At 69.1% G+C, this 114095-nt stretch carries 108 protein-coding genes, 1 pseudogene and 3 CRISPR repeat arrays (2 of these 112 cut by a window edge); of the genes and pseudogenes, 65 read left to right on the forward strand and 44 right to left on the reverse strand.

Features of this window, described 5'->3' with window-relative positions:
- Positions 1–363: the beginning of an acyl-CoA dehydrogenase gene (locus tag QSJ59_RS08150; RefSeq protein WP_285758347.1), read on the reverse strand. The gene continues 1461 nt to the left of window position 1, outside the view; only the first 363 of its 1824 coding nucleotides appear in the window; the start codon lies at positions 361–363; its stop codon lies beyond the left edge, outside the window.
- 295 nt (positions 364–658) lie between these two features.
- On the opposite strand from QSJ59_RS08150, the gene QSJ59_RS08155 reads away from it, so the two are divergent.
- From QSJ59_RS08155 to QSJ59_RS08165, 3 genes are all read left to right on the forward strand, one after another.
- On the forward strand, positions 659–1132 hold the full coding sequence (locus QSJ59_RS08155; protein ID WP_285758348.1) for an RDD family protein: 474 nt from the start codon (positions 659–661) through the stop codon (positions 1130–1132).
- A 159-nt stretch (positions 1133–1291) separates the two neighbouring features.
- Positions 1292–2581, forward strand: a complete 1290-nt coding sequence (locus QSJ59_RS08160) for a glycosyltransferase (protein WP_285758349.1) — start codon at positions 1292–1294, stop codon at positions 2579–2581.
- Positions 2582–2855: 274 nt separating this feature from the next.
- Positions 2856–4142, forward strand: coding sequence for a glycosyltransferase (locus QSJ59_RS08165; RefSeq protein WP_285758350.1), 1287 nt, complete (start codon positions 2856–2858; stop codon positions 4140–4142).
- Positions 4143–4259: 117 nt separating this feature from the next.
- Here the strand turns inward: QSJ59_RS08165 and clpB are convergent, their stop codons facing one another.
- From clpB to dnaK, 5 genes are all read right to left on the reverse strand, one after another.
- Positions 4260–6851 (reverse strand): ATP-dependent chaperone ClpB, encoded by a 2592-nt coding sequence (gene clpB / locus QSJ59_RS08170; RefSeq protein ID WP_285758351.1) that lies wholly within the window; start codon positions 6849–6851, stop codon positions 4260–4262.
- Positions 6852–6944: 93 nt separating this feature from the next.
- On the reverse strand, positions 6945–7361 hold the full coding sequence (locus QSJ59_RS08175) for a heat shock protein transcriptional repressor HspR (protein WP_285758352.1): 417 nt from the start codon (positions 7359–7361) through the stop codon (positions 6945–6947).
- 5 nt (positions 7362–7366) lie between these two features.
- Positions 7367–8530 (reverse strand): molecular chaperone DnaJ, encoded by a 1164-nt coding sequence (gene dnaJ, locus QSJ59_RS08180; RefSeq protein WP_285758353.1) that lies wholly within the window; start codon positions 8528–8530, stop codon positions 7367–7369.
- A gap of 136 nt (positions 8531–8666) precedes the next feature.
- A complete protein-coding gene (gene grpE, locus QSJ59_RS08185) occupies positions 8667–9368 on the reverse strand; it encodes a nucleotide exchange factor GrpE (protein ID WP_285758355.1) in 702 nt (233 codons plus the stop codon).
- A gap of 34 nt (positions 9369–9402) precedes the next feature.
- Entirely contained in the window at positions 9403–11253 is a 1851-nt protein-coding gene (gene dnaK / locus QSJ59_RS08190) for a molecular chaperone DnaK (RefSeq protein WP_285758356.1), read from the reverse strand.
- Positions 11254–11682: 429 nt separating this feature from the next.
- Here dnaK and QSJ59_RS08195 point away from each other — a divergent pair, with 429 nt between their 5' ends.
- Positions 11683–13830 (forward strand): (Fe-S)-binding protein, encoded by a 2148-nt coding sequence (locus tag QSJ59_RS08195; protein ID WP_285758357.1) that lies wholly within the window; start codon positions 11683–11685, stop codon positions 13828–13830.
- Between the two features lie 113 nt (positions 13831–13943).
- Here the strand turns inward: QSJ59_RS08195 and QSJ59_RS08200 are convergent, their stop codons facing one another.
- Together QSJ59_RS08200 and QSJ59_RS08205 are read right to left on the reverse strand one after the other, a co-directional pair.
- Positions 13944–14162: a hypothetical protein gene (locus QSJ59_RS08200; RefSeq protein WP_285758359.1), complete on the reverse strand. Its 219-nt coding sequence runs from the start codon at positions 14160–14162 to the stop codon at positions 13944–13946.
- Between the two features lie 353 nt (positions 14163–14515).
- The gene (locus QSJ59_RS08205) at positions 14516–15043 is read right to left on the reverse strand and encodes a gamma carbonic anhydrase family protein (protein ID WP_285758361.1); all 528 of its coding nucleotides are present in this window, start codon (positions 15041–15043) and stop codon (positions 14516–14518) included.
- A gap of 363 nt (positions 15044–15406) precedes the next feature.
- Here QSJ59_RS08205 and QSJ59_RS08210 point away from each other — a divergent pair, with 363 nt between their 5' ends.
- Entirely contained in the window at positions 15407–16627 is a 1221-nt protein-coding gene (locus QSJ59_RS08210; RefSeq protein WP_285758363.1) for a hypothetical protein, read from the forward strand.
- Positions 16628–16757: 130 nt separating this feature from the next.
- A complete protein-coding gene (locus QSJ59_RS08215) occupies positions 16758–17207 on the forward strand; it encodes a GNAT family N-acetyltransferase (RefSeq protein ID WP_285758366.1) in 450 nt (149 codons plus the stop codon).
- Between the two features lie 102 nt (positions 17208–17309).
- On the opposite strand, the gene QSJ59_RS08220 is transcribed toward QSJ59_RS08215, so the two are convergent.
- Entirely contained in the window at positions 17310–18896 is a 1587-nt protein-coding gene (locus QSJ59_RS08220) for an MDR family MFS transporter (protein WP_285758367.1), read from the reverse strand.
- A 227-nt stretch (positions 18897–19123) separates the two neighbouring features.
- Here QSJ59_RS08220 and QSJ59_RS08225 point away from each other — a divergent pair, with 227 nt between their 5' ends.
- Together QSJ59_RS08225 and QSJ59_RS08230 are read left to right on the forward strand one after the other, a co-directional pair.
- Positions 19124–19744, forward strand: coding sequence for a TetR/AcrR family transcriptional regulator (locus QSJ59_RS08225; protein WP_285758766.1), 621 nt, complete (start codon positions 19124–19126; stop codon positions 19742–19744).
- 621 nt (positions 19745–20365) lie between these two features.
- Positions 20366–20770 (forward strand): C40 family peptidase, encoded by a 405-nt coding sequence (locus tag QSJ59_RS08230; protein WP_285758368.1) that lies wholly within the window; start codon positions 20366–20368, stop codon positions 20768–20770.
- A gap of 66 nt (positions 20771–20836) precedes the next feature.
- Here the strand turns inward: QSJ59_RS08230 and QSJ59_RS08235 are convergent, their stop codons facing one another.
- Genes QSJ59_RS08235 through QSJ59_RS08245 form a run of 3 tightly spaced genes read right to left on the reverse strand, consistent with a single transcriptional unit; the run spans position 20837 to position 23150 of the window.
- Entirely contained in the window at positions 20837–21220 is a 384-nt protein-coding gene (locus QSJ59_RS08235) for a RidA family protein (RefSeq protein ID WP_285758370.1), read from the reverse strand.
- 33 nt (positions 21221–21253) lie between these two features.
- Complete coding sequence (locus QSJ59_RS08240; protein ID WP_285758372.1) at positions 21254–22378, reverse strand: aminotransferase class V-fold PLP-dependent enzyme; 1125 nt, start codon at positions 22376–22378, stop codon at positions 21254–21256.
- 34 nt (positions 22379–22412) lie between these two features.
- Positions 22413–23150, reverse strand: a complete 738-nt coding sequence (locus tag QSJ59_RS08245; protein ID WP_285758373.1) for an IclR family transcriptional regulator — start codon at positions 23148–23150, stop codon at positions 22413–22415.
- A 185-nt stretch (positions 23151–23335) separates the two neighbouring features.
- Here QSJ59_RS08245 and QSJ59_RS08250 point away from each other — a divergent pair, with 185 nt between their 5' ends.
- The 3 genes from QSJ59_RS08250 to QSJ59_RS08260 are packed head-to-tail and all read left to right on the forward strand — an operon-like array spanning position 23336 to position 26597.
- On the forward strand, positions 23336–24934 hold the full coding sequence (locus QSJ59_RS08250) for an N-acyl-D-amino-acid deacylase family protein (RefSeq protein ID WP_432707447.1): 1599 nt from the start codon (positions 23336–23338) through the stop codon (positions 24932–24934).
- On the forward strand, positions 24934–25944 hold the full coding sequence (locus QSJ59_RS08255) for a sugar kinase (RefSeq protein WP_285758376.1): 1011 nt from the start codon (positions 24934–24936) through the stop codon (positions 25942–25944). The genes QSJ59_RS08250 and QSJ59_RS08255 overlap by 1 nt, the downstream gene beginning before the upstream one ends.
- A gap of 53 nt (positions 25945–25997) precedes the next feature.
- Complete coding sequence (locus tag QSJ59_RS08260; protein ID WP_285758378.1) at positions 25998–26597, forward strand: bifunctional 4-hydroxy-2-oxoglutarate aldolase/2-dehydro-3-deoxy-phosphogluconate aldolase; 600 nt, start codon at positions 25998–26000, stop codon at positions 26595–26597.
- A gap of 36 nt (positions 26598–26633) precedes the next feature.
- Here QSJ59_RS08260 and QSJ59_RS08265 read toward each other — a convergent pair whose 3' ends face one another.
- Positions 26634–26921: a hypothetical protein gene (locus QSJ59_RS08265; protein WP_285758380.1), complete on the reverse strand. Its 288-nt coding sequence runs from the start codon at positions 26919–26921 to the stop codon at positions 26634–26636.
- 251 nt (positions 26922–27172) lie between these two features.
- Between QSJ59_RS08265 and hemC the strand changes: the two genes are divergently transcribed.
- From hemC to QSJ59_RS08280, 3 genes are all read left to right on the forward strand, one after another.
- Entirely contained in the window at positions 27173–28114 is a 942-nt protein-coding gene (gene hemC, locus QSJ59_RS08270) for a hydroxymethylbilane synthase (protein ID WP_285758382.1), read from the forward strand.
- Between the two features lie 143 nt (positions 28115–28257).
- Positions 28258–28560, forward strand: coding sequence for a DUF6412 domain-containing protein (locus QSJ59_RS08275; RefSeq protein WP_285758384.1), 303 nt, complete (start codon positions 28258–28260; stop codon positions 28558–28560).
- Between the two features lie 130 nt (positions 28561–28690).
- Positions 28691–29410, forward strand: a complete 720-nt coding sequence (locus QSJ59_RS08280) for a YidC/Oxa1 family membrane protein insertase (RefSeq protein ID WP_285758385.1) — start codon at positions 28691–28693, stop codon at positions 29408–29410.
- Between the two features lie 49 nt (positions 29411–29459).
- Here the strand turns inward: QSJ59_RS08280 and QSJ59_RS08285 are convergent, their stop codons facing one another.
- The 4 genes from QSJ59_RS08285 to QSJ59_RS08300 all read right to left on the reverse strand — a co-directional run bounded on the left by QSJ59_RS08285 (position 29460) and on the right by QSJ59_RS08300 (position 32971).
- On the reverse strand, positions 29460–29612 hold the full coding sequence (locus QSJ59_RS08285; protein ID WP_285758386.1) for a hypothetical protein: 153 nt from the start codon (positions 29610–29612) through the stop codon (positions 29460–29462).
- 89 nt (positions 29613–29701) lie between these two features.
- Positions 29702–29860, reverse strand: coding sequence for a hypothetical protein (locus QSJ59_RS08290; protein WP_285758387.1), 159 nt, complete (start codon positions 29858–29860; stop codon positions 29702–29704).
- Between the two features lie 164 nt (positions 29861–30024).
- Positions 30025–31938, reverse strand: a complete 1914-nt coding sequence (locus QSJ59_RS08295; protein ID WP_349497191.1) for a BCCT family transporter — start codon at positions 31936–31938, stop codon at positions 30025–30027.
- Between the two features lie 178 nt (positions 31939–32116).
- Entirely contained in the window at positions 32117–32971 is an 855-nt protein-coding gene (locus tag QSJ59_RS08300) for an exonuclease domain-containing protein (RefSeq protein ID WP_285758388.1), read from the reverse strand.
- 229 nt (positions 32972–33200) lie between these two features.
- Here QSJ59_RS08300 and QSJ59_RS08305 point away from each other — a divergent pair, with 229 nt between their 5' ends.
- On the forward strand, positions 33201–33437 hold the full coding sequence (locus tag QSJ59_RS08305) for a hypothetical protein (protein ID WP_285758389.1): 237 nt from the start codon (positions 33201–33203) through the stop codon (positions 33435–33437).
- A 145-nt stretch (positions 33438–33582) separates the two neighbouring features.
- Here QSJ59_RS08305 and dacB read toward each other — a convergent pair whose 3' ends face one another.
- Positions 33583–34914 carry a D-alanyl-D-alanine carboxypeptidase/D-alanyl-D-alanine endopeptidase gene (dacB, locus tag QSJ59_RS08310; RefSeq protein ID WP_285758390.1) on the reverse strand — a complete coding sequence of 444 codons (1332 nt, stop codon included), beginning with the start codon at positions 34912–34914 and terminating at the stop codon, positions 33583–33585.
- Positions 34915–35015: 101 nt separating this feature from the next.
- On the opposite strand from dacB, the gene QSJ59_RS08315 reads away from it, so the two are divergent.
- The gene (locus QSJ59_RS08315) at positions 35016–35534 is read left to right on the forward strand and encodes an inorganic diphosphatase (RefSeq protein WP_285758391.1); all 519 of its coding nucleotides are present in this window, start codon (positions 35016–35018) and stop codon (positions 35532–35534) included.
- 118 nt (positions 35535–35652) lie between these two features.
- Here the strand turns inward: QSJ59_RS08315 and QSJ59_RS08320 are convergent, their stop codons facing one another.
- Both QSJ59_RS08320 and QSJ59_RS08325 read right to left on the reverse strand, forming a co-directional pair.
- Positions 35653–36219 carry an RNA polymerase sigma factor gene (locus QSJ59_RS08320; protein WP_285758392.1) on the reverse strand — a complete coding sequence of 189 codons (567 nt, stop codon included), beginning with the start codon at positions 36217–36219 and terminating at the stop codon, positions 35653–35655.
- A 104-nt stretch (positions 36220–36323) separates the two neighbouring features.
- Positions 36324–36935: a hypothetical protein gene (locus QSJ59_RS08325; RefSeq protein ID WP_285758394.1), complete on the reverse strand. Its 612-nt coding sequence runs from the start codon at positions 36933–36935 to the stop codon at positions 36324–36326.
- 731 nt (positions 36936–37666) lie between these two features.
- On the opposite strand from QSJ59_RS08325, the gene QSJ59_RS08330 reads away from it, so the two are divergent.
- Complete coding sequence (locus QSJ59_RS08330; RefSeq protein ID WP_285758396.1) at positions 37667–38233, forward strand: hypothetical protein; 567 nt, start codon at positions 37667–37669, stop codon at positions 38231–38233.
- Between the two features lie 17 nt (positions 38234–38250).
- On the opposite strand, the gene QSJ59_RS08335 is transcribed toward QSJ59_RS08330, so the two are convergent.
- Positions 38251–38619, reverse strand: coding sequence for a hypothetical protein (locus QSJ59_RS08335; protein ID WP_285758398.1), 369 nt, complete (start codon positions 38617–38619; stop codon positions 38251–38253).
- A gap of 183 nt (positions 38620–38802) precedes the next feature.
- Between QSJ59_RS08335 and QSJ59_RS08340 the strand changes: the two are divergent.
- The 19 genes and pseudogenes from QSJ59_RS08340 to QSJ59_RS08430 form a co-directional block, all read left to right on the forward strand.
- Positions 38803–39864, forward strand: a pseudogene (locus QSJ59_RS08340) (zinc-dependent metalloprotease); the annotation flags it as partial.
- Between the two features lie 365 nt (positions 39865–40229).
- A complete protein-coding gene (tilS, locus tag QSJ59_RS08345) occupies positions 40230–41216 on the forward strand; it encodes a tRNA lysidine(34) synthetase TilS (RefSeq protein WP_285758399.1) in 987 nt (328 codons plus the stop codon).
- 120 nt (positions 41217–41336) lie between these two features.
- The gene (gene hpt / locus QSJ59_RS08350) at positions 41337–41888 is read left to right on the forward strand and encodes a hypoxanthine phosphoribosyltransferase (RefSeq protein ID WP_285758402.1); all 552 of its coding nucleotides are present in this window, start codon (positions 41337–41339) and stop codon (positions 41886–41888) included.
- Positions 41889–42237: 349 nt separating this feature from the next.
- Positions 42238–44283: an ATP-dependent zinc metalloprotease FtsH gene (gene ftsH / locus QSJ59_RS08355; RefSeq protein WP_285758404.1), complete on the forward strand. Its 2046-nt coding sequence runs from the start codon at positions 42238–42240 to the stop codon at positions 44281–44283.
- Positions 44280–44894 carry a GTP cyclohydrolase I FolE gene (gene folE / locus QSJ59_RS08360; RefSeq protein WP_285758406.1) on the forward strand — a complete coding sequence of 205 codons (615 nt, stop codon included), beginning with the start codon at positions 44280–44282 and terminating at the stop codon, positions 44892–44894. The genes ftsH and folE overlap by 4 nt, the downstream gene beginning before the upstream one ends.
- A 328-nt stretch (positions 44895–45222) precedes the next feature.
- The gene (folP, locus tag QSJ59_RS08365) at positions 45223–46131 is read left to right on the forward strand and encodes a dihydropteroate synthase (protein ID WP_285758408.1); all 909 of its coding nucleotides are present in this window, start codon (positions 45223–45225) and stop codon (positions 46129–46131) included.
- Positions 46128–46568: a nuclear transport factor 2 family protein gene (locus QSJ59_RS08370; protein WP_285758410.1), complete on the forward strand. Its 441-nt coding sequence runs from the start codon at positions 46128–46130 to the stop codon at positions 46566–46568. The genes folP and QSJ59_RS08370 overlap by 4 nt, the downstream gene beginning before the upstream one ends.
- Positions 46561–46953 (forward strand): dihydroneopterin aldolase, encoded by a 393-nt coding sequence (folB, locus tag QSJ59_RS08375; RefSeq protein ID WP_285758411.1) that lies wholly within the window; start codon positions 46561–46563, stop codon positions 46951–46953. Before QSJ59_RS08370 ends, folB begins: the two co-directional genes overlap by 8 nt.
- Positions 46950–47483, forward strand: coding sequence for a 2-amino-4-hydroxy-6-hydroxymethyldihydropteridine diphosphokinase (folK, locus tag QSJ59_RS08380; protein WP_285758412.1), 534 nt, complete (start codon positions 46950–46952; stop codon positions 47481–47483). Before folB ends, folK begins: the two co-directional genes overlap by 4 nt.
- On the forward strand, positions 47484–47975 hold the full coding sequence (locus QSJ59_RS08385; protein WP_285758413.1) for a DUF3180 domain-containing protein: 492 nt from the start codon (positions 47484–47486) through the stop codon (positions 47973–47975).
- Positions 47976–48060: 85 nt separating this feature from the next.
- Entirely contained in the window at positions 48061–48627 is a 567-nt protein-coding gene (locus QSJ59_RS08390; protein WP_432707457.1) for a PH domain-containing protein, read from the forward strand.
- 4 nt (positions 48628–48631) lie between these two features.
- Positions 48632–51376 (forward strand): PH domain-containing protein, encoded by a 2745-nt coding sequence (locus QSJ59_RS24325; RefSeq protein ID WP_349497192.1) that lies wholly within the window; start codon positions 48632–48634, stop codon positions 51374–51376.
- Between the two features lie 251 nt (positions 51377–51627).
- Entirely contained in the window at positions 51628–51888 is a 261-nt protein-coding gene (locus QSJ59_RS08400) for a chaplin family protein (protein ID WP_285758414.1), read from the forward strand.
- A 296-nt stretch (positions 51889–52184) separates the two neighbouring features.
- On the forward strand, positions 52185–52424 hold the full coding sequence (locus QSJ59_RS08405; RefSeq protein WP_285758415.1) for a chaplin family protein: 240 nt from the start codon (positions 52185–52187) through the stop codon (positions 52422–52424).
- Between the two features lie 183 nt (positions 52425–52607).
- Positions 52608–53498, forward strand: a complete 891-nt coding sequence (locus QSJ59_RS08410) for a Rossmann-like and DUF2520 domain-containing protein (protein ID WP_285758416.1) — start codon at positions 52608–52610, stop codon at positions 53496–53498.
- A 46-nt stretch (positions 53499–53544) separates the two neighbouring features.
- On the forward strand, positions 53545–54441 hold the full coding sequence (gene panC, locus QSJ59_RS08415) for a pantoate--beta-alanine ligase (RefSeq protein WP_285758417.1): 897 nt from the start codon (positions 53545–53547) through the stop codon (positions 54439–54441).
- Between the two features lie 35 nt (positions 54442–54476).
- On the forward strand, positions 54477–57110 hold the full coding sequence (locus QSJ59_RS08420) for an L-aspartate oxidase (RefSeq protein ID WP_285758418.1): 2634 nt from the start codon (positions 54477–54479) through the stop codon (positions 57108–57110).
- A 44-nt stretch (positions 57111–57154) separates the two neighbouring features.
- Entirely contained in the window at positions 57155–57934 is a 780-nt protein-coding gene (locus QSJ59_RS08425; protein ID WP_285758420.1) for a type III pantothenate kinase, read from the forward strand.
- 149 nt (positions 57935–58083) lie between these two features.
- Complete coding sequence (locus tag QSJ59_RS08430) at positions 58084–59196, forward strand: methyltransferase domain-containing protein (protein ID WP_285758421.1); 1113 nt, start codon at positions 58084–58086, stop codon at positions 59194–59196.
- A gap of 311 nt (positions 59197–59507) precedes the next feature.
- A CRISPR array of direct repeats spans positions 59508–59842; the repeat unit is 29 nt; unit sequence GTGCTCCCCGCGCATGCGGGGATGGTCCC.
- 158 nt (positions 59843–60000) lie between these two features.
- Here the strand turns inward: QSJ59_RS08430 and QSJ59_RS08435 are convergent.
- Both QSJ59_RS08435 and QSJ59_RS08440 read right to left on the reverse strand, forming a co-directional pair.
- Positions 60001–60195: a DUF397 domain-containing protein gene (locus tag QSJ59_RS08435; RefSeq protein ID WP_285758422.1), complete on the reverse strand. Its 195-nt coding sequence runs from the start codon at positions 60193–60195 to the stop codon at positions 60001–60003.
- The gene (locus QSJ59_RS08440; protein ID WP_285758423.1) at positions 60192–61037 is read right to left on the reverse strand and encodes a helix-turn-helix domain-containing protein; all 846 of its coding nucleotides are present in this window, start codon (positions 61035–61037) and stop codon (positions 60192–60194) included. The genes QSJ59_RS08435 and QSJ59_RS08440 overlap by 4 nt, the downstream gene beginning before the upstream one ends.
- A gap of 202 nt (positions 61038–61239) precedes the next feature.
- Between QSJ59_RS08440 and QSJ59_RS08445 the strand changes: the two genes are divergently transcribed.
- From QSJ59_RS08445 to QSJ59_RS08460, 4 genes are all read left to right on the forward strand, one after another.
- Positions 61240–61656: a hypothetical protein gene (locus QSJ59_RS08445; protein WP_285758424.1), complete on the forward strand. Its 417-nt coding sequence runs from the start codon at positions 61240–61242 to the stop codon at positions 61654–61656.
- On the forward strand, positions 61641–61925 hold the full coding sequence (locus tag QSJ59_RS08450) for a hypothetical protein (RefSeq protein ID WP_285758425.1): 285 nt from the start codon (positions 61641–61643) through the stop codon (positions 61923–61925). Before QSJ59_RS08445 ends, QSJ59_RS08450 begins: the two co-directional genes overlap by 16 nt.
- Positions 61926–62145: 220 nt before the next feature.
- Positions 62146–62295: a MerR family DNA-binding transcriptional regulator gene (locus tag QSJ59_RS08455; protein ID WP_285758426.1), complete on the forward strand. Its 150-nt coding sequence runs from the start codon at positions 62146–62148 to the stop codon at positions 62293–62295.
- Between the two features lie 62 nt (positions 62296–62357).
- Positions 62358–62885, forward strand: a complete 528-nt coding sequence (locus tag QSJ59_RS08460) for a Scr1 family TA system antitoxin-like transcriptional regulator (RefSeq protein WP_285758427.1) — start codon at positions 62358–62360, stop codon at positions 62883–62885.
- 161 nt (positions 62886–63046) lie between these two features.
- On the opposite strand, the gene QSJ59_RS08465 is transcribed toward QSJ59_RS08460, so the two are convergent.
- On the reverse strand, positions 63047–63487 hold the full coding sequence (locus tag QSJ59_RS08465; protein ID WP_285758428.1) for a VOC family protein: 441 nt from the start codon (positions 63485–63487) through the stop codon (positions 63047–63049).
- Between the two features lie 267 nt (positions 63488–63754).
- Positions 63755–64211: direct repeats of the CRISPR family, unit length 29 nt; unit sequence GTGAGCCCCACGCACGTGGGGATGGACCG.
- Positions 64212–64491: 280 nt separating this feature from the next.
- Positions 64492–65574 (reverse strand): pentapeptide repeat-containing protein, encoded by a 1083-nt coding sequence (locus QSJ59_RS08470; protein ID WP_285758429.1) that lies wholly within the window; start codon positions 65572–65574, stop codon positions 64492–64494.
- A 171-nt stretch (positions 65575–65745) separates the two neighbouring features.
- Here QSJ59_RS08470 and QSJ59_RS08475 point away from each other — a divergent pair, with 171 nt between their 5' ends.
- Positions 65746–66162, forward strand: a complete 417-nt coding sequence (locus QSJ59_RS08475; protein WP_285758431.1) for a hypothetical protein — start codon at positions 65746–65748, stop codon at positions 66160–66162.
- 134 nt (positions 66163–66296) lie between these two features.
- Here QSJ59_RS08475 and QSJ59_RS08480 read toward each other — a convergent pair whose 3' ends face one another.
- The gene (locus tag QSJ59_RS08480) at positions 66297–66479 is read right to left on the reverse strand and encodes a hypothetical protein (protein WP_285758433.1); all 183 of its coding nucleotides are present in this window, start codon (positions 66477–66479) and stop codon (positions 66297–66299) included.
- Between the two features lie 190 nt (positions 66480–66669).
- On the opposite strand from QSJ59_RS08480, the gene QSJ59_RS08485 reads away from it, so the two are divergent.
- Positions 66670–69426: a tetratricopeptide repeat protein gene (locus QSJ59_RS08485; protein WP_285758435.1), complete on the forward strand. Its 2757-nt coding sequence runs from the start codon at positions 66670–66672 to the stop codon at positions 69424–69426.
- Between the two features lie 702 nt (positions 69427–70128).
- A CRISPR array of direct repeats spans positions 70129–70400; the repeat unit is 28 nt; unit sequence GTGAGCCCCACGCACGTGGGGATGGACC.
- Between the two features lie 32 nt (positions 70401–70432).
- Here QSJ59_RS08485 and QSJ59_RS08490 read toward each other — a convergent pair.
- Positions 70433–70966, reverse strand: a complete 534-nt coding sequence (locus QSJ59_RS08490; RefSeq protein WP_285758436.1) for a putative immunity protein — start codon at positions 70964–70966, stop codon at positions 70433–70435.
- Between the two features lie 107 nt (positions 70967–71073).
- The gene (locus QSJ59_RS08495; protein ID WP_285758438.1) at positions 71074–71895 is read right to left on the reverse strand and encodes an SDR family NAD(P)-dependent oxidoreductase; all 822 of its coding nucleotides are present in this window, start codon (positions 71893–71895) and stop codon (positions 71074–71076) included.
- A 73-nt stretch (positions 71896–71968) separates the two neighbouring features.
- On the opposite strand from QSJ59_RS08495, the gene QSJ59_RS08500 reads away from it, so the two are divergent.
- The gene (locus tag QSJ59_RS08500) at positions 71969–72577 is read left to right on the forward strand and encodes a TetR family transcriptional regulator (protein WP_285758439.1); all 609 of its coding nucleotides are present in this window, start codon (positions 71969–71971) and stop codon (positions 72575–72577) included.
- Positions 72578–72606: 29 nt separating this feature from the next.
- Here QSJ59_RS08500 and QSJ59_RS08505 read toward each other — a convergent pair whose 3' ends face one another.
- A complete protein-coding gene (locus tag QSJ59_RS08505; RefSeq protein WP_285758440.1) occupies positions 72607–72951 on the reverse strand; it encodes a YnfA family protein in 345 nt (114 codons plus the stop codon).
- Positions 72952–72991: 40 nt separating this feature from the next.
- The gene (locus QSJ59_RS08510; RefSeq protein WP_285758441.1) at positions 72992–73747 is read right to left on the reverse strand and encodes a MerR family transcriptional regulator; all 756 of its coding nucleotides are present in this window, start codon (positions 73745–73747) and stop codon (positions 72992–72994) included.
- Positions 73748–74034: 287 nt separating this feature from the next.
- Between QSJ59_RS08510 and lysX the strand changes: the two genes are divergently transcribed.
- Positions 74035–75528: a bifunctional lysylphosphatidylglycerol synthetase/lysine--tRNA ligase LysX gene (gene lysX, locus QSJ59_RS08515; protein WP_285758773.1), complete on the forward strand. Its 1494-nt coding sequence runs from the start codon at positions 74035–74037 to the stop codon at positions 75526–75528.
- A 661-nt stretch (positions 75529–76189) separates the two neighbouring features.
- A complete protein-coding gene (locus QSJ59_RS08520; protein WP_285758442.1) occupies positions 76190–76501 on the forward strand; it encodes a LuxR family transcriptional regulator in 312 nt (103 codons plus the stop codon).
- Here QSJ59_RS08520 and QSJ59_RS08525 read toward each other — a convergent pair.
- On the reverse strand, positions 76498–76680 hold the full coding sequence (locus QSJ59_RS08525; RefSeq protein ID WP_285758444.1) for a hypothetical protein: 183 nt from the start codon (positions 76678–76680) through the stop codon (positions 76498–76500). The two genes, QSJ59_RS08520 and QSJ59_RS08525, sit on opposite strands and share 4 nt — an antisense overlap.
- Here QSJ59_RS08525 and QSJ59_RS08530 point away from each other — a divergent pair.
- Complete coding sequence (locus QSJ59_RS08530) at positions 76679–77203, forward strand: amino-acid N-acetyltransferase (protein WP_285758445.1); 525 nt, start codon at positions 76679–76681, stop codon at positions 77201–77203. The genes QSJ59_RS08525 and QSJ59_RS08530 overlap by 2 nt on opposite strands.
- Before the next feature lie 61 nt (positions 77204–77264).
- On the opposite strand, the gene QSJ59_RS08535 is transcribed toward QSJ59_RS08530, so the two are convergent.
- Positions 77265–80504, reverse strand: coding sequence for a UvrD-helicase domain-containing protein (locus tag QSJ59_RS08535; RefSeq protein ID WP_285758446.1), 3240 nt, complete (start codon positions 80502–80504; stop codon positions 77265–77267).
- A 1017-nt stretch (positions 80505–81521) separates the two neighbouring features.
- On the opposite strand from QSJ59_RS08535, the gene QSJ59_RS08545 reads away from it, so the two are divergent.
- From QSJ59_RS08545 to QSJ59_RS08555, 3 genes are all read left to right on the forward strand, one after another.
- Entirely contained in the window at positions 81522–81860 is a 339-nt protein-coding gene (locus QSJ59_RS08545) for a histone-like nucleoid-structuring protein Lsr2 (protein WP_285758449.1), read from the forward strand.
- Between the two features lie 457 nt (positions 81861–82317).
- On the forward strand, positions 82318–84825 hold the full coding sequence (locus tag QSJ59_RS08550) for an ATP-dependent Clp protease ATP-binding subunit (protein ID WP_285758451.1): 2508 nt from the start codon (positions 82318–82320) through the stop codon (positions 84823–84825).
- 126 nt (positions 84826–84951) lie between these two features.
- Positions 84952–85899 carry a thioredoxin-like domain-containing protein gene (locus QSJ59_RS08555; RefSeq protein ID WP_285758452.1) on the forward strand — a complete coding sequence of 316 codons (948 nt, stop codon included), beginning with the start codon at positions 84952–84954 and terminating at the stop codon, positions 85897–85899.
- Between the two features lie 47 nt (positions 85900–85946).
- Here the strand turns inward: QSJ59_RS08555 and QSJ59_RS08560 are convergent, their stop codons facing one another.
- Entirely contained in the window at positions 85947–86822 is an 876-nt protein-coding gene (locus QSJ59_RS08560) for an HhH-GPD family protein (RefSeq protein ID WP_285758454.1), read from the reverse strand.
- 65 nt (positions 86823–86887) lie between these two features.
- Here QSJ59_RS08560 and QSJ59_RS08565 point away from each other — a divergent pair, with 65 nt between their 5' ends.
- Entirely contained in the window at positions 86888–87685 is a 798-nt protein-coding gene (locus QSJ59_RS08565) for an ICP22 family protein (protein ID WP_285758456.1), read from the forward strand.
- A 107-nt stretch (positions 87686–87792) separates the two neighbouring features.
- On the opposite strand, the gene ygfZ is transcribed toward QSJ59_RS08565, so the two are convergent.
- Both ygfZ and QSJ59_RS08575 read right to left on the reverse strand, forming a co-directional pair.
- A complete protein-coding gene (gene ygfZ / locus QSJ59_RS08570) occupies positions 87793–88830 on the reverse strand; it encodes a CAF17-like 4Fe-4S cluster assembly/insertion protein YgfZ (RefSeq protein ID WP_285758458.1) in 1038 nt (345 codons plus the stop codon).
- A 492-nt stretch (positions 88831–89322) separates the two neighbouring features.
- Entirely contained in the window at positions 89323–89856 is a 534-nt protein-coding gene (locus QSJ59_RS08575; protein WP_285758460.1) for a nitrobindin family protein, read from the reverse strand.
- Positions 89857–90145: 289 nt separating this feature from the next.
- Here QSJ59_RS08575 and QSJ59_RS08580 point away from each other — a divergent pair, with 289 nt between their 5' ends.
- Together QSJ59_RS08580 and QSJ59_RS08585 are read left to right on the forward strand one after the other, a co-directional pair.
- Positions 90146–90922 carry a hypothetical protein gene (locus QSJ59_RS08580; RefSeq protein WP_285758461.1) on the forward strand — a complete coding sequence of 259 codons (777 nt, stop codon included), beginning with the start codon at positions 90146–90148 and terminating at the stop codon, positions 90920–90922.
- A gap of 30 nt (positions 90923–90952) precedes the next feature.
- Positions 90953–91315, forward strand: a complete 363-nt coding sequence (locus QSJ59_RS08585; protein WP_285758462.1) for a DsrE family protein — start codon at positions 90953–90955, stop codon at positions 91313–91315.
- Between the two features lie 69 nt (positions 91316–91384).
- Here QSJ59_RS08585 and QSJ59_RS08590 read toward each other — a convergent pair whose 3' ends face one another.
- The 3 genes from QSJ59_RS08590 to QSJ59_RS08600 all read right to left on the reverse strand — a co-directional run bounded on the left by QSJ59_RS08590 (position 91385) and on the right by QSJ59_RS08600 (position 95208).
- Positions 91385–92791 carry an endo-1,4-beta-xylanase gene (locus tag QSJ59_RS08590; protein ID WP_285758463.1) on the reverse strand — a complete coding sequence of 469 codons (1407 nt, stop codon included), beginning with the start codon at positions 92789–92791 and terminating at the stop codon, positions 91385–91387.
- 188 nt (positions 92792–92979) lie between these two features.
- Positions 92980–93405, reverse strand: a complete 426-nt coding sequence (gene dtd, locus QSJ59_RS08595; protein WP_285758464.1) for a D-aminoacyl-tRNA deacylase — start codon at positions 93403–93405, stop codon at positions 92980–92982.
- A gap of 24 nt (positions 93406–93429) precedes the next feature.
- The gene (locus QSJ59_RS08600) at positions 93430–95208 is read right to left on the reverse strand and encodes a DUF2207 domain-containing protein (protein ID WP_432707448.1); all 1779 of its coding nucleotides are present in this window, start codon (positions 95206–95208) and stop codon (positions 93430–93432) included.
- A gap of 144 nt (positions 95209–95352) precedes the next feature.
- Here QSJ59_RS08600 and QSJ59_RS08605 point away from each other — a divergent pair, with 144 nt between their 5' ends.
- From QSJ59_RS08605 to QSJ59_RS08615, 3 genes are all read left to right on the forward strand, one after another.
- On the forward strand, positions 95353–96315 hold the full coding sequence (locus QSJ59_RS08605) for a neutral zinc metallopeptidase (RefSeq protein ID WP_285758466.1): 963 nt from the start codon (positions 95353–95355) through the stop codon (positions 96313–96315).
- Between the two features lie 40 nt (positions 96316–96355).
- Complete coding sequence (locus QSJ59_RS08610; RefSeq protein WP_285758467.1) at positions 96356–97312, forward strand: neutral zinc metallopeptidase; 957 nt, start codon at positions 96356–96358, stop codon at positions 97310–97312.
- Between the two features lie 144 nt (positions 97313–97456).
- A complete protein-coding gene (locus QSJ59_RS08615) occupies positions 97457–99844 on the forward strand; it encodes a hypothetical protein (RefSeq protein WP_285758468.1) in 2388 nt (795 codons plus the stop codon).
- Here the strand turns inward: QSJ59_RS08615 and QSJ59_RS08620 are convergent.
- From QSJ59_RS08620 to QSJ59_RS08630, 3 genes are all read right to left on the reverse strand, one after another.
- Complete coding sequence (locus QSJ59_RS08620; RefSeq protein ID WP_285758776.1) at positions 99749–100051, reverse strand: DUF2516 family protein; 303 nt, start codon at positions 100049–100051, stop codon at positions 99749–99751. The two genes, QSJ59_RS08615 and QSJ59_RS08620, sit on opposite strands and share 96 nt — an antisense overlap.
- A gap of 102 nt (positions 100052–100153) precedes the next feature.
- Positions 100154–101101: a M56 family metallopeptidase gene (locus tag QSJ59_RS08625; protein ID WP_285758469.1), complete on the reverse strand. Its 948-nt coding sequence runs from the start codon at positions 101099–101101 to the stop codon at positions 100154–100156.
- A gap of 11 nt (positions 101102–101112) precedes the next feature.
- Entirely contained in the window at positions 101113–101469 is a 357-nt protein-coding gene (locus QSJ59_RS08630) for a BlaI/MecI/CopY family transcriptional regulator (RefSeq protein ID WP_285758471.1), read from the reverse strand.
- A 458-nt stretch (positions 101470–101927) separates the two neighbouring features.
- Here QSJ59_RS08630 and QSJ59_RS08635 point away from each other — a divergent pair, with 458 nt between their 5' ends.
- The 5 genes from QSJ59_RS08635 (at position 101928) to QSJ59_RS08655 (ending at position 106375) form a co-directional block, all read left to right on the forward strand.
- Positions 101928–102236, forward strand: coding sequence for a WhiB family transcriptional regulator (locus QSJ59_RS08635; RefSeq protein WP_285758472.1), 309 nt, complete (start codon positions 101928–101930; stop codon positions 102234–102236).
- 323 nt (positions 102237–102559) lie between these two features.
- Positions 102560–103564, forward strand: a complete 1005-nt coding sequence (locus tag QSJ59_RS08640) for an alpha/beta hydrolase (protein ID WP_285758474.1) — start codon at positions 102560–102562, stop codon at positions 103562–103564.
- Between the two features lie 149 nt (positions 103565–103713).
- Positions 103714–105018, forward strand: coding sequence for a D-inositol-3-phosphate glycosyltransferase (mshA, locus tag QSJ59_RS08645; RefSeq protein WP_285758476.1), 1305 nt, complete (start codon positions 103714–103716; stop codon positions 105016–105018).
- Between the two features lie 27 nt (positions 105019–105045).
- A complete protein-coding gene (locus tag QSJ59_RS08650; protein ID WP_285758477.1) occupies positions 105046–105555 on the forward strand; it encodes a YbjN domain-containing protein in 510 nt (169 codons plus the stop codon).
- 76 nt (positions 105556–105631) lie between these two features.
- Complete coding sequence (locus QSJ59_RS08655; RefSeq protein WP_285758479.1) at positions 105632–106375, forward strand: phosphoglyceromutase; 744 nt, start codon at positions 105632–105634, stop codon at positions 106373–106375.
- A gap of 84 nt (positions 106376–106459) precedes the next feature.
- On the opposite strand, the gene QSJ59_RS08660 is transcribed toward QSJ59_RS08655, so the two are convergent.
- Positions 106460–107146, reverse strand: coding sequence for a response regulator transcription factor (locus tag QSJ59_RS08660; RefSeq protein ID WP_285758481.1), 687 nt, complete (start codon positions 107144–107146; stop codon positions 106460–106462).
- A complete protein-coding gene (locus QSJ59_RS08665) occupies positions 107143–108297 on the reverse strand; it encodes a sensor histidine kinase (RefSeq protein ID WP_432707458.1) in 1155 nt (384 codons plus the stop codon). Before QSJ59_RS08665 ends, QSJ59_RS08660 begins: the two co-directional genes overlap by 4 nt.
- A 147-nt stretch (positions 108298–108444) precedes the next feature.
- On the opposite strand from QSJ59_RS08665, the gene phoU reads away from it, so the two are divergent.
- The 3 genes from phoU (at position 108445) to ispF (ending at position 110397) form a co-directional block, all read left to right on the forward strand.
- Positions 108445–109107: a phosphate signaling complex protein PhoU gene (gene phoU, locus QSJ59_RS08670; protein WP_285758484.1), complete on the forward strand. Its 663-nt coding sequence runs from the start codon at positions 108445–108447 to the stop codon at positions 109105–109107.
- A 296-nt stretch (positions 109108–109403) separates the two neighbouring features.
- Positions 109404–109886 carry a CarD family transcriptional regulator gene (locus QSJ59_RS08675; protein ID WP_133739733.1) on the forward strand — a complete coding sequence of 161 codons (483 nt, stop codon included), beginning with the start codon at positions 109404–109406 and terminating at the stop codon, positions 109884–109886.
- 22 nt (positions 109887–109908) lie between these two features.
- Positions 109909–110397 (forward strand): 2-C-methyl-D-erythritol 2,4-cyclodiphosphate synthase, encoded by a 489-nt coding sequence (gene ispF / locus QSJ59_RS08680; RefSeq protein ID WP_285758778.1) that lies wholly within the window; start codon positions 109909–109911, stop codon positions 110395–110397.
- A gap of 124 nt (positions 110398–110521) precedes the next feature.
- Here the strand turns inward: ispF and QSJ59_RS08685 are convergent, their stop codons facing one another.
- Positions 110522–111850 (reverse strand): DUF2637 domain-containing protein, encoded by a 1329-nt coding sequence (locus QSJ59_RS08685; protein WP_285758485.1) that lies wholly within the window; start codon positions 111848–111850, stop codon positions 110522–110524.
- A gap of 308 nt (positions 111851–112158) precedes the next feature.
- Here QSJ59_RS08685 and cysS point away from each other — a divergent pair, with 308 nt between their 5' ends.
- On the forward strand, positions 112159–113562 hold the full coding sequence (gene cysS, locus QSJ59_RS08690) for a cysteine--tRNA ligase (protein WP_285758486.1): 1404 nt from the start codon (positions 112159–112161) through the stop codon (positions 113560–113562).
- Positions 113563–113654: 92 nt separating this feature from the next.
- Positions 113655–114095 carry the 5' end (the start) of a 23S rRNA (guanosine(2251)-2'-O)-methyltransferase RlmB gene (rlmB, locus tag QSJ59_RS08695; RefSeq protein ID WP_285758487.1) on the forward strand. The gene runs 540 nt beyond the window's last position, so the window shows 441 of its 981 coding nt (coding positions 1–441); it begins with the start codon at positions 113655–113657; its stop codon lies beyond the right edge, outside the window.

Consider the following 114095-nt stretch of genomic DNA (forward strand, 5'->3'; position numbering starts at 1 on the left):
CGCGCCGAGGACCAGCTCGGCAGCGGACCAGACCAGAGAGGGGGGCGCCTGGGTCCCGCCGAGCTCGGCGGGCAGGTCCAGGCGGAACCATTCGGCGTCCATGTACGCCTGGTAGGAGCGCTTGAAGCTCTCGGGCATCGTGACCTCGCCGGTCGCGGGGTCGAACACCGGGGGGTTGCGGTCGGCGTCCTCGAACGACTCGGCCACGACGCCGGTGGCGAGCCGGTTGGCCTCGTCCAGGATGGTGCGGGCGGTTTCCTCGTCGATCTCCCCGAAGGGGCCCGTCCCCAGTACGTCCTGGCGGTTGAAGACCTCGAAGAGGTTGAACTCGATGTCTCGGAGGTTGCTCTTGTAGTGAGTCATGGCCTGTGCTCCGCTGTGTCGTGGCCGCTGCTTCTGCACAGCCGATCTACTGACTGGTAACAAATTTATGTTACTACTCGGTAGTGGATTTTTGCCAGTGGGTTCCTCTGATCGGCCCGACCGTGGCCGCTATCGGCCGGTCTGAAATGTCCGGGAACCGCCGGAATCGGGATATGGCCCTGCCGGGCGATGGTTCGTTCATAGCCTGGAGACTCGGCGTCGGTCGCTTCAGTGCCGCTCAACAGGGGTATTTCCACATCGACGCAGGCAGGAAGCGACGATGGGAGGCGGCCCCGTGACGGCGAGCGAAGCGTCCTCGAAGTACCGGCTGCGGTTGCCCACCCGCGCCACCACGACCGTCATCGCCCGCCGCCTTGCCCAGGGGCTGGTCGATCTCGCGCTCTCCTCCGGGCTGGTGGCGCTCGTCCTCGCGCTCTACCTGCTCGTGCCGTTGGAGGCGGAGTTCGCCAGCGAGACGCTGTTCGTCGTGTTCTCCGTCCTGATCCTGGCTCTCGCGCTCTGGGTGCACGCCTGGTACTGGGTGGCCCGCCCCTCGCGTCACGGGCGCGGCCAGACCACCGGAATGGAGTTGCTGGAGATCCGCGTGGTCGACGCCGGAGGCGGCCCGGCCACGGTGGGGCAGCTCTTCGTCCGTTGGCTGCTGCTTCCGGTGGACCTGCTGCTCGTCGGCCTCGTCCTCATGCTGCGCGACGTCCGGCACCGGCGACTCGGCGATCTGGTCGCCGGCACCGCCGTCGTGCGCGACTGAAGTCGATCGGGAATCGGCGCCGCATAATCACCAGGTCGGGGCAAAACGGGCATTATTCTTTTTTGTTATTCACTTCCCGTGTTGACGTATTGATCGGCAACCCACTTGAATCAGCGCATCGATAATTTTTAGCGCTGATAACGGTGCGGAGGCCGTTTCATGGACGGGCAGAGGCTGACGGTGCTGTTCCTCCCGGAGAGCGCCTACGGCCCGACGAACAACTGCATCGGCATCGGTGACGTGCTACGGCGCAGAGGCCACCGGGTCGTTTTCGCCGCTGAGGCATCCTGGCGGGGAAGGTTGTCCGCACTGGGCTTCGAGGAAAGGCTGGTGGACCTCGAACCCCCGCCCGAGGACGGGCGGACCGAAGAGCCCGGCCAGTTCTGGAAGGACTACGTCTCCGCGATCAAGCCGGAGTTTCGCAAACCCACGTTCGAGCAACTCGACACCGTCATCGCCGACATCTTCGCCACCCTCATCGAGGGGGCCAAGTACGCCGAGCCGCGGCTCAAGGAGATCATCGCTGAGGTGCGTCCCGACGTCATCGTCGAGGACAACGTGGTGCTGTTCCCGGCGCTGGCCACCGCGGGGGTGCCGTTCGTCCGGATCGCCTCCTGCAACCCCTTGGAGGTCCCGGGCGTGGACGTGCCGCCGATCTTTTCCGGCTACCCCTCCAACGACCGCAGCTGCTGGCCGGGGTTCCGTAACGAATTCGAGCGTCGGCACCGGGAACTGTGGGTCGAGTTCAACGAGTGGGTCCAGGAACAGGGCGCGGGCCCCCTGCCCTATCTGAGGTTCCTGCCCGAGGCCGACGCCAACCTCTACCTCTATCCCGAGATCGCCGACTACGTGGACCGCAGGGAGATGAACCCCAACTGGATCCGGTTGGAGTCCTCCGTCCGCCGCACCGACGAGCCCTTCGAGGTGCCGGAGAAGATCGCCAAGGGGCAGGGGTCGTTGATCTACTTCAGCCTGGGCTCGTTGGGGTCGGCCGACGTGGAGTTGATGCAGCGTCTGATCGACATGCTGGAGCACACTGTGCACCGCTACATCGTGTCGATGGGCCCCCGGCACGAAGAACTGCGGCTGCCCGACAACATGTGGGGCGCGGAGTTCCTGCCCCAGACCACCATTCTTCCGCTGGTGGACCTGGTCATCACGCACGGCGGCAACAACACCGTCACCGAGTCCTTCCACTTCGGCAAACCCATGCTGGTGCTGCCGCTGTTCTGGGACCAGTACGACAACGCCCAGCGGATCCAGGAACTGGGCTTCGGAGCCCGGCTCGACACCTACCGGGTGACGTTCCGCGAGCTGCACCAGGCGATGGAGGGGTTGCTCGGCAACGCCTGGATGCGCCAGCATCTCCGGGAAATCGGTGCGGAGATCCGCGATCGCAGCGGGCTCGACCTGGCGGCGGACGAGATCGAGCGGGTCGGCAAGGTCTGAGTGGCCGATTGTGGGCGTGGTCACCGGGAGAGCCGTTTCTCCTTGGTGAAGAGCACGTTGGGCCACTGATTCCGAGGAAAAATTCGTTCGAAGCGATGGAATTTGAGGCTCAAAGCCCCTTCTTCCCGTGATTTAAAACTGATAATCACATAGGAATCGGTTCTGTGAATCACGGGAATCACAGGAACCTTGTATAGCCTCCCCCCGAAAACCCCCGGGCGGGTCCGGAATCGGATTCCTCCGCCCCACTCCTCGACAGGTGGTGCCCTGGCTGATGGCCGATCGGAAACTGACGGTGCTGTTCCTCCCCGAAAGCGCCTACGGTCCGACCAACAACTGCATCGGGATCGGTGACATCCTGCGTGCCAGGGGACATCGGGTGGTGTTCGCGGCGGAATCCTCATGGAAGGGTCGCCTGGCGCCGCTCGGTTTCGAGGAGGCCCTGGTCGAGCTCTCCCCGCCGGCCGGGGACGATGCCGAGCAGGACGCCGGCCAGTTCTGGAAGGACTACATCGCCCAGATCTCCCCGGAGTTCCGCAAACCCACCTCCCAACAGCTCGAAACGGTCATCCGACCGATCTTCGACGAGCTCATCGCGGGAGTGAAGTACGCCGAGCCGCGGCTCAAGGAGATCATCGCTGAGGTGCGTCCCGACGTCATCGTCGAGGACAACGTGGTGCTGTTCCCGGCGCTGGCCACCGCGGGGGTGCCGTTCGTCCGGATCGTCTCGTGCAATCCGTTGGAGGTCCCCGGCAAGGCGGTGCCGCCGGCCTTCTCCGGCCTTCCCACCGGAGCCCGCGGCGCGGCCGCCGACTTCCAGGCCGAGTACGCGCGAACCCACGGCGAGCTATGGGCGGAGTTCAACGACTATGTCGTTGCCCAAGGGGCGCCGGCGCTCCCGGACCTCCAGTTCATGCCGGAGGCCGACCTCAACCTCTATGTCTATCCGGAGGTCGCCGACTACGTGGACCGTCGTCCCCTCGGCCCCTCCTGGCACCGGTTGGACTCCTCGGTTCGACGGACCGGTATCCCCGTGGAGATTCCCGCCCCCATCGCCTCGGGCGAGGGGTCGTTGATCTACTTCAGCCTGGGCTCGTTGGGGTCGGCCGACGTGGAGTTGATGCAGCGTCTGATCGACATGCTGGAGCACACTGTGCACCGCTACATCGTGTCGATGGGCCCCCGGCACGAAGAACTGCGGCTGCCCGACAACATGTGGGGCGCGGAGTTCCTGCCCCAGACCACCATTCTTCCGCTGGTGGACCTGGTCATCACGCACGGCGGCAACAACACCGTCACCGAGGCGCTGCACTTCGGCAAGCCGATGATCGTGCTGCCGCTGTTCTGGGACCAGTACGACAACGCCCAGCGCGTCCACGAACTGGGTCTCGGGCAGCGTCTGGACCCCTACCAGTTCGAGCCTGACGAGTTGCGCGCCACCGTGGAGAACCTGCTCGGCAACGCGGCACTGCGCCGCAGCCTCACCGAGACGGGAGAGGAGATCCGCAGTCGCGAAGGCGTCGTGCGCGCGGCCGACCTGATCGAGTCCGCCGTCCGTTGACCCTGCGCGCGCTCTGCGCTTCCGTGCCTTGACGAAGCGCCCCGATGCAATTGCATCGGGGCGCTTTTTCGTGGCGGTCCGTGCGCGCCATGCGTCACGTACCGCGGTGCGTCCGGCTCAGTCCTTCGTCGCACCCACCTTCAGCGCGTCCTTGGACTCGTCCACGTCCACCCGCACGGTGTCGCCCTCGCGAAGCTCGCCGGAGAGCAACGCCCGCGCGAGCGGGTCGCCGATCGACGCCTGGACGAGCCGGCGCAGCGGGCGTGCGCCGTAGACGGGATCGAAGCCGGTCAGGGCCAGCCACTCGCGGGCCGCGGGAGTGACCTCCAGACCCAGGCGGCGGTCGGCCAGACGCTTTGCCAATTTGTCGACCTGGAGATCCACGATCCTGGTCAGCTCCTCGGTGGACAACGCGTCGAAGACGATGACATCGTCCAGCCGGTTCAGGAACTCCGGCTTGAAGGTGGTGCGTACCACCTGCATCACCTTGTCGTGCCGGCTCGCCTCGTCCATCGACTGGTCCACCAGGAACTGCGAACCCAGGTTGGAGGTCAGGATCAGGATGGTGTTGCGGAAATCCACCTGGCGCCCCTGGCCGTCGGTCAACCGGCCGTCGTCCAGTACCTGGAGCAGGGTGTCGAAGACCTCGATGTGTGCTTTCTCCACCTCGTCCAGCAGCACGACCGTGTAGGGCCTGCGCCGGACCGCTTCGGTGAGCTGACCGCCCTCCTCGTAGCCGACGTAGCCGGGAGGCGCCCCGACCAGCCGTGCCACCGAGTGTTTCTCGGAGTACTCGCTCATGTCGATGCGCACGATCGCGCGCTCGTCGTCGAACAGGAACTCCGCCAGAGCCTTGGCCAGCTCGGTCTTTCCCACACCGGTGGGACCGAGGAACAGGAAGGAACCCGTGGGCCGGTCGGGGTCGGAGATCCCGGCGCGGGCACGGCGTACGGCGTCGGAGACCGCGGCGACCGCCTTGGCCTGCCCGATCAACCGTTGGCCCAGCTCCTCCTCCATCCGCAGCAGCTTGGAGGTCTCGCCCTCCAGGAGTCGCCCCACGGGGATGCCGGTCCAGGAGGAGACGACCTCGGCGACATCGTCTGCGCCGACCTCGTCCTTGACCATGGCGGACTGGTCGCGCTCGACCTCGTCCTCCTCCGCGGCCTCCTCCAACTGGCGCTCCAGTTGCGGGATCTCGCCGTACATCAGCCGGGACGCCTCCTCGAAGGCTCCGTCGCGCTGCGCGCGTTCGGCCTGGCCGCGTAGGGCGTCCAACCGCTCCTTGAGCTCACCGACCCGGTTCAGGCCCGCCTTCTCCTGCTCCCAGCGCGCGATCAGGCCGTTGAGATGCTCCTGTTTGTCGGCGAGGTCAGCACGCAAGCGCTCCAGCCGGTGCAGGGACGCGGAGTCGGACTCCTTCTCCAGCGCCAGCTCCTCCATCTTGAGCCGGTCCACGGCACGTTGGAGCTCGTCGATCTCCACCGGGCGGGAGTCGATCTCCATGCGCAGCCGGGAGGCCGCCTCGTCGATCAGGTCGATGGCTTTGTCGGGCAGGAACCGCGCCGTTATGTAGCGGTCGGACAGTGTTGCCGCCGCGACCAGTGCGGAGTCGGCGATCTGCACCTTGTGGTGGGCCTCGTAGCGGCTCTTCAACCCCCGCAGGATCGCAATCGTGTCGGCTGCCGAAGGCTCACCCACCATGACCTGCTGGAACCGTCGCTCAAGCGCCGGATCCTTCTCGATGCGCTCGCGGTACTCGTCCAGGGTGGTGGCACCCACCATGCGCAGCTCGCCTCTGGCCAGCATCGGCTTGAGCATGTTGCCCGCGTCCATGGCCCCCTCGGCGGCACCCGCGCCCACGACCGTGTGCAGCTCGTCGATGAAGGTGATGACCTGCCCGTTGCTCTCCTTGATCTCGTTGAGGACGGCCTTCAGCCGTTCCTCGAACTCGCCCCGGTATTTCGCGCCGGCCACCATCGCGGCGAGGTCGAGTGAGATGAGCCGCTTGTCGCGCAGCGACTCGGGGACGTCCCCGGCGACGATGCGCTGGGCCAGGCCCTCGACGACCGCGGTCTTGCCCACCCCGGGTTCGCCGATGAGAACCGGGTTGTTCTTGGTGCGTCGCGACAGGACCTGGATGACCCGCCTGATCTCGGAGTCGCGCCCGATCACCGGGTCCAACTCGCCTGCCCGGGCCCGCTCGGTGAGGTCGACGCCGTACTTCTCCAGGGACTGGTACGTCTCCTCCGGATTTTCCGAGGTGACCTTGGCGTGCCCGCGAACCCGCTCGAACGCCTCCAGCAGCGCTTCGGGGGTGGCCCCCGCCTCGCGCAGCAGTGTCGCGGCCGTCCCGCCGTCGGTGGCCAGCCCCACGAGCAGGTGCTCGGTGGAGACGAACGCGTCCTCCAACTGCTCGGCGCGCTGGGCCGCGGTGTTCAGTGACACGATCAGCTGACGCGAACTGCCCGGCGTGCTCAGACTCGTGCCAGACGCCTTGGGCAGGCCCGCGATGGCTTCTTCGACCTGTGCGTTCAATACCGCAGGGTCCACTCCGACCTCTTTGAGGAGCGGCCGGATGACCCCCTCGGACTGGTTGACCAGTGCGACGAGCAGATGGACCGGCTCGACCTGCGGACTGCCGTCCGTGGTCGCGCGCCGGATCGCCCCCGACAGCGCTTCCTGGCTCTTCTTGGTGAACTTGTACTCCACGGCTCTTGCGCCCCCTTCTGGTGAAACACGAGAACAGTCGGATCAATGCCTGTGGTCCGGCACGTCCCCGAGCCTCGGGGCCGTGACCAGGGCCTACTGCTCGGGGGGGTGGGTGTTGAAGATGGTGAGCCGGGTGCGGCGCACCAGCTCGCCGCCCGGGGCGTCCGGGCGTGCGACCCCGGCGGCCCGCCGCACTGCCGCACGCGCCGCCTCCATCTCGTTGTGAAGATGGAACAGGTGCTCGCGCAACTCGGTGACCTCGCGCTGTAGCTCCAGGATGCGTTTGATCCCGGCGAGGTTGATGCCCTCCACCTGGGACAGCCGCTGTACCTCCCGCAACTGCTGGATGTCGCGCATCGAGTAGCGCCGTCCACGTCCGGACGCCCGGCCCGGTGAGACCAGACCGAGCCGGTCGTACTGCCGAAGGGTCTGCGGGTGCAGCCCGGACAGCTCCGCCGCCACCGAGATGACATAGACCGGAGTGTCATCGCCGAACGCGGGAGTGGTCATGGCTCTTACGCCCCCTTAGCCCGCGCTTCGAGGTCGCTGCGCGGGTCCTGGTCGGCCGTGGCGGTGCGGAACTGCTCCAGGGCTTGCCGAGCCTCACTGCTGAGGTTCTGCGGGACCGCGACCTCGATGGTGACCAGCATGTCGCCGACCGTGCCGTCGCGTCGCTGGGCACCCTTGCCGCGGACCCGGAGCGTGCGCCCGTTGGGTGTGCCCTGGGGAATCTTGACGGTGACAGGGAAACCGTTCATCGTCGGGACGCGGACGTCCGCGCCGAGTACCGCCTCGGGGAAGGTCACCGGGACGGTGATGGTCAGATTGTCACCGGACTTGCCGAACACCGGGTGCGGCTGCACATGTACCACCACGAATAGGTCTCCGGCCGGGCCGCCTCGTTCGCCCGGCGCGCCCTTGCCCTTGATGCGGATCTTCTGGCCGTCGGACACGCCTGCCGGGATCCGGGCCTGAATCGTGCGGGTGCTCTTGCCGCGTCCGCTGCCGTGGCAGGTGGTGCACGGGTCGTCGACGACGAGTCCGCGCCCCCGGCACTCGCTGCACGGCTCCGACAGGGAGAAGCCGCCCAGGTTCTTGTTCTCGTGCCCGGTCCCCGAGCACTTGGGGCAGACCCGCGGCGCACTGCCGTCCTTGGCCCCGGTGCCCCGGCAGGTCGGGCAGGAAGTCTCGGAGGTCAGATGGAACGACCGGGTCACCCCGTTGGCGGCCTCCGCGAAGGTCAGCTTCGCCTCGGTCTCCACGTCCGCGCCGCGTCTGGCCTGGGTCGTCGACCGGCCTCCGCGTCCGCCGAACAGGCCCCCGAACAGGTCGCTCAGCCGCTCGCCGCCTGCGCCGCCGGCACCACCCGGGGTTCCCTGGCCGAACAGGTCACCGAGGTTGAAGTCGCCGGCCCCGCCGCCGCCATTGGGGCGGTAGGCCCCGCCGAACATGGAACGGGCGTCGTCGTACTCCTTGCGGCGTTTCTCGTCGGACAGGACGCTGTACGCCTCGGAGATCTCCTTGAAGGTCTTCTCCGCCTCGGCGTCGCTCTTGTTGGCGTCGGGGTGGTACTTACGGGCGAGCTTGCGGTAGGACGACTTGATCTCGTCAGCCGTGGCCGTCTTTGAGACTCCGAGGACCTTGTAAAAGTCCTTCTCCAGGTAGTCCTTGGTGCTCATCGACGCCTGCTTCTCCCTGTGCTCGTCCGTTGTGTCTGCATCCCCCGCCGATCCCGGCCGCCAAGGGCCGGATCCGCCGTGTTCGGCGGAAGGCCGGGGGCGGTGCCGCGGTTTCGGCCGCACCGCCCCCGGTTCACTACTGCTCGCCCTCGGCCGGGGCCTCTGCCTCGGCGGGTGAGGGCGTCTCGGCCGCGGGCTGCGGCGCGGGCGCATCGTCACCCGGCCCGGCCACGACCACGCGGGCCGGTCGGATGATGCGCTCACCGATGAGGTAACCGGGCTGGAACACTTCCAGGACGGTGGGCACGCTCACGCCGGGGGAGGGGACCATGGTCAGGGCCTCGTGCACGTTCGGGTCGAACTCGTCGCCCTGCTCCGCGTACTTCTTCAACCCCAACTTGGTCACCAGCGACTCCAGCGACTCGCCGACCGACTTGAACCCGCCGTTCAGCTCGTCGTGGGAGCGGGCCCGCCCGATGTCGTCCAGGATCGGCAGCAGCTCGCCCAGGACCTGGGCCAGCGCCTGCTCCCGCACGACCACCCGGTCGCGCTCGACCCGCTTGCGGTAGTTGACGTACTCCGCCTGCAACCGCTTCAGGTCGTTCGTGCGCTCGGTGAGTTCCTCCCGCAGCGACGACAGTTCCGTGTCGTCGAGCGCGGGAACCTCCTCTGCGACTACGGGTTCCGCAGCGTCGTCCGGCTCTGCCTCGGGCGCCGCAGTCGGCTCCTCGGCAGGCTCCGGGGTACGCAGCTCACCGGTTTCGGGGTCGATGCGCCGCTTGTCGCGGATCACCGGGCCCTGCTGTTCGTTGCCGTTCTCGTTCTCCGGCACCGCCATTTAGCTACGCCTCCTCTTCGACTGGCCGCGGACTTCAGGCGTTGCCTTCGCGCTTGGGCTGCTCCTCGTCGACGATCTCGGCGTCCACGACGTCGTTGTCGTCGGCGGAGGCGTTCGGGCCCGGGGCATCCGCGGAGTCGCCGCTCTGCTGGTTCTGGCTGTAGATCGCGGAACCGATCTTCTGGCTGGAAAGCGCGACCTTCTCGCTCGCGGAGCGGATGGCGTCGATGTCGGAGCCTTCGAGAGCCTTCTTCAGCTCGGCGACGGCCTCCTGGGTCTCGGTCTTGACCTCGGCCGGGATCTTGTCGTCGTTGTCGGCGATGACCTTCTCGGTCTGGTAGACCAGCGACTCGGCGTTGTTGCGGACCTCGGCGTCCTCACGGCGCTTGCGGTCCTCGTCGGCGTACTGCTCGGCGTCGCGGATCATCTGGTCGATGTCCTCCTTCGGCAGGGCGGACCCGCCGGAGATGGTCACCGACTGCTCCTTGCCCGTGCCCAGGTCCTTGGCCGTGACGTTGACGATGCCGTTGGCGTCGATGTCGAAGGCGACCTCGACCTGCGGGACACCGCGCGGCGCCGGGGGCAGGCCGGTGAGGTCGAAGACCCCGAGGCGGCGGTTGTCCCGGGCGAACTCGCGCTCGCCCTGGTAGACCTGGATCTGCACGGAAGGCTGGTTGTCGTCGGCGGTCGTGAAGATCTCCGAGCGCTTGGTCGGGATGGCCGTGTTGCGCTCGATGAGCTTGGTGAACACGCCGCCCTTGGTCTCGATGCCCAGCGACAGCGGGGTCACGTCGAGCAGCAGGACGTCCTTGACGTCGCCCTTGAGCACGCCGGCCTGAAGGGCCGCGCCGATGGCCACGACCTCGTCGGGGTTGACGCCCTTGTTGGGCTCCTTGCCGCCGGTCAGCTCCTTGACCAGGTTCACGACGGCCGGCATACGGGTGGAACCGCCGACCAGGACCACGTGGTCGATCTTGTCGACGCCGATGCTGGCGTCCCGGATGACCTGCTGGAACGGAGCCTTGGTGCGCTCAAGGAGGTCGGAGGTGAGGCGCTGGAACTCGGCTCGGCTGAGCTTCTCGTCCAGGTGCAGCGGGCCCTCGGCCGACGCCGTGATGTAGGGGAGGTTGATCGAGGTCTCGCTGGAGCTGGACAGCTCGATCTTGGCCTTCTCGGCGGCCTCGCGCAGACGCTGGAGCGCCATCTTGTCCTTGGCCAGGTCGACGCCGTTGCTGTTCTTGAACCGCTCGACCAGCCAGTTGACGACGGCCTGGTCCCAGTCGTCGCCGCCGAGGTGGTTGTCGCCGTGGGTGGCCTTGACCTCGACCACGCCGTCGCCGACGTCCAGCAGTGAGACGTCGAAGGTGCCGCCGCCCAGGTCGAAGACCAGGATGGTGGCTTCCTCCTCCTTCTCCAGGTGGTAGGCCAGCGCGGCGGAGGTGGGCTCGTTGATGATGCGCAGGACGTTGAGGCCCGCGATCTTGCCCGCGTCCTTGGTGGCCTGGCGCTCGGAGTCGCTGAAGTAGGCCGGGACGGTGATGACCGCGTCGGTGACCTCTTCGCCCAGGTACGCCTCGGCGTCGCGCTTGAGCTTTTGCAGAACGAAGGCGCTGATCTGCTGGGGGTTGAAGGTCTTGTCGTCGATCTCGACGGTCCAGTCGGTGCCGATGTGGCGCTTGACCGAGCGGATGGTCCGGTCGACGTTGGTCACCGCCTGACGCTTGGCCACCTCGCCGACGAGGACCTCGCCGTTCTTCGCGAAGGCTACGACGGACGGGGTCGTCCGGGCGCCTTCGGCGTTGGCGATAACCGTGGGCTCGCCGCCCTCCAGGACCGAGACGACCGAGTTCGTCGTACCCAGGTCGATGCCGACCGCACGTGCCATGAGTGCATCCTCCGTGAAAGTTGAGTCGTACTAGCGCAATATTGCTTCGGGATCTGCTTGCTGTCAAATCAGTTGAGTCGGGTCGGCTCAACTTTCCTTGCATGAAGGATCAACGTGGCTGTGGGGTCACTTGTTCCCGTTCCGATCGTCTTCTTCCCGTGGAATCGACGAACCAAGGGGCTTTTCAGGGAAGACCTTGACCCGGCTCAGGGGATGGCGTTCGGCCTCTCGGGGGCGCTCGCGCGGCGAGCCTGCGTCAGGGGGTGCGCACGCTGATCACTAACGTAGGAGTTATCTGGCTTCCGGTGCGGATGCCCTCCCGCAGGGGCACCGGCCGGCATTGCACTACTCGCTAGTAACATAAATTTCTGATCCCCGGTGTGTGGCGCATCGGGAGACCTGAGCCAAGCAGGATGGAGGCCGCGGACGATGCTCCACGTGATTCTGGGGATCTTTTCGGTTGCGTTCGCCGTGGTCGGGACAGCGATGTTCGCGATTGGCATCCGCCATGTCGTGCGAACCGTGCGCCTCGGCCAACCGGTGACCGACCGTCAGGGTCCGTTCGGGAAGCGCTTGACGAACATGCTGGTCGAAACGCTCGGCCACACCCGCATGCTCAAGTGGCGGTGGATCGGTGTCGCGCACTGGTTCGTGATGGTGTCCTTCGGCGCGCTGTTCTTCACTATCGTCGAGGCGTTCGGCGAGGTCTGGAACCCGCACTACGAAATCCCGATCATCGGGGAGTGGGCGGTCTACGGCCTTGCCATGGAGCTCATCGCAGCCCTGGGCGCGCTGGCGATCCTGGGACTGGCCGTCTACCGCCAGGTGCGAGGACCGCGCCGGCTGGGCCGCCAGTCGCGGTTCGCCAACTCGACCCACTGGCAGGCCTACTACGTCGAGGCCTACATCTTCGGCATCTACCTCTGCATCTTCCTGATCCGCGGCTTCCGCGTGGCCATGGACCACTTCCCCTACCCGGTGTGGGCCACCCCCGTCTCACACGCCCTGGGTGCGGTTCTGCCGCCCTCGGAGATCGGTCTGTCGGTCGTGGCCACGGTGAAGCTCGTGCTGTCCTTCCTGTTCTTCGCGATGATCGGCAAGATCCTCACGATGGGGATCGGGTGGCACCGCTTCACCGCCTTCTTCAACATCTACTTCAAGCGCAACGCCGACGGCAGCGTCGCGCTCGGCCCGGCCAAGCAGATGCTGAACAAGGACGGCAAGCCGCTGGACTTCGAGGAGGCCGACCCCGACGAGGACCCCTTCGGGGTCGGAAAGGTCGAGGACTTCACCTGGAAGGGCCTCCTCGACTTCACCACCTGCACCGAGTGCGGCCGCTGCCAGTCGCAGTGCCCGGCCTGGAACACCGGCAAGCCGCTCTCGCCCAAGAAGCTGGTCATGGACCTGCGCGACCACGCCTATGCCAAGGCGCCCTACCTGACGGCCGGGATCAACGAGCAGACCCCCGACATCCATGACGACGTCCTCGCCCTGCTCAGCCGCCCGCTGGTGGGTACCGAGGAGGAGAACGGCGTCATCGACCCCGACGTCCTGTGGGCCTGCACCAACTGCGGTGCCTGCGTCGAGCAGTGCCCCGTCGACATCGAGCACGTCGACCACATCCTGGACATGCGTCGCTACCAGGTCATGATCGAGTCGAACTTCCCCTCCGAGGCCAACAGCCTGCTCAAGAACCTTGAGAACAAGGGCAACCCGTGGGGGATGAGCGAGACCAAGCGGATGGACTGGATCTCCGAGGTCGACTTCGAGGTCCCTGTCGTCGAGGACAAGCTGCCCGAGGGGACCGAGTACCTGTTCTGGGTCGGTTGCGCGGGCGCGCTTGAGGACCGTGCGAAGAAGACCACCAAGGCGATTGCCGAACTCCTGCACATCGCCGGGGTCAAGTTCGCGGTGCTGGGCGGGATGGAGGCGTGCACCGGCGACCCGGCGCGCCGCCTGGGCATGGAGTTCATCTTCCAGATGCTGGCCCAGCAGAACGTCGAGACCCTCAACGAGGTCGGCGTCACCAGGATCGTGGCGAGCTGCCCGCACTGCTTCAACACCCTGGGCAACGAGTACCCGCAGCTGGGCGGCAACTACGACGTCGTCCACCACAGTCAACTGCTGGCCGCACTCGTGGACGAGGGACGGCTCACCCCGGTCCAGCCGATCGAGGAGAACATCACCTACCACGACCCCTGCTTCCTGGGGCGGCACAACAAGGTCTACACCCCGCCGCGCGACATCATGGCCCAGGTTCCCGGGATCACGACCGTGGAGATGCACCGCCACAAGGAGCGCGGCTTCTGCTGCGGCGCGGGCGGTGCGCGGATGTGGATGGAAGAGCGCATCGGCAAGCGCATCAACACCGAGCGGGTCGACGAGGCCCTGACCACCAACCCCGACACCGTGTCCACGGCTTGCCCGTTCTGCCAGGTCATGCTCGGTGATGCCATCAACGAGAAGAAGTCCAAGGGCGAGGCGAAGGAGACTCTGGAGGTCGTCGACGTCTCCCAGCTCCTGCTCCGCTCGGTCAAGGGCGAGCAGCCTGCGACGGCCGAGGAGCCGGCGGTCTAGTCACTGTCACGTGCGGGACCGGGCCCCGGGGGAACAAGGCGAGACCGCCCTCCCCAGGGGCCCGCGTCGTTGCGGCTGCCGGTCGGGCGGACCGGAAGGGGGCCGGGGCCCGGTCAGCGGCGAGGCATGCGCACCCGGCGACGCACGGTGTGCGGAGCACGCGGGGCCGGCGGGACCGGGGCAACGGAGGGAGGAAGTCCCAGCACCCGGTCGAGTTCTTCGGGACTGATCCGGCCTACCGCAGTCGCCGCTGCGACCAGGACGTCGGTGTAGAGGTCGATCTCGGCCAGAGCGACGTCATCGTGCAGACGCGTGTCGAGGTTTGTGTCCACCGGCACCCGCCTCCAATACGAACAGTCCCCCGGCAGGGGAAAGCCCTGCCGATTCGGAGGAGCCGAGGGAGGGCCGCCGTTCAGTGTCGATATCAAGATTACGCGGCGGTAGCCAGGCGGGGCATGGCCCATCAGGACCATTTTCGATCTGCCTGCTGATGTAGTTCTTCAATGCCATGGATTCGTGGCATTTCGCATGCCCTATGGGCTAGGGAGACCGAATTAGTAGACCGATTTTCTCTCTTTTGAGCAGGGAAAAGCGAACTCGGTCAATTGCTGTGAACTGCGGAGATGATCAGGCGGGTCGGAGTGTGGTGGAGGTGTTCCCGATTTCCGGGTAGCCCGGAAATCGGTTAGCGCCACTCGACCTGACGGTGCTCCTGTGCGTAGCCCGCGTATTTCTCCGGTGTGCGGGCGAATACGGCCAGGTCGGCGTCGGTGAGTTCCCGGATCACTTTGCCGGGGACCCCGGCCCACAGCGTTCCGGCGGGCACGACCTTGCGCGGTGGCACCAGCGCTCCGGCAGCCACGAGCGCTCCTGCGCCCACGCGCGCTCCCCCCAAGACCGTGGCGCCGATTCCGATCAGTGCACCCTCTTCGATGACCGCTCCGTGCACCATCGCCTGGTGCCCCAGGCTCACCCGGTCGGCGAGGACGGCCGGCTCGCCCGGGTCGGCGTGCAGACCGCACTGGTCCTGAATGTTGCACTGCTCACCGATGACGATGTCCTCGGTGTCGGCGCGCAGGACCGATCCGTACCAGACGCTGCTGTGCGCGCCTATGCGCACCCGTCCCACAACGACTGCCCCGGGGGCGATCCATGCGTCAGGGTGGATCGTCGGTTCACCGAAGGCCGCGTCTCCGATCAGGGCGTCGATCATGGGCCGATCTCCTTCGCCGGACGAGCGTTACGTGGTAACGGAATGGCCGATCCAGCCACACCGGGGTGAGAACGCGCATACCTTAGTAGGTGCGCGCCTCCGGCGCATGCGGCGGGCCCGTATCGTCACCCACCACACACTGGCCGCTGAGGGCGGCCCCGACGCCTCACTACTACTGTGAAGCCTCTGGCGGTCACCATCGCGCCACGCCTCGCACACGGCCCGTCTCCTCGCCGGATCCTGCCGTCCCGGTAAAGATATGGAATCCCGCTCCCCTATGTGTGTTCCAGATGTTATGGGAATGATAGGCAGGGACTAGTCGTGCACCCCCTCCAACTCTCAGTCGACCCGGTTGATTAGGACATGAACGAGCACAGCACAGAGATCCTGCCGAACCTCCTCCGCGAGGAAGCCTTCCCCACCGCGCGCAAGGGCTACGACAAACATCAGGTCGACGATTTCGTCGTCCGCAACCACAACCAGATCCGTGATCTGCAGGAGCGGCTGGCGCGCGCCCACGACGAGCTGGAGCAATTGCGCCGCCAGCTCGCCGAGGCCAAGGCCAAGGCCGTGGTGAAGCCGGAGCACGAGCAGATCAGCGAGCGCCTGGCCAACATCCTGCGCATCGCCGACGAGGAAGCCTCCGACAAGCGCTCCAAGGTCGACAAGGAAGTCGGTGACATCCGCGCGTCGGCGCAGGAGGAGTCGCAGGCCAAGGTCAAGGACGCCCAGGAGCACGCCGAGCGGATCGTGGGCAGCGCCCGCGACCAGGCCAACGAGCTGGTCACCTCCGCCAAGCAGGAGGCCGAGCAGCTGCGCGAGCAGGCCAAGGAGGAGTCCGAGCGCAAGCTGGCCGACTCCGAGGCGCGCGCGACGCGCATCCACGAGACCGCCGACCGCCGTCTCGCCACGCTCACCGCGACCCACGGCGAGGCCGCGCGCAGGCTCAGCGACATGCGCGACACGCTCACCGAGCTGCTCCAGGCCGAGACCAAGGCGGGTCCACTGGACAACGGTCTCTCCCGCGCCGACTTCGGCACGGAGACCGCAGACGGCGACGAGGCCAAGGACGCCAAGGACGCTAAGGACGCCAAGGAGGCGAAGCCCCAGCAGCCCAAGGCCGAGGGCGCCAAGCCTTCCGCGCCCAGCGCGCCTCCCGCACCGACAGCGCCTGCGGCCGTGAAGGATGAGGCGGCGGCCAAGAACGAGCAGCCCGCCCCGCAGCGGCCCGCTCCGGCCAAGCCGCAGCCCGCCCAGAACGCTCCGGCACGCCCCGCTCCCGCCGACGCCGACGAGGCGACCATCAAGCTGAACCCCGACGACGAGGCGACCGCCAGGATCAGCCCGGAGGACACCAAGGCTGCCGCGGAGCAGTCCGGGCCGTCCTCCCAGCCGGTCCGGCAGAACCCTCAGCGTCCGCAGGGGTTCCGCTACTCGGGTCCCGCGCCGACTCCGACCGAGGAGCCCACCGCCCAGATGCCGCCGATCAACGATCCCGGCATGACCGGTATCTACCGGCACCCCGAGGCCAAGCCGTCCCCGGATGACGAGGCCACCGAAGGTGTGCGCATCATTCGCCCGTGACGCGGTCGGGCCGATGATGAAGTGGGGCCGGAAGAACCCGGCCCCACTTCATTGATTTAGCCCGCTGATGTGGGTTGATGTGGGGCAACGTCGGTCTTGTCCGTTGCTGTCGGCTACGATGCCGAAAACCATGATTATCCGTGCGGCCATCCGCTCCGACCTCGGCGCCATCCTGCGGCTCCTGCGCGACATGGGCGACTCCGCCCCGGCGCAGAGCGGCACCGTCCGCATGTCCTCGGCAGCGGTACGTGCCTGGACCCGGATCGAGAGCGACCCCGAGCGCACCGTCCTCGTCGCCGAGCGCCGCGGGCAGATCATCGGCACCCTCGATCTCATCGTGGTCGCCAACCTCACCCATGACGCCCAGCCGTGGGCGGTCGTCGACAACGTGGTGGTGGATGCGGCCTACCGCCGTCGCGGTATCGGTCGGGCGCTGATCGACGACGCGATGACCCGAGCCGCTGCCGCGGGCTGCTACAAGGTCGAACTCCTCTCGCACGAGACCCGGCAGGGCGCGCACCACTTCTACCTCGCGGTCGGTTTCGAGAACTCCGCGGAGGGTTTCCGCCGGTACTTCTGAGTGCCGGCGTGCCGGTGCGTGTCCGCCGCGGACCGTGTCCTCCTGGCAGGGCGGACGCCGAAGGGCCGGCCGCCGAAGGACGACCGGCCGGGAAGACGCGGATCAGGTGTGCGAGCGCAGCGGGGTGGGACGCAAGAAGAGGACCACCACGAAGGCGGCCAGGGCGACGGGAGCGCCGACCACGTAGACGTGGTGCATGGCGTCGTTGAACGCGCCCAGCACGAGTTCCCGGACCGCGTCGGGAAGCGCGTGGATGGCTGCGGGCGAGCCGGTCGCCGCCACCGCCAGTTCGTCGGGGGAGGCTCCCGCGGCGATCGCTTCCGCACCCACGGAACGGAAGCCGCTACTGAACGAGTTCGTCATGATCGCGCCGAACGCCGAGACGCCGATCGCCCCGCCGAGGTTGCGGAAGAAGGTGACCGCCGAGGTGCCGGCGGCCATGTCGGCGCGGTCGAGGGCGTTCTGCGTGGCCAGGATCAGGATCTGCATCGACAGTCCCAGCCCGAGCCCGATCAGCCCGACCCCTGTCCCGACCAGGGCGATGCTGGAGTGCACCTGGAGCAGGCTGAGGACACCGAATCCCGCGCTCACCAGGAGCATGCCCGCGACCGGGTAGATCTTCCACTTACCGGTCCGGCTGACCAGCATGCCCGAGCTGATGGAGGCGGACAGCATGCCGACCACGAGGGGCAGGGTCATCAATCCGGAGGCGGTCGGGCTCATGCCCTTCACGATCTGCAAATACTGCGGGAAGTAGATCATCACCCCGAACATCGAGACGCCGACCAGCAGCGAGGCCAACCCGGCCAGGACGAAGGTCGGGTTGCGGAACAACCGCGGCGCCATGATCGGGTCCTCGGCGCGGCGTTCGGCGAAGACGCCTGAGACGGCCAGGACGAGTGCCACCACGATGAACAGGTAGGTGACGGGGGAGTTCCACGCGAACTCCTTGCCGCCGAGACTGAGCAGCAGCATGACCGCGGCCGCCGAGCCGACGATGCAGGTCGCACCCCACCAGTCGATCTTGTTGGCGGTCCGTTCGTGGGCGGGCATCCGAAGCAGCCACTGGATGACACCGAAGGAGACCACGGCGAGCGGGACCGTGATGAAGAAGCACCAGCGCCAGCCCAGCGGGCTGTCCACGAGGAATCCGCCGAGCAGGGGGCCCGCGACGGTGGAGACCCCGAAGACCGCGCCCAAATACCCGGAGTAGCGACCGCGCTCGCGCGGTTCCACCACGTCGCCGAGGATGATCTGCGGGAGAGAGACCAGTCCGCCCATGCCCACGCCCTGGAGGAGGCGGGCCCCGATCAGCCAGGAGATGTCGGTGGAGAACCCGGCCGCGACCGAGGAGGCGATGAAGATCACCAGTGACACCTGGAACAGCGGCTTGCGCCCGTAGATGTCGGAGAGCTTGCCCCACAACGGGGTGGTGGCCGTCATGGTGAGCAGTGAGGCGCTGGCCACCCACGCCAGTTTGTCCTGTCCGCCGAGCTCACCGATGATCGTCGGCAGCGCGGTGCCCACGATCGAGTTGGTGAGCATCGAGGTGAGCATTGCCAGCATCAGGCCGATCAGGATGTTCCTGATCTGACCGCCGGTGTAGCGGGGGGCGGCCCGCTCCGGGTCCGGTCCGGTCGGGGTGGCCCCGACCGCCGGCCGCTCGGATAATGCTGTGTCCTGCTTCATGCTGGGAGCCCCCGACTCGTCTGTGACCCGTGTTCGCCCGCCCGTGCGTTTCGGCATGCCGGCGCGCCGCGGCGGCATGCGGATGGGCGGGAGTCTTCTACCGGTATAAGTAAACGGTGTTGACTTGTCAAGTTGGTTCCCGGTCGTCCGGAGGGCGGTGGTGTGATGCCGGATGATTGGGGGCGCGAGTGAACGAGACGCCGGATATGAGCGAGGAAGAACCTGAGATGGATGGGCCCGAAGCAGTCGACGAGTGCGCTGATCACACCCGGGTGCGCGATCGGGAGGCCACCCGGCAGCGCATTCTGGACAGCGCGAGAGAACTGTTCACCAGGGACGGCTACGCCCAGGTGTCCTCCAGGCGGATCGCCGCGCACGCCGGGGTCAACGTCGCTCTGATCAACCGTTACTTCGGGGCCAAGCGCGGACTGCTCGCCGAGGTCGTCGCCGAGGAGGCGGTCTTCCCCGGCGTTTTCGAAGGCGACCCTGCCACCCTTCCCCGCCGTATCGCCGAGCAGTTGGTCCACCGGGCGCGCGGTGAGGCGACACCGCTGCAACGGGCTCTCGAACACTCCGCGGGCGACCCCGACCTTCAGGCCATCTACGCCGAACGCCTGGAGTCCGCGATGTTGGTACCGCTGGCGGGGCACCTCAGCGGTCCGGATGCCCGCACCCGGGCGTCCCTGGCCGTCCTCACCATCCTCGGTTTGGGGACGCTGCGCCGGGTCGAGGGCGCCACCGCCCTGGCCGAGGGGGACGCCGGGGAATTGACCGAGCGGTTCACCAGCATCATCGCCGCGTGTCTGGCCGAAACCGTGTCCCCGCAATCGGGGCCATCGGGCGACTGATCCGGCTGGTTTTCCTGCTGTTCGCCGCCTTTCGGGGCCTGGGCCGGTCCTAGGGGCGACGTGGTGCCCCGGCTGTTCGATGCTCTCGGAAAGGTCGAGGGCGCGCAAAGAAACGGTCTGCCGGACTGGCGTTCGATCGTTGCCCCCGAAGCGGAGAGTGACCATCCTCACCAGTTTCGGGCGCCATGCTCGTGGGTTTCGGGCTGGCAATAGGCGGATGGTGATGCTCGGGTCAGTGCCAGGTGCGGTTTTGGATAAAACTCCAGCTCAGGGCGCATTTTTTGTGCAATTCGGCGTCGGGGTCCCGGTCGGTGCCGACCGTTTCGGGTGTTCCGGCGGTCGCGTCTCGCCGCTGTCCGAGCCAATTCCGGCTCGTTTGCCGACGGGTGCTCCGGGCCCCGCGTTGCCGGTGACACGCCGCCCTCCTATTGATTTCTGGAGCCGCCGCGCCCGTGTGTTTCGGTGGGCACGTTGCTTCGTCGCCCGCTGTCCATGCGGCATTTGACCAGTTCAATGGGGAATTTAGCGATGTCTTTCTTCGGGGTTTTCGGTCGATCGCAGACTGGTAACAGTGCACACCGTATGGTCGGCACTGCTGCGGCTCTATCGGCACTCGCTGTCATGGCCACTGCCGGGTTGGTTGCAGCAGCACCCGCAGCAGCCGGCTCGGACGCTGTCACGGAGGCCATCGACGCGGCCACGAACAAGGTCGGTACGCCCTACCGCTACGGGGGCACCGGCCCGAACGCCTTCGACTGTTCCGGACTTGTGCAGTGGTCCTACAGACAGGCGGGGGTCACGCTGAAGCGGACCACCTACGAACAGGTCAAGCAGGGGACGGCGGTCTCCCGGAGCAACATGCGCGCGGGGGACCTCGTGTTCTTCTACCCGAGCGTCAGCCACGTGGGCATCTACCTCGGCGACAACAAGATGGTCCACGCCCCCAGTTCGGGCAAGCGGGTCCAGGTCGTGGACATGTCGGTGTACTACAACGGGAAGTTCCACTCCGCGCGCCGGATCAGTTGACCCTTTCGCCTCCGAACGTGCCGCGGCGCCCCGCTCCGCAGAGGAACGAGGCGCCGCAGTGGACCGCTAGTCCCGCAGCTTCGCGACGACGTCGATCTCGACCAGGATGTTCATCAGGTCCGAGCCCACCGTCGTGCGCACCGGGTAGGGGGCGGTGAAGAACTCGGCGTAGACCGCGTTGTACTCGGCGAAGTCGGCCTTGAGGTTCTCCAGGTGCACGGTACTTTTCACCACGTCGTCCAGGGTGAGCCCGTGCTCGGCCAGCACCGCCTGGATGTTGCGCAGGACCTGTGCGGTCTGCTCGCCCACCGTCGGTGCGACCTCACCGGTCTCGGGGACCTGGGGGCCGAACCCCGCGGTGTAGAGGAACCCGCCGGCCACGACGCCCTGGCTGTAGGCTCCGGCGGGCTTCGGCGCCGCGCCGGTGCGGACTTCCTGCTTGCTGCTCATTCGATCGCTCCTAGTCGTTTTCGGTGGTGGGGCTCAGGCCAGTCGGGTGCGCAGGGCGTCGGCCACCACCGCGGCCTCGCCCTCCTGGAGCAGATCGGCACCGAGCCAGAAGCCCAGGACCGATCCCGACTCCTCGTGCGGCAGGACCGCGATGCCGGGCTCGTGCGCGAGGAGGTCGCGCACGAGCGCCGCCGCCCCCGTCCTGGCCGATTCCGGGTTGATACCCACACGGAGGCGAGGAACCGGTTGGCCGGCCTCGTTGAGCGGCTCCCGCTCGACCGTCACACCGGGCAGATCCGCCAGGGTCGTGCGCCAGTGCTCCAGGACCGCGTCCCAGCCGCGTGCCATGGCCGCGTGGTCGAGGCCGAGGTAGCGCTCGACCGCTGCCAGTAGGCCGGCGATCTCTTCCTTCCCGGCTTTCATCGGGCGGGCCAGTCGCTGGAACGGGGCGCCGTTCTGTCGCGCTGCCTCGACCAGGTCGGCACGCCCCACCATCAACCCACTGGCCTGGGGGCCGTGCAGGGCCTTGCCGCCGCTGAAGGTCACCAGGTCGGCGCCCACCTCGGTGCTGAAGTGCCACAGGTTGGAGACGGGGGGCAGTTGCGCTGCCGCGTCCACGATCACCGGGACACCGCGTCCGTGTGCGATCCGCACGACGTCCGCCAGGGGGAGGGCCCCGCGCGCCAGGTGCGGTCCGGCCACGTAGAGGACCGCAGCGGTCCGCTCGGTGATGGCGGCTTCCAGCTCCCAGTCGAAGGTCTGGATGACATTGCCGATCGCCCTGACCCGCGCCCCGGCGAGTGTGACGGCCGAGTCGTAGGGGATGCGGTGCGCGGTGTGCATCACGACCTCGTCGGGAAGCCCCGGGGCGTCGGGCAGCAGGCCGATCAGTCGGGGGTCGGACCCGGTCCGACACGCCATGACCCCCAGGACCATGGCAGCCGCGCAGCCCGAGGTGACGTAGGCGGCCTCGTTGCCGGTCAGGGCGGCGATGCGCCGGCCTGTCGCCAGGTGCAGTTCGTGCATGTCCACGAACGCGCCGGCCGCCTCGCGCATCGCGTCCAGCACTTCGGGGGGCATGAGTGAGCCGCCGAGGGCGGTGAAGGTGGTGCTCGCGTTGATCACGCGGCGCAGGCCGAGCGTCTCGTGCAGTCCCAAGTCCAAACACTCCCTGTCGGTCGTCGGCGGTCGGTTACCCGAGTTCGTGCGCGATCGCGCGTGCGGTGTCGAGCAGGTCGGGGACCAGTGCCCGGAGTTCGTCGAGCGGGGCGATGACGCGCAGCGAGGTGATGGAGATCGCCGCGACTATCTCGCCGGTGCTGTTGCGGATCGGCGCGGCCACGCAGTTGATGAAGTCCTCGAACTCGCCGTCGTCCACCGTCCAGCCGCGTTGGGCGGTGGCCGCGATCTCGACCGCCAGTGCGGCGCGGTCGGTGAGGGAGGCGGCGGTGTGGGCGGTCAGCGGTTCGGCGGCGTCCAGCAGTCGGTCGGCGCGTTCGCGCGGGAGCTGGGACAGGATCGCCTTTCCCACTCCGCTGGCGTGTGGTGCCGCGGGACGGCCCACCCGGGAGTACATCCGTACGCCGTCGCTGCTCTCCAGCTTGTCGATGTAGAGGACCTCGTCGCCGATGAGCTGGGCCAGGTGCAGGGTGTGCCCGCAGGTGGCGTGGAGGCGCCGCAGGTGTGGCGCGGCGAGGGGGCGCAGGTCCAGGGTTTCCAGGGTCTGCTGGGCGATCTCGATCAGCCGGGTGCCCACCGCGTGGCGCCCGTCGCCCAGGCGGCGGGCGAACCCGCTCGCTTCCAGCGTTTGCAGTAGGCGCAGGGCGGTCGACCGGTGGACGCCCAGGAGGTCGGCGACCTCACCCAGGGTGCGCGGCTCGGTGGCGAGGGATTCGATGATCGTGATCGCCCGTTGAACGGTCTGCGACATGTCCGCTCCCTCCTCCGGTGGGGTTGCGCCGTGCGGCCGGTGTGGACGGCGCCGGTGGCGGCCCGATGCCGGGGCACCGCCCCCCGAGGGGTGGAGTCCGGGAGGCCGTGGTGCATATACTGCCGCATGCGTTGCATATGTTGCAACGCAGTGGGCGGGAGTGGTCGGCCGACCGAAGGAGACACGTGACCGAGTTGGTGCTCGCCGGCGGCGTGCTGGTGGACGGGACCGGGGCGCCGAGGCGCCGTGCGGACGTGGCGATCGCCCAGGGGCGCATCACCGCGGTCACCGAGCCCGGAGACCGCGACGCCCCCGGGCGGCGGATCGACGTGTCCGGGTTGGTGGTCGCGCCCGGGTTCATCGACATGCACGCCCATTCCGACCTCGCCGTACTCGCGGACCCCGCACACGAGGCCAAGGTCGCCCAAGGGGTGACCACCGAGGTCCTGGGCCAGGACGGACTCGGCTACGCCCCGGTCACCGATGCCACCATGCCGGCCGTGCGCGAGCAGATCGCCGGCTGGAACGGCACCCCCGACCTCGACTACGCCTGGCGCAGTGTCGCCGACTACCTGGACCTGGTGGACGCCGGCGCCCCGGTCAACGTGGCCTACCTCGTTCCGCAGGGCAACATCCGTATGGCGGTCGTGGGCACGGAGGACAGGCCGGCCACCCACGAGGAGCTGGACCGGATGCGCGCCCTGGTGGCCCGCGGCATGGCGGACGGGGCGTTCGGGCTGTCCGCGGGGCTCACCTACACCCCCGGCATGTACGCGGACGACGACGAGATCGTCGCGCTTCTGGAGCCGGTGCGTGCCGCAGCCGGCTACTACTGCCCCCACCACCGCAACTACGGCTCCCGTGTGGTGGAGTCCTATCAGGAGTGCCTGGACGTCGCCCGTCGCGCCGGGGTCGCCCTGCACCTCGCGCACTGCCACGTCAATTTTCCGCTCAACGCCGGCCGCGCCCCGGAGGTGCTCGCCGCCGTGGACGCGGCACTGGCCTCCGGCACGGACGTCTCGCTGGACAGCTACCCCTACCTGGCGAGCGCCACGTACCTCGGTTCGCTCCTGCCCAGCCGCGCGCACGCCGGAGGAGTGGCCGCCTCGGTGGAGCGGCTGCGCGACCCCGCTGAGCGCGCACTGCTGCTGCACGAGGTCGAGGTGGTCGGCTCCGACGGCAACCACGGGGTGCCGGTGGACTGGTCGTCGATCGTCATCACCGGTGTACGGTCCGACGCCTTGGCCTGGGCGGTGGGCCACTCGGTGGCGCACCTCGCGGCCCGAAGCGGTCGGCGCCCCGGTGAACTGTTCGCCGACCTGCTGGTCGAGGACGAGATGGGGACCGGCTGTCTGCTCAAGGTCGGCAACGAGGAGAACGTCCGCACCATCATGCGCCACTCCGCGCACACCGGCGGCAGCGACGGGATCCTGGTGGGGGCCAAACCCCACCCCCGGGGATGGGGGACCTTTCCCCGCTATCTCGGGCACTACGTCCGGGAACTCGGGGTCCTCGGTCTGGAGGAGTGCGTCGCCCACCTGACCTCCCGGCCGGCCCGACGTCTGGGGCTGGCGGACCGGGGGACGGTGCGTCCGGGGGCAGCGGCCGACGTGGTGGTCTTCGATCCCGACACCGTCGCGGCCACCGCCACCTACGACGCTCCGACGCGGACCCCCGTGGGCATCCCCCACGTGCTCGTCAACGGCGAGTTCACCGTGGCCGACGGGGTGCGGTCCGAGCGGTTGCCCGGCCGCTCGCTGCGTTCGGCCGGCCGGGCACGCTGATGCGCCCCGAGTTCGACGTGCTGTGCCTGGGGGAGACGATGGCGCTGCTCACCCCGGTCGACACCGTCGCCCTGGACGAACATCCGGAGCTGGCCGTCGGGATCGGCGGCGCCGAGTCCAATGTGGCGTGCGGGCTGGCGGGGCTGGGGCACCGCACCGGCTGGATCAGCAGGGTCGGCGACGACCGGTTCGGACGGACCGTCACCCGCACACTGGCCGAACACGGGGTGGACGTGTCCCGGGTACGCGTGGACGCCGCGCGGCGCACCGGGCTCTACCTCAAGGACCCCGCGCCCGAGGGCAGCGCCGTGCACTACCACCGCAACGGCTCGGCCGCCTCGGCGATGGGCCCGGACCTGGCCCGCGACCCGGTTCTGCGCCTGACCCGCGTTCTGCACCTCTCCGGGATCACCCCCGCGCTCTCCCCGGACTGCGCCGCCTTGGTGCGGCGGTTGCTGATCGGCCGGGAACCGGCCGGCCCATTGGTCTCCTTCGACGTCAACCACCGGGCGGCACTGTGGGGGACGGCCCGGGCGGCCGGTCCGCTACTGGAGCTGGCCTCGGCCGCCGATCTCGTCTTCGTCGGCCGCGACGAGGCCGAGCGACTGTGGGGAACGCCTACCGATGACGCCGTGCGCGCGCTGCTGCCGACCGTTCCGCTTCTGGTCGTCAAGGACGCGCACGTCGGCGCGACCTGTTACGAGGGGAGGCGGCGGACGTTCGTCTCCGCTCCGGAGGTGGCCGTGGTGGAGCCGGTCGGCGCCGGGGACGCCTTCGCCGCCGGTTTCCTCTCCGGTCTGCTCGACGGCCGGCCCATCCGGGAACGGCTGCGTCTCGGGCACATCGCGGCGGCCGCCGTCCTGCGGAGCAGGAACGATCTGGCCGACCCGCCGGATCCGGAGGAGCGGGCCCGGTTGCTCGCCCTGACGCCGCCGGACTGGGAACGGCTGGCGGTTCCCGGCCCGGGGGTGCGTCCGACCGATCCGATCGCCACCGCCCAAGGGCATTGACCAGGGTGTCGGCCGACCGGCCGGCCATCGCGCCGAGTGACAGGGAAGAGACCATGGCACACGACTTCGACGAGATCTTCACCGGGCACCGCATCATGGCGATCCTGCGCGGACTGCCGCCGACCCAAACCGTCGAACTGGCCGTCCGGGCCTGGGACCTGGGGATCGACCTCGTCGAGGTGCCCATCCAGACCCCCGCTGCCGTGGGCGCGCTCCGTGCCGCCGTCGCAGCCGGAGCGGAGAGGGGGCGCATCGTCGGCGCGGGGACGGTGATCACCGGCGGGCAGGTGGCGCAGGCGCTCGACGCCGGAGCGGCCTTCACGGTCGCGCCGGGTTTCGACCCGGCGGTGCTCGCGGCCTCCGTCGCGGCCGGTCTGCCGCACCTGCCCGGTGTCGCCACGCCGGGCGAGGTGCAACAGGCGATGCGGCACGGGGTGGAATGGGTGAAGGCGTTCCCGGCCACCGCGTTGGGCACCGGTTGGTTCACTGCGATGCGCGGGCCGTTCCCGCGCCTGAAGATCGTGGCGACCGGCGGGCTGGACGCACACAACGCCCCGGACTACCTGGCGGCGGGGGCGCGGGTGGTCGCCGTCGGGTCGGCGCTGTCGGACCCGGCCCAGGTGGACGCGCTGGGCGCGCTGCTTGCCGACTGACGTCGGCTCCGGGGGGAGTGGGGCCGTGCCCCGGGGTCACTCCAGGATGATCGATCCGGCCCTGACCGGTGTCGGGAACTGCACCGGCCCCCGGCCGGACCGAAGAGCGAGGGTGGGATGGCACGTCGCGCCGCCGAAAAGCGTGTACCGGGTGTCCTCGGAGGTCTCCATCGCCACGATTCCCCCTTGCCCCCGGGCCAGGGGGTGCCCGTTAGATTCCTCCACCACCTGGCGGTAGCCGGATTCGAAGACGATCGTCGCGCGGAGTTCCGCACGCGGGCACCGATTCACGAAGCTCGCTGCCCCGGCAATGGTCGCGGACATCGTGGTGAGGTTATTGGGGCGGATCGGCACAGTTGGCTTCCTTGATTCAAGCGGCGCGGCTTCCTTGTTCCTTCTGATGGTTGTTTAGCCCGCGCATCGCCTAATCAGCGGGCAACACGGTCGGCGCATGGGCATGTCTATTCCGTTTCATGACCAAGGCTTGGTGTGGGCGAGACGGAGGCCCCGATTTCATATGTTTCCAACACGTTAAATTTCTGTTGACGGTGCCTCGCCGTGCCTATCGTTAAGGGGTGTCCCCCAAACAAGAACTGTTACGTATAGGTACTCGGACCTCACACACCGCTCTTGAGCACGCCCGGAAAGTGCGCGCCCTCGTGGCCGAGCGCCTACCGGGGGCCCACATCGAGGTTCTCGGGATCGAACCCGCCGCCGAACGGCGGGTCGGGGGTCCCGCCTCGCTGCACGGCCGCACGCTCGCCAAGCGCGAACTGGACAAACAGTTGCTCGACGGCAAGATCGACCTCGCCGTGCACTGGATGAAGGAAGTCCCCTGCGACGCGCCCCTGCCCGAGGGCGTCACCTTCGGTGCGTACCTGAAACGGCCCGACGTCCACGACGTCGTCGTCTTTCGCCAGGGCTCCCCTTACCGCTCGCTCGACGAGCTCCCCACGGGCAGCGCGGTCGGCACCGCCTCGGTCCACCGCGCCGGCCAACTGCTTCGCCACCGGCCCGATGTACGGGTGCACTCGACCTACGGTGACGCCGACAGCCAGATCGAGACCCTGGACACGGGGCGCGGGTACGAGGCGGTGGTCGTGGCACGCTCGGAGATCGCCCGTCCACAGCCGCCCACCCGCGCGGTCGAGGTCCTCGGGCTCGACGTCATGTGCCCGCCGATCGGTGCCGCCGCCATCGGAGTGGCCTGTCGGGTCGACGACGACCGGTTGTCGGACCTGCTCTACACGATCGACGTCCCGGTGGCCCGCAGCCACATCACCGCCGAACGCACCCTCCAACACGGGCTGCGGGCCCATTACGACAGTCCCATCGCGGGACATTGCACCAGCACCCCCGACGGTCGCCTGTCCATGCGCGGCCTGGTCTTCACCCGCGACGGACGCCACCTGGTCGAGATCTGCGAGCAGGACGCGGCCAACCGTCCCACCCGACTGGGCACCAGGGTCTCTGCGGGCCTGCTCAGCAGGGGTGTGGGCGCGCTCATCACGGTCTGACCGAAGGGTTCGGCCGCTCGGCGTGCGTCTTTCGGGTGCCACCGGTCCGTCGTCTCCCGGGACGTGGACCGGTGGCGTCGGACCTGCGCGGGCGTATTAGGGTGAGGACGCAACCGGAGTCCGGGACGAGAGGGAGGGGCGGCATGGAACTCATCTACACGCTGTTCCACACGCTCTTCTTCGGCACCGGTGGCCTCGGCGTCTTTGCCGACCAGATCGGCCTGGGGCCCTTCGCGCTGCTCGCGATCCTCGCCGTCGGCACCGCGATCGTGTGGATCACCGCTCGCGGATACGGCTCATGGCCGTTCGCCGACACCCGCATCCACGCATGGCGCGGTGCCATGCGCACCAGGGAGAGGCGCGCCACCGCGATCGTCTCCCGCGACCCCGACGCCCCGGGCAAGACCAAGCCCCGAGCCCCCGGCGCGGCCCTCCTGGCCGCGTAGCCGGACTGCCCACTCTCACCAGGGTCGCCTTCGACACCACCTGTCGCTGCCGTTCTTCGTCGACCCCGTGGCCCACCCGTCGCGCGGCCTTCTCGCCTGTGATCACTACTCCAGCCGAGGGGCCCACCACATGTATTCCTTTGGACCGATCGCCGTACTCGTCACAATCGCCTACGCGACCGTCACCGCCCTGACCGGCGGCCTCGCCCCACTGTTCGGGACGGCCGCCGGTGCCGCCGCGATCGTCTGTCTGACCGTTCTCGTGCGCCTGGTGCTGCTTCCACTCAGCTACCTCCAGGTCCGTGCCGAGAAGACCCGCGCACGCCTTGCGCCGCAGCTGGCCGCGCTCCGGGAGCGCCACGCACGCAAGCCCGAGGTACTCGTCCAGGAAACCCGGAAGCTCTACGCGAAGGAGAAGACCTCACCGCTGGCGGGCTGCCTGCCCACGCTGGCGCAGATGCCGCTGTTCATCGCGGTGTACGGGCTGTTCGTCACCGCGGAGATCGGTGGCGGGGCCAACGAACTGCTCACCCATCGATTGGGGGGAACGCCGCTGGGTTCGACCCTGCTGCCGCTGGACGCGGGCTCGCTCCCGGTCTTCGCGGTCCTGATCGTGCTGCTCGCACTGATCGCCTGGGCGACCCGGCGCTGGCTGACCCTTCCCGCATTCGCCCAGAACGCGTCCGCGGGGCAGCCGCCGGTGCCGGGGATGGCCATGATGAGCTATCTCCCCTACGGGATGATCGCGGCCCTGGCCGTCGTCCCGGTTGCCGCGGGGGTCTACATGGTGGCCACGGGGGTCTGGACGCTCGCCGAGCGGTTGATCCTGCGCCGGTTCGTCACCGGCTGACATCGCTACCGTTCGGTGGCGGAAGCGCCACCGAACGGGAAGTGTCGGATTACCGGGAAGCCCGCTGGAACCAGCCCCACGCGGCGGTGGCCAGGAACAGCACCACGCCGATGACGAAGAGCCAGAACAGGCCCTTGACGACTAGGCCGATCACCGAGAGCACCAGCCAGATGGCCAGTAGGACAAGGATCAGGTTCAGCATCGCGTTCCTCGTGCTCGCTCGTTAGTACTCCGTCGGTGTTGTGTCAGGGGTGTACCCCGCAGTCCGGCGGCTATGCGGCGCGCACGCGGTCAGCGCGGGGACCGGTCCGTCCGGCTCCATGCCTTGACGCCGACCACCAGGACGACCACGATCGCGATGATCCACACCAGGGCCTTGAGCACTGCCGGCAACAAGGGGAGCGGCAGGGCACCGATGGCCGCCGGCACGATCACGATGACCTTGTCCACGCGAACCCCGTTCCGGACAGGGGGTTGGTGCGGCCCGGCAGGGAGCCCCCCTTTCCAGCACCGGCAGGCGACGCGTTCCCGACGTAGGACGGGCCCCTCCACCGTCGTGGAGGGGCCCGTCACGGGGGGCGCAGGCCGGGGTGGAACCCGGCCTCGGCCCTCCTTTAGCTCTCCGGGTGCTTCTTGTGCGGGGTGACCGCGACGTTCACCGCGCCCTCCTCCTCTTCGGAGGGCGAGATGTCGATCTGGAAGTCGCCGTCGTAGTCCTGCGCGCCGCTGACGACGGCGGCCGTCACCACCTCGCGTGCCTTGTGCGAGCGCACGATCAGCGGATCACGCTGGACGTCCTTGATCAGCGCCACACACAGCAGCAGCATCACGACCGTCCAGGGCGCGGCCACCAGGATGGTGATCTTCTGCAGCCCCTCCAGCGCGTTGCCGTCCTGTCCGCCGACCACGAGCATGATCGCGGCGACCGCGGCGATCAGCACGCCCCAGAACACCGTCATCATGCGCTGGGGGTCGTTGGCACCGCGCTGGGACAGCGTGCCCATCACGATCGAGGCGGAGTCCGCGCCGGTGACGAAGAAGATCGCCACCAGGACCGCCACCAGGACGCTCACCGCGGTGCCCCAGGGGAAGTACTCCAGCATTCCGTAGAGCTGTGCTTCTGCCGCGCCCAGGCCCATGATGTCGGTGCCCGACGCCTGGAGGTCGATGGCGCTGCCGCCCAGGACCGCGAACCACACGAGGCTCACCGCGCTCGGGGCCAGGATGACGCCCGCCACGAACTGGCGGATGGTGCGGCCGCGGCTGATCTTGCCGATGAACAGGCCCACGAAGGGCGTCCAGGAGATCCACCAGGCCCAGTAGAAGACCGTCCAGCTGGACAGCCAGGCCGAGGCGCTCTCTTCGGGCGGCGGGGCCGGCACGTTCACCGCGTCGATGGCGTCGGTGCGCGCGGCCATGGAGAAGAAGTCCTGGAAGTAGGTGCCCAGGGCGGTGGGGATCAGGTCGAGGATGTAGACCGTCGGGCCGACCGCCAGCAGGAAGAGCAGCAGGATGCCGGCCATTCCCATGTTGATGTTGGACAGCCACTGGATGCCCTTCTCGACCCCCGAAACCGCGGAGAGGAGGAATGCGACCATCAGGGCGGAGATGATGCCGATGAGCAGCCCGGTGCTGATGGTGCCCACCCACCCGAGGTGTTGGAAACCGCCGGCGATCTGCAGGGCACCCAGGCCCAGGGAGCAGGCGGAGCCGAACAGGGTCGCGAAGATCGCCAGCACGTCGATCATCTTGCCGATCGGCCCGTTGGCGGCCTTCTCGCCGATGAGCGGGATGAACGCCGCGCTGATCAGCTGACGGCGTCCGCGCCGGTAGGTGCCGTAGGCGACTGCGAGGCCCACGACCGCGTAGATGGCCCAGGGGTGCAGCGACCAGTGGAACAGGGTGGTGGCCATGGCCGTTGCCGCGGCCTCGGACTGGCTGCCGCCTCCCGTTCCCGGCGGATTGACCACGAAGTGGCTCAGCGGCTCGCCGACACCGTAGAACATCAGGCCGATGCCCATGCCGGTGGCGAAGAGCATCGAGATCCAGGACAGCGTGTTGAACTGCGGTGGTTCACCGTCGCGGCCCAGGGTGATGTTGCCGTACTTGCTGAAGGCCAGCCACAGTGCGATCGCGACGAAGGCGGACGCGGCCAGGACGAAACCCCAGCCGCCGTAGTGGATCAGCCCGTTCAGCATGTTCGCGGCGGTGTCGCCCAGCCCCTCGCTGTCCCACCAGCCCCAGACCACGAAGGCCAGGGTGAGGACCGCGGCGACGCTGAACACCAGCCAGTCCGTCCGCGGTGCGCGGTCGGCCTTGAGCTCGTCCGGGGGCTCCCACAAGAGGTCCTCGGTGGTGTACTGCTCGGTATTCTCTTCGTCCGGTTCGTTCCCGGGCTGTTGCTCTTGTGCGTGCGGATTGTGATTTGCCACGGTGATCGACGCGGGAACCGCGCCGCCTCCTTCTCCAGCCAGGGCCAAGACGCCCAGGGCCGCACACGCGGCTCCGGCCGTGTCCGAGCGGATCACTTGGTCAAAGCGCCGCCTACGTCCTGACCCAATTGTGAGTCACCATTTGCTTCCAACCCAACACTTAGAGTCACATGTCGGGATGGTTGCGCTAAGGACCAGCTCATCGGGGTGATGGCGACACCTCGGTACCCAATCCCGGACGACCGTAACATCCGTGATGTCGGAAAACACTGATTCATGCAGGCCAGGACCCGTCGATTACCCGTCCGTGCTCCGGCCGGGAGCGGTCCAGCCACTCCTGGAGCTGCTTCGCGTACGCCGCGGCCCACTCGATCTGGCGCGCGTGCAGCTCCGCCAACGACAGGGCGGCGATCTCGGGGTAACGGGAGGCCAGGTCCATGGAGAGCTGAAGGCAGGCGAAGGCGTCCGCGGTCGCGGTGTGCGCTTCGCGCAGCTCCACGCCGTACAGCTCGCACAGGGCTCCGAGGTTGCGGGGACCCTTGCGGTAGGGGGCCAGGCCGCGGTCCAGCACCAGCGGATCGATGATCGGCGCGGGCGCGGTGCCCAGTCGCCGGGTCAGTGTCGGCATGTCCCGGCGGGCGAGCTCCTCGTCCAGCACGGTGAGGTCGAACGGTGCGTTGAAGATCACCACCGGGTCGGCGCCCGCGAGGTGGGCGGCCAGCAGCCCGGCGATCTCTTCCAGGGCCTCACCGGCGGGCACGCCCTCGTCCCGTGCGCGCTCGGTGGTGATGCCGTGGATCGCGACCGCCTCCGCGGGGATCTCGCGCTCGCCCGGGTCGACCAACCAGGTGCGCGCCTCGCCGGAGGGCTCCACCAGCGCGGCCGAGACCAGGAACGCTTCCCGAGGAAGATTGGAGGAGGTTTCGCAGTCGTATCCGACCAGCGATCCGGTGTGCCAGCCGGGATGATCGGCCCGCGGCGGCGGCCCGCCGCGCCCCCCGGTGTCCTGCACCGGTGTGTGCTCCGAGCAGTAGACCCGCCACTGCCCGGACTCGCGTGCGGCGGTTCCGGCCGCAGCCTCCACCCGGGTGCGGCAGGTTCGGCAGTTGCCGGCATAGCGATTGCGCATTGGGGGACCCCGTCCTCTCGACCACGGCAATCGTAGGTGCCTGCTGCGACAGTCCAGAGCCGTTGGTCACAATAGCCACTGCACAATGCATAAATCACTGGAGTGGGGTAGGCCCCTGGAGGGTAAGCACCGGCTCAGGGCCGACGGGGACACCGTTTCGGCACGCACGGTCCGACGGGTCGCTCCATCGCGTGGTGGAGGACGGCCGGTACGAGGTTAAGGGGAACACATGAGCGTCGAACTCGAAGAGGCATCCCGCCAGCTCGAACAGGCCATCCACGACGCGCGGGTGACGTTCGACTGCATCGCACTCGACGAACTCGATCGGGCCCACACCAACGCCATCACCGCGCGGGCCTCCGTGGACGCCGCGGAGAACGCGATCCGGATGGAGCTGGAGCGACGTGCCTCCGAGGCCGAGGCCAGGGAGGAGCAGGAAGAGGCGGAGACCCCCAGCGGTTCCTGAACCCCTGATCCACCTCTTCGACCGGGTGCTTGAGCTGTGTGTCCACCCGACCGCGCCGCTCGATCGGCGGGTGGACCCGGCGCGCAGCGCTTCGCCGGGTGCTCGCCCGTTTTCCCCGGACATGCCGTGCCGGCGGTGGCCGTCCTTAGACCAGGACCGCTGCCAGGGTGTCGAGGATGTAGCCCGACGCGCCGCTGTGGTTGGCCACGAACGCGAACACCACCAGACGGCCCTCGGCGTTGTAGGCCGTTCCGGCCAGTGCACTCACCCCGTTGAGGGTCCCGGTCTTGGCGCGCACCAGTCCGGCGCCGGCCTCCGCGGGGCCGCTGGGTGAGTAACGGGACCGCAGGCTTCCGCTGAAGTGCGCGGTGGGCAGCCCGCTCAGCGTGTAGTAGAGGTCGGGGCGATCGGGGTCGGCGGCCAACAGGAGGAGTTCCACCAGGGCCTGGGGCGAGATCCGGTTCCGTGTGGACAGCCCGCTGTTGTCGCTGATGTCCACCCCCTCGATGCCCAACTCCGCCAGCACCGTGTCGGTCGCGGCCACGGCCCCCTCGAAGGTGAGCTCCTCGCCCTGTGCCAGCGCGATCTGGCGTGCGAGCGCCTCGGCGATGTTGTTGTCGCTGGTCAGCATCATCATTTCGACGAGAGCGGAGACGGGCGGGGAGTCCACACTCCCCAGAACGTCGGGTTCCTCGGGGGCGGTGACCTCCGAGAGGCCGCCGGTGACGGTGATCCCCGCCGACTCCAGCTCCTTGGCGAATGCCTCGGCCGCGACCAGGGGCGGGTTCTCCACCCGGCTGGACGAATCCGGCTCCACCCGGCCCTCGTCGATCATCAGCGCGTGGACCGCCCCCGTACTGCCCTCGGGGACGTAGTTCTTCTTCCACCCCGGACCGAGGGCCGACCCCGGATACGTGCTGTCGTCGTAGTCCAGCCGGACCGCGTCGATGCCCTCCTCGTCCAGGGAGGCGGCCGTCTGCCGTGCCAGGTCCTCAAGGGTCGCCAGGCGCGGATACCGCTCCCCGTCGTCCTTGCGGGTGAGAGTGGGATCACCACCGCCCACGAGCACGACCTCATCGGGGTCCTCGCCGCGGACCACCCGGGTGGTGATGTGGGTGTCGGGCCCGGGGGAGTGCAGCACCGCCACGGCCGTGACCACCTTGGTGGTGGACGCCGGAACTGCCCCCTTGGTCCCCTGGCGCGCGTAAAGTTCCTGGTGGGTCTGCGCATCGGCGACGTATGCGAAGAGCCCCTCGCTGATGTCCGAACGCGACATGGGATCATCGAGAATGTCCGCGAGCCGATCCGGGCCGACCGCCTCCGCTCCCGCGTCCGCCGCGGCCGGAGCCGGTCCCTCTTCGGCCCGGGCTACGGGATAAGGCGCGGTTTCTCCGGGGCGCGACTCGATCACGTCCAGGGCGACCACACCGGTTGCCAGCACGAATACGTTCAGCAGGCCCAATGTGAGGCAGGCCAAGATCCGATCGTGCCGCACCCCTGGTACCTGCCTTTCCGTGGCATCGCGAGAAACCTGTGAACTATGGAGCGACACTAGTCGCAAGGGGAGCCGAGGACAGCATGGAATTCGACGTAACGATCGAGATCCCGAAGGGCGAGCGCAACAAGTACGAGATGGACCATGAGACCGGCCGCATCCGGTTGGACCGCATGCTGTTCACCTCGACCAGTTACCCCGCCGACTACGGTTTCATCGACGGAACGCTGGGTGACGACGGCGACCCGCTGGACGCGCTGGTGCTGCTCAAGCACTCCACCTTCCCGGGGTGCCTGATCCGCTGCCGCGCCATCGGCATGTTCCGTATGCGCGACGAGGCAGGCGGTGACGACAAGGTGTTGTGCGTGCCGTCCACGGACCCGCGCATGGAACACATGCGTGACATTCACCACGTCAACGAGTTCGAGCGGCTGGAGATCCAGCACTTCTTCACGGTCTACAAGGACCTCGAACCGGGCAAGTCCGTCGAGGGGGCCACCTGGGTGGGGCGCCACGAGGCCGAGGAGGAGATCAAGAACTCCATCAAGCGTGCGGCCGACCACGGTGTGCACGGCGACACCACGCACTTCAAGCTGGACTAGAACGGCGTTCTCGTCCGCGACCCGGGGTGGGTGCCATCCGCTCCGCGCTGGGTCGCGGTGCTGGTCGGGCCGGCTCGCCGTGAACGCGCCTCCCGGGCTGTGCGTGCTCCCGCGCCGGTCACCAGCCGGGTGCCGGTGCGCTGCCGGAGGCCCAGACCAGGACCAGGGCCAGTACGGCAACCGCGCAGCCGGTGATGAACAGCCCCGGAATGAGATACGCCCCCGCTCCCGGTTCGCTTCCTGTGCCCATGGGGACCGGGAAGCCCGCGCGATCGAGATGGTCGGCCCGGTGCGCAACGTGTTTGCGGTAGTCGGCGAGCTCGGGAGCCACCACTCCACTGAGCACACGGACCCGCAGCGCCGCGTGCTGGCCGGTGGTCTCCGGCTCCGGCCCCGGTGCGGTCTCCCGGGTGGCCTCGGCGACCGCGGTGTGTCGTGCGCATTCCGCGTCGGCCAGGGCCAGCAGCCATTCCTTCAGCCGGTCGGGTGCTGTCAACCGCCCGATGTGCGCCCGGGCGACGATGACGGTGTCGCGCACCACCGACTGCGCCACGGCGCGATCGCCCAGGGTGCGAACGCAGTGCTGGTACAGCGTCACCCCGTAGGCGTCGAAGAGCAGCCCGCACGCGTGCGCGGCGGTGAACCCGTTCGACCGCAGGGCCCTGGCCAGCTCACGATCGGTCATGATCACAAAATTACGGTCGATCCGGCTTCAGCACCGGCGTTTCCCCAAGTTCGCGCCGAATACCGCCGACCATGGGATGTCTTGTCGGGCATGGCGCTCCGGGGTCACGTCGCCCCGGCGGTCATCTGCTCGGCGATCCCGTTGACGTCCTCGCCGGTCAGGATCGCGGGCTGGGCCAGGATGTGCCCCACCACGCTTCCCGGGCGGGCGATGATGCTGCGTCCCGCGCGCATGACGGGTTCCGGCAGGCGCCCCACAACGGCGATGACCGGGACGATCCCGACCTCCGGCCAGTTCTCGCACAGCCGCAGCGTGCGTTCCAGCCTGGCCGCCTGGGAGGTGAGCCGTTCCACCGCCCGGGAGGCGGGAAGGTCGCCGATCATCCAGTCGTCGCCCGCCCAGGACACCGCGTGCTGCCAGACCCGGGTCTCCAGCAGGTACACCCCGCCCGGTCCGACCACCAGGTGCCGGGAATGGCCGTCCGGCACCACCTGGTATCCGTGCCGGTGCAGCGACCGCAGAAGTCGACCGCGACCGTAGGGGGCGGGCAGCCTGGCGCCGGCCGTTCCCAACAGCAGGTAACTGACGGTGGCCAGCACCGACACCAGAATCCCGGCCCGCCAGTTCAAGAACCCGGCAGCCATGACGCCCGCGGCTGCGACGACCAGGACACGCACGGCGAAGCGCGCTGCCCGCGCGCTGCCCGAGTCAGACATGACGGCGGGTCGCTCGGGCTCCCCCGGGCGTGGTGGTCCGCCATGTCCCACTGGTCACCTCCGACACGGCCCGGAGACCGGGGCCGCGGCTCTGGGGGGGCGTGGCCGATCGTGTCGCCGTTCGCGGAGCGAACGAGTGGATCGCTCGCGTCGCCGGGCCGGCCGACAGCCCGTCCGCTCGCCGTGTGCGAGCCCGTTTCCTTCCGGGAAACGCTCCGGTCCCACCGCCTGCCGCTCCGCCCCCGATTCCGCGCTGCGGGTGCTTCCGCTCTACCCGGAAATCCAATGCCATCACCGAAAGCCCCGGAATCGCAATGAGTTTGCCGAAAAAATGGCCGGTTCGCTGCGTCAGCCCCGCAGAAGGGGCGTGATCGGTAAGACACTCCGGATTATTCGTTCGGCTTGACATGGCCGTCCAGGGTTGGTCTGCTTACCACCATGCATCCGCGTACGCAGCTGGTCCGGTCGGCCATGGCTCGCAAGGCCCCCGTGGCCTTTCGCCGTGTTGCCAGCTCGCTGTGTTCGCCTTCCTCGTGTTGTCGTTGATCCACTAGATCCGACGATGCCCGTGGAGAGAGCGCCCCGCTAACCGGCCCCTCCGCGACCTTCGGCGCAACCACGCGCTTCCACCCGCACCCCGTCGCCGCGCGCAGGGGCGGTTCCGCAGCATTCACCATCGTGAGCGTCCCCGATCCTGGACCCGCGATCCCTTTCACAAAGGACCACTGTCGGTGTCGTACGACATTTCCAGCCCCACACGCCCCGCCTCCCGCACCGAGTCGCCCGCTGCCCCCGGACCCCGGATCGACAGCGCAGCGCTCGCCGACTCCCTCGCCGGGATCGGCGACATCGTGATGGCGGGGCAGCGCAGTGCCTACGACCACCTGCGCACCCGCACGGTGCCCACGGTGGGTCAGTTGATGACGGCCGCCCGCGGAGCGGCGCAGTCCCTGCTGCGTCCGACCCTGTGGCCGCAGCGTCGTGGGCATTGGCAGCTCGTCCCGCGTGTGGCCCGGCGCCATGCCAGAGGACGGATGCGGGTGACCGCGGTGACGCTGGAGCCCAACGGGTTCGTCTCGCTGGCCGCAGAGCGAGGGCCCGGTGACCCGGTGCCCACCTCCGAGGTGGTCCAACTGGTCAGTGGTCGTGCCCACACCGTGGTCACCGGCGCCGCCGGTCAATTGCTGGCCGTGCAGGAGCTCACTCCGGGCCGGGCCCGCGTGCTCGGGGGAGAGGCAGGACACCAACTGCTCAACACGGGTGTCGAACCCGCCCTGGTGATCCGGGTCAGTTCCTGAGGGTCGGCCCGGGCGCTTCAACCGGGCACGCTCTTGGCCGCGGCGCGCAGCGCCTCGTCGACGGTTCGGACCGCGCGCAGGGTCTCGGCCAGTCGACGTCCTTCGACGAGGTAGGCGTTCATGACCTGGTCGAGCACGGGCGGTGCGAGATGCTCGCGCAGGTCCACCCGCGCGGTGCGGTACCCCTGCCGGGTCGCTTCCAGGCAGGCGCCGAGGTGGTCCGACGCGAGCCGGGAGAGTGCGATCGGATGCCTGCGCAGCACGCCGTGCAGTCGGTAGTCGGCGGGAACCTGGTCGAAGAGCCAGGCCGTGGCGGTCTCGGCGAAGTCCGCGCTCCCCGGTGGGTGCACGCTCGCGGGCCAGTCCGGAGGCAGGTGATCGGGCATGCCAGCACGATACCCTTTTGTCGAACTCGTGTTCGAGTGAGGCGCGCGGTCGGACGGCGTCCGATTTCTTCGGAGTCTTTGCCGACCCTGGCCGCGCACTCGGGGAGGCCCTGAGAAAACCCGTGGATCCGGGGGTGGAAACCCGGTTGGGAGCGAATCAGTGGGTACGTTGAAACCGTGACTCTGATCGACTGGGAAGTAGCCGTCAACACCGGTGTCCGACTCGTGCGCCCGGGCCCGCAGGTTGATCTCGCCGAGGCGCGCCAGGCAGTGACCCAGCTGCGAGAACTCTCCGTGACCGCGCAGTCCCACGTGCGCGAGTTCACCGGGATGCGCAGTCTGGAACCCGCTGGGCCGGCGGTGATCGTCGACCGCCCAGGATGGATCAAGGCCAACGTCGAAGGCTTCCGGGCGGTTCTCGACCCCCTGCTGGACCGGTTGGGACGTTCCCGTCCGGGCAACTCCGCCGCCGCCAACCTCACCACCGCGGTGGGCGCACGGGTGACCGGTGTCCAACTCGGCGCGGTGCTCTCCTACCTCGCCGGCCGGGTGCTCGGCCAGTACGAGCTGTTCCTGCCGCCCGACCCCGACAACAAGGCCCGCACCGGCCGGCTCACGCTGGTCGCGCCCAACATCGTGCACGCCGAGCGCGAACTCGGGGTGGACCCCCGGGACTTCCGGCTCTGGGTCTGCCTGCACGAGGAGACCCACCGCACCCAGTTCACCGCCAACCCGTGGCTGCGGGAGTACGTGCAGGACCAGATGCGCGAGTACCTCCTCGCCTCGGACCTCGACACCTCCGCTTTCCTCAACCGCCTGCGCTCCGCCGGCGAGGCGGTGGCCGATGCGGTGCGCGGAAACGACGCCAACCTCATCGACGCCTTCCAGACCGAGCAGCAGAGCGAGATCCTGGACCGGGTCACCGCCGTCATGACCCTTGCCGAAGGCCACGGCGACTACGTGATGGACGCGGTCGGACCCGAGGTCGTCCCGACCGTGGTCGAGATCCGCCGCCGCTTCCAGCAGCGGCGCGAGGGCGGCAACCGAATCGACAAGGTCATCCGCCAGCTGCTGGGCCTCGACCTCAAGATGAAGCAGTATGAAGAGGGCGCGGCCTTCGTCCGCACGGTCGTCACGCAGGTCGGGATGGCCGACTTCAACCGGGTCTGGGAATCCCCGGAGACCCTGCCCACACTGGCCGAGATCCGCAGCCCGGAGGCGTGGATCGCCAGGGTCGTCCATCCGCCGGTGCCCATCACCGCGGGGGGCCGGCACGAGGCCGGGACCGGTCCGAAGGAACCCGGGCCCACCGCTGGTACGGCCGCCGATGGGCCGCCGGTCGTCCCCGTGCCCGATGCTCCCGAGCCCACCGCTGGCACGGCCGCCGATGCGCCGCCGGTCGTCCCCGTGCCGGATGCCGAACCCGCGGCTCCCACCGCCGACGGCGACGCGGAGCCCGACTCCTCCACAACCGAGGAGGACCCCAAGAGCCCGCCGCCCCCTGCTGCGAGCTGAGCGACCGCAGTTCTCGAACGCCCCTCCCGCCCGCATCGGCGGCAGGGGCGTTCGCCGTGCGTCACAGGTGGGACCAGACCCCGAATGAGGACTCCATGACCGGACCGGCCCCCGCCGTCGCGGCGGTGCGCGTGGCGGTGCGCCGTGCGCTGGCCGAATTGGAGACGGGGGCGCTCGTCCTCGTCGCGTGCAGCGGAGGGCCCGATTCGCTGGCCCTGGCCGGTGCCACGGCGTTCGTCGCCCCACGGCTGGGACTGCGGGCGGGTGCCGTCACGGTGGACCACGGGCTCCAGGACGGCTCTGCCGAGCGCGCCGAGCAGGTCGCCCTGCTGCTGCGGGGCCTGGCGTTGGACCCTGTCGATGCGGTCGCGGTCGAGGTGGGCGGTACGGGCGGGCCCGAGGGGGCGGCCCGCACCGCCCGCCATGCCGCGCTGGCCGAGCGTGCCGAGGCCCACGCCGCGGCGGCCGTCCTGTTCGGACACACCCGCGACGACCAGGCCGAGACGGTGCTGTTGCGCCTGGCCCGAGGGTCGGGAGCACGTTCCCTGGCGGGGATGGCGGCCCGGTCCGGCCGCTGGCTGCGCCCGCTGTTGGACGTGGATCGCGCCACCGTCCACGCCGCCGCGGATCTGATGGGCCTGGCCGCCTGGCAGGACCCGCACAACGCCGACTTCGCCTACGCGCGCTCGCGGGTGCGCCACGACGCGCTGCCCGGGCTGGAGCGCGCCCTGGGGCCGGGCGTGGCCGAGGCGCTGGCCCGCACGGCCGGTCTGTTGCGCGACGATGCCGATGCCCTCGACGAATGGGCGGATCGTGCCCGGGAGGGGGTGACGGCCGCTCCCGGGGAGCTCGACGCCGCGGCGCTGGCCGAACTGCCGCGGGCGGTACGCACCAGGCTGTTGCGTCGCGCGGCGCTGGAGGCGGGCTGTCCCGCCGGGGCCCTGGCCGCCCGGCACGTGTTCGAGCTGGACCGGTTGGTCACCGACTGGCGCGGGCAGAGGCGGGTGGACCTGCCGGGTGGGCTGGCCGGCGGTCGGAAAACCGGGCGTATTGTCTTCTTCGCCAACAAAAAGGGTTTCTGAGGCGTTCTCGTCTCGATCGGACGTCGCGTCGCGGAGCGTTCTTCCGCGGCAGGTGGTTTGCTCCCTTTATTCTGGTTGGCGTTCCAGCAACCGCGAGCTGAGCAGCGAGGACTTGTAAGCGTGGACGCGAAAGACATGGGCGACGCCCTCGAAAAGGTCCTGGTCACCGAAGAGCAGATCAAGGCCAGACACCGGGAGATGGCCGCCCAGATCGACGCCGACTACGCGGGCAAGGACCTGCTGCTGGTCGGCGTACTGCGGGGTGCGGTGATGGTGATGGCCGACATCGCGCGCGAACTGCACCATCCCTGCGAGATGGACTGGATGGCGGTCTCCTCCTACGGTGCGGGCACTGTCTCCTCCGGAGTGGTCCGCATCCTCAAGGACCTCGACACCGACATCCAGGGCCGCAACGTCCTGATCGTCGAGGACGTCATCGACTCCGGCCTGACGTTGTCCTGGCTGGTGGGCAACCTGAAGTCGCGCGGCCCGGCCTCCGTCGAGATCTGCACCATGGTGCGCAAGCCCCTGGCATTGGACCTGGACATCGACGTCAAGTACGTCGGCTTCGACCTGCCCAACGAGTTCATCGTCGGCTACGGGCTCGACTATGCCGAGAAGTACCGCAACCTGCCCTTCATCGGCACGCTGGCGCCGCACGTGTACCAGTAGGGCGTGAGAACCGGCCCCGGAACCCGGGGCCGGTGCCCGCGGGAACAACAAGGCATCCCGTGAGCGTTGGTGTCGTGACGGGACATCCCCCCGAACGCACGCGCACCGATCAGGTGTGGTGCCCTGCCCAGGGTGTACCGTCGATTATCCCGGCATCATTGTAGGGAGCACATGTCCGATAGGTCCCGCTTCTGGTGGCCGGCATGAGGCCCTCCGGTGGAACGGCGGAAATCTCCGGTGCGTTGACACGTCTTCGCCCGGTCCGCCCGTTTCCCCGTATCGGCGCCTCTGCGGTTCCCTGGGCGTGGGCCGCCGTCAGGAGGGACGGACCCAGCGGGGTTCCGTATAGATGAATCTGAAGCGTTTGTACCGTGGACCGTGGCTGTGGTTTGCCGCCATCCTGCTCATGCTGCTGGTGGTCTCCCAGCTCATGGGCTGGGGCAGTGCGCCCGAGCACGAAAAGACCGACACCTCCCGGATCTTCTCCCTGATCGAGCAGGACCAGGTCAAGGATGCCAAGATCATCGACAAGGATCAGCGAATCGAGCTGACCACCACCGATGGCGACCTCTACAAGGCGTTCTGGGTGACTGGTCAGGGCTATGAGCTGGCCCAGAAACTGCAGGAAAAAGAGACCGGCAACCTTGAGGCCTACGACGTCGAGGTCCCCAGTGACAGCATCTGGGTCTCCCTGCTGTTCAGCTTCCTGCCGCTCATCCTGATCATCGCCATCTTCTTCTTCATCATGAACCAGATGCAGGGTGGCGGCTCCCGGGTCATGAACTTCGGCAAGTCCAAGGCGAAGCTGATCTCCAAGGACACGCCCAAGACGACCTTCGACGACGTCGCGGGCTCCGACGAGGCCATCGAGGAACTCCACGAGATCAAGGAGTTCCTGCAGAACCCCTCCAAGTTCCAGGCCATGGGGGCCAAGATCCCCAAGGGCGTGCTGCTGTACGGTCCGCCCGGAACCGGTAAGACCCTGCTGGCCAGGGCCGTCGCCGGCGAGGCGGGGGTACCGTTCTACTCCATCTCCGGCTCGGACTTCGTCGAGATGTTCGTCGGCGTGGGCGCCTCCCGGGTGCGCGACCTGTTCGAGCAGGCCAAGGCCAACGCCCCGGCGATCATCTTCATCGACGAGATCGACGCGGTGGGCCGCCACCGCGGTGCCGGAATGGGCGGCGGACACGACGAGCGCGAGCAGACCCTCAACCAGATGCTGGTCGAGATGGACGGCTTCGACGTCAAGGGCGGGGTCATCCTGATCGCCGCCACCAACCGTCCCGACATCCTGGACCCCGCGCTGCTGCGCCCGGGCCGCTTCGACCGCCAGATCGTCGTCGACCGTCCCGACATGGCCGGACGCAAGGGCATCCTCCAGGTGCACACCCAGGGCAAGCCGCTGGGCCCCGACGTCGATCTCGACGTCATCGCCCGGCGCACCCCCGGGTTCACCGGCGCCGACCTCGCCAACGTCGTCAACGAGGGCGCACTGCTGTCGGCCCGTGGCGATCGCACCCAGATCGACATGGAAACCCTTGAGGAGGCCATCGACCGCGTCATGGCCGGCCCCGAGCGCAAGACCCGGGCGATGTCGGACCGGGAGAAGAAGGTCATCGCCTACCACGAGGGCGGACACGCCCTGGTGGGCCACGCGCTGCCCAACTCCGACCCGGTGCACAAGATCACGATCCTGCCGCGCGGTCGCGCGTTGGGCTACACCATGTCGCTGCCGGAGGAGGACACCTTCCTCACCTCCCGTTCGCAGATGATGGACCAGCTCGCGATGATGTTGGGCGGGCGCACCGCCGAGGAGCTCGTCTTCCACGAGCCCACCACCGGCGCGGCCAACGACATCGACAAGGCCACCTCGCTCGCCCGCAACATGGTGACCGAGTACGGCATGAGCGAGCGGTTGGGTGCGCGCAAGTTCGGCAACGGCAACACCGAGCCCTTCCTGGGCAGGGAGATGTCGCACAGCCGGGAGTACTCCGAGGAGATCGCCTCCCTCATCGACGAGGAGGTGCGCCGCCTCATCGAGTCGGCTCACGACGAGGCGTGGGAGGTCCTGGTCGAGTACCGCGACGTCCTCGATGCCCTCGTCCTGGAGCTGCTGGACAAGGAGACGCTCTCGCGCGAGAAGGTCCTGGAGATCTTCGCCCCGGTGCAGAAGCGTCCGGCGCGCGGCTCCTACACGGGCTACGGCAAGCGGCTGCCTTCCGACCGGCCTCCGGTGATGACCGCCAAGGAGACCGATCCCGTCCGTCCGGAGGATGTCGAAGGGCTCGCCTCGTCCAACGGCCACTCGTCCAACGGCGGGTCCAGTGCCTGGGAGGGCCGCCCCGGCGCCACCGACCGTACCGATGATGCCGACGGCACCGGGGACGGTTCGTGACCGGGGCCGACGGCACCGCGGGGGCGGACTCCGCCCCCGCGGGGATCGACAAGCCCCGCATCGAGAAAGCCGTCCGGGAGATTTTGCTCGCGATCGGGGAGAACCCCGACCGTGACGGGCTCGTCGAGACCCCGGCCAGGGTCGCGCGTGCCTACGCCGAGCAGTTCGCCGGGCTCAAGCAGCGGCCCGAGGACGTGCTCAAGACGGTGTTCGAGGCCGGTCATGAGGAGATGGTCCTGGTCAAGGACATCGAGCTCTACTCGACCTGCGAACACCACCTCGTTCCCTTCTACGGGGTCGCGCACGTGGGCTACATCCCCAACACGGCCGGACAGATCACCGGGCTGTCCAAGTTCGCCCGACTGGTGGACGTCTACGCCCGGCGGCCGCAGGTGCAGGAACGCCTCACCTCGCAGGTCGCCGACGCGATCATGGAGAACCTGCGCCCGCGCGGTGTCATCGTGGTCATCGAGGCCGAACACCTGTGCATGACCATGCGCGGGGTGCGCAAGCCCGGAGCCAAGACGGTGACCTCCGCGGTGCGCGGCGGTTTCCGCGACAGCGACCGGACCCGGGCCGAGGCGATGAGCCTCATCCTGGGGCGGAGCTGACGCGCACGACACGCCGGTGAAGGGCGGGCCGTCCCGGTTTCGGGGCGGCCCGCCTTTTCTGTTCGCGCGGGCCTGCTCAAACGTGCGCCTCCCCTGACGGGCGTCCCGCGCAGTGGTCGGCGAGTGGCGCCGGGCCGACACGTTCCCGCGGACTCCCAGGGGTCGTTTTCCGACACGCCCCGGCCGGCGCTGACGTCCGTCCACGGCTTCCGCGGAGCCGTGTTCGACGTGTCGAACGGGTCAGGGTTGACGAAAACCGTCGAAAGAACGCGCCCGACAGCCGAATCGGACTCGCGGTTCCAAGCGAACGGATCGGTAGGGTGGCGGTATGGCGACGAAGATGAGACCGCCCGGCCTGCCCGCGCCGGACCGCTGCCTGGTGATGGGGGTCGTCAACGTCACCCCGGACTCGTTCTCCGACGGCGGCGCCTGGTTCGATCCTGCCCGCGCTGTCGAGCACGGCCTGCGGATGGCCGACGAGGGAGCCGACATCGTCGATGTCGGGGGTGAGTCCACCCGGCCCGGTGCGCAACGGGTTTCGGGGGACGAGGAACTGCGGCGCACCATTCCGGTGGTTGCCGAATTGGCCCGCCAGGGTGTCCCTGTGAGCATCGACACGATGCGCGCCGAGGTTGCCGCCGCGGCCGTCGACGCGGGTGCCGTGCTGGTCAACGACGTCAGTGGCGGTCTCGCCGATCCGGCCATGGCGAGATTGGTGGCCAGGACCGGTGTCGCATACGTGTTGATGCACTGGCGTGGGCATAGTCATGACATGCAAAAGCGCGCGGTGTACGCGGATGTCGTCCAAGAAGTCCACGATGAGCTGAGTCAACGCATGGCTGTGATGTTCGATGAGGGCGTCGATCCCGAACAGATCGTCCTCGATCCGGGACTCGGATTCGCCAAGACCGCCGAGCAGGGACACAACTGGGAACTGCTGGCCCACCTCGACCGGTTCACGGCGCTGGGTCGCCCCCTGTTGGTGGCCGGGTCCCGTAAGCGTTTCCTCGGCCGCCTGCTCAGCGATGCGCAGGGGCGACCGCGCGACTTCGCCGGCTCCGACCATGCGACCGTGGCGCTGAGCGCGTTGGCGGCGGCCAACGGCGCTTGGTGCGTGCGCGTCCACGACGTGGGCCCCACTGCGGACGCGGTCCGGGTCGCCCAGGCGTGGCGGAGCGGGGGCGAATCCCTGACCGAGGGCCGAGCCGACGCGCCCGCCCCAAGGGGGAGCCGGTGAGATCCCGCCAGGAGATCATGGAGCGCGTGGCCGAGGCCAACGCGGAGTTCTACCAGGCCATCGAGACCGGGGACATCGACCTGATGGGTCGCGTGTGGGCCGAGGAGGAGCAGACCCCCGACCTGGTCTGCGTCAACCCGGGCTGGCCGATGCTGCGCGGGCGGGCCGAGATCATGCGGGCGTGGTCGCTGGTGATGGCGAACGTGCCCTACATCCAGTACGTGCTCACCGACACCCACATCGGGGTGAGCGGCGAGATCGCGATGGTGACCTGCGAGGAGAACGTCCTCACCGCCGAGGACGACAACCCGGGGTTCGTGGCCGGCGGGCAGGTGGTCACCACCAACCTGTTCATCCAGACCGAGCAGGGGTGGCGGTTGTGGTCGCACCACGCGTCGCCGGTGATGCTGGAGGAGGACGACCCCGACGATGAGTGACGCGCTGGACGCCCCGCAGCCGGCCCTGGACCGCATCACGGTGCGCGGCCTGCGCGCCAAGGGCCACCACGGGGTGTTCGACTTCGAGCGGCGCGAGGGCCAGGAGTTCGTGGTGGACGTGCGGCTCGGCGTGGACACCCGCCTCGCCGCCCGAAGCGACGACGTGGCCGACACCGTGCACTACGGAGTGCTCAGCGACGCGCTGGTCGCGGTGATCGAGGGCCCGCCGGTGAACCTGATCGAGCGGCTCGCCCAGCTGCTCGCCGACGTCTGCCTGGCCGAACCCGAGGTTCTGGAGGCGGAGGTCACCGTCCACAAGCCGCAGGCCCCGATCCCGCACCCGTTTGATGATGTGACCGTGACGATTGTGCGGAGGCGTACGTGAGGACCGACTGGACCCAGGCGCGCCGGGTCGTGCTGTCCCTGGGCAGCAACCTGGGCGCCCGGATGGAGACCCTTCAGGGCGCGATCGACTCCCTCTTCGAGGCGCGCGGACTGCGCCTGGTGGAGTTGTCCCCCGTCTACGAGACCGCCCCGGTGGGCGGCCCCGAACAGGACCCCTACCTCAACGCGGTGGTCGTGGCCGACACCCTGCTCACCCTCGACACGCTGCTGGAGCGCACGCAGGGCGTGGAGGAGGCGTTCCACCGGTTGCGCGAGGTGCGTTGGGGCCCCCGCACCCTCGATGTGGACATCATCGCCTACGGGGACGAGACCCGGACCGATCCGGAGCTGACCGTCCCGCACCCGCGCGCCCACGAGCGTGTCTTCGTCCTCCAGCCCTGGTCCGACGTCCAGCCCGACGCCGAGATCGCCGGACGCGGTCCGGTGCGCGCGTTGCTGTCGGACCTTGACGGCCAGGACGGCCAGGACGTGCGGCGTCGCGACGATCTCGTACTGCGGGTGCCCGAGTAGATGCCCAAGGACGAGCAGGAGAACAACCACAGGATGCGCCCCACCGGGTGGCGGGTGCCGCTGGGCATCGTGCTGGGCGCGGGAATCCTGACGTTCGTCGTGGTCCCGCGGTTCTACAGCGATCTCGTGCTGTTGCCCTGGACGGCCATCCCCACGCTGCTGCTCCTGGCGCTGGGCGAGGGGATCGCCGCCGTCCAGACCCGCCGCCGCATCCGCCGGGCGCCCGGTACCGAGCCGATCGAACCGTTGAGCGTGGCCCGGCTGGTGGCGTTCGCCAAGGCCAGTGCCCTGTTCGGGGCGTTGGCGGCGGGTGTCTTCGGCGGGTTCGCGCTCGCGCTGCTGGACATCTTGCACAGCACGCACGCGCGTGCCGACGCGCTCGTCGCCGGGGGAACCGCACTGTCGGGGCTGATCCTGCTCGGCTCGGCGTTGTTCCTGGAATACGCCTGCCGGGTGCCCAAGAGCGACGATGAGCCGGGGGCGCGCGCTTGACCGCCGGTTTCTCGGTGTGCTTGGGCAACCGGGGCGGTTTCGTGTTGCTTGGGCCGTCCTATCCGCTCCGGGATGATTGACTGCAATCGTGGATTTCGCCGAGGCCTCAGAGCCGCCCCGCATGGTCGACCGGACCCCCGCGACGAGCGGCATGCCACCGGTGGAGGCGGCGTTCGCCCCACCGGAGGGTCAGACATGGAGCAGGGTGGATTCCGCGTTCACCTGGTACCGCAAGCTCCTCGCGGCCCTGGTGGCGGTTCCGGTCGCGGTGCTCGGCGGGACCGCCCTGGGGATCTGGCAGGGCTGGCCCTGGGGGGCGGTGTGTGCGCTGGCCGCGCTGGCCGCGGGGGCGACCGCCTGGTTCGGTGCCGCCAGGATCAGGGATTCCTGGGGGTACGCCGAGGGGCGCAGCGACTTCCTGATCGTCTCCGGGATCGTCGTTCGCCAGCTGGTCGTGGTCCCCTACGGCCGGATGCAGGTCGTGGACGTCACCTCCAACCTGCTGGAGCAGACACTGGGGATCGCCACGGTCCGGGTCCGCACCGCGGCGACGACCGCTGACGCCCGCATCCCCGGGTTGAGCCTGGAAGACGCCACTGCCCTGCGCGACCGACTCGCGGCGCGCAGCGAGACCTTCTCCACGGGACTGTAGCCGCGTGACCGATCCCAGAAACGACCGTTCCTCGGCCGACCCCGCCACCTGGTTCGGCAGCCGGCACGTGGTGCGGGCCGACCTGCCCGAACCCGAGCCGCTGCCGGCCGCCGAGCCGTTGCCCGCCCCGCAACCGCTGCCCGCCTCGGAACCGCCGGTCGTCGGTGGCCGGTCCGGGCCCGATGCCGCAGCCCGGCCGCCCGCGAAGGGACAGGGGCCGCGATCCGCCGGGCCCGCCGACCCCGACGACTGGTTGTTCGAGGAGCCCGGACCACGCGACTCCGGCGCCCCGCTGCGCGAGGTCACCGCACCCACCGACACCAACCTCGTGGGGTTCGAGGCCCCGGCGCCCATCGCCGGCTGGTCGTTCTCCGACCTGCGCGACGCGGCCCGGTCGGGCGGCGAGGCCGAGCCGCAGGCCGCGGACCACCGTTTCCCCGGGGAACCGGCAGACGCCCCGGATACCCCGGATACCCCGGATACCCCGGACACCCCGGATGCTTCGGGTGCCGACGGCCGGTCCGGCGACGGCGAGGACGCGGGGAAGGAGGAGCGGCCTTGCGCCCCGGGGCACACCCCGTTCTGGGGTTCCCACCCGGCCGAGCCCAAACCCCGTCCGGTCGAACGCCCGGACCGGTCGGCCCCGGCCGTTCCACCGGCTCCGGCCGCTCCGGCGGCTCCGCCCGTCCTGGCACCCCCGGACGCCCCGGGAACCCCGGAGGTTCCGCCCGGCGGGAACGAGGACGCCGGGAAGGCCACCGGTGAACCCGCGCCGAAGAACTCCGTGCAGGAGCCCGCGCAGGCCGATCCCGTTGCGCCTCCGGCCGAGCACGGGCACGGGCACACCCCGTTCTGGGGTTCGCCGACCACGAACGACGCCCCTGGTGCGCCCACGGGTGAGCCGGACGCCCGCCCGGAAGCCGACCACCCCGCCGAGCCCGGCCGCTCCGCTCCCGCGGCAGCCGGTTCGCCCGCGGACGAACCGCGGCCGTGGTGGCGGGCGCCCGACGGTGAGCCGCCCGCGGGTACGGGGCACGGGCACACCCCGTTCTGGGGCGGGGGGCGTTTCGCTCCCCATCCGCGGCCCGGGCCCACCGGTGCCCCGCCCGGACAGCGGGGCCCCAGGTTCGCCCCCGGCCCGCAACCGCCCGCCTCGACCCGCGGACAGCCCTACGTGCCGCCGGTCAATCTGCCGCCGGCGCCGCCGCAGCAGCCGACGCCCGGCCAGGGCACGGCGCCTCCCCATCCGCACGCCTATCCGCCGGGGCCTCCCGGGCACCCTGGACCGCCCCCGGGGTACCGCGGTGTGCCGGGCGGCCCTCCGCAGCCGGTCCCGCCGACCGGTTCGCACGTGCGATTCGTCCCGCCCACCTATGCCGCGCGCCCCGGACCGTGGCCGCCGCCCGGGTACGGGCCGCCCGTGCGGCCCGCGCCGCCGCCCCGCCCGACGGTGGACCTCACGCGCGGCTCGCACCGGTTGCACCTGGCCACGGTCGCGCTGCACGCCGCCGTGGTGGCGCTGGTGTTCCTGGCGCTCCCCGCCCCGTTCCTGCTGGGGGTGGGGTCGGCGTGGACCCCGTTGCTGCTGACCGTGGCAGTGGGGCTGGCTGCCGGTGCCTACTCGCTGGTGGCCTGGTGGAACACCGTGTTCGGTCTCAAGGAGGACCACCTGGTTCTGCACAGCGGGCTGTTCCGACGGGTGACTCGGGAGATCCCCCTGAGCCGGCTCCAGGCGGTGGACGTGGTGCGCCCGCTGTTCATCCAGGTCCTGGGGCTGGCGGAGCTGCGGGTGGAGCTGGCCGGTGGCGACAGCAGCGAGATCCGGCTGCGCTACCTGGGCCGTGAGCCCGCCGAACGGCTGCGGGCGAGCATGCTCGCCCACGCGGCGGGGCTGTCCGGGGGGACGCCGGAGGCTCCGGAGACCCCGTTCTACAAGCTTCCGTTCTCGCTGCTGATCGGGGCGTTGGCCTTTCGCATCCCGGTCCTGTTGTCCTTCACGGCGTTCCTGGTACTGATCGTCGCGGGCATGGCGTTCGGGGAGGTGGGCGTGCTCGGTGGTGCGGTCCCGCTGCTGTTGGGGCTGATGCGCGGCATGCTCGGGCCCTTGTTCCGCTACGTCGACTTCTACGCCTCGCTCTCCCCGGACGGTCTGCGGCTGCGCTACGGCGTCTTCCAGGCGCGGATGCAGACGGTTCCGCCGGGCAGGGTGCAGGCGCTGCGTATCGTCGAGCCGCTGCTGTGGCGCTTCCTGGGAGTGGTGCGGGTCGAGGCGAACGTGGCCGGCTACGCGGGTGAGCGGCAGATGGACTCCTCGACCCTGCTGCCGGTGGTGCCCAAGGAATTGGCCTACGCACTGGTCAAGGAGGTGTTCCCCGGTGCCGGGGTGTCCTCGGTGCCGGTGCACCCGGCGGCCCGGGGGCGTTTCACCAAGGAGGTGCTGGGCGTCGGCGACCGGGTCTTCGTGTCCGGACGCGGCCGGTTCTGCCGGGTCGTGGAGATCGTCCCGCATTCACGCATGCACACCCTGCGTCTCACCATGGGTCCGCTGGGGCGTCGTCTGGGTGTCGCCACCGTCGAGGTGGACACGCCCCCCGGCCCGGTCCGGGCCCGCGCACCGCACCGTGATCTCGCGGAGGCCCGCCGGGTGATCGACGGGATCGCGGACCGTGCCGACCGCGCCCGTGCGGACGTCGGCGGCCCCGAGCGCTGGGCGACCCGGAGCGATATCCGGACCGATCCCGACATGTGACCCCCGTCACTCGCGCCGATCATGATCGGCGCGAGTGACGGGTCTTTGCCGGGTAAATCATGACATTCGTGACTACTAAGGGTCATCGAACGGCTCCGTATGGTTATTTACTTTTCGCAAACCCCGGCGGGGATGCTCGGGCATATGGCTAGATAGGGACTGAACACGCCACGTGTTCGCAGTAATACTCATTGTCGATCAATGTCCGGTGTGGAGATGGTTCCGCCGGACGTGTATTGAGGAGACTCGCTGTGCTGAAGAAGGCCCTCGCCACCGTTGCCGTCACCGCCGCCGCCACCGGTGTGCTCATGACCGGTGCCGCCGCCGCATACGCCGGTGGGCCCGAGACCTCCGGCAACGGCTCCGTGCTCGGTGGCAACCAGGTCATCGCTGACGTCAACGTGCCCGTGAACGTCTGCGGCAACTCCATCGCCATCCTCGGCATCGCCGGCTCCAGCTGCCACAACTCCGGTGCCGGCGTCATCAAGACCCCCTGGCACTACGGCTGGTAGACCCTTTCGCGCCTGGCTTCCGCCGCGACGGCCGCCCACGCATCCGGGTGGTCGGCGCGGCGGGGGTCAAGCGGGTCGTCGAACTTCTTGGCGCCGCCCTTACCCGGGGCGGCGTTTTTCTGTTATGACCTCTTTGTCGAGGAAATCGCAGGTCAGAGTCTCAAAAAAACTGAGCGTGATGGAGTGATTACCCGCTACCGTGGGTATGCGCCACTCAGCGTGTCCACATGGATGCGATAAGTGACAGTCTCTTGGGTGGATTCATTGCCGCCCGATACCCCGAGAAGGGAATTCTCTTGCTCAAGAAGCTCCTTGCCGTTGGTGCCGTCACCGCCGCGTCCGCCGGCGTACTCCTCATGGCCTCGCCCGCGCACGCCGTCGACGACGTCTTCACCTCCGGGAACGGCTCGATCCTCGGCGGCAACCAGATCATCGCCGACCTCGACATCCCCGTGAACATCTGCGGCAACGCGATCTCGGTGCTCGGTGTCTCCGGCGCCCAGTGCAGCCACTCCGGCGCCTTCGTCATCGACTAGATCCGGTGACCCCGCCGTGGCCGGCGCGGACCGCTCCGGCGGCCCCGCGCCGGCCACGGTCGTCCGCGGGCCCGGTACCTTCGCACCGGCACCGGACCCGCCCGGTGCCGCCGCACGGGCGCGTACGGCCGGCGAGTAGCCTGAAGCCGATCACGTCCGGTACCCGAGTGGACTGGAACCCGCATGAACACGGCGAATCCCGCCCAGCAACGCCCCGCCCGCCTCAAGGTCGGGATCATCGGCCCCGGCAGGGTCGGCTCGGTCCTGGGAGTGGCCCTCGAACAGGTCGGCCACTCCGTCGTCGCGGTCTCCGCGGTGTCCGAGGCATCCCGGGCACGCGCCGCGCAACGCCTTCCCGGCGCGCACCTGTGTGAACCCGCCGAGGTCGTCGAAGCCGCCGACCTCATCCTGCTCACCGTCCCCGACGACGCCCTCGCCCCCCTCGCCAACGGCCTTGCCGAGACCGGCGCCCCGGTCGCGGGCCGGCTCGTGGCGCACGTCAGCGGCGCACACGGCTACAGCGTGCTCGCGCCCGTCACGGCCGAGGGCGCCCTGCCCCTGGCCCTGCACCCCGTCATGACCTTCACCGGCCGTGACGAGGACCTCAACCGGCTCGCCAACTGCTCCTTCGGCATCACCTCGCCCGAGCCGCTGCGCCCCATCGCCGAAGCACTGGTCGTGGAGATGGGCGCCGAACCCGTGTGGATCGAGGAGGAGCGCCGTGGGCTCTACCACGCGGCTCTCGCCGGAGGCGCCAACCACCTGGTCACGCTCGTCGCCGAGAGCGCGGCCCTGCTGGGCGTCGCCGGGGTCGAGCACCCGGGCCGGATGCTCGGCCCGATCCTGGGAGCCGCGCTGGACAACGCGCTGCGCCTGGGCATCGACGGCCTCAGTGGCCCCGTGCTGCGCGGGGACGCTCAGACGGTGGCCGACCACATCGCCCAACTGCGCGAGCACTCCCCGGAAAGCGTCGCGGGATACGTGGCGCTGGCCCGCCTCACCGCCGACCGCGCCCTTGCCGCCGGCCTGCTCAAACCCCAGGACGCCGAACGGCTGCTCGACGTCCTGGCGTGACTCCCGCCCGCTCCTCCCTCGTCCCCCTCGATCCCGGAGGCCAGGAATGACCCAGTCCGCCTTCTCCTCCCGGCCGGCCCCCACGGTCGTGCGCACCGCCGAGGAACTGGCCGCACTGCGCCCCGAACTGGGACGCACCGCCCTCGTCCCCACCATGGGCGCACTGCACGACGGCCACCGCGCCCTCATCGCGGCGGCCCGGGAACAGGCCGACACCGTGGTCGTCAGCATCTTCGTCAACCCGCTCCAGTTCGGGCCCAACGACGACCTCGACCGCTACCCCCGCACCTTCGACGCCGACCTCGCGGCCTGCGCGCAGGCCGGCGCCACCGTGGTGTTCGCTCCCCCGGTCGACGTGATGTACCCCGACGCCGCGACCGCCGCCACCGGCCTGGGCCAGCTCGTCACGGTCGGCCCCGGCCCCATGGGCGAGGTCCTGGAGGGGGAGTTTCGGCCCGGCTTCTTCCAGGGGGTCCTCACGGTCGTCGCCAAGCTGTTCAACCTGGTCCGCCCGGACGTCGCGGTGTTCGGCCAGAAGGACGCCCAGCAGCTGGCGGTGGTGCGTCGGATGGTGCGCGACCTCTGCCTGCCCGTCGACATCGCCGCGGTCCCCACCCGGCGCGACGACGACGGCCTGGCCACCTCCAGCCGCAACGTGTACCTCAGCGTCAAGGAACGCCACAGCGCTCTGGCCCTGTCGCGGGCACTGTTCGCGGGGGAGCGGGCAGCCGGGGGCGGGGCCTCCGCGGTCCTCGCCGCCGCGCGGGCTGTGCTCAACGACGCCGCGCACGCCGCGCCCCCGGTCAGCCCCGACTACCTCGCCCTGGTGGACCCCGCCACGTTCGTCGAGGTGGAGCAGGGGCACAGCGGCGACGCCGTCCTAGTGGTAGCCGCGTGGGTGGGCGAGACGAGGCTGATTGATAACGTGCCGCTGACGTTGTGATCAGCCGCTCCCAACTTGATAAGAGGTGCTTCGTCGTGCGCACGGGCCCTTCCCCCCTTCCGCTCCGGCTCACCGCCCCGGAGCCCGGTTGGACCATCGAGACCGACGTGGTCGTCGTCGGATCAGGCATCGCCGGCCTCAGCACCGCGCTGGGCTACGTCGAACAGGACCCGGGGGGCAGGGTCGTCCTCGTCACCAAGGACCTGCTCACCAGCGGGTCCACCCGCTGGGCGCAGGGCGGCATCGCCGCCGCCCTCGACCCGGCGGACGACCCGCTCGCGCACATGGTGGACACCGTTGAGGCGGGCGCCGGGATGTGCGACACCGACGCCGTGCGAATCCTCACAGAGGAGGGCCCCGCCGCACTGCGCTGGCTGATCGCCAAGGGCACCGCCTTCGACCGCACCGAGGACGGTGCGCTGTCGCTGACCCGTGAGGGCGGGCACCGCGCCGACCGGATCGCCCACGCCGGCGGGGACGCCACCGGCGCGGAGATCGAACGCGCGCTCGTGGAGGCGGTGCGCGCCGAGAGCCGCATCGAACTCGTCGAGCACGCTTTCGTGCCCGACCTGCTCCTTGCCGAGGCCGGCGCGGGGGAACCCCGGGTCCGCGGCCTCACCGTGCACGTCATGGGGGAGGGCGAGCGCGACGGCGTGGGGTCGGTCCTGGCCAGAGCCGTGGTCCTGGCCACCGGCGGCCTCGGCCAGGTCTTCGCCGCCACCACCAACCCCGAGGTGTCCACGGGCGACGGCATCGCGCTGGGCCTGCGGGCCGGGGCCGAGGCCCGCGACCTGGAGTTCGTCCAGTTCCACCCGACGGTGCTGTGGCTGGGCCCCGACTCCAAGGGCCGCCAGCCCCTGGTGTCGGAGGCGGTGCGCGGAGAGGGCGCGTTCCTCGTGGACGCCGAGGGCCGCCGGTTCATGACGGGCGTCCACGAACTCGCCGACCTCGCACCGCGCGACGTCGTCGCCACGGCCATCGCCCGCGTCATGGCGGAGACCGGCACCGACCACGTCCACCTGGACGCCCGCCACTTCGGCGCGGACGTGTGGGAACGCCGGTTCCCCACCATCCTCGCCTCCTGCCGCGCCCACGGCATCGACCCCGTCACCGACCTCGTTCCGGTGTCGCCGGCCGCGCACTACGCCTCGGGCGGACTGGCCGTGGACCTGGACGGGCGCACCAGCGTCCCGGGGCTGTACGCGGTCGGGGAGGTCGCGCGCACCGGCGTGCACGGCGCCAACCGGCTGGCCTCCAACTCGCTGCTGGAGGGGATCGTCTTCGCCGGGCGCATCGCGGCCCGGCTGGCGGGCGAAGAACCGGTGGCCGTCGTCCCCACCGCCCCGGCGGCCGGTGCGGCCGGGACCCTCGTGGACCCCGCGGTACTCCCCGACCTCCAGGCGTGCATGTCGCGCCACGTGGGCGTGCGCCGCGACGCCGAAGGACTGGAGGCCGCCCGCGCCGAACTCGGGCGGTTGGCGGACACGGCGCGCGGCCCGGTCGAACCGGGGGTCGCCGCCTGGCAGGCCGCCAACATGCTCACCGTCGCCACGGTCCTCGTGCAGGCCGCGATCGAGCGCACGGAGACCCGCGGCGCGCACTGGCGCGCCGACTATCCCGTGACCTCCCCGCTCGCCCAGGGGGTGTGCTCCGGCCTCGGCGTCGACGGGCTCGCCCGGTCCTGGACCGTGCCCACCACCGGGGCGGACTCCGGGGTGCGGGCGGCGCAGCGCACCGCCGGGTACGAGGTGGCGACCGCGTTCGCCGACCGGCTCCCCGCGGGGCCGCGCCAGGCGCCGCCCCCCGAACTGGGGCCTCTCGTCGCCGGCGCCCTGCACGAGGACCTGCTGCTCGGGCCGGGCGGGGAACTCCTCGCCGAGGGGTACGGGGTGGACGTCACCAGCGCCGCCACGATTCCCGCCGCCCAGATCCGCACCGCCGACGTGGTCGCGCGGGCCGACGGGGTGGTCGCGGGCCTGCCGCTGGCCGAGGCGGTGTTTCGCCAGGTGTGCCAGGGCGTGCTGGAGGTGCGCCGCCACGCGGCCGACGGCGACGTGGTCAAGCGCGGCGACGTCCTCCTGACGGTGCGGGCCCGAACCCGCGATCTACTCACCGCTGAGCGCACGGCCCTCAACTTTCTCACCCATCTCTCCGGTATCGCCTCGGCCACCCGCGCCTGGGTGGAGGCGGTCGCCGGTACGGGGGCGGCCGTCCGGGACAGCCGCAAGACCCACGCGGGCCTGCGAACGTTGGAAAAGTACGCGGTGCGCTGCGGCGGAGGAGTAAACCACCGCTTCGGGTTGACCGACGCGGCACTCATCAAGGACAACCACGTGCTCGCCGCGGGGGGCGTCGCCCAGGCCGTGCGCGCGGTCCGGGAGCGTTTTCCCGACGTGCCGCTGGAAGTCGAAGTCGATCGGATCGATCAGATCGAACCGGCCCTCGCAGAGGGCGCCGAAGAGATCCTGTTGGACAACTTCACCGTCGCCGAGCTGCGGGAAGCCGTGGAACTGGTCGCCGGCCGCGCCCGGTTGGAGTCCAGCGGCGGGTTGACCCTCGACGTCGCGGCCGACGTAGCGGCCACGGGGGTGGACTATCTTGCCGTTGGTGCGCTGACCCACTCCAGCCCTGCGCTGGACATCGCGCTCGACCTGAGGCAAACGCCCTGACCCGCGCGGAGACCCGGCCGCGAACGACCCATGGATAGGCCCACATGCTGCTCGCGATCGACGTCGGAAACTCAGACACCGTCCTCGGACTGTTCGAGGGCGACAGCCTGGTGGAGCACTGGCGGGTCTCGTCGGAGTCCCGGCGCACGGCCGACGAGTGGGCGGTGGTCATCCACGGCCTGATCAACTCCAGTTCGCTGATGGCGCCGGGCGGCGTGGACGGCGTCGCGATGTGCTGCACCGTGCCCACGGTGCAGCACGAGATGCGTCAGATGTTTCGCCGCCACTACGGGGACGTCCCCGCCGTCATCGTGGAGCCCGGCGTGAAGACGGGGGTGCCCATCCGCATGGACAACCCCAAGGAGGTGGGCAGCGACCGCATCGTCAACGCCCTGGCGGCCGTGCAGCTCTACGGCGGCCCGGCCGTGGTCGTGGACTTCGGCACCGCCACCACTTTCGACGCGGTCAGCGCCAAGGGCGAGTACGTGGGCGGCGCCATCGCCCCGGGCATCGACATCTCGGTGGAGGCGCTGTCGCGGCGCGGCGCCCAGCTGCACATGGTGGAGATCGTCAAGCCGAGATCGGTGATCGCGAAGAACACCACGGAGGCCCTGCGCTCGGGCATCGTCTTCGGGTTCGCCGGGCAGGTCGACGGCATCGTGGACCGGATGGCCCAGGAGCTCGCCGACAACGCCGACGACGTCACGGTGGTCGCCACGGGCGGCCTGGCGCCGCTGGTCGTGGACGAGTGCGAGACCGTGGACGTCCACCAGCCCTGGCTGACCCTGGTGGGGTTGCGCATGGTCTTCGAGCGCAACGCCTGACCCTTCCCCGTGCCGGTGACGGGGGTGTCCATCCCCACAGCACGAGAAGAGCGGGGCGCACCCCCACCGGCGCGGCCCGCTCCGGCTGCCCGGTGGCCGCACCCGGACATGCCCGGCGCGCGCCGGGCTCCCCGGGTTACGGTCGGCGCATGTCCACCCGTCCTGACCTGCTCTCCGTCGTCGCCGCACCCCCCGAGTGGGCCGACGCGATCAGGGCCGCGCCCCGGAAGCACTTCATCCCCGCCACGGCTCTGGCCACGCCCGTCAACGGTGACCCCGGCCACTGGATCGACCGCGCGGCCGGCCCTGACGCCTGGCAGCGGGCGGTCGACAGCGACACCACGATCCTGACCCAGGTCGACGACGGGGACACCGACCTCACGCCCGAGTCCGCCCCCACCGGCATGCCCACGAGTTCGAGCACGGCGCCCAGCGTCGTCGTCGACTTCCTGCGGCTCCTGGACGCTCGGCCCGGCCACCGCGTCCTGGAGGTCGGCACCGGAACGGGGTGGACTGCGGCACTGCTCAGCGCCCGGCTCGGCGCGTCGCACGTCACGTCGGTCGAGGTCGACGAACGGGTGGCCGCGCAGGCCGCCGCGAACCTGCGGCACGCCGGTTTCGCGCCCGGCCTCGTGGTGGGGGACGGCGCGCACGGCCTGCCCGAAGGGCCGCTGTTCGACCGTGTGCACGTCACCTGCGGTATCCGCGAGATCCCGTATGCCTGGGTGTGCCAGACCCGGCCCGGCGGGGTGATCGTCCTGCCGTGGGCCCCGGTCCGCGTCGGCGGGTTCATGGTGCGGCTCGACGTCGGTGACGGCTGCGCGCAGGGGCGCCTGCTCGGTGACACGGCGTTCATGATGCTGCGCGAGCAGCGGTTTCCCTACCCGCCGCCCAGGGGCGAACGGCGCTTCTCGACCGCCCGCGTCTCACCGTGTGAGGTCCGCGACGCGGGCCGAGGGGTGGAGGTGGCGCTGGCGGCCCTGGTCCCTGGTGTGTTGCTCAACGAGTTCGACGCGACCACCGGCGGGCTGCGTGACGCCGAGGGCAACTACGCGGCCGTCGCCGAGGACGGCGACGGGGAGTACGCGGTGACGCAGATCGGCGTCCGCGACCTCTGGACCGAATTGGAGAACGCCTTCGACACGTGGGTGGGCTGGGGGCGGCCGGAGGCGCGGCGATTCGGCGTCGCCGTCGACGAGCAGGGGCAGCACGTCTGGCTCGACACCCCCGACAACCGGGTTACGGGAGGCTTCGGTGGGTGATCACCGCAAAGAGGTCAACTGCACCGGGTGCAATGGTCGCAAAACGATTGAGCAGTCCCGGGACGGCACCGTGGTGAAGGTGCCCTGCCCGCTGTGCAACGGCACCGGGAAGCAGCCGTGACCCTAGGGGAGGTGCCCCGCTCCGGTGCCGCGTGCGTCCTCGGCCCGGAACGCGGTCGCCGCTCCCGTGGAGAGGGGGCCGCGTGGAAACCGCCCCGGAGCGGGAAAGGTGGGTTTTGCGTCGAGTGTTCTTTTCTCGACAAGTGAATGAAAAAGGGGTTACCCGCTGGTAGAGTCCCTGGTCAGTAAGGGTGCTCCCCGCGCATGCGGGGATGGTCCCGAGGTGATCAGCCCTAGGGTCGCGATCATCTCGTGCTCCCCGCGCATGCGGGGATGGTCCCATCTACGCGGAGGTGTCGAGCAAGGAGAGCCGGTGCTCCCCGCGCATGCGGGGATGGTCCCACCTCCAGCGGCCGGAAGGGCCTGTACTGGAAGTGCTCCCCGCGCATGCGGGGATGGTCCCTCGTCGTAGCGCACGACCAGGGCGAGCCTGAGGTGCTCCCCGCGCATGCGGGGATGGTCCCAGCGTCCAGGAACGCGGCCCATTCCTTGCCGCCGTGCTCCCCGCGCATGCGGGGATGGTCCCCGCCACACGGACTGGTCATCACCGGAGGCGGGGTGCTCCCCACTCAGGCGTCATGTGGGCTGGTGGCTGATGGCAGTGCGGGGTATGATCCGTGCTGGAATCGAGTTGAAGCCCCTTGTCCACCTTCGGGTGTGCAAGGGGCTTTTCCATGCCTGGGATCAGAGGGAGTCGGTCCGCGCTGCCGCGACGAGTGCGGCCCAAGCGTTGGAGGGCACTTCCAGGTGTCCGGCCGCGCGGTTCTGGGTGTCGCGTATGGCGGTTGTTCCGGGCAGGTTGGCTACTTCGACGCAGTTGCCCCCAGTGGGTTGGGAGTAACTGGACGTGCGGAACGCGGAGTCGGGAATCGAGGTCATGTGCCTTGCTCGTTCATCTCTCGTAGGCGGGCGATGGTCTCCCCGGGGCGCAACGCCACGAGGCGCAGGTGGTTGAGCAGGGTGCGATACCGCGCGATTTCCTCGGGTTCTTCGAGGTAGAGGTTGTCGGTGTCGGTTTCCAGGTAGACCACGGTGGGATCAACGGGTTCGGGGAACTCCAGGATCACGAAGGCCCCGCCGCTTCCGGGGTTAAGTTGGTCCGCCTTGGTCATTTGAAGTGTGACGTTCGGCCGCTCTGCGATGTCCAGCAGGTGCTCGATCTGCTGGCGCCGGACGTCTGGGTAGGAGGCGAGCCTGACCAGAGCCCCTTCGTCGAAGATCGCCCACAGCTCGGGCGGTTCTTCGTCGAGAATGCGTTGGCGGGTCATTCGCGCGTCCACGACCCGGCGCACGTCGGCGGGCTGGGCGAGTGCTGCCTGTGCCGTGACTTCCATGTAGGCGGGTATTTGGAGCAGGCCGGGAATCACCAGGGGTTCCCAGGTAGAGATTGACGACGCCTCTGTCTCGAAGCCCACGTAGCGTGCGCTGAGCACGTCCTTGTAGCGCGACCACCAGCCGCGTTCTCTGGACTGGCGGCACAGGTCAAGGATTTCTTCGCGCTCTTGTCCCTCTTTCAGGTGGCAGGCGTCCAGGATCGCCCGAATTTCGGCCACCTGCGGACGTTGTTTCACGCCTGACTCGATGTTGGAGTAGGTGCTCCGGGACAGCTCGGCCGCAGCGGCGACTTCGTCGCCGGTGAGCCGGACGGCCTGACGGACTCGACGCAGCTCGGCAGACAGGCGGCGACGGCGGATCGTCGGTGAGTAGCGCGTGGTGGCCAATCTTGTACTCCCTCTGGTGGTGCCCCGATCGTAGAGCCCCACTGCCCGATTACGACATTTAGGAAATCCAAGTTCGGGAATCTAGGTGAATCTAAAAAAATTAAACTCCATGACTTGAAAACCTGAATTTCAAGTCTCATGATGAGGGTAGCTCGATTCCACTGCCGGACTTTCCACCCGGCATGACCCTCAAGGGGTTCCCATGCGATTCCTGTCCTTGCTCACGTTGGTGAGTGTGTTGTTGATGGCGGCGGTGATGCCCGCTCGGCGGGTGGGCCGTCACTGCGCCGGTGCCCCCGGTATGCCTGGTGCCGCGCCGGGTGTGTTCGGGCCGCAGCCTGCGCCTGTGCGTCAGGCGCGGGTGGTGCCGCGTATCCCCGACTATCCGCGTTTCGCGGAGGTCGCGGAGTCGCATTCGGCGTTGTGGGAGGTGACCTACCGCTACGGCGAGGCTGCGCCTTATGCCGCGCGCAACCGCGTCACCGCCCACGTGCTCGCGGTCTCGGACGTGGAGTTGTTGGACCACTGCCTGCACGTCTATGAGCCGCCCTCACCCCTGCGCGCCTACACCGCACCGCGCGTACGCGCCTACGCCCCCACGCAGTGCCACGGCCGGTGAGTGCGGTGTGCACCCCCGACAGTGTTGCTGCGGCCCTGGCCCGGGTGCGGTGGGACTTCCCGGCCTGGAGCATCACCCACACCCCTGACACCGACCCCGAACGGGCGTGGAACGCACACCGGCGCGCACCGTTGACTCGGGCCGAACACGCACACGGGCGCAGGCGTCACCTGCACGCCCCCACCCTCGACGCCCTCCTCACCGAGTTGGGCGCCGAGCAGCGGGCCCTGGACGATCGCGCCGACTCCTCGGACCGCCCAGGCCGGTAATCAACCGGCCCTCAAGCGAGGGGTCGCGCGTTCTCTCACCCCGACGCGCGGCCCCTTCTCCTCGAACCGACGGAATGTGCCTCCGCACGCGGGGCACTCCTGCGATGCTGAAGGGACTCCTCCTCGTATGTCTTCCTCCGACCCGACTCCCACCGGCCGTGCCACTGCTCCCGTTCCCGACCCGGATGCGCCATTCGGCGACGTCAATGGTGGATTACTGATGAACCGCCAGGTCGCCGCCCTGTTCGGGGTGGGCGCCTCCACCGTGGCCCGCTGGGGCAGCCAAGGACTGATCACTTACCTGCACACCCCCGGCGGAGCGCGGCGCTACCCCGCCGAACAGTTCCGCCACCTCCTCGACGACGCATGACCTCACCGGTACTCGCGCACGTCCCCCGCCCTGAGTCAGCCTTCCTGGACGAGGAAAAAACCGTGACTATCGATGTCTCCCGCGCGCTGGTGGAACAACAGCGCAACCTGGCCCTGGACGAGCCCAACGGACGGATCAGATCGTTCTCGCCCTCGGTGGTGCCGGCGCCGATGCAGACCCCGGCGTACGCGCGGGCGGTGGCCACCGCCAGCGGGTTGGTCCGCGCCGAGCACGTGGAGGAGATCGTGGAGATCCGGAGACGGCGTCAGCGGGCGCTGCGTGACGCCGAGTACCCGCGCACCTATGTGGTCACCGAATCCGCGCTGCGCCGCACGATCGGCGGCGTGGAGGTGATGGCGGAGCAGCGGGTGCTGCTGTTGGCGCTGGCCGAACTGGCGCACGTCACGCTGCGGGTGCTGCCCGAGCAGGACCGGCATCCGGTGATCTGGTCGTGCGGGTTCACCATCACGGAGAACGCCACCAGTATCGAGGGCATCCCCTTCTCGATCGCGTTGCCGATCAAGGAGACCCGGCACTACCTCGCCCACTTCCAGGACCTCTTCCACGCGGCGCGGCCCTACGAGTTGTGAGCGACGGGGCGACGCGGCGCGGGGGAGCGGTGGCCCCGTGCGCCGGGAACAGGTGAGGGGTCCGCGCCGCGAACCGAAACGGTGCGTGACGCGGCCCCGGTGGCCGACACGAACCGGCCTGCGGGGTCACCGCAGGCCGAAAAGCCTCATCCCGGGTGCGGTCAGCCCTCCGACCAGTCGCCCTGGTCCTGGCCGGGGAGGTGCGTGCCGAAGGTCCACTCGTAGCCTTCGAGGTCGAGCACCCGGCACCGGTACGAGCCCCACTCGGTGTTCGCGGGGGTCCAGACGACGATGGCGCCCGCTTCGACGGCGGTCGCGTACACGGCGTCCACCTCCTTGCCGGAAGAGACGCTGATGTAGGCGCCGTGCCCCACCGTCTCGCCCTTGACCGGAGGGCGGTCGTAGTCGTTGTCGTCACTGAAGACGATGATCGCGACGTCCTCGCGCCGCAGCTCGGCGTGCATGATGCCGCCGTTGCCGTCCGGGAACTCCAGGGTGGTGGTGAAGCCGAAGGCCCGCTCCAGCCACCGCAGGGCGGCGGGTGCGTCGCGGTAGCTGTAGTAGGTGTGCAGGCTGGCGGGGCGGGTGCTCGCGTCGTTCATGGGCCCACTGTGACGGGTAACCCGGTCAGTTCCTTTCCGCAATGGTCCGCGTCTTTGCGCCGATGCGAAAACACTGAGAAGCGGAGAGAGAAGCGCATGACCTGCCGGCCAGAGGGGCGCGTGCCCATGTCAGGGCGGTAATGCCTGATGGGAGCGATGATTGGTTCTTCCGCCCCTGGGGTGCGAGCGGGTGGATAATGGTGGGGTGGGTGCGATCATCGAAAGTCTCATTACGATAACGGCCCACAAAGCCGCAGGTCATTAACTGTGAGCCCCACGCACGTGGGGATGGACCGCGGTGCTCGCTCTCGCCCTCGATGCGCTGGAGGTGAGCCCCACGCACGTGGGGATGGACCGACACCCAATTCATCGAGTCGCGACGCTTCCAGGTGAGCCCCACGCACGTGGGGATGGACCTGACCCAACGTCGCCAGCGCCTCCACACGGCGCGTGAGCCCCACGCACGTGGGGATGGACCGGGGAACACACCCCAACCAAAAACCCACCCTCTGTGAGCCCCACGCACGTGGGGATGGACCGAAGGCGGCCTCCGCGTGGAGTGCATCCCACTGGGTGAGCCCCACGCACGTGGGGATGGACCGGGCGGCCTGGTCGCGGCGGGCGGTGCGGCACGGTGAGCCCCACGCACGTGGGGATGGACCGGTCGTCGGAGCCCGGCCTCCAAAACGGACACCGTGAGCCCCACGCACGTGGGGATGGACCGCCGCCCGCCCGCGCTACGCGCAGGCGGGCGGTCGCGTGCGTGGGAGCCGCCGGGCGCGAGTCGGTACGCGCTTGGCTGGGCACAGCGCGCTGCGCGCCCGACTTCGTCGGGTGCTCGCGCTCGGCCCGCCCGCGCGACCTCCACGCCCTCCCTACCCTGCCCGCCCCCACCGCCGCGCGTGGCCGGTGACGGCCTGCGCCTGCGCGCGAACACCCACACCCCGAGCGACGGCCCTCAACGTGAATCCGCGGTGACCCACCGCGCGGCCGGCACCAGCCCCTCACCCGGAACCGTCGCCAAAGGGCTTCCCGTTGTGAGAATCCAACACAACGCCCTCTTGAGAGGCAACCCCAGTGAGATCCACACCTGTTGCCCCGCGCAGGTCGGCGTAGTCAAGCTTGGCCTTGGACAGGTTCGCGTGTTGGAGGTTGGCCCCGACCAGGTTCGCGTTTTGGAGGTTGGCCCCGACCAGGCGTGCGTTTTGGAGGTTGGCCCCGACCAGGTTCGCGTTTTGGAGGTCGGCATCGCGCAGGTTCGCGTGTTGGAGGTCGGCCTCGATCAGGTTCGCGTGTTGGAGGTTGGCATCGCGCAGGTTCGCGTGTTGGAGGTCGGCCTCGATCAGGTACGCGTGTTGGAGGTTGGCATCGCGCAGGTTCGCGTTTTGGAGGTTGGCATCGCGCAGGTTCGCGTTTTGGAGGTTGGCCCCGACCAGGCGTGCGTGTTGGAGGTTGGCCCCGAACAGGTTCGCGTTTTGGAGGTCGGTGTTGGACAGGTCAACGTGGTTCTTCTCGGGTCGTTTGGGGCGGCGTCCGATCACGGTCAACGCGGTCTGCACATCCGTGGGCGGCCCCTTCGTCACCTTCACAGGAGCCGCAGGCTCTTCAACTCCCGTAGGGGGATGCATCCACTGCCCCCGTGGTGGAGCCACCACCAGCTGAGGAGCCACCCCGGTACGAGGGGCGTTTTCGCGCACGAACGCGGCTAGGACCTCTACCACGGTTTCGTGGTCCTGCCGGGACTCGCGCATCACATGTTCAAGGGCATAGATCCCGCCGATACGCGAGGCCATCTTGTCCGAGGACAACTGTTCAATGGCGTCCTTGTAGCGCTGCGTGTACTGGCCGCGCTGGTTGAGCAGGTAACTGCGCGCGGTGAAGAACAGCGCCACCACCGCCGCCAACCCCACCGTGGCCTGCAACAGGGTTTGACGCACCGCGTTGATAGCCGCTGCCTGCTTCTCCGCAGCCGCCAACCGGTCCACCGCCTTCGCGCCGTTAGGCAGCTTCAGACCTTCGGTGACCGTGGAACCAGCCACCAACTGCGTCAACGGAAACAACACGACATACAGCGCCGCCACCACCACGACCAACGCCAGTGGACCCCACACGCACCACCCGTACCGTCGCCAAAAATCATGCCCCCGCCCCGACCGCACCCACGCAAACAACCCCCGCCGCCACTGACCGATTCGCGCCATGGTCGAAATCCCAACACACCAGACACACCGGTGTGTCCCGCTTATAGGGTTCGGCCCATGTCGGACAACATCCGCCACATCCACACCGCACCCACCGCCAAAGCCCACCAACGCGCACAGCAACAGCAAGAGCGCGAGGAATCCGCCCGCTTCGAGGCCCGCGCCCAAGCGATCGCCGCCATCCTGAAAGAGCGCGGCGCGACCGTCATCACCTGCACCCGCGAAGAGTGGACCCCCACCCGCCGATTGGGTAGGCGTGCGGGCGAGATCATCAACCGCCGGGTGCGCACCAAGGCCGTGGAGACCGGCATCGCCGTGTGGGACGTCGAGCGCGAGACCAACCCCCTGCACCGGCGCTTGGACGAGCGCCGCGCGATGCGGATCATGGACCGGTACTTCAAGGACAACCCCGTGTCCTTCGGCGCCACCCCCGAGCGGCCCGACCCCGACAACGACGGTCCAACCAGTCGGTGAGGGGCGGGTGCCCGGGGGTTTCGCCCCGGTGGGGTCTTGATTGTTCGACGACCAGGCAACGCCACCAGCGGTAAGCATCAGTCACCAGTCTTTGCAAAAGGGGCCTGAGGGAGCGCCAACCCGGCAGGGCGGGGTCACTGGTAGACGCCCACGGCCGTCAAATACAGCGCGCACACGGTCCCCGAGGCACTGGCCCCCACCAGCAGAGCCCGATCGGGGCGAGCCCCACCCCGCCACGCCACAAGCGCACCGACACACCCCACGTGCACGGCCACCGACAGCGCCAGCAACAGCCCGAGCAACTGAGGCAACGACATGGATTCCTCTTCTCCAAAGGGCGGTCCGCCGGTGCGGACCGATCAAGAGGAACGCTGACTGTCCGGGGCCCTGTCCTGCCGCTGTTTGCGGTGAAAACGGGCGAACTCCCTGCCGGGGCGCTGGTGAGGGTCCTAGGCTGTCGATGTCCGAGGGGCCCCCTTTCGGACATCGGACACTCTAGAGGCGGCCATGGGCGCACACCCCGACATCTTCGAGGACCTGCGCAGGGTAGGCGCGCTCAAACGCGACCGCCTCAACAAACAACCCTCAGACAACGCCCTGAGCCGCCACACCGACGTCAACGCCTCCCGCGACACGGTGGGGGCATGGCTGCGCGGGACCCGCTTCCCCCAACAGGTGGAGCCGCTGCTGGGGGTGCTGGCACAGATCTGCGCCGAAGCCGCCCGCCGGGGCCTGCTTGACACCCCCGCCGACTCCTCCCAAGAGTGCACGGTCGCCCAGCTGTTGGACCCGCAGCGGTGGCGCGAGTCCTGGCACAGCGAACAGCACCGCCGCACACAAGCCAACCAAGACGCCGCCCAACGCCACAACGCCCACCACGCCCTCAAAGAAGACGAACGACGCGCCCGCCAGCAGGCTTTGGCCGATCGCCCCCGCCCACTGCACTCCTGGTCACCACAGCGCCTCGGAGTACACGCCGCCATCCCCGGCACCACGCCCCGAGACGACGGGTTCGTCCTTCCCCGCTACATCCCCCGCCCCCACGACACCCACCTACGCGCCCACATAAAAGCGGCCACCACTCAGGGGGCGCGCCCACAGATGGTGGTCGTGCGGGGAGCGTCGTGCACCGGAAAAACCCGCACCGCCTTCGAAGCCGTCCGCGCAACCCTGCCCAACGACTTCGCCCTGCTCTTCCCCACCAATGCAGAGGGCCTACTCGCCGTGCTGGCCGCCGACGCGCTGGGGCCGCGCACCGTGCTGTGGCTCAACGAAGCCCAGCAATACCTCAATGACGCCAAGGGCGAAGCGGTCGCGGCGGCCCTGCTGCGCCGACTCGACACCATGGGCCCGCTCCTGGTGGTGGCCACCCTGTGGCCCGCATACGACCAGACCCTCACCCGCCGCCCCGCCCCGGGCCAAGGCGACCCCCATCCCAAAGCCCGCGAACTACTGGCCCAGGCCCACTACACCTACGTTCCCGACTCCTTCACCGACCACCTCGACGCCGCCCGAGAGGCCGCCCGCCACGACCCGTCACTGACCACCGCCCTACAGACCGGCGCGGCCGGCCTCACCCAGATCCTGGCCGCCGGACCCGACCTGGTCCAACACTACGAACACCCCGCCGGAGAACACGGCCCCTATGGCCAAGCCCTGATCAGCGCCGCCATGGACGCCCACCGCCTGAAGGTCGTGGGACCGCTGCCCCTGGACTTCCTCCAAGCAGCCGCCCCCGGCTACCTCACCGACACCCAACGCGCCAGCGCTGACCCCGACTGGTTCACCCACGCCCTCACCCACGCCCGCACACGCGTCAAGGACACCACCCCGCCCCTGCAAGACATCCCCCGCGCTTCAGGGATGGGCGCACTACCCGGCGTGGTGCGCCTGGCCGACTTCCTCCAACAACACGGCCGCCGCGCCCGCGCGACACAATCCCCACCCGCCTCTTTCTGGAACGCTGCCACCACCCACCTGAGCGACCCAACCGACCTGACCAACCTCGCCTACGCTGCCCTCCAACGAGCCCGACTCCGCCACGCCGCACACCTGTACTGCGCCGCCGCTGATGCGGGGGACACCGACAGCTTGGTGTTCTTGGCCCATATGCGGGAAGCGGCGGGGGATCGTGAGGGGGCTGAGCGGCTTTACCGTGAGGCGGTTAATGCTGGGCATACCCTCGCTTTGGTGGGCTTGGCCCGGTTGCGGGAGGAGACGGGAGACCATGAGGAGGTTGAGCGGCTAGCCCGTCAGGCTCTCGAAGCCAGAGACCCTCAAGTCTTGATGCTCTGGGCCTTGGCGCGCCAGGTGAAGAGAGATCGTGAGGGGGCTGAGCGGTTCTACCGTGGGGCTGCTGATGCCGGGCTCGTTGACGCTTTGGCGCACTTGGCCCATATGCGGGAAGCGGCGGGGGATCGTGAGGGGGCTGAGCGGTTCTACCGTGAGGCTGCTGATGCCGGGCTCGTTGCCGCTTTGGTGAGTTTGGCTCAGATGCGGTTGGAGACGGGGGATCGTGAGGGGGCTGAGCGGTTCTACCGTGAGGCCGTTGATGCTGGGCACTTTGACGCTTTGGTGAGTTTGGCTCAGATGTGGTTGGAGACGGGGGATCGTGAGGGGGCTGAGCGGTTCTACCGTGAGGCCGTTGATGCTGGGCACTTTGCCGCTTTGGTGAGTTTGGCTCAGATGCGGTTGGAGACGGGGGATCGTGAGGGGGCTGAGCGGTTCTACCGTGAGGCCGCTGATGCTGGGGTCCCCTACGGCTTGGTGATCTTGGCCAGGATGTGTTTGGAGGCGGGGGATCGTGAGGGGGCTGAGCGGTTGGCCCGTGAGGCCGTTGATGCTGGGCACTTTGACGCTTTGGTGAGTTTGGCTCAGATGTGGTTGGAGGCGGGGGATCGTGAGGGGGCTGAGCGACTCTGCCGTGAGGCCGTTGATGCTGGGAACGTTGGCTCTTTGGCGCACTTGGCTCAGATGCGGTTGGAGGCGGGGGATCGTGAGGGGGCTGAGCGGTTCTACCGTGAGGCTGCTGATGCTGGGAACGTTGGCTCTTTGGCGCACTTGGCTCAGATGCGGTTGGAGGCGGGGGATCGTGAGGGGGCTGAGCAGGTCTACCGTCAGGCTGTCAATGTTGGGCTCTTCGACTCTTTGGTGAACTTGGCCCAGACACGAAAGAAATCACCAGAAATGTACGAGCGCTACGGGCTTGACGCGGATGGGAATCTGGCCGAGCCATGGGAGTGGCCGGAGCCACGCGCCCTATGACACAGAACATCCTCTCCTCCATTGTGACGCTTGGGCACCGTCGAGCCTTTGTCGTCACCGGTGACGGATGGCTGTCCTTCGCAGAGCACCATGGCGCTGCTGTTCAATCCCCGTGTCGTCTGGTGGAACCTTCCCCCAAAGAGACCGGTGAGGGTCGGGTGTCCGGATCTGTCCACCCGCGCGCTTGGTGGCGGGGCCCTAAGGACCGGGGGCCAGATCGGGAAAACGCGATGAGGTCCACAAGCCCCCATCTTCGCCACCAGCTTGCGGCCCCCGGCCCTCCCGCCACGAAGCGCGCGCCCGTCCAGATCCCGCCACCCTCACCGCCGCCACCGCACCACCCCAGCCGGTGACCCAGGGATGCCCGGACGGCCCCAACCCGCCCGAGGCGGCTTCACACCGCTATGGGCCAGTGGCCCCAAACGCCGCGCTACCAGCGCTCAAAGCCCGGACGGTAGGCCGGTTCGGGCCCGGGTTTTGGCCCGTGAGTGGCCCGGAACGGATGACTATGGGTGTCTTCAGATGTCTTCAGATGTCACACCACCGCCACCCGTTCGACCCGCCCACGCGATCGGTGCAGGTCACGGGCATAGGGTCTGACATGCGAAGAGGCGACGCCCGAACCGGACGCCGCCCCTAACCCCGTCCCTCCACACGTGGGGATGGACCGAGCCCGGATGGGTTGAGTTGTACGCCTGCGACGTGAGCCCCACGCACGTGGGGATGGACCTGTCCACGGTCCGGTAGTGCGCGGCCCACACCTGTGAGCCCCACGCACGTGGGGATGGACCTCCGCGCGGGTCGAGAATGAGCGTCGCGGCGTCGTGAGCCCCACGCACGTGGGGATGGACCGTGGCACAGTATCCTCGGAACTCCGTACCGGAGGTGAGCCCCACGCATGTGGGGATGGACCGGTTCTACGAGGCGGTCCTGAATCAGCAGGTGAGTGAGCCCCACGCACGTGGGGATGGAGCTGACCGGTTATCCCCTTCTTCTTCCGCGACGGTCAACGGCGCAGTTCGGCGTCCAGTGCGCGGATCAGCTCGCCGACCCGCCCGCCGCCCTCCGGTGCGGCCGGGAAGCGTTCGAGCACGTCGACGACGCCCGGCGTCGCGCGGTGTACCGCCTGGCCGACGTGGTCGGCGCCGACTGCCCGGTCGTCACCGGCGACGAGCTCGGCCGCCCTGGCCGCGTGGGCGCCCGCGCCGAGGATGTGCTTGACCTGGGTGGCCTTGGCCAGCGGATGCAGGTAGGCGGCGCCTGCGGCGGCCATCGCCGCCAACGCCGCCTCGCGCCCGGCCGCTGTGTCCGTGCCCTTCGCCGCCTTGAGCGCCGCCCACGCCGTGTCGCGCAGGGATTTCCCGCGATCGCCGCCCCGGGCGAACTCCCACGCGGTCCTGACGGCCTCCCGTGGCCGCGGATCGCCGGGCCGATCGGCCTCGAATACCTCGACCACCGTCTCCGCACACGCCGCGGCGAACGCGGTGACCTCGCGCAGGTCCTGCTTGCTCAGAACGATCCCGCTCGTCTCTCCCGACATGGCTCCATCTTCGGCCACCGCGCCGGACGCCTAGACGTCGCGGATGCGGGGGACGTGCCGGACCTGTCCGGCGCCGGTGGCCGCCACCGGACAGGGGAGCACGCGGTCTACGCCGTGGCGGTGCGCCGTTTGCGCATGAGCCCCGGCGATCCGGCCACGCGCGCCGTGACGAGCAGGCTTGCCCGGCGGCTCAGCAGACCGTTCAGGACCGAGGCGGCGGTGATGCTCGTCTGCGCCACCGCGCTCGGTGCCGACCTGCGGCGGTCCAGGGCGAGCACCAGCGCCAGGGCGACCTCGTCGGGGGTCTGGAAACCGCCCTCGTACCCCTCGGTGCCGATCGCGTCGAAGAACTCCGTCCGGGTCAGCCCGGGGGAGAACGCCATGGTGCGCAGCCCGCTGCCGCGGGTCTCCCACCACAGCGCCTCGGTGAAGTTCAGCACGAACGCCTTGCTCGCCGCGTACACGGCCATTCCCGGTATCGGCTGGTAGGCGGCCGCGCTGGCGACGTTGACCAGGTAGCCGCCGCTGTTCTCGCACAGTCGGTCGAGGAACGCCCGGGTGACGTCCACGACCGCGGTCACGTTGAGCGCGACCAGCGCGTCGAGCTCCTCGGGGGCCTGGTCGCGAAACGCGCCGTCCGCGCCGACCCCGGCGTTGTTGACGAGGCTGGTCACGCGGATGCCGCGGCGGTCGATCTCCGCGGCCAGCGCCCTTCCCGCCCCGGGGCGTCCGAGGTCGGCTGAGACGGTCTCGACGACGACACCGTGGGAACTGCGGAGCTCGGCGGCCAGCGCCTCCAACCGTTCGGCACGGCGGGCGACGAGCACGAGGTTCGATCCGCGCTTCGCGAGCCGGCGGGCCAGGGCGGCGCCGATACCGGAGCTGGCGCCGGTGATGAGGGTGGTCTGGGCGGAGTGGTCAACGGTCATGTCGACACTGTAAGTCATTAATGGCACTTAGTGCCACACTTGGCTCTTGATGTCTTCTGGATAGGGTGGGGGCGTGCGCAACGAAGAACCGACACCCGGCTTGCGGGAACGCACCCGCCGCGCGGTACACCGGGAGGTCGCCGAGGTCGGGATGGCCCTCTTCCTCGAACGCGGCTTCGAGGAGACGACCATCGACCAGGTCGCGGAGGCCGCCGGGATCTCCCGCCGTTCCTTCTTCCGCTACTTCGCGACCAAGGAGGACGTCGTCCTCGGTGACCTGGCGGATCGGGGGCACCGCATCCGCGCGGCACTGGCGGTGCGGCCGCCCGGGGAACAGCCCTGGGAGGCGGTGCGGGCCGCGTTGCTGGCTTTGCGCGACGAAGGCCCGGTCGACACCGACGCCGAGCTGCGGATCACGCGGATGCTGCACGGGACCCCCTCCCTGCGCGCCCGCCACCTGGAGAAGCACCTCGCCTGGCAGGAAGTCCTGGTTCCCGAACTCGCCCGGCGGCTGCGCGGCCCGGACGACCCGGACGGGGTCGCGGCCGACCACCGCGCCGCCGCGATCATCGCCACCGCCCTCGCCTGCCTCGACGTCGCCAGCGAGACCTGGCTCCGCCTCGACGGCTCGGTTCCCCTCGAACAGCTCTGGGACGAGGCCGTGGCCGCGGTCCGCGCCTGAGGCCACCGGCGACGCCCCTGCGGCGGGCGCTACCCGGTGACCGCCGCGCGGGGGGCGTACATGATGATCGCGACCCCGACCAGGCACACCAGTGCGCCGATCACGTCGAAGCGGTCGGGGCGGTAACCGTCCAGGACCATGCCCCAGGCCAGCGACCCCGCCACGAAGACGCCGCCGTAGGCGGCCAGGATGCGTCCGAAATCGGCGTCCGGTTGCAGGGTGGCGAAGAACCCGTAGAGCCCCAGCGCGATCACCCCCGCGCCGACCCACAGCAGGCCGCGGTGCTCGCGGATTCCCTGCCAGATCAGCCATGCCCCGCCGATCTCGAAGACGGCGGCGACGACGAACAACAGGATGGAACGCAACGGCAGCATGGTTTCGCCTTCCGGCAGACGGAGAACTACGGAGGGGTTTTCAGGCGGGCAGGGTGCCGAGAAGCTCCTTGAGGAGCCCCCGGGCGTGGTCGGGGGCGGTGACCTCCAGCGTGACCCGTGCGCCCAGGTCCAGGGCGAAGGTGAGGAACGGGCGGCATTCCCGTTCCCGGGCCGCCAGGCCCGCCAGCGCACCCACGTCCACCCCCGGCTCGAAGACCAGTCGGACCCCGCCCGCAACGCGCTCGGTCCGAGCGACGGCGGTGAAGCTGCGCCATCGGTCCATCCGGCGGGCCTTGTCGCCGTCGCCCGGCGAGCACGCCACCGGTTCCTTTCCCGGCCCCGCCGGTGCAGGCCGGTTCAGTCCCCGCAGCTCCACGGGAACAGGACCGGGTTTGGCGTGCAGGAACGAGCACTCCGGCGAGCACGGTCCCGCGCGGTCGGGCCCGGCCAGGTGCGCGCGTGCCACGGACAGCCGCTCGATGAAGGAACGCAGCTCCTTGATGCGTCCGCGTGCCTCGCGGATGCGCTCGTCCACGCGGGGGCGCAGGTCCGCGCGCACCCGCGCGCACACGCCCTGTTCCCACAGGGCCAGGAGTTCGCCGATCTCCGGCAGTCCCAGGCCCAGGTGCTTGGCCGAGGCGATGAACGCGAGCCGATCGACCGCCTGGTCGTCGTAGAGCCGATAACCCGACGCCGAACGCGTGGCGGGCAACAGTCCCTCCCGCTCGTAGAAACGGACGGTCGAGGGCGCCACGCCGCAGCGTCGTGCCAGATCGGACACCCGGTAAGTACCCACCCGCAAACGCTAGACCTTGAAGCCGACTCACAGGTCAACCCCTCCCGCGATCGACCCGGGGCGGTTCGGGGGAACGGTCGGCGACGTCGGCCGTTGCCCCTTCGGTCAGCGGTTGTCCACAACCGGCAGGTCGAGGCCCGGCCACCCGCGTCCCGGGCCGGTCGCACGGCCGTTCGGCGCCCTTCCGTGTCCGCGTGACGGCGGTTCCCGTCCCTGAGGCGGGCGCGCGGGCCGGAACCGTTCGGGCTGTGGACGGCCGTGCGCGGGCTGCCACGAGCGCCGTTAGGATCGAGCGCGTGAGTGAAGCACTGGATGATCTGCCCGAACAGATGCGGGTTCGCCGCGAGAAGCTCGACCGGTTGCGCGAGAACGGGGTCGACCCCTACCCCGTCACTTTTGCGCGCACCACCTCCGTGGCGGCGGTCCGGGAGAAACACGCCGGCCTGGAGGCGGACGTGGCCACCGGCGAGCGCGTCGGCCTGACCGGCAGGGTGATGCTCTACCGGACCGGCGGCAAGCTGTGCTTCGCCACGATCCGCGATTCCTCCGGCGACATCCAGGTCATGTTCTCCCTGGACAAGCTCGGCGCCGACTCCCTGAACGCCTGGAAGTCCGACATCGACCTCGGCGACCACGTCGGAGTCGAGGGAGAGGTCATCACCTCCCGGCGCGGCGAGCTGTCGATCATGGTCGAGTCCTGGGCGCTGACCGCCAAGTGCCTGCGCCCGCTCCCCGACAAGCACAAGGGTCTCACCGACCCAGAGGCCCGCGTGCGCCAGCGCTACGTCGACCTCATCGTCAACCCCGAGTCGCGCGACATGGTCGTGTCCCGGGCCAAGGCCGTGCGCGCGGTCCGCGACGGCCTCCAGGACCGCGGCTACATCGAGGTCGAGACCCCGATGCTCCAGCAGGTCCACGGCGGCGCGACGGCACGGCCCTTCACGACGCACATCAACGCCTACGACCTCGACCTGTTCCTGCGCATCGCGCCGGAGCTCTACCTCAAGCGCATGGTCGTGGGCGGCATCGAGAAGGTCTTCGAGATCAACCGCAACTTCCGCAACGAGGGTGCGGACTCCACGCACAACCCCGAGTTCACGATGCTGGAGTTCTACCAGGCCTACGCCGACTACAACGTCATGGCCGACATCACCCGCGACCTCATCCAAGAGGCGGCGGTCGCGGCCTTCGGTACGACCGTGGTCGAGCGCGACGGCCAGGAGATCGACCTCGGCGGCGACTGGCCCCAGGTCACGCTGTACGGGGCGGTCGGCGAGGCGCTCGGCGAGGAGATCAGCACCGCCACTCCGATCGAGACCGTGCGCAAGCTGGCCGACGCGCGCGGGATCGAGTGGAGCCCCGCCTGGGGGCAGGGCAAGTTGGTGGAGCACCTCTTTGAGGAGCTGGTGGAGCACACGCTCGTCCAGCCGACCTTCGTGCGCGACTACCCGCTGGAGACCAGCCCGCTGACCCGCCAGCACCGCGAGGACCCACTGCTCACCGAGAAGTGGGACCTCATCGGATTCGGCATGGAACTGGGCACCGGATACTCCGAACTGGTGGACCCGGTGGAGCAGCGTCGCCGCCTCACCGAGCAGTCGCTGCTGGCCTCCGGGGGAGACCCCGAGGCCATGCAGCTCGACGAGGATTTCCTGCGCGCGTTGGAATACGCGATGCCGCCCTCGGGGGGCGTGGGAATGGGCATCGACCGGCTTCTGATGGCCTTCACCGGAAAAAACATCCGGGAAACCATTCTGTTCCCGCTCGTGAAGCCGAGTTAACGAGGGTTAACTTGTCCGGGGGCTGTCTTCTCGCCTGGTGAGAGGGCGGCCCTTCGCGTGATCATGGTGTGGTTCACGCCACGTTTGGGGTTCGGGCGATGCTGTCGCCAGGCGAATCAGCTGGCCAATCCACCTGTCCTACGAGTCAGTTTCAGAATACTCTTTCCTGCGGAGGAGCAGCTCCGGCGCCGAGTCGATGGAGTTTATCTTCGCAGGTCAATAAGGTTCCGGCAGGTTTTTGCGGTCACTCTTCGTAACCAATAGGATGCGGCCAATTACGCGCGGTCATTGAAAGGCTCTTGACGGTCCGTCGTGATCCGCTTAGCGTTTTGCTGCGAGCGGAGAATTCCGCATGTTTGTCGCAGAGGACCTATAACAAGATGAGGGGGATGGCCCGACAACGGCCCCGGTCGGTTTCGGTCATCCTTTGGTGAGTGCGCCTTCGCGTGATCTGTCCGTCCCAGATCACCGAGCTCGGTACTTGAATCCGGTTCACGCCTGGATTCCTGTTTCTGTGCCAGGAAGCAGGTTCCCCACCGCGTTCCGGATTCATGAAGATTCCGAAAGCGTGCGAACCAGGAGGCTGCGGCCCCCGTCTCATTGAGTGCCTTCGCGGCGATGAGTCGTTGTTCCGCACTCACCACAAATGAGGGAGGACGGAGTGGAACAGGCCACACTCGTACGTCATGTCATCAAGGAGACCAGCGCCCCGGTGTCGCGCGACACCATCGTGCCCACGCAGGTCCCCTCCCGCGACGCGGGCATTTTGGGTATGCACAGCGGAGGGCTGGACGAGGGCGACCTCAAAATGCTGGCGGAGATCGCCACCGGTGTCACCACCGACGTGGCAGCGCGCCGTCTGGAGCTGAGCGCCCGAACCCTGCGCCGTCGCCTCCGGGCCGTCTGCGATCGCCTCGGCGTCAACACCCCCATCGAGGCGGTCGTCTGGGCAGCTCGCCGCCAGCTCATCTAGACCACCATCCCCCTGACCAAGACCTCGTCTGCCGGACGGGACCGCCCCCAGGGCGCGACGCCGTCCGGCCGGCGAACGGGCCGGGCCGATTCGTTCCACGACCAGGGGCCGACCTTCTCCCCTGTGGAGAAGTCGCTGCGCTTGCGCCCCCGATGGGACGGGTAATCTGGCTCGGTCATGCCAGCAGAACAGATCACCGTCCGCCGCGCGCGGACCCGCGACGTCGTCCACGTCCGCCGACTCATCGACGCCTTCAGCGGGGAGCGACGCGTGCTCTCCAAGAGCACCGTCAACCTCTACGAGGACATCCAGGAGTTCTGGGTCGCCGAACTCGCCGACACCGGCGGGCCCGGCATCGTGGGCTGCGGAGCCCTGCACGTGCTCTGGGAAGACCTCGCCGAAGTGCGCACCGTCGCGGTCAACCCCGCTGTCCAGGGCCGCGGGGTCGGTCACCGCATCGTCGACGCGCTCCTGGACACCGCCCGCGAGATCGGGGTGCGCCGGGTCTTCTGCCTCACCTTTGAAACCGCCTTCTTCGGAAGGCACGGGTTCACCGAGATCAACGGGACCCCGGTTTCGGCCCGGGTCTACGAGGAACTGCTGCGTTCCTACGACGAAGGCGTCGCGGAGTTCCTCGACCTGGAGCGGGTCAAACCCAACACGTTGGGCAACGTCCGTATGCTGCTGCACCTCGACGCCTAGCCGCCCCCGCCCCGCGACGAACGGACGGGCCCGGGGGATTCCCCGGACCCGTGCGCCGACGTCAGATCAGCCGCAGCTGCCGGTCGCTGGGACGCTTGCGGGTCGCTGACTCCTCGTCGACGGGCATCGTCAGTTCCGGTCCGATGGCGGCCAGGAACGGGGACGCCGCGGCCTCGCGCACCGTTTTGTAGCGGGTGCGCTCCCGTGCCCTGGACAGGTAAAGCCGCTGTTGGGCCCGGGTGAGGCCCACGAAGAACAACCGCCGTTCCTCGGCCTCGTCGTCGCGCTCGGCGCCCGGGAAGCGGAACGGCAGCATTCCGTCCTCGCACCCCACGAGGAAGACCACCGGGTACTCCAGACCCTTGGCGGCGTGCAGGGTGAGCAGCGCGACCCGGTCGGCGCGGGGGTCCAGGGCGTCCACCTCCGCACCCAGCGACAGCTCCGCCAGGAAGCCGGACAGGTCGTCACCGGCGCGAGCGGCGAGCGGCGCCACGAGCTCACCCGCTGTGCGCAGGTCCGTCACCGTCTCGGTGTCCGTGCCGGCGCGTTCGCACAGTGCGGCCACCGCCGCCCGGACCCGCTCGGTCAGCGGCCCCTGGGACTGGTGCGCCAGTTCCGCGGCGAGCGCCCGCACACCGGGGCGCGCCAGCAGACGGTCGTGGGAGCGCTTCTGGAACGGGATGCCCGCGTTGTCGAACGCGCTCATCAGCGCCGCGCTCTGCGCGTCGGTCCGGTACAGCACGCTGACGTCGCCGAACCCCAGACCGTCGTGACCGTCGTCGGTCACCCGCCCGCTGTCCAGGGAATGCAGGGAGGTCCCGCCGAGCAGCCGGTCGATGGCCCGCGCCACGAACGACGCCTCGGCCCGCTCGTCGGCGGCCACGTGCAGGCCGATCCTGGGCGGATCGGAGAAGTCGCCGACCGCGCGCAGTGCCCGCCCCGGAACCAGTGAGGTCGGGGCGATCGCCTGGACGGCGGCGGCCACGATGGTGGCGTTGGACCGGTAGTTGCGGGTCAACCGCACGCTGCGGGCGGCCGGGAAGTCCTGGGCGAACCGCAGGAAGAAGCCGACGTCGGCACCGCGGAAACCGTAGATCGCCTGGTCGGGGTCGCCGATCGCGGTGAGGTTGCCGTCGGCGGTGGTGAGCAGCCGCAGCAGCGCGTACTGTGTGCCGTCGATGTCCTGGTATTCGTCCACGCTGACCCACGGCCACCGGTCGCGGTAGGCCGCCGCAAGGTCGGGGTCGGCGTCCAGCAACCGCACGGGAAGCCGGAGCAGGTCGGTGAAGTCGGCCAGGTTCCGCTCCCGCAGCCTCCGCTCGTAGTCGGCCTCGGCAGCGGAGTCGTCGGTGCCGGTGCCGGTGCCGGTGCCGGTGTCGGTGCCGGTGTCGGAGTCCGGGGCGGTCCCGGCACCGCGGTCGCGCTGTGCCAGTAGTTTGCGCCCCTGCGCCTCGGACCCGCACAGCTCCGCGGCGATCACCAGGCGCTGCGCCTCGTCGGCGATGCCGAAGTCGCGGGTGAGTCCCGCACGCCCGGCCTGCTCGCGCAGGATCAGCGACCCCAGACCGTGGAAGGTGGTGACGGTCATCCGAGCGGCCTCGTCGGGGAGCAGCCCGGTCAACCGTTCGCGCAGTTCGTCGGCGGCCCGCCGGGTGAAGGTGATCGCCAGGCAGCCTTGCGGGGCCACACCGCGTTCGGCGACGAGGTGGGCGATGCGGTGGGTCAGGGTCCGGGTCTTGCCGGTACCCGGGCCGGCCACGATCAGCAGTGGCCCGGCCACGCGTTCCGCGGCCGCCCGCTGATCCGGGTCCAATCCGTCCAACAACCCCTGTGCCCGGCGCGGCTGACCATTGGACGCCTGGGGAAACAGCATGGGATCACCCGGCTGCTCCGCCGTCGGGCGATCCGGCTCGACGGGGTCCGTGGGCAACGGTTCCATCAGGGGGGCGGCAGGCGGTGCGGGACGCTTCGGGGCGGAGGGGCGCATCGCCCGGCGTTTGGCCGGGGCGATCTCGTCCTCGCCGAAAAGCGTCATCGCCCCGGTCTCGGCGTGGAGCTCCTCGGGGGTGAACATCCGAATAACGCCGTATTCGCCGTCATAACCGGAATCCCGGATCACCGAACCGCGGCGCAACCGTGTGATGGCCTCGCCCAGCAGTTCGCCGCCGGCCCGGGACACCTCGTCCAGCGGGACCGAGTGCAGGATTTCCAGCTCGGGGCCGAGCGCCCCGACCAACCGCGCCACTTCACCCATGACGCGTTTGCTCTTGGGGCCCACTCCGACGATTTCCCCGACGATTTCGGGTAGGGGGACCAGGCTGGTGAATTGTGCGGAGCCGGGAACCTGGTAGCCCTCGTCCCGGTCGGCCAGCTCGTGCACGCGGTGGAAAACGCCGACCGTCAAGGGTTTTCCGCACACCGGGCACCGGCCTTTGTGCGCACGCGTCACCTCCGGGGTGAAGCGGATATCGCACTTGCGGTGCCCGTCGAGGTGGTACTTGCCCTCTTCGGGAAAAAATTCCACCGATCCGCGGAAGCCCGATCCGGTTTCCAGTGCGCGCTTGACCGAGTAGTAGTCCAGTTCGGTGTCGAACCGGCTCGCCTCGCGCGCGAGCATCGGAGGGGAGTGGGCATCGGAATTGCTCACCAGGGTGTAGGAATCCAGTGAGGAGACCATCCAGTTCATCGCCGGATCACTGGAGAGCCCGGTTTCAACCGCGAAGATGTGCCCGGCCAGATCGGCGTAGCAGTCCGCAATCGCGTCGAAACCCGACTTGGAGCCCAGTGCTGAGAACCACGGTGTCCAAATATGGGCGGGAACCAGATACGAGTCGGGGTCGCTGGAGAGGGTGATCTCCAGCAGGTCGCGCGAGTCCAGGCCGAGGATCGGTCGACCGTCCGACGCCAGATTCCCAATCTTTGCCAAATCGGCTGTTATGGTCCGCGCCGCGTCCATCGAGGGGGCGTAGAGCAAATGGTGGACCTTGCGGGTGCGGTCCCCGCGCTTATAGATGGTGGAAATCTCCACCGAAAGCATGAAACGCGGAAGGCGCTGACAACTGGGGGGCAGGGTACGCAACACCCGCGCTTCGGTTTCGGGGTTCAGCCGAAACAGGCCCGGCTCCGCGGGAACCAGATCGCGCTCCAGCTCGGCCCGCCAGGCAGGGTGAGTGAAGTCACCGGTTCCGACCAGCCCCACCCCCTTGCGGGCCGCCCACCAGGCGAGGTGTTCAAGGTCGCAATCCTTGCTGCAAGCCCGTGAGTACTTGGAGTGAATATGTAGATCTGCGTGGAACTCCACGGCTGGGTCCTCCCAATGCCCACGGCGGCAGGGCCTGCCGGTACTTACGGCACACTTAGGCGGCTGCTCGGTCCGTCCCGGTTACGATGCCACGATCCCACAACTTCCGAGCCTGGTTAGCCGGTAATGACCTCCGGTGCCGGTAGTCGTATACAGGCAGGTAATCTGTGCATTGTGGCCAAGAAGTCGGGGTCGTCTTGTTCGGCGTGAACCTTGCGCGCGGCTTTGCGGTCCATGTGAGTATTTCCAGGGGCCCGATCTGTACCCGATCCTTATCAGTTCGGCGCAGGTTGTGGGAGGGCGTCTTTCGTCCGCGCAGACGGGGTGTTTAGGGTGACCGACATCCTGCGGTCATGTCTCTCTTTGCTTACGGAAGATGATCCGCTAAAGCAGAAGCGGGGTGGCTTGCCAGAACAGTGACGCGGCTTGTCTATGATGACCGAAGCGTCTTTGCGGAGGCATCGCGCGTCCGGGCGGCCGAAGGCCCATGTGGCCATCCTCTACCTGGGGTAATCACTCCATAAAGTAACAACAAGGAGAAGGGAATCGGCTGCCGTGTGGGATGTATTGTCAGCCTTGCTCCCGCCCGCTGTTGTCGCAACGGTGTTCTGCACGATCGTCTACACCGTGCTCCGCAAGGAGATGGCGCCAAGGACTTCGGACGGGCGACTGGTCAAGGAAGCCGATGCCGAAGATGTCGATTCGACATCTGGTGTTGCACCCGAAGACGGCGCAAAGAGCGCACTCGCATCTCCCGGTGAACTTCCGGGTTCCCAACAGGGGCCGGAGGATCGGTAAGCGCCGTCGGTTAGGGAATGGGGCGCGGGCGCGCCGACCTTATCTGCCTCTGGTCGCATCCGCGGGGTGGGGTCGAGTGCCGCGCCCGAACTACTTTTTCGTCTGTCCCAAGTGGATAGTCGACGCGATTTTAGGTCTCACTTAATTGTCTTTACCGCTGTATGCGGTATAGCTTTATATTCAAGTGCTTACGCACTTCTCCGTTGAAAGGGCTGTTCCATGGCACAAAAGGTTCAGGTGCTTCTCGTCGATGACCTCGATGGTGGCGAGGCCGAAGAGACGGTCTCGTTCGCGGTCGATGGCTCCACCTACGAGATCGACCTCAGTGGCGACAACGCCAACAAGCTCCGCGGTGCGCTGGCGCCGTTCGTCGACGCCGCTCGCAAAGCTCCGGGCAAGGCCGGTCGCGCCGCTCGCGGCACCAAGCAGCGCAACGCCCCCAGCCGGGAGCGCAGCGCCGAGATCCGGGCCTGGGCCAAGGCCGCCGGCAAGCAGGTCAACGAGCGCGGTCGCATTCCGCAGTCGATCATGGACGAGTACCACGCCGCCCAGCGCTGATCGCCGCTCCGATCGGACGACCCCTTCGTGCCTCGCCGCTGATGGCATGAAAGCGGTCGGGCCCCGGTTGCAAAGCCGTGGCCTGCCGCCCGAGCGCGACTCGGAAACGTTGTTCGCTAAGAGCAAATAATCGACGAACATGCATCACGGCCCGTGTTCTCTCACTCATTGAGAGGCGCGGGCCGTTCGCTTGCGGCGTACTTGGAACACCGAAGGCCCGATTGGTAGTTGGATGAGGGTGAACGCCCTATCGCTGGGGAAAGTCTCTTGCACGACTCATGTGCGGACGATCCGCGGTGGGTGTATTCGTGGGGCCGGTCGGGGAAACCCGAACGGCGCGGTGTGGACGGGTGCGGCAGCGCCCCTGGAGAGACTTTCTCGCCAAGGGCCGATATGCGGAAAAGTGAGGGTCGGAACTTCCGTCCCTGCCTGACCGCTCTGTGAGGAGCGACGAGACATGTTCGAGAGGTTTACCGACCGCGCACGGCGCGTGGTTGTCCTGGCCCAAGAAGAGGCCAGGATGCTCAACCACAACTACATTGGCACCGAGCACATCCTGCTCGGCCTCATCCACGAGGGCGAGGGCGTCGCGGCGAAGGCCCTGGAGAGCCTCGGCATCAGCCTGGAAGCCGTGCGCCAGCAGGTGGAGGAGATCATCGGGCAGGGCCAGCAGGCTCCTTCCGGGCACATTCCCTTCACCCCGCGCGCCAAGAAGGTCCTGGAGCTGTCGCTGCGCGAGGCACTCCAATTGGGCCACAACTACATCGGCACCGAGCACATCCTGCTCGGCCTCATCCGTGAGGGCGAGGGTGTCGCAGCCCAGGTGCTGGTCAAGCTCGGCGCCGACCTCAACCGGGTCCGCCAGCAGGTCATTCAGCTTCTGCACGGCTACCAGGGCAAGGAGCCCCAGGCCACCGGGGCATCCTCGGAGTCCACGCCTTCGACCTCCCTGGTCCTCGACCAGTTCGGCCGCAACCTGACGCAGGCCGCGCGCGAGAGCAAGCTCGACCCGGTCATCGGCCGGGACAAGGAGATCGAGCGCGTCATGCAGGTGCTGTCGCGCCGGACCAAGAACAACCCCGTCCTCATCGGTGAGCCCGGCGTCGGCAAGACCGCCGTCGTCGAAGGCCTCGCGCAGAAGATCGTCAAGGGGGAGATCCCCGAGACGCTCAAGGACAAGCAGCTGTATACGCTCGACCTGGGTGCACTGGTGGCGGGCAGCCGCTACCGAGGCGACTTCGAAGAGCGCCTGAAGAAGGTCCTCAAGGAGATCCGCACCCGGGGCGACATCATCCTGTTCATCGACGAGCTGCACACGCTGGTCGGTGCGGGCGCGGCCGAGGGCGCGATCGACGCCGCCTCCATCCTCAAGCCGATGCTGGCCCGCGGTGAACTGCAGACCATCGGTGCCACCACGCTGGACGAGTACCGCAAGCACCTGGAGAAGGACGCCGCGCTTGAGCGCCGCTTCCAGCCCATCCAGGTCGAAGAGCCCACGATCAAGCACACGATCGAGATCCTCAAGGGCCTGCGCGACCGCTACGAGGCGCACCACCGTGTGTCGATCACCGACGGTGCCCTGGTGGCAGCCGCCCAGCTGGCCGACCGCTACATCAGCGACCGCTTCCTCCCCGACAAGGCGATCGACCTCATCGACGAGGCCGGTTCCCGGATGCGCATCCGTCGGATGACCGCTCCGCCGGACCTGCGCGAGTTCGACGAGAAGATCGCCCAGGTGCGTCGGGACAAGGAATCCGCGATCGACGCGCAGGACTTCGAGAAGGCCGCCTCGTTGCGCGACGACGAGAAGCAGCTCCTGACGAAGAAGGCGCAGCGGGAGAAGGAGTGGAAGGCCGGCGACATGGACGTCGTCGCCGAGGTCAACGAGGAGCTCATCGCCGAGGTCCTCGCCGCCTCCACCGGCATTCCGGTCTTCAAGCTCACCGAGGAGGAGTCCTCCCGGCTCCTGCGTATGGAGGACGAGCTCCACCGCCGCGTCATCGGCCAGGAAGACGCCATCAAGGCGCTCTCCCAGGCGATCCGACGCACCCGCGCGGGCCTGAAGGACCCCAAGCGCCCGGGTGGTTCGTTCATCTTCGCCGGCCCGTCCGGTGTGGGCAAGACCGAGCTGTCCAAGACGCTGGCGGAGTTCCTGTTCGGCGACGAGGAGGCGCTGATCCAGCTCGACATGAGCGAGTTCATGGAGAAGCACACGGTCTCGCGGCTGTTCGGCTCGCCTCCCGGTTACGTCGGCTACGAAGAGGGCGGCCAGCTCACCGAGAAGGTGCGCCGCAAGCCGTTCTCCGTCGTGCTCTTCGACGAGATCGAGAAGGCCCACACCGACATCTTCAACTCCCTGCTCCAGGTGCTGGAAGAGGGGCGGCTCACCGACGCCCAGGGCCGCAACGTCGACTTCAAGAACACGGTCATCATCATGACCACCAACCTGGGCACCCGCGACATCTCCAAGGGCCAGGGGATGGGTTTCCAGCGGGCCGACGACACCAAGACGAACTACGACCGGATGAAGGCGAAGGTCAACGAAGAGCTCAAGACGCACTTCCGTCCCGAGTTCCTCAACCGTGTCGATGACACGATCGTCTTCCACCAGCTCACCGAGGCCGAGATCGTCACCATCGTGGACCTGATGGTCGCGCGCCTCGACGAGCGGCTCAAGGACCGCGACATGGGTCTGGAGCTGCGTCCGGCCGCCAAGGCGATCCTCGCCGAGCGCGGGTACGACCCCGTGCTGGGGGCCCGGCCGCTGCGCCGTACGATCCAGCGCGAGATCGAGGACAGCCTGTCGGAGAAGATCCTGTACGGCGAGCTCAAGGCCGGGCAGATCATCATCGTCGACGCGGAGGGCACCGGAACCGACGCGAAGTTCACCTTCCGCGGCGTTCCCAAGCCCGAAGCGGTCCCCGACACCCCCCAGGTGGAGGAGTCCGCGACCCGCGGTGAATAGTAGGCACCGCCGTTAGCGGCACCGGCAACGATCAAGGGGGACGTTCCCACAGGGGCGTCCCCCTTGTCGTTGCCACAAGCCGTTTTGTCCCGCCTGCGCGGGCATGCTTCGGGTAGGGTCCTGACCGTGTCGCAACCGCCGGAGCAGCCCCATGGCAGTGGACCCCATCAGCCTCAGCGGGGTGCCGGCCCGCCCCCGCAGTCGGGGCCGCCCGGTCCACCGGGCTGGCAGCAGCAGCGGCCCGACCAGCAGCCGTCCGGACAGTGGCCGCCTCACGGCCACGAACAGCCGTCCGGCCAACCGCCTCCCGGGCAGGGGGCGCCCCCCGGCCAGTGGCCGCAGCAGGGGCCGCCGCCCGGGTATCCTCCGCAGCCCCCCTACGGGCAGGTCCCTTATGGACACCCCCAGCAGCCCTACTACGGTCCGCAGTCCGGAGCCTCCCCGTTCGCACCGGGAGGCTTTCCGCCCGGACCGGGCGACCGGTCTCCACGGCGCTCGTCGAAGCTGCCTTGGATCCTGGGCGGTGTAGGAGCGGTCGTCCTCGTCCTGATCAGCGCGCTCGTCCTGGTCCTCGTGCTCGGCAAGGAGACGGGGCCCCACCCGGGGCTGGCCGCGGGCCGCGTGGAGCCGGGCGACGTCGAGGGCGTACAGACCTTCGACGACCTGTCGTTGGACCATGTGAGCGGCACCGTCGACTATCCGCAGAACCCGCCGGCCGGTGGTCCGCACAACGAGAAGTGGCTGAACTGCGGCATCTACGACGCCCCCGTTCCGGCGGAGAACGCGGTGCACTCCCTGGAGCACGCCGCGGTCTGGATCACCTACGACGCCGCACTCGACCAAGACCAGGTGCAGGCGCTGCACAGCCGGTACTACCCCGGCTCCTACCTCATCATCAGCCCGGTCGAGGGACTGCCCGCCCCGGTCGTCGCCTCGGCGTGGGGCAAGCAGCTCGGACTGGACGACGCCACCGACCCCCGGCTGGACGCGTTCATCAACGCCTACGAGATGAGCATGAACGCACCCGAGCCGGATGCCCCGTGCTCGGGAATGGTCGGCAACCCCGTTCGCTGAGCCCGCCCCGGCCGGGCCGGTCCGCACCCCATCCGGTGCGGGCCGGCTCAGCCGGGAAGCGCGTACTCCCCGCTGTCCAGCGGGTCAACGAGTCCGTCGGAGATCAACGCGTCCAAGGCGCGCTCACGCTGCACCGAATCCTCCCAGACCACATCCAATGCCGACTTGTCGACCGGCCCCGGGGCCTCGCGCAGCACGGCCAGTAGTTTGCCGCGCACCTGCCGATCGGTGCCCGCGTAGGTCTGCCCGCGACGCGGCGGACCGTCGTGCGGCGGCTTTCCGGCCAACACCCACGCACAGTCCGCGATGACCGGGCAACTCCCGCACGCGGGAGACCGGGCGGTGCACACCAGGGCGCCCAGTTCCATGACCGCCACCCCCCAGCGCGCCGCCACGGCCGGCTCCTCGGGCAACAGAGACTCCGCCAGCGCGAATTCGGCCTTGGCCGGGGCCTTGGGCGGATACTCGATTCCCGTCTCCAGGCGGGCCAGGACCCGGCGCACGTTCGTGTCCAGGATCGCGTGGCGCTGGCCGAAGGCGAAACTGGCCACCGCCGCCGACGTATACACGCCGACCCCGGGCAATGCCAGCAACTCGGCGTGCGTCTCGGGGACGTTCCCGCCGTGCCGCTCGACGATGGCGGTGGCACACGCGTGCAGATTCAGCGCGCGTCGCGGATACCCCAGGCGGTTCCACATCCGCACCGCCTCGCCGGAAGGCTCGGCGGCGAGGTCGGCGGCGGTGGGCCAGCGCCGCATCCATGCCTCCCAAGCAGGCAGTACCCGGACCACCGGGGTCTGCTGGAGCATGATCTCACTCACCAGGATGCTCCAGGGAGTGGCTGACTCGGTCCGCCAGGGAAGATCGCGCGCGTTGCGCTCGTACCAGGCGAGAACCGTTGTGCGGTAAGGGTTTTCGTTCATGCGCAATCCGAATTTCAACGGCGGGTCGGGTAGGTGCAAATAATGAAAGCCGGGATACTACGCCCATGGCTTCGACTGCTGGACACCCCGGACCGGTGAGCAGGGGAACGTACTGGAAACGGCGTGTCTTCCTGCTGATCGGGCTGCTCGTGGTACTGACCCTGTTCGCCTATGCCTGTTCGGGCTCGGATTCCGAAAACGCCGAACGGGCGGCCAACGTCGAGGATTCTGCGTCGGAGGGTCCCGCCCCGGGGGCGTCCCTGCCGCCCAGTATCCCAGCTTCGCCCTCCGCGGACCCCTCGGCCAGCGCAGAACCCAGCGCATCGCCCAGCGGTGACGCTGACAAGGACGGCGAGAGCGGGGGTGGGGCCGGCGCAAAGGACGACTCCAAGGACGAGGGCGACGAGAAGTCCGAGGCGAAGAACGGCGGCGGCTCCTCCGGCGGTGACGCCGGACCCAAGCGTGCCGAGGACCCCTGCCGCGTCGAGGACGTCGTGGTGACGCTGAGCACCGACAAGACCGACTACGGGTCGGGCGTCAAGCCCCGGTTCCGGCTCACCGCGGTCAACACCGGCGACCAGACCTGCACGGTGGACGTCGGAGACAAGGCGATGCAGCTGCGTGTCACCTCGGGCGAGGACCGCATCTTCTCCACCGCGGACTGCGTCGAAGGGACGGCCGCCACCGACAAGCAGCAGCTGCGCCGCGGCATCCCGCACATCAGCGACGTCAACTGGGACCGCAAGCGGTCCTGGACCGACTGCCGCGGCTCCGATGTCGACGCGCGCCCCGGGACGTACGTGGTCACCCTCGACAGCGACTACGACGCGGGTGCCGAGGCACAGGTCTTCCGGCTCAACTAGTCCGCGCCGTTTCGGCGGGTGGGCCGCGATCCGCACTGCGGGTCGCGGCCCACCCGCGTGCCGAGGGCAGGTACGGGGACAGGCCGCGCCCGCCTCGCGGCGGGACGTCAGGCGGGACGGCGACGCAGCGTGATGTTGGCGTTGGCCCCGGTATCCGGACTGACCACGACCTCCTGCCCGGCGGCAATGCCCTCCACGGTGAACTCGGCGTCCACCGGGACGTTGCGCTTGACCAGACCCAACGCGATCGGACCGAGTTCGTGGTGGCGCGCGGAACTGCCCACGAAGCCCACCGCGCGTCCGTCGAGTTCGATCGCGCTGCCCCGTGCTGGAAGCCGCTCGGCCGTTCCGTCCAGGTGCAGCATGACCAGACGGCGCGGCGGACGTCCGAGGTTGTGCACGCGCGCGACCGTCTCCTGGCCCGGGTAGCAGCCTTTCTCCAGATGCACGGCCGCGCCGATCCACCCGGTCTCGTGGGCGATGGTGCGGTGGTCGGTGTCCAGGAACAGCCTCGGGGAGTGCGCGGCGATCCGCAGCGCCTCGTAGGCCCACAGGCCGGCAGGGCGCGCACCCGCGGCGGTCAGCGCGCCGGCTGCGGACTCCAACGCCTCCCGTGGCACGAAGAGGTCGGTCTCGTGCTCGGTGGTGCGCACGGGAGCCTCGACCGCCGAGGGCAGGGCCGAGGCCAGGGCGGCCACCGCGTCGCCGCGTCCCGGGCCGAGGAGGGTCAGTACGGCGTACTCCTCGCTGAGGTCCGTCACCTCCACGCGCATCATGAATCGCATCGAGTCCAGGAACCGGGTGAGCTCCGCAGCGGTACCGGGCTCCACGTGCGCCCACAACGCCGAGCCGTCGTCCACGACGAACAGGTGGTCGTGGATGTGCCCCTTGGCGTCCATCCGCAGGGTCTCGGTCGCCGTGCCCGGGGTGATGGATTCCAGAGCCTGGCTGGTCATGCTGTGCAGCCATCCGAGCCGGTCGGCACCGGTCACCCGCACCACGCCCCGGTTGCTGCGGTCGACCCACCCCGTCGCACGCTCCAGTGCGCGTTGTTCCTGGGCGGGCTCTCCGTAATGGGCGGCGACGGCGGAGTCGGGAGCCTCGGCGGCCACGGCGCCCGGGCGATTGAGCAGCGGCGAAGTCATGGACCAAAGCCTATGTCCCGTTCGGGGCGCACCGTCGGCGTCCACCCCGGGGCCGGTCACCGGGAATGAACGGGGGAGAAAGGCCGGCTCCGGTGGCGTCCGCCAAGCCCGGAGGGGCCGTGTGCGGCGGTCGCGGAAAAACATTTGCCCCTGCGCCGGGGCGCGACGTACCGTCGGAGGCACGCAAGAGAGGAGGTGGTCCGAAAGTGCATTCTTTTAGGACTCGCGAGGTGTTCGTCCGCTAGGGCGAGCCGCTTTTCGGATCGCTCCGGCGAATCCGCGATGGACACCCAGACCCTCGGGCGGCCGGCTTTGTCCAACCGGCCCCGGTCACCCCGACCGGATAAGACGCCCGGGGGTCTGTCCATGCCCGCATGCGCGGCCGCCGCACCGGTGGGCCGTCGATCCCCACGGTGCACGACGACCGCCTCCCTGCCTCCCCCACCGGTACGGGGCCGGGGGAGGCAGCCCCCGGCAGGACGTACGGCGGTCCTACTTGTCGATCCGCTTCAGTTGCGCGGACATGTACGACTGGAGCTCGTGGCCGTCCGCGGCGAGGTCCCAGGCGTAGCCCAGCGTCTCGCGGTCGTCGCCGAAAAGGCCGTAGAGGCGGTGGCTGCCGGTGACACCCAGTCCGGTCTCGGTGCGCATCACGACGTCGGTGTAAAGCTCCACCCGGCTGGCGAAGATGGTTCCGAGGTAGACCTCGTTGAACCCCTCCGGATGCGACAGCAGCACCTCCAGGTGCACGCCGGGCTTGTCGTCGTCGGTCTTCTCGCTGTCGTCGCCCAGTCGGACCCGCCAGTAGCCGGACTCCGACGTCACCGGCTCGCCCAGTTTGCCGTCCGCGTCCAGGCGCCACACCTGGCTGCTGTAGCTCAGGTAGGGGTGTCCCTGGTGGGTGAATTCGACCTCCTGGCCGAACTGGAATTCCTCGGCGCCCTCGTAACCTGCGACGCCGACGCCTTCCCAGCGGCCGACGAGGAAGGACAGTTTCGCGAGGTCGGGGTGAAGGTCAGGCTGCATATCCCCAAGGTTATCGGCGCCGGGGACTTCCCGTACCCCTACACCCCGGTACACCCCGGTCGGTTGGCGGCGATCATCGCGACCGGGCATTCGTCTCTCTCTTCGCGGGTGTCCACCCGCCATTCGCACCGGGGCCCACCCGGCTCGGTACCACTGTGATCGGCGCTGTCGGCGGGACTCCTGAGTGCCGGATATCCCGGCCAATCCTGGTAAAGAGGAAGCAACGGGTCCCAGGACGCAGGATCATAGATATTCTGCGGCGTTCGACGATTGGAAAGAGGCGGCTTTAATGCTGGTAATCGGGACGGCCCTCCTCCTCGGCGCGGCGATCCTGGTACCACTCGCCTACCTTGCGATTCGGAGGGCGAACGCCCGGCGCGCTCTCGCCGAACTGCGGCCCTCCGCCCTGGTCGGTATGGCCGGCGACGACGTCACCCTTTCCGGTGTCGCGGTAGCCGGCCCCAACGGAGTGCTGGAATCGCGGCTGGCCGGGGCCGTCTGCGTCTGGCACGGGCACGAGGTGCTGCGCCATTTCGCGACCTGGGAGGAGCGGCAGGGCGCTGAGCGTGAGCGGGTGATGGGCAACGACTCCATCGCCGATCACACCTCGCCCGAGCTCTTCGGTGTCGTCGTGTCGGAGGGGGCCCGGCCCTCCCGACCGCTTCCCCTGCTGGTGGACCCCGAGGACGCCCACGTCGAGGGCGTGCACATGTGCCTGCAACGCGTGATCGGCCGGCCGCAGAGGGGTGTCCCCGCCCCGGCCGACGACCTGCTCGGCCGGGTCAAAGGGCGTATTTCCGGGATCTTCCGGGGGGAGACCATCGAGTTCGAGTACCGCGAGTGGGTGATCCGTCCCGGTGATCGGGTCACCGTGCGCGGCCGGGTCGAACTGCGCGAGGGGCACCCGGTCCTGGTGGCTCCCCGGGACGGCCGGCTCGGGATCGCGCTCGGCGGGACCGAGGAGGAGGCGCCCCCGGCAGGTGCCGCCGGGGGAGTGCTGCTGGGCGCGGGGGCCGCTGCGGCAGGCGTTGCGGGGCTGGCCCTGGTGCTCGTGGCTTCTTTGTGAAGCGTGCGTCGGGAGCACTACGCTTTGGCCATGAATCGCGCGTTGGTTATCAAGGCGACAGCCGGTGAGGACGCCCCCGAACGCTGCAATCAGGCGTTCACTGTTGCGGCCGCGGCCGTGGCCAGTGGGGTGCGGGTGTCCCTGTGGCTCACCGGGGAGGCCAGCTGGCTGGCGGTTCCCGGCAGGGCCGCGAAGTTCACCCTCCCCCATGCCGCGCCGCTGAACGATCTTCTGGACCTCGTGCTGGCCCAGGGCACGGTGACCGTGTGCACGCAGTGCGCGGCCCGGCGCGAGCTGACCGTCGACGACCTCGTCGACGGCGTGCGTATCGCGGGCGCGCCCAGCTTCGTCGAGGAGATCACCGAAGAGGGCGTGCAGGCGCTCGTCTACTGACGGGCAGCCGCCCGGCCCGGCCGCCCGTTGCAACAACGGAGCGGCGGCCGGGCCGGCGGACCTGCCGGACTACTGGGACGTGCACGCCGTGCCGTTGAGGGTGAACGTGCCGGGTGCGGGGTTGGTGCCGCTGTGGGAGGCGTTGAAGCCCAGCGTGACATTGCCGCCGGGGGCGATCGCCCTGTTCCACGCCGCATTGGTCACCCGCACGGTGGAGCCGCTCTGCGACCAGGTCCCGTTCCACCCGTTGGTGACGGACTGACCGCTGGAGAAGGTCCACGACAGTTCCCAGCCGTCAATGGCCGTCGTACCCGGGTTGGCGACGGTGATCGCCCCGGTGAAACCGTTGTTCCACTGGTCGGCCACCGAGTACCGCACCGCGCACGTCCCGTTTCCGGGTTCCCCCGGTTCCTCGGGGGGAGTGCCGCCCAGCAATTGGTACACCGAGTTCCACGCGGGCTTGGGCCGGTACTGCGCATCGTGCATCAGCGCCGCCCCTTCACCGGGGAAGGTGTCGGGGATCCAGGAGAGGCCGTCGGTGACCCCCCAGACCGTGACGCCGATGCAGCCGTCCACCGCGATGCAGCTCTGGAACACCGAGCGGTAGTCGGCGGCCTGGGTCTGGAGTTTGGCGTCGGTCACGGGAAGCTGCATACGGATGTCCAGCTCGGTGATGGCCACGTCGAGCCCGAGGTCGGCGAAGCGCTGCATGTTGGCCGCGAACGTCGAAGGCACCTGGCCGATGATGATGTGGCCCTGGATGCCGATCCCGTCCAACGGGACGCCCGCCGCCAGCAGTTCCACGGCCAGGTTGTAGAGGGCGTTGCTCTTGGCGTTGATTCCCTCGATGTTGTAGTCGTTGATGTAGAGCTTGGCGCCGGGGTCGGCCGCGCGCGCCCAGCGCAGCGAGTCCGCGATGTAGTCGACGCCGAGGTTGTCGTACCAGATCGTCCCGCGGTAGCTGCCGTTCTCGTTGAAGGGTTCGTTCACCACGTCCCAGGCGTACACCCGGCCCTCGTAGCGTCCGGCCTGGACCGCGATGTGCTCGCTCAGGATCGTGCGGAGCTGGGCCGGGGTGAAGTTGCCCGATGTCAGCCAATTGGGCTGTTGGCTGTGCCAGACGAGGGTGTGCCCGCGCACGATCTGGTCGTTGGCCTCGGCGTAGGCGACGATCTGGTCGGCGGGGCCCCAGTTGTACTGGCCGCGGGTGGGTTCGACCGACCCCCATTTCATCTCGTTTCCGGGGGTGACCGCTTCGTACTCGCGACCCACGATCGCCTCGTAAGCGGGGATGGAGGCCAGCGGCGCGGCTTCGATGCCGTTGCCGACATGGATCCCGGCGGCCGCGGCAAGCTCCCGCAAGGGGGTGGGGTCGGCGGCCTGGGCGGTCGGGGCGGTGAGCAGTCCTGCTGCGCACAGCCCGGTGGCGAGGAGGCCGAGTAGTCGGGTCGCGCGACGGTGACGGTTGTCCGTCATGGTCGTTTCCTTTCGTGTGAGGACGCATCACTGCTTCTGCGCGGCCGGCGTGCCCCCTCAGGTGCCGGTCCAGGGTGCCGCATAATTTGGGAGCGCTCCCAAATTATGCGGACAGTGACGAATCTAACACCGTCCGGTTCGGGAGAAAAGAACGAATCCGCCCCGACCGCCCGCAGACGCGCCGGGCCTCACACGTCCAGGACGACCGTGAACGGGCCCTCGTTGGTCAGCGAGACCGACATGTCCGCGCCGAACTCACCGGTCTCGACCCGGGCCCCCAGCGCGCGCAACTCCTCGACCACCCGATCCACCAGAGGTTCGGCCACCGGCCCCGGAGCCGCGGCCTGCCAGGTGGGCCGGCGCCCCTTGCGCGCGTCGCCGTACAGGGTGAACTGGCTGACCACCAGCAGGGGGGCGTCGACGTCCGAGCACGACTTCTCCTCCGCCAGCAGCCGCACCGTCCACAGCTTGCGGGCCAACTTCGCGGCCTCGGCGGTGCCGTCGGTGTGGGTCACGCCCACGAGCGCCATCAGTCCCGGCTCGGTGATCGACCCGACGGTGCGCCCGCCCACGGTCACCGAGGCGTGGCTGACCCGCTGTACTACCGCTCTCATGTCCGTTCCTCGGGTTGGATGGATTCAGCCCAGCGCGCGGAACTGCCGCGTGTTGGAGATGACGCCGGACAGCGTCAGGGTGAAGGTCTTGATGGAGTCGGCGAAATCGTCCAGACCCCAGTTCTCCGGACCGTGGTACCAGGGCAGCTCGGCCTCCTCCTCCGAACCCGCCGCCGCCAGGATGCGCGCCCACCGCTCCACGTTGTCGAAGATGATCGCGTAGGGAAGGTAGCGGGAGAACAACTGCACCCGGCGCCCCGGAGGGATGTCCTCCACCCCCGCACGGTGCAGGTACGCGCGAAAGCCCAGTGTGTGGGCGAACACCGCGCTTCCCAGTCGGGTCTTGGCCGGCATGTACTGCGCGCCGACGGTGACCGCCGCGCCGGCGATGACAATGGCCAGCCCGGTGAACGCGGCGCTCGTGTAGGTCGCCAGGACGATGGTTGTCACCACTCCGAACACCGTCAGCCCGATGCCGGTCGTCGTCCACTGGTTGCGCTCCAGGTTGGGCTTGCGCGCGAACCAGCGCAGTCGGACCATGTCCCGGTACAACTCGTTGCGTACTCCGGCCAGGCGCTGGGCGAACCCCTCGCCCAGCTCCGACAGCCGGATCGAGTCCCGGTCGTAAAAGAGGGCGTCCAACAGGAGCTGTTCGTAGGGGAGCAGGTCCTGCTCGCCACGCCGACCGGCACGTTCCAGCAGCCAGTCGACCGATGCGAAGTGCTCGTGCGGTAGTTCTTCGATCGTCAGGTAGCCGCGCACCGCAAGGTCCAGCACGGTCGCGGTGATGTCCACGACGTCGGCCTGTTCGTCGATGAGCGTGCCGATCTGCCCGGGGTGCACGTCGTCGGGCGGATGGAAGCGCAGCGTCCCGCCGCCCTCCTCCACCGGAGCGTGGTCGCCCAGCCTGGCTTCGGCGCGCAGCGCCCGCTCGTCGCGGCCGCGCACCCGGATCAGTACGACCAGGCCGCCCACCAGCACCACCAACAGCAGCCCGAACACGCTCCCGGTCGCCGGAGTGATCGCGAACGCCGAGGTGAGCGACCAGTTCTTGCTCAGGATGTGCGCGCTCCGGGCAGCGCTCCCCGGATAGCTCACCACGATGCTCAGCGTCTGGCCCGCGCCCAGGTCGGCCTGGAGGAACCGAGCGATGAGCGCCTGGTGGCCGCCCATGTCGGAGGAGGTGCAGTAGATCGAACTGCGCGGATCTCCGGCGGCGCACGACAGCGCCAGCGGTGGCCGCTCGGCGTCCACCGTCACCTTCGTCTCATCGACGGGCAGGCTGTAGCCGCCCACGGCCGTCCACTCCAGTTCCAGCCGGTCGCCCAGTTGTCCGGCGGTGCCCTCGACGGTGTAGTCCAGTACGACCTCGGAGGCCCCGGCCACGGCGATGTCGGCCGTCAACACGGTGCCGTTCTCGGAGGTGGCGACCTCGACCGGCGCACCCTCGCCGTTGACGGCCTTCAGGCCGCTCAACCGGTACAGGCGGTCATGATCGGTGTCGTAGGGCTCGCGGATCACGAACTCCCGGGTGAACTCCTCGGGTCCTCCGCCGCCGAAGGCGATGCGTTCCTCGGCGTGCAGAACGCCCTCGCGGTCGAGTACCAGTGAGATCTCGTTCACGATTTGGCCATTGACGACCGCACCCGGAAGTGTCGAGTGTGTGGGGGGCTCGCTCTCCGAGGCATGGGAGGCATGGGCGGTAAAGGGCAGAGCGAGCAACGCGAGAGCCGCCGCCCCGGCCATCGCACGGGCAACAGTGCACACGGAGCCCGACACCGGTTCGGGCTGACACCACCACATGGCGGATCAGCCTATCGGCCGGTGTCGGCCGCCGCCCGAGCCAGGTCAGGCAGGAGCTGCCCCATTTGACCCGTCATAATCGTGAAGGCGAGTTGTGCGGTAGACCGTCGCCACGAGCCGGGCCCGCCGGAAGGGACGCAGAACATGGGCAAGTCGAGCCGCCGCAGCGCCACCGACGCAGGGGCCGAGTACGCGCTGCCCGTACACGCTGCCAAGCCTCGTCCCCACCTGGGTATCGGCGTCATGGTGGTCCTGATCACCGGCCTGGGAGCCGTCGCGCTCGCCGGATTCGTCACCGTCGCGGCGTTCTTCGACGGCGGCAACCGGCCCGCGCCCTCCACGGCAGCCCCTGCCCACGGGCCCGCCGTCCGGCAGGACGACACCATGGCCGTCAGCAACCACGACGACGGGCTCGACGCCAACCGGCTCTACAGCAGTGGGCGCCTCGCCGAGGTCGCCTGCGAGGCACCCCGGCTGCACCCCAGGGACGCGACCTCCATGGAAGTCTTCCTGCACACCGTCACCGACTGCCTCGACGAGTCGTGGGGCGAGCACTTCGCGGACTCGGCGATGCCGTTCGAACCACCCAACCGGGTCTACTGGTACGCCTCCGGGCAGAGCCCGTGCGGCAATTACCCCGTCGAAGGAACCTCCGCGTTCTACTGCCAGGCCAACCAGGGGCTTTATCTCGGGGTCGCAGACATAGTCGAGACGTCTGCGGGTACTGGCGACGCCGAGGCGTACGGCTTCCTGCTCAGTCACGAGTACGGTCACCACGTGCAGGGCGAAGCCGGCATCCTCGACCGCTACCAGGACGAGCGCAGCGGCCAGGGGACCTCTGCCGACCGTGACCTGTGGACCCGGAGAGGCGAACTCCAGGCCAACTGCCTCGGGGGCGTCTTCCTGGGATCGGTGGCCGACAGTTTTCCGATCGGTGGCGAAGGGCGGGCGAATATTCTCAAGGACGTCGGGCTGCGCTCGGACCGTGGTGACGACCGTACGCACGGGACCCCGCAGAACGGGCAGATGTGGACGGACCACGGTATGGACCGCCAGGACCCGGCGGCCTGCAACACCTGGGACGCCAGAACGGAACTGGTCGACTGAAAAGGGCAGCGCCACGGGCGCGTGAGCGTGGGGGCGGGACGTGAACGGAGACGGGCGGGAACCGGGGGCGGACGCCTCGTTGCCTCCGGCCCGGTGGGCCGCGCTCTGCTTCGCACTGGGGGCGGTGGCACTGGCGCTGGGAATCCTGGTGTGGAACGCGGCCACCCCGGCCGTCGAGGAGCCCGCGCCGACCGCCCAGGGCGACCGCCACGCGGTGCCCGGCGTCGAGACGAGCGCCGAGGCCGATTCCCGTAGCGGGCTCTACCAGGGACGTCCCACCGGAGAGACCGCCCTGCTGGACAATCCCCTCTACACCACCGGCCGGTTGGCCCCGTTGCCCTGTCCCGCCCCCGAACTCGACGTCACCGACCAGGTGTCGATGGGAGAGTTCCTGCACACGGTCAGCGACTGTCTGGACCAGGCGTGGGCCGCCCAGTTCGCCAAGGCCGGCATCCATTTCGATCCGCCGAGCCGCGTCTTCTGGGACGAACCGGGGACGAGTCCCTGCCGCGAGTACCCCTCCAGCGCGGGGGCCTTCTACTGTCGTGCCAGCAAGAGCGTGTACATCGGTACCGCCGACATCGTCGAGAAGTGGAACGGTACGACCGACAGCGTCGTCTACGCCTCGCTGCTCGCCCACGAGTACGGCCACCACGTGCAGGGCGAATCGGGACTGCTGGAGTACTACCACGAGCGCCGCGGCCTGGAACCCGATCCGGCGGAGCAGAGCGGGTGGACCCGGAAGGGGGAGCTTCAGGCCAACTGCCTGGCCGGTGCGTTCCTGGGCGCGATCCAGGTCACCTACCCCCTCACCGGCGGCGACCGTGACCTTCTACTGGCCGATGCGGCTGCCACCGCCGACCGGGAGGGAAGCACCGACGAGGAGCGTACGCACGGCTCCCCGGCCAACAGCGTGCTCTGGATGGAGCACGGCATGGAGCATCAGGACCCCGGGGCGTGCAACACCTGGGTGGCCGATGACGAGGTCCTCCAGTAGTTCCTCGGCGCGGGGATCGGACAACGAGGGCCGGCAGGAACGAGAAGCGCATCTAGTTACCAATTGGTTTCTCAGGGTCACATGTGCGCACCGATTGGGCGGATCGGGGCGATTGCGGGCACCGGAAGCGGAATGATCGGACCTATGCCCGACGAGCGCGCGGTCGAACTGCGTATCCACGGTGTCAGCGGCGGTCCGGCCGACGAGCTGTTGGACGTCGAGCCCGCGATGCGGGTCTCCGGCGACGACCTCGCGGCTTTCTACCATTACCGTTTCGAGCGCGACACCAGAACCCTTCCCGGGGTGCCGCGCGAAGTCTTCGCCTGGGGCAACCTCACCTCCGGGCGCTCCTCCCGGGCACTGTGGCTGCTGCTCCTGCCCTTCATGCTCGCCAACGTCGCCTACTGGATGCGGCCCCGGCGCCTTCTCGGTGAACCGACGGTCGCGCACCGCATCGCCGACGCCGGCTACGACGTGCTGGTCCGGCTGCTGGCCCTGAGTCTCACCGTGCTCATGGTCCTCGCCGCAGCCGGGATCGGCATGGACCTTTTGGCCTGGCAGTGCACGGCCTACGGTGCGTCCTGCGCCGAGCTGCGCCCCTGGTTGGGCTTCCTCTCCGCGCCCGGTGCGGTCCTCGCCGAACCGGGGCGGGCCCTGGCCGTGGGCGCCCTCCTGCCGATGGCCGTGATCACCGTGCTGTGGCGGCTCTCCCGCCGCACGGACGCCACCTACGAGGCCACGTCCGCGCCCACCGGGGTCCGCGCGCCCAACGCACCCCTCAGCCACCCCGAGTTCTGGCGCAACAGTCCGGCGATGGGCCGGCTGCGCTCGGTGCACGTCGCCCTGGCGGTGTCGGTGGTCGCGGCGCAGCTTCTGGTGCCCGCTCTGCGCAATGACGTGGGGACGTCCCTGGCGATCGCGGGGTGGACCCTGGCCGCGCTCCTGGCAGCGGCCGCTCTTCTCGCGGCCCTGGGGGCGTTGCTCCCGGGCCGCACCCGTCTGGAGCCCTTCGCGAGCACGGCCTGTCGAATCCTGCGCGACGTATCCCTGGTGCTCCTGGCGGCGACGCTCCTCTACGCCGTCTGGCACCGACCGGACTGGACCGCCGAAGGAGCCCTCCCCGGGTACTCGGTGGTCCTCAACAGCCTGTTCGCCCTTCAGTGCGCCCTGGTCGGACTCCTGTTGCTGACCGCTGTCGTGCTGTATCGGGGTGCCAACGCCCACGTCGGCACCGCGATGCGTGGGCTGGCCGGGCCCGCAGTGGCCGCGTTGGGGGTCCTTCTGGGCGGAGTCTTCTCCGCCGCGCTGGTCTACCAGGCCGCCGGCTGGTTGGGCGGTTGCTATTACCCCGGGGCCGAGGCGACCGGATGTCTCCTCTTCCGGCCGCCCAGCGCCTACGCCTGGCTCCAGCTCGCCTTCACCTTCGAGGCGGCCATCGGACTGTTCGCGTTTGCGATGCTGTGGGTGGTGGCACGCAGGCGTACCCGGCAGCAGCGTGCGCAGACCGCCGCGCGTTACCGACGCCACCCCGATTCCCCGCGCACCCGCCGGATCGCCTCGGCCCGGGCCTTGGGGACGATGACCGAGTTGCTGCCCGCCTGCCTGGTCGCACTCCTGCTTCCGGTCGTCCCGCTCGTAGGCGTCGTGCTCTATGCCGTGGTCACGGGCACCCTCACCGCATCGCCCCAGGAGGACGCCGAGCTCAGCCCGGCCACCATGACGGCCGGTGCCGCCGACGGGGTCCAGGAGGTCATCACGGCCATGGTCACCGTCGGGTCGTGGCTGGGCGGCGCGTTCCTGGTGGCACTGGTCTGGCTGGGGCGCAGCGCCTATCGCAGCCAACCCACCCGTCAGGCGGTGGGGGTTCTCTGGGACATAGGGACCTTCTGGCCGCGGGGAGCCCATCCCCTGGCCCCGCCCTGCTACGCCGAGCGGGCCGTCCCCCAACTCGCGGCCAGGGTGGCGGCGCTCACCGGGAAGGGGACCGGAGTGGTGCTGTCCGGGCACTCCCAGGGGTCGGTGCTGGCGGCGGCCACCGTCTGGCAGTTGCCCGCACGATGCAGGAAAGAGGTCGCGCTCATCACGCACGGATCGCCGCTCTACCGCCTCTACGCCCGTTACTTCCCGGCGTACTTCGGCACGGCCGCCCTCAGCGAGCTTCGGGGCAGGGTCGCCTGGTGGCGCAATCTCTGGCGGCTGACCGACGCGGTCGGGGGGCCGGTGCACACCGACGACGACACCGTGGGGTTCGCCGAACCGCTGCCCGACCCCCGCCACTTCGACCACCAGGAGGGGGAAGCGCTCTACCCCGAAATCCTGGGCCACTCCTGGTACACCCGTGATCCCGCCTACCGGGCGGCGGTGCGGGCAGCGGTGCGTCGGCTGGGCGAGACCAGGGCCTGCGGCGGTGGCGGACGCGTCCCGCCGCAAGCGGGGCTACCAGGGGCCGTAGGGCCCGTCACCGGGGCGGGTGATGCTGCGGACCGCGGGACGAACATCCAGCATGAAGATCAACGCCACGACCAGCGATAGGAAGACCAGGAACGCGCCGTACCCGAGAGTGGCGCTCAGCGACAGCAACGACCCCAGGGACAGCAACCCTACCCACAGGCCCTTGGTCTGCTTGTCCATCGCCGGGAACGCCTGGGCCGGTGTGCGTGCCGCCTCCACCAGGGCGTACAGGCTCGTTACGAAGATCGCCAGGAAGATGGCCCTGAACAGCAGATCCATGAAGGTCATGGTGTACATGTGAGCACCCGGCCCTTGCCTAGCGTTTAGGAGGATTCTTGCTCAGGATAAACGCGCAGGATGCGTGAATGGTGCCCGAGCGCGCGGCCCGAGTCACATGGGAAGGTTCCACAGTCCCAGCGTGGTGGCCATGAGAGCGGCCGACCCCAGCAGGACCGCTGTCGAGGTGGTCCGGGACAGCCGCGCACCCGGGTTGAGAAGTCGGGATACCCGGGTCAGGACTTCCGGTTGGTCGGGGTTGGGCACGACCGCCATGGCGCCGGCGGGGACCGTGGGATTTCCGGCGGTGCCGAACCGGACCAGCGCGGTCGCCAGCTCGCGGGGCGAGTGTGCGCGGCGGGCCTGGTCGTCGGCGCACATCTCGATGAGCAGCGCCACGGAGTTGTAGCAGGTCGCCATGAACCGAACCCGTGGAAAGGCCCGCTTGAGCGAGGAGAAGGGCAGCAGCACGAGGTCGTGACGCTGGCGCAGGTGCGCGTGTTCGTGCGCCAGGACGGCGGCGAGCTCCTTGCGGTCCAGCATCGCCAGGGCGCCCGCGCTGATCACGACCTGGGGGTTCAACACCCCGGGCAGGCAGTAGGCGGCGGCTGCGGGGTGGTCCAGCACCCGGGCCCCCGGGACGTCGGGATCATCCCGGCCCACGAGCTCCAGCAGGTGGCGGTGACGGCTCCGGGTTCGCAGCACTTGGACGAAGGAGAGCACCAGGCCCCAGAAGAGCAGCAGGGTCAGGCCCACCGCCGCGACGATTGCCACACCCCGCAGCGCGCCCAGGCGGGGGTCGGCCAGTTGCGGAAGCATCAGTCCGTGTGCTGCGGCGTCGCGCACCAAAGCGAACAGGCCGCCCACGACACCACGTTCATAGGGGGTCAACCCAAGGGCCAGCAACGCTCCGATAGTGGAGATCCCCCAGGCCAGGCCGAGCGCCTGCCAGGCGATGATCGCGACATAGGGGCCCCGGGCCGGCCACTGGGCCCGCCTGAGGTGGGTGGCGGCGAGGAGACAGCTGCCCGAGATCATCGCGAGCAGCACGGCACTGACCATTCGGTTACGTCCTAGGGCTCGTCACTCTCCGCGAGCGCGCGGCGGAGCGCTTCGGCTTCCGGGCCGCTCATCGAACGGACGAAGGCGGCCAGCGCGGCATCCCGGTCACCCGTCTGGCCCAGCGCGTCGAACATGAGCTCGGAGACGTAGTTCTCCCGGCTGGCTGCCGGACGGTAGCGCCACGCGCGTCCCTCGCGGGTGCGTTGCACAACTCCCTTCTTGGCGAGTCGATCGAGCACCGTCATGACGGTCGTGTGCGCGAGATCGCGGTCAGACAGGGCGCGACCCACGTCCCGAACCGTCATTGGCTCGATTCTTTCCCACAGTACATCCATCACCGCACGTTCAAGATCACCGAGCCGATTCATGTGGTCAGTTTACTTCCAGTAGTACTACGACGCGTAGGGGGTACCTGTTCTGGCCCTTTCGGCTGCGGGCGCGCCGAAGCGTCGCGTGCCACAAGCGCTCGGAGGGCGGTGGCGGCGGGAACCCGGGGTCAGGTGCGGGCATGGGGGGCGACCCGGCCCGAGAAGGCGCAACACGCCGATGAGATCGGAGCGTAGTCAAAGAAAAACGGAGGGTGACTAGTTGGCGCCTGGTCGTAAATAGTCCGTGTGGGCCATACCCGAAATGGGCCTAATGGGGTCTGGCCGCCCACCCGTCCCAGACCGTAATTTCTTGACCAGCGGGGAGACAAGAATTTCCACACCGATCCGACCCCCTGAATCGGGTGGTAGGGGAATTCCCCTCCGCTGTCTGCCTGATACCGCGCCATCGGGCTGAATTACCACAAAACAACACATGTGATCTTTGGGAGTGGGACAACATGTGGCAAAAAGAATGGGCGTCGCAGGGCGCCTGTCGGGAAATGGATCCGGATGCCCTTTTTGTGCAGGGGGCGGCGCAGAATCGTGCCAAGCTCATCTGCCGGGGTTGTCCGGTTCGTACCGAGTGTCTGGCCGATGCGCTGGACAACCGGGTGGAGTTCGGTGTCTGGGGAGGGATGACCGAACGAGAGCGGCGGGCATTGCTGCGTCGCCGGCCCGAGGTCGAGAACTGGATCGAACTGCTTGAGAGCGCTCGACGCGCCTACCAACAGGACGACGAGTCCCTGGACGTCGCAGCCCCCCGGTAGTCGTCGCCGCAACGGCGGCGTCCCCCGGACGCGAGATGAGGGGTTCCGCGCGCTCGTGCGTGCGGGATCCCCGCGTTGTCCGGCACCTGTGGACCGACCTGCCCCGCGCCGCCGGTGCTCTGCCGCGCCCACCGGATCCGTACCCCCGGCGCACCGCGTACCGATCGGGGTGCGCTTTGCCGAACCGATCCGGTGCCTCGGCTACCCTCGGTGAGGCGATGGCGGGTTGTTGGTCCTTTTTCCAGTCGCCGCCTACGCTGTCCTTGTCTCCGCGCTCGCCGAGCTGCCCCCTGGAGCGAATCCCTGACCTTGAGGAACAGTGCGTGTCCAGGAAGTTCTCGGTCAAGACCGCCGCTATCGCCGCCTCATCACTGGCGGTGATGGTCGCGTGTTCCGTCGCCGTCCTCCCGTCCGCCGCCGGCGACACCGAGGACGCGGCTTCGGGCTTTCCCTGGGCCGGTTCCGACCGGGCACTGTCCCAACTGGTGGGATACGAGGGCCTGCACCCGCGCCCGGGAAGCGTCGCCGTATGCGACTCGGGCAGCAGCGACGAGATCCTCACGGTCCCCGACGACACCGCCCCCGGCGGCCAACGCGAGATCTGGGTCCGGCGACCTCCCGGCCCCGACACCGCCGATCGGCCGGTCCTGTACTTCCTGCACGGTTCGACCGGGACACCCGACTGGCTCTGGGACAACGACCTCGGACCGCTCATGGACAAGGCCATGTGCCGCGCGGGTGTCGAGTTCGTCCTCGCCGCGCCCCACGGCCAGGAGGTCGGCAACCGCGACACCGAGTGGGGGGACGCGGTCGACGGCAGCTACTCGATCGAGAGCTTCGTGACCGGCGCCGCGATCGATGCGGTCGAGGGCGACCAGCAGCGTCCCCGGGCACTGCGCGCGATCGGCGGAGTCTCCATGGGCGGTTACGGCGCCGCGGCCCTGTCCCTGCGCCATCCCCAGAAGTACGCCCAGGCGATCAGTTGGGCCGGGTACTTCAAGGTGGACGACCCCTCGGGCACCTTCGGCGACACCCCCGACGAGCACGCCCCCGACCAGCTCCTGGACACCCCCGGAGCCCACGACATCCGTTTCATGCTCATTGAGGGGACCGAGGACCACACCCCCTTGCAGACCGGCAGTATCCACGGTGAGGCCCAGCGTTTCTCCGGCCTGCTGACCCGCCACGGAATCGAGCACGAGACACTGCTCACCCCGGGCGGCCATGACATGGCGGCATGGGGGCCCACCTTCCCCGACGCGGTCGAGTTCCTCGTACAGGAGTGGGTGCAGCCCTTCGAGCTGCCCGAGCCGCCGCCCACGGACTGACTTTCGTCAGGGGCCGCTAACCGCCCCCGCCCACCGGTCCGCGCGAGGGCCCCGGTCATTATTGGGAACACCGCGCGTGGCCGCGGATGTTGACGCTTGTGGCGCCCGGTAGAGGCGCGCAGACGGGTGAAGGGGCGAGAATCCAAGTGGTGGTGCCAGAGAGTGCGGTGGAGCGGGGAGTCGGGACACCGACCCCCCGCAGGGTCGCGACGATCAGCCTGCACACCTCTCCGCTGGAACAGCCCGGCAGCGGTGACGCGGGCGGAATGAACGTCTACGTCGTCGAGGTCGCCAAGCGCCTCGCCGAGCGCGGGGTGGCCGTCGACGTCTTCACCCGGGCCACCTCCTACGACCAGCCGCCCGCGGTCGAGTTGGCTCCCGGAGTGACCGTTCGCCACATCGCGGCCGGGCCGTTCGGGCCGCTGGACAAGCACTCCCTGGCCCGCTATCTCTGCCCGTTCGTGTTCGGTGTCCTGCGCGCCGAGGCCGACAACCTCGCCGGGCACTACGACCTTGTCCACGGCCACTACTGGTTGTCCGGCAAGGCCGGACTGGCCGCCGCGCACCGTTGGGGCGTGCCGATGGTGCAGTCCATGCACACCCTGGCCAGGGTCAAGAACATGTCGTTGGCCCAGGGCGACACCCCCGAACCCGAGGAGCGGGTTCGCGGCGAGGACCAGCTGGTCCGCCTCTCCGACCGCCTGGTGGCCAACACCACGGACGAGGCAGCCCAGCTCCGGGACTACTACCGGGCCGACACGGCCAGGATCGCCACCGTGCCGCCCGGGGTGGATCTCGACGTCTTCGCTCCCGGCTCGCGCGCGCAGTCGCTGCGCCGCATCGGCCTGCCCGCTGACGCCGAACTCCTGCTGTTCGTCGGCCGTGTGCAACGGCTCAAGGCCCCCGACGTACTGCTGCGCGCGGCGGCACGACTGCTGGAGCGCGCGCCGGAGCTGCGCGACCGACTCGTCGTGGCCATCGTGGGCGGTCTGTCCGGAACCGGTCGCGAAGAACCGGGGCACCTCGTCGAACTCGCCGAGTCGCTGGGGGTCGCCGACGTCGTCCGCATGGAGCCGCCCCGCTCACGGGCCGAGCTCGCGCACTTCTACCGTGCGGCCACCGCCACGGTCGTTCCCTCCTACTCGGAGTCGTTCGGGCTGGTGGCCGTGGAGTCCCAGGCGTGTGGGACCCCGGTGGTCGCCTCCCGGGTCGGCGGCCTGCCCACCGCGGTGCACGACGGGGTGTCCGGCGTGCTCGTCGACGGACACGACCCCGAGGACTACGCCCGAGTGCTGCACCGGGTCATCGGCGCGCCCGCCTGGCGCGACCAGATGGGTGTCGCCGCCGTGCGACACGCCGCGGGCCTCAGCTGGTCGGCCACCGTGGACGGGCTGCTCGACGTCTACCGCGGCTCCCTGGCCGGGCAGCGGCTTCCGGCCGCTGCGTGTCAGTAAGCGCTTCCATATGGAGAGGACCCCCGTATGCCCGACCATGAGCAGGCCGGCGCGACCGCCGCGATCGAGGCCGCACTCGACGAGGCGGGGCTCGACTACGAGCGCCCCCGTCCCGAAGCGTTCCTGGTGACCATCCCCGGGAAACGCAAGCTCAAGACCCTGGTCTGGCTCAACGTCGGCGAGCACAGCCTGCTGCTCAAGACGTTCTTCTGCCGCCGTCCCGACGAGAACGAGGGCGCGTTCTACCGGTACCTGATGCGCAAGAGCGCCGACATGTACGGGATGGCCTTCAGTGCCGACGACGTCGGCGACGTCTATCTCACCGGCCGCCTGCCCCTGGCCGGGATCACCCCCGGCGAGGTCGACCGGCTCCTCGGCTGCGCCCTCACCTACTCCGACGAGAACTTCAACCCCGCGCTGGAGCGGGGGTTCGCCACCGCCATCCGCAAGGAGTGGGAGTGGCGTGCCAAGCGCGGCGAGAGCACCCGGAACCTCCAGGCGTTCCGCCACCTCGCGCAGGAGCCGGCCACAGGGTGAAAGCTGAGCGAATTGGCGTAGACCAATCCGTGGTGCGGTGGCAGGGCACCGGAGGCGACTCGCTAGGCTGAGCGCTATGTCGACTCTGGTACTGCTGCGTCATGGTGAGAGTGTCTGGAACGCCGAGGGTCTGTTCACCGGTTGGGTGGACGTCGACCTCTCGGAGAAGGGCGAGGAGGAGGCCCGTCGCGGCGGCAAACTGTTGCTGGACGCAGGCGTTCGCCCCGACGTCCTGCACACTTCGCTGCTCAAGCGTGCGATCCGCACCGCCAACATCGCTCTCTCTGCCGCCGACCTGCACTGGCTGCCGGTCAAGCGCTCCTGGCGGCTCAACGAGCGCCACTACGGCGCACTTCAGGGCAAGGACAAGGCCCAGACCCGCGCCGAGTACGGCGACGAGCAGTTCATGACCTGGCGTCGTTCCTATGACACCCCGCCGCCCCCGCTTGCCGACGACGCCGAGTTCTCCCAGGCCGGGGAGGTGCGCTACGGCACCCTGCCGCCGGAGCTGCTGCCCCGTACCGAGTGCCTGGCCGACGTCGTCGACCGCATGTTGCCCTACTGGTATGACGCGATCGTGCCCGACCTCGCCGCGGGGCGCACCGTGCTGGTCGCCGCGCACGGCAATTCGCTGCGCGCGTTGGTCAAGCACCTCGACGACATCGACGACGCCACCATCGCCGGCCTGAACATCCCCACCGGCATTCCGCTGGTCTACGACCTCAACGAGGACTTCACGCCGCGCAAGACCGGCGGCGAGTACCTCGACCCCGAGGCCGCCAAGGACGCCATCGAGGCAGTGAAGAACCAGGGCAAGTAGCCCCGCACGTCGAACGCCCCCGTCGAGGAGTCCCGTGCCGACCGGGGGCGTTCGGCGTCCGTCCGGCAGTGCCGGACGCGGGAGTCAGCCCGCAGGTTCGAACTTGTAGCCCAGACCGCGCACCGTCACGATGAACTTCGGGTTGCCCGGGTCGTCCTCGATCTTGGCGCGCAGACGCTTGACGTGGACGTCGAGGGTCTTGGTGTCACCGACGTAGTCGGCGCCCCAGACGCGGTCGATGAGCTGGGGCCGGGTCAGGACCCGCCCGGCGTTGCGCAGCAGGACCTCCAGGAGCTCGAACTCCTTCAAGGGCAACTGCACGCTGGTTCCGCGCACCGTCACCACGTGCCGCTCCACGTCCATGCGGACCGGGCCGGCCTCCAGGGTGGCGGGGGTCAGCGGCTCGTCCTCGCCCCGGCGGCGCAGGACCGCGCGGATACGCGCCACGAGCTCGCGGGAGGAGAAGGGCTTGGTGACGTAGTCGTCGGCACCCAGTTCCAGGCCGACGACCTTGTCGATCTCACTGTCCTTGGCGGTCAGCATGATGACCGGGACATTGGACTTCTGCCGCAGCGTGCGACAGACCTCGGTGCCGGACAGGCCCGGAAGCATCAGGTCGAGCAGAACCAGGTCGGCTCCGGTCCGGTCGAAGGTCTCCAGCGCCACCGTGCCGGTCGGCGCGACGGCAACCTCGAAGCCTTCCTTGCGGAGCATGTACGACAGGGCGTCGCTGTAGGATTCTTCGTCCTCGACGACGAGTACACGCGTCACTGTGCTGCCTCCTGATAGGTATTTGCACCGGAGCGTTGCGGCTCCCGGGTCTCCGGCCGGGGCAGACGCAGGGTGAACGTCGAGCCCGAGCCTTCCTTGCTCCACACGGTCACTTCACCGCGATGGTGGGTCATGATGTGTTTCACGATGGCCAGGCCGAGACCGGTTCCTCCGGTAGCCCGGCTCCGAGCGGCGTCTACCCGGTAGAAGCGCTCGAAGATCCGTTCCAGGTCCTGCTGGGGGATGCCGATTCCCTGATCGGCCACACTGATGTCGATCGTCGCCGCCGTCACCAGTACCGACACCGACACCCGGGTTCGTTCCGGGCTGTAGGCCACCGCGTTGGCGACCAGGTTGCGCATCGCCGTGGCCAGCAGGCTCTCGTCACCGATCACGCAGACGCCGCTGGTGCCGCTGGAGACCAGCTCGATCTCCTTGGCATCGGCCGCCATGCGCACCGCGTCCAGCGCCTCATCGACCACCTGTTCGATCTGCACGTCGGCGGGCTCGGCCATCGGCTCCGCCCCCTGGATGCGCGACAGCGTAATCAGGTCCTGGATGAGACTGGTCAACCGGGTCGCCTCGGTCTGCATGCGTCCGGTGAACCGGAGCACCGCCTCGGGGTCGTCGCTGGCGTCGGCGACCGTCTCCGCCAGCAGGGACAGTGCGCCGACCGGGGTTTTGAGCTCGTGGCTGATATTGGCGACGAAGTCGCGTCGCACTGCCTCGACCCTGCGGCGTTCGGTCTGGTCCTCGGCCAGCACCAGCACCAGGCCGGTCCCGCCCAGCGGAGCCACCCGCACGGCGAAGGACGTGGAGTCGGGGCCGAACTTGCGCACCGCGACTTCGATCTCGGTCTCCCGGATCACCCCGTCGCGCCGTACTTGGCGGGCCAGTGCCAGCAGCTCGCCGATGACGAGCTCCTCCCCGCGCACGATCCCGAAGGCCCGGGCCGCTGAACTGGCCCGAAGTACCCGGTCGGCGGAGTCGAGCACCACCGCCGAGGACGGCAGGGCCGAGAGCACCTCGGCAATCCCCGAGGGCAGTTCCGACTGCGGAGCCGTATCCGGGGTACGGCTACGGCCCGCCTCACTCATCCGAAACGCCAGACCGGCCGCGACACCCGTCACGAGCCCAACGATTCCCGCCACAGCGGCCAGCAGCTCCCCTTGCACGCTTTGATCGTAAGCGGGTAGAGGCCGGGGTTACCCCGCTGACCATGTGTTACAACCGAGGTTCCCCGAGAATTCATCATCGCTTTTGCGGCGATTCAGCTACGAACTGGAACGATTGGGACTATGCGCGACACTTATCACGAGGACCTCGACGCCCTCACCGCACGCCTTGTCGAGATGACCCGACTCGCCAGGCATGCCATTGCCAGAGCGACCACCGCGCTGCTCGACGCCGACCTGACCGCCGCGCAGGAGGTCATCTCCGAGGACGAGGCGCTGAACCGTCTCGACGAGGAGATCGGCAAGAGCGCCTTCGACCTGATGGCCCGCCAGCAGCCGGTCGCCCAGGACCTGCGCACCATCATCACTTCGCTGCACATGGCCGGCGACCTGGAGCGGATGGGCGACCACGCCGTTCATATCGCCAAGATCGCGCGCCGCCGCCACCCCGACTCCGCCATTCCTGCCGAGCTGCGCTCCATCGTGCTCGAAATGGGCCATCAGGCGGAACTGCTGGTCATCAAGGCCGGCGAGGTCGTGTCCAACCGCGATGCCGAGACCGCGCTGGAGCTCGACGAGGACGACGACCGCATGGACCGCCTGCGCCGCAAGCTGCTCAAGCGCATCCTGGACCCGGGCTGGTCCCACGGGGTCGAGGCGACCATGGACGTCACCCTTGCCGGACGGTTCTACGAGCGCTTCGGCGACCACGCGGTACACGTGGCCGACAACCTGGTCTACATGGTCACCGGGGAGAAGCGGAAGGACTACGAGCAGGAGGCGTAGCCGATCCGGTCGTAATGGGCCGGTGATGGATTTCTCGGGGGTCGCGGCACGTGCCGCGACCCTTCGTCGTGGCCGCTCGAAGGGATCGCGGGTAGACTGGGGGATTCCCGCTGAGACAGGCCGTGTCCACTGCGTCAAGCGCTCCGGACCGCTTTCTCGGAGCCTCGCCAAAGCACTAGGGGTTTGCTTTGTCAAGCCTTCGATACCGTGTTTGACCTGGGGCTACGCAAACCTAATAGGTACTTTAAGTCATGGATTCGTGGTATCCTCCAGGTAGCGGAAGGGGTACTTGTCACATGACTTTTAAGGTCGGCGACACCGTTGTCTACCCCCATCATGGGGCTGCTCGTATTGAAGCCATCGAAACGCGAACCATCAAGGGCGAGGACAAGATCTACCTCGTTCTCAAGGTCGACAAAGGCGACCTGACGGTTCGAGTGCCGGCGGACAACGCCGAAGACGTCGGCGTCCGCGACGTGGTTGGCCAGGAAGGTCTGGACAAGGTCTTCGAGGTGCTGCGTGCACCGCACACCGAAGAACCCACCAACTGGTCGCGACGCTACAAGGCGAACCTGGAGAAGCTTGCCTCCGGTGACGTCAACAAGGTCGCCGAGGTCGTGCGCGACCTCTGGAGGAGGGACAAGGAGCGCGGTCTCTCCGCCGGTGAGAAGCGAATGCTCGCGAAGGCCCGGCAGATCCTGGTGAGTGAACTCGCCCTCGCCGAAAAGACCAATGAGGACAAGGCCGAGGCACTCCTCGACGAGGTTCTCACCAGTTGAGAAATACGCATTGATGCGCGATATGCCAAGGGTGGGCGTTGGAACAGACGTCCACCCCTTTGCGTCTGGCCGCACGCTTTTCCTCGCCGGGCTCGAATGGCCCGGCGAAGACGGTGTCAGCGGGCACTCCGACGGTGACGTCGCCGCCCACGCGGCCTGCGACGCGCTCTTCTCCGCCTGCGGGCTGGGAGACCTCGGTGCGCAGTTCGGCACCTCCGACCCCCGTTGGCACGGGGCGTCGGGCGTCACGCTGCTGACCGAGGCCGCGGAGCGTGTACGCGGTGCCGGTTACACGATCGGCAACGTCGCCGTTCAGATCATCAGCAACCGACCGAAGTTCGCTCCGCGGCGGGACGAGGCCGAGAAGGTCCTCTCCGCGGCCGTCGGGGCGCCCGTGACGGTTTCGGCGACCACCACCGACGGTCTGGGCCTTACCGGGCGTGGAGAGGGCATCGCAGCGATCGCCACCGCCCTGTGCGTCCATACGGGTTCGCCTGCGGACCCGGGATAGTCCTTAAGGGACGGGTACGCCGTCCGTGCTTCATACCGGGCTTGCCGGCCGCGTTCGGTGCGCTGCCGCCACCCCGGTTCGGGCCGGTGCGGCTGTTCATCGCCGCACCGGCCCGACTCCGTTCTCAGTCCTTCGGCGGGGTGGGTGCACTGCGGACCCGCCAGGACGGGGGTTCGGCGGGCACCCCCGGAGACTTGCGCGGCTTGAGCACCATCGGGCGCTTGCGTACCGGTTCCACCGGTGGGGAGCTCGGTCCGACGGCGTGGGCCGGAGTCTCGGCCGGGCGCTGCTCCGCCTCGACGGGGGCCTCGTATGCCTCGTCGCCGGCAGGGTCGTCCGGCACCGGGTCGGGATCGAATCCGTCGTCGGTCTCCAACTGCCGGTTCAGTGCCTCGGCCCGTTCGCGGGCGGCTCCGGCGTCCTGCAACGGTTCGGGCGAACCGGCGGCGCGCTTGATCACGCCTCCGCCCTCGGCGGGGGTGCGTTTGGGCAGTTCCTCCGCCGAAACGGGTGCGGGTGCGGGCTTTGTCCCGGGCACGTCGGCCTGGTCCGGTACGTCGACCGTTTCGGGGACAGGAGCAGGACCTGGGGGAGGGACCTGCTCGGGTTCCTGCTCGGCGGGCTGCTCGGCGGGCTGCTCGGCGGCGACCGGCTCATCCCGCGCCTCGACGGGGAAACGGTGCTCCTCGGCCGGTTCGGGCGCCGGGGTCGCAGGCGGGGCGGACATCTCCTCGCCCCGTTCCGCAGGGGTCGGGGCCTCCGGTGCCTCCCGGGGAACCGGTGGGACGGCGAGCGCGGGTTCGGGTTCGGGCTCTCCTCGCGGGGTCAGCGCGGGCGCGGTCGCCGGAGTGCCTTCGCGCCGCAGTACCTGGGTGGTGTCCTCCGCATTTTTCCAGTCGATGTCCTGGGTGGGGTGTGCCTCGGGCAGGTCCCCGGTCGGTTCGGAGGGCTGCTCGGGACTGCGGGGGCGCGGGCGTCGCGGACGGACCCGCTCGCCGCGCAGCTCCACCACGATCCACAACAACAGCCGGAACGCCACCAGGAGCGCCACCCACGGGCCGACCGCCACGACCACCGTGGCGACCCAGTCCAACAGGCGGTAGTCCAGGGCCCGCATCGCGCTGCCCCCTGCGGCCAGCAGGATGAGGACCAGGACGAGCGCGTCCACCCAGATCCTGCGGGCGAGGGGCGCCGCACGCAGCAGGTAGGTCGTCCAGAACGCCATCATCAGCAACAGCGTGAACAGGCCGGGATAGAGGTGTGCGAGCTCCGCGCTCATCCCGCCCTGGACGGCGATCTGGTAGATCCCGTTGTACGACAGCAGGATCGCGCAGCCCGCGATCACCAGCACACCGAGTGTGGCGAGCGTGATGACCCCGGCCCGCGATCCGCTGCCGGACGGTTCCGGAGTCCGACGGGGGCGGTGGGGGGTTTGGGAGGAATTAGCTGGCATCGTGCGGGTCAGATTAGCCGAGGGGCGTCGCCCAGACGAGGGCTTCGCACGGAATCGGTGGGACCGGGGCCGGGGACTCCGGGGGGTTTGGGTGATTTCCGCAGTTCGAGGCGTCCGGTGGGCAATTCGGTGGGACCGGGCCTGCGCCTCGGACGCGGCGTGTCGCGATTCCGGCGGGTAAAAGTCAGGTGGATTGCGCAATGACCGTTTCCGGCTGCCCCACTCGCCGGGAGACGGGAAGAATTCGAGGGTCAACCGTCATCGCAAGCCACTCCGCGGCGCACCCGGAAACGGTTACCCTTGACAACGTGAGTCTGCGCTTCTATGACACCCGAGCCCGCCAGGTCCGCGACTTCACCCCGTTGCACGAGGGGTGTGTGTCGCTGTACCTGTGTGGTGCCACGGTGCAGGCTCCCCCGCACATCGGACACATCCGTTCGGGGGTGAACTTCGATATCCTGCGGCGCTGGCTGATCCACCGCGGATACGCGGTCACCTTCTGCCGCAACGTCACCGACATCGATGACAAGATCATCCGGGTCGCCAAGGACGAGGGCGTCCAGTGGTGGGAGGTCAGCGAGCGCAACCAGCGCGCGTTCACCTACGCCTACGACGTCCTGGGCTGCCTGCCGCCCACCGTCGAGCCGCGCGCCACCGGTCACGTCCCGGAGATGGTGGAGCTGATGCACCGCCTCATCGACCGAGGGCACGCCTACGCCGCCGAGGACGGATCGGGCGACGTCTACTTCGACGTCCCCTCCTACCCCGAGTACGGGGAGCTGTCCAACCAGCGCGTCGAGCAGATGCGTACGGGGGAGGGCGACGAGCGCGACAAGCGCGACCCCCGCGACTTCGCGCTGTGGAAGGGCGCCCGGCCCGGCGAGCCGCAGTGGCCCACCCCCTGGGGCCCCGGCCGCCCCGGGTGGCACCTGGAGTGCTCGGCGATGGCCACCAAGTACCTCGGTCCGGTCTTCGACATCCACGGCGGCGGGATCGACCTCGTCTTCCCGCACCACGAGAACGAGAGCGCGCAGTCGAAGGCGGCCGGGGACGGCTTCGCGCGCTACTGGCTGCACAACGGAATGCTCACCACCGGCGGTGAGAAGATGAGCAAGTCGCTGGGCAACTCGCTGCTCATCCCCCTGATGATCCGCCGGGTCCGGCCGGTCGAGCTGCGCTACTACCTCGGACAGGCGCACTACCGCTCCAGCCTCGACTACTCCGACGAGGCCCTCCAGGAGGCCGCAGCGGCCTACCAGCGCATCGAGGGCTTCCTGACCCGCGTCGCCGAGGTCGCCGGGCCGGTCCCCGCCGGGGCCGAGGTCCCCGCCGACTTCGCCGCAGCCCTCGACGACGACCTCGGGGTCTCCCAGGCGCTGGCCATCGTGCACGGACACGTCCGCGAAGGCAACACCGCGCTCGCCGACGGGGCGAAGGAGCGGGCGGCCGAACTCGCCGCGGAGCTCAGGACGATGCTCGCGGTTCTGGGGCTGGACCCGCTTTCGGAGCAGTGGGCGGGATCGGGGGCGGAGTCGGCCGGCATGCGCGACGTGATCGACGCACTGGTGTCGGTCGCGCTCGGGCAGCGCCAGGCAGCCCGCGCCCGCAAGGACTACGCGGCAGCCGACGAGATCCGCGACCAGCTCGGCGCTGCGGGCGTCCTCGTCGAGGACACCCCGCAGGGCCCCCGCTGGGAGCTCAAGCGCGGGTAGCGCGGGAGATGATGGACCCTGGGCCACGGCCGGTCGCGGTCGTGGCCTTCACCATGCTTACACCGTAGGCGAATTGAGAGAGGACGGGCGTTATGCCCTCGAAGAAGACGAAGAAGGGCCCGACCAAGGGCAGCGGTGGCAAGGGCCGCCGCTCCCTGGAGGGAAGAAAGGGCACACTGCCCGCCGAGGAGCGGCACTGGTACGGGGGAAAGCAGCGCTCCTCTGCCGCCAAGCGGGCGCAGGCCGCCTCGGAGAAGGCGCCGGGGCGCGGCGATGACACCCCCAGCAGCCCGATCCGCGGTGGGAGCGGCGGCAGTTCCGAGCTGTTGATCGGCCGCAACCCGGTCGTGGAGGCGCTGCGCGCGGGCATGCCCGCCGCGAAGCTCTTCCTGTCCAACAGCCTCGACCCCGACGACCGCATCGTCGAGGCCAGCAAGCTGGCCGGTGCCAAGGGCATCGAGATCCTGGAGATCAACCGGACCGAACTGGACCGCCGTTGCGACAGCAACGGGCTGCCCAACGCCGTCCACCAA

The sequence above is a fragment of the Nocardiopsis ansamitocini genome (assembly GCF_030268225.1).
Lineage (GTDB): Bacteria > Actinomycetota > Actinomycetes > Streptosporangiales > Streptosporangiaceae > Nocardiopsis_D > Nocardiopsis_D ansamitocini.

Coding starts and splice junctions, on each gene's coding strand:
- QSJ59_RS08305 (WP_285758389.1), top strand. CDS start 33,201: ATGAGCGTCGAACTCGAAGAGGCATCCCGCCAGCTCGAACAGGCCATC.
- QSJ59_RS08505 (WP_285758440.1), bottom strand. CDS start 72,951: ATGCTGCCGTTGCGTTCCATCCTGTTGTTCGTCGTCGCCGCCGTCTTC.
- QSJ59_RS08215 (WP_285758366.1), top strand. CDS start 16,758: ATGATTATCCGTGCGGCCATCCGCTCCGACCTCGGCGCCATCCTGCGG.
- QSJ59_RS08385 (WP_285758413.1), top strand. CDS start 47,484: ATGCCCAAGGACGAGCAGGAGAACAACCACAGGATGCGCCCCACCGGG.
- QSJ59_RS08630 (WP_285758471.1), bottom strand. CDS start 101,469: ATGAATCGGCTCGGTGATCTTGAACGTGCGGTGATGGATGTACTGTGG.
- QSJ59_RS08235 (WP_285758370.1), bottom strand. CDS start 21,220: ATGAGCAGCAAGCAGGAAGTCCGCACCGGCGCGGCGCCGAAGCCCGCC.
- QSJ59_RS08435 (WP_285758422.1), bottom strand. CDS start 60,195: ATGACCTCGATTCCCGACTCCGCGTTCCGCACGTCCAGTTACTCCCAA.
- QSJ59_RS08265 (WP_285758380.1), bottom strand. CDS start 26,921: ATGTCCGCGACCATTGCCGGGGCAGCGAGCTTCGTGAATCGGTGCCCG.
- folP (WP_285758408.1), top strand. CDS start 45,223: ATGGCGACGAAGATGAGACCGCCCGGCCTGCCCGCGCCGGACCGCTGC.
- QSJ59_RS08285 (WP_285758386.1), bottom strand. CDS start 29,612: ATGCTGAACCTGATCCTTGTCCTACTGGCCATCTGGCTGGTGCTCTCG.
- QSJ59_RS08575 (WP_285758460.1), bottom strand. CDS start 89,856: ATGCAGCCTGACCTTCACCCCGACCTCGCGAAACTGTCCTTCCTCGTC.
- QSJ59_RS08315 (WP_285758391.1), top strand. CDS start 35,016: ATGGAATTCGACGTAACGATCGAGATCCCGAAGGGCGAGCGCAACAAG.
- QSJ59_RS08335 (WP_285758398.1), bottom strand. CDS start 38,619: ATGCCCGATCACCTGCCTCCGGACTGGCCCGCGAGCGTGCACCCACCG.
- QSJ59_RS08230 (WP_285758368.1), top strand. CDS start 20,366: ATGGCCACTGCCGGGTTGGTTGCAGCAGCACCCGCAGCAGCCGGCTCG.
- QSJ59_RS08635 (WP_285758472.1), top strand. CDS start 101,928: ATGTGGCAAAAAGAATGGGCGTCGCAGGGCGCCTGTCGGGAAATGGAT.
- QSJ59_RS08490 (WP_285758436.1), bottom strand. CDS start 70,966: ATGTCGGGAGAGACGAGCGGGATCGTTCTGAGCAAGCAGGACCTGCGC.
- dtd (WP_285758464.1), bottom strand. CDS start 93,405: ATGAGAGCGGTAGTACAGCGGGTCAGCCACGCCTCGGTGACCGTGGGC.
- QSJ59_RS08455 (WP_285758426.1), top strand. CDS start 62,146: ATGAACCGCCAGGTCGCCGCCCTGTTCGGGGTGGGCGCCTCCACCGTG.
- panC (WP_285758417.1), top strand. CDS start 53,545: ATGACCCAGTCCGCCTTCTCCTCCCGGCCGGCCCCCACGGTCGTGCGC.
- QSJ59_RS08445 (WP_285758424.1), top strand. CDS start 61,240: ATGCGATTCCTGTCCTTGCTCACGTTGGTGAGTGTGTTGTTGATGGCG.
- QSJ59_RS08615 (WP_285758468.1), top strand. CDS start 97,457: ATGCCCGACGAGCGCGCGGTCGAACTGCGTATCCACGGTGTCAGCGGC.
- QSJ59_RS08225 (WP_285758766.1), top strand. CDS start 19,124: ATGGATGGGCCCGAAGCAGTCGACGAGTGCGCTGATCACACCCGGGTG.
- QSJ59_RS08165 (WP_285758350.1), top strand. CDS start 2,856: ATGGCCGATCGGAAACTGACGGTGCTGTTCCTCCCCGAAAGCGCCTAC.
- QSJ59_RS08475 (WP_285758431.1), top strand. CDS start 65,746: ATGTCGGACAACATCCGCCACATCCACACCGCACCCACCGCCAAAGCC.
- QSJ59_RS08600 (WP_432707448.1), bottom strand. CDS start 95,208: ATGTGGTGGTGTCAGCCCGAACCGGTGTCGGGCTCCGTGTGCACTGTT.
- QSJ59_RS08255 (WP_285758376.1), top strand. CDS start 24,934: ATGCGCCCCGAGTTCGACGTGCTGTGCCTGGGGGAGACGATGGCGCTG.
- QSJ59_RS08485 (WP_285758435.1), top strand. CDS start 66,670: ATGGGCGCACACCCCGACATCTTCGAGGACCTGCGCAGGGTAGGCGCG.
- QSJ59_RS08210 (WP_285758363.1), top strand. CDS start 15,407: ATGAACGAGCACAGCACAGAGATCCTGCCGAACCTCCTCCGCGAGGAA.
- ygfZ (WP_285758458.1), bottom strand. CDS start 88,830: ATGACTTCGCCGCTGCTCAATCGCCCGGGCGCCGTGGCCGCCGAGGCT.
- QSJ59_RS08160 (WP_285758349.1), top strand. CDS start 1,292: ATGGACGGGCAGAGGCTGACGGTGCTGTTCCTCCCGGAGAGCGCCTAC.
- QSJ59_RS08175 (WP_285758352.1), bottom strand. CDS start 7,361: ATGACCACTCCCGCGTTCGGCGATGACACTCCGGTCTATGTCATCTCG.
- QSJ59_RS08585 (WP_285758462.1), top strand. CDS start 90,953: ATGAATCGCGCGTTGGTTATCAAGGCGACAGCCGGTGAGGACGCCCCC.
- dnaJ (WP_285758353.1), bottom strand. CDS start 8,530: ATGAGCACCAAGGACTACCTGGAGAAGGACTTTTACAAGGTCCTCGGA.
- QSJ59_RS08675 (WP_133739733.1), top strand. CDS start 109,404: ATGACTTTTAAGGTCGGCGACACCGTTGTCTACCCCCATCATGGGGCT.
- QSJ59_RS08260 (WP_285758378.1), top strand. CDS start 25,998: ATGGCACACGACTTCGACGAGATCTTCACCGGGCACCGCATCATGGCG.
- QSJ59_RS08545 (WP_285758449.1), top strand. CDS start 81,522: ATGGCACAAAAGGTTCAGGTGCTTCTCGTCGATGACCTCGATGGTGGC.
- QSJ59_RS08465 (WP_285758428.1), bottom strand. CDS start 63,487: ATGAACGACGCGAGCACCCGCCCCGCCAGCCTGCACACCTACTACAGC.
- QSJ59_RS08565 (WP_285758456.1), top strand. CDS start 86,888: ATGGCTTCGACTGCTGGACACCCCGGACCGGTGAGCAGGGGAACGTAC.
- phoU (WP_285758484.1), top strand. CDS start 108,445: ATGCGCGACACTTATCACGAGGACCTCGACGCCCTCACCGCACGCCTT.
- QSJ59_RS08275 (WP_285758384.1), top strand. CDS start 28,258: ATGGAACTCATCTACACGCTGTTCCACACGCTCTTCTTCGGCACCGGT.
- ispF (WP_285758778.1), top strand. CDS start 109,909: ATGCCAAGGGTGGGCGTTGGAACAGACGTCCACCCCTTTGCGTCTGGC.
- QSJ59_RS08205 (WP_285758361.1), bottom strand. CDS start 15,043: ATGATCGACGCCCTGATCGGAGACGCGGCCTTCGGTGAACCGACGATC.
- folB (WP_285758411.1), top strand. CDS start 46,561: ATGAGTGACGCGCTGGACGCCCCGCAGCCGGCCCTGGACCGCATCACG.
- QSJ59_RS08430 (WP_285758421.1), top strand. CDS start 58,084: ATGTCCACCCGTCCTGACCTGCTCTCCGTCGTCGCCGCACCCCCCGAG.
- QSJ59_RS08410 (WP_285758416.1), top strand. CDS start 52,608: ATGAACACGGCGAATCCCGCCCAGCAACGCCCCGCCCGCCTCAAGGTC.
- QSJ59_RS08300 (WP_285758388.1), bottom strand. CDS start 32,971: ATGCGCAATCGCTATGCCGGCAACTGCCGAACCTGCCGCACCCGGGTG.
- QSJ59_RS08620 (WP_285758776.1), bottom strand. CDS start 100,051: ATGACCTTCATGGATCTGCTGTTCAGGGCCATCTTCCTGGCGATCTTC.
- QSJ59_RS08525 (WP_285758444.1), bottom strand. CDS start 76,680: ATGACCGAGCCAGATTACCCGTCCCATCGGGGGCGCAAGCGCAGCGAC.
- grpE (WP_285758355.1), bottom strand. CDS start 9,368: ATGGCGGTGCCGGAGAACGAGAACGGCAACGAACAGCAGGGCCCGGTG.
- QSJ59_RS08650 (WP_285758477.1), top strand. CDS start 105,046: ATGCCCGACCATGAGCAGGCCGGCGCGACCGCCGCGATCGAGGCCGCA.
- tilS (WP_285758399.1), top strand. CDS start 40,230: ATGACCGGACCGGCCCCCGCCGTCGCGGCGGTGCGCGTGGCGGTGCGC.
- QSJ59_RS08605 (WP_285758466.1), top strand. CDS start 95,353: ATGGGCAAGTCGAGCCGCCGCAGCGCCACCGACGCAGGGGCCGAGTAC.
- QSJ59_RS08480 (WP_285758433.1), bottom strand. CDS start 66,479: ATGTCGTTGCCTCAGTTGCTCGGGCTGTTGCTGGCGCTGTCGGTGGCC.
- QSJ59_RS08560 (WP_285758454.1), bottom strand. CDS start 86,822: ATGAACGAAAACCCTTACCGCACAACGGTTCTCGCCTGGTACGAGCGC.
- QSJ59_RS08245 (WP_285758373.1), bottom strand. CDS start 23,150: ATGTCGCAGACCGTTCAACGGGCGATCACGATCATCGAATCCCTCGCC.
- QSJ59_RS08550 (WP_285758451.1), top strand. CDS start 82,318: ATGTTCGAGAGGTTTACCGACCGCGCACGGCGCGTGGTTGTCCTGGCC.
- QSJ59_RS08280 (WP_285758385.1), top strand. CDS start 28,691: ATGTATTCCTTTGGACCGATCGCCGTACTCGTCACAATCGCCTACGCG.
- QSJ59_RS08590 (WP_285758463.1), bottom strand. CDS start 92,791: ATGACGGACAACCGTCACCGTCGCGCGACCCGACTACTCGGCCTCCTC.
- QSJ59_RS08625 (WP_285758469.1), bottom strand. CDS start 101,101: ATGGTCAGTGCCGTGCTGCTCGCGATGATCTCGGGCAGCTGTCTCCTC.
- QSJ59_RS08580 (WP_285758461.1), top strand. CDS start 90,146: ATGCTGGTAATCGGGACGGCCCTCCTCCTCGGCGCGGCGATCCTGGTA.
- QSJ59_RS08655 (WP_285758479.1), top strand. CDS start 105,632: ATGTCGACTCTGGTACTGCTGCGTCATGGTGAGAGTGTCTGGAACGCC.
- QSJ59_RS08220 (WP_285758367.1), bottom strand. CDS start 18,896: ATGAAGCAGGACACAGCATTATCCGAGCGGCCGGCGGTCGGGGCCACC.
- dnaK (WP_285758356.1), bottom strand. CDS start 11,253: ATGGCACGTGCGGTCGGCATCGACCTGGGTACGACGAACTCGGTCGTC.
- QSJ59_RS08320 (WP_285758392.1), bottom strand. CDS start 36,219: ATGACCGATCGTGAGCTGGCCAGGGCCCTGCGGTCGAACGGGTTCACC.
- ftsH (WP_285758404.1), top strand. CDS start 42,238: ATGAATCTGAAGCGTTTGTACCGTGGACCGTGGCTGTGGTTTGCCGCC.
- QSJ59_RS08495 (WP_285758438.1), bottom strand. CDS start 71,895: ATGACCGTTGACCACTCCGCCCAGACCACCCTCATCACCGGCGCCAGC.
- QSJ59_RS08195 (WP_285758357.1), top strand. CDS start 11,683: ATGCTCCACGTGATTCTGGGGATCTTTTCGGTTGCGTTCGCCGTGGTC.
- QSJ59_RS08425 (WP_285758420.1), top strand. CDS start 57,155: ATGCTGCTCGCGATCGACGTCGGAAACTCAGACACCGTCCTCGGACTG.
- QSJ59_RS08685 (WP_285758485.1), bottom strand. CDS start 111,850: ATGCCAGCTAATTCCTCCCAAACCCCCCACCGCCCCCGTCGGACTCCG.
- QSJ59_RS08530 (WP_285758445.1), top strand. CDS start 76,679: ATGCCAGCAGAACAGATCACCGTCCGCCGCGCGCGGACCCGCGACGTC.
- QSJ59_RS08325 (WP_285758394.1), bottom strand. CDS start 36,935: ATGTCTGACTCGGGCAGCGCGCGGGCAGCGCGCTTCGCCGTGCGTGTC.